The organism is Phycisphaeraceae bacterium, from assembly GCA_019636795.1.
Lineage (GTDB): Bacteria > Planctomycetota > Phycisphaerae > Phycisphaerales > UBA1924 > JAHBWW01.
Genome location: JAHBWW010000005.1, coordinates 1 through 115343, shown reverse-complemented (window position 1 = coordinate 115343; position 115343 = coordinate 1). Strand labels below are relative to the sequence as shown.

General features: G+C 60.9%; 101 protein-coding genes, 4 tRNA genes and 1 pseudogene (1 of these 106 running past the window's edge). 48 read left to right on the top strand and 58 right to left on the bottom strand.

Features of this window, described 5'->3' with window-relative positions; translation table 11 throughout:
* Positions 1-630: the start of a Flp pilus assembly complex ATPase component TadA gene (gene tadA / locus KF757_11365; GenBank protein MBX3323577.1), read on the bottom strand. The gene continues 1026 nt to the left of window position 1, outside the view; only the first 630 of its 1656 coding nucleotides appear in the window; its start codon is at positions 628-630; the stop codon falls past the left edge of the window.
* 162 nt (positions 631-792) lie between these two features.
* Here tadA (KF757_11365) and serS point away from each other — a divergent pair, with 162 nt between their 5' ends.
* A complete protein-coding gene (serS, locus tag KF757_11360; protein MBX3323576.1) occupies positions 793-2250 on the top strand; it encodes a serine--tRNA ligase in 1458 nt (485 codons plus the stop codon).
* A 16-nt stretch (positions 2251-2266) separates the two neighbouring features.
* Here serS and KF757_11355 read toward each other — a convergent pair whose 3' ends face one another.
* From KF757_11355 to KF757_11330, 6 genes are all read right to left on the bottom strand, one after another.
* A complete protein-coding gene (locus KF757_11355; GenBank protein MBX3323575.1) occupies positions 2267-2746 on the bottom strand; it encodes a hypothetical protein in 480 nt (159 codons plus the stop codon).
* Between the two features lie 195 nt (positions 2747-2941).
* Positions 2942-3298, bottom strand: a complete 357-nt coding sequence (gene erpA, locus KF757_11350) for an iron-sulfur cluster insertion protein ErpA (protein ID MBX3323574.1) — start codon at positions 3296-3298, stop codon at positions 2942-2944.
* Between the two features lie 50 nt (positions 3299-3348).
* Complete coding sequence (locus KF757_11345; GenBank protein MBX3323573.1) at positions 3349-3777, bottom strand: ATP-binding protein; 429 nt, start codon at positions 3775-3777, stop codon at positions 3349-3351.
* Between the two features lie 27 nt (positions 3778-3804).
* A complete protein-coding gene (locus KF757_11340) occupies positions 3805-4167 on the bottom strand; it encodes an STAS domain-containing protein (GenBank protein ID MBX3323572.1) in 363 nt (120 codons plus the stop codon).
* A 129-nt stretch (positions 4168-4296) separates the two neighbouring features.
* The gene (locus KF757_11335; GenBank protein ID MBX3323571.1) at positions 4297-7617 is read right to left on the bottom strand and encodes a hypothetical protein; all 3321 of its coding nucleotides are present in this window, start codon (positions 7615-7617) and stop codon (positions 4297-4299) included.
* Between the two features lie 404 nt (positions 7618-8021).
* The gene (locus tag KF757_11330; GenBank protein MBX3323570.1) at positions 8022-8963 is read right to left on the bottom strand and encodes a hypothetical protein; all 942 of its coding nucleotides are present in this window, start codon (positions 8961-8963) and stop codon (positions 8022-8024) included.
* 124 nt (positions 8964-9087) lie between these two features.
* On the opposite strand from KF757_11330, the gene KF757_11325 reads away from it, so the two are divergent.
* The 5 genes from KF757_11325 to KF757_11305 are packed head-to-tail and all read left to right on the top strand — an operon-like array spanning position 9088 to position 13751.
* Positions 9088-9870 (top strand): type III pantothenate kinase, encoded by a 783-nt coding sequence (locus tag KF757_11325; protein MBX3323569.1) that lies wholly within the window; start codon positions 9088-9090, stop codon positions 9868-9870.
* Positions 9867-10838 carry a 50S ribosome-binding GTPase gene (locus tag KF757_11320; GenBank protein ID MBX3323568.1) on the top strand — a complete coding sequence of 324 codons (972 nt, stop codon included), beginning with the start codon at positions 9867-9869 and terminating at the stop codon, positions 10836-10838. The genes KF757_11325 and KF757_11320 overlap by 4 nt, the downstream gene beginning before the upstream one ends.
* A 10-nt stretch (positions 10839-10848) precedes the next feature.
* Complete coding sequence (gene aroD, locus KF757_11315) at positions 10849-12462, top strand: type I 3-dehydroquinate dehydratase (protein MBX3323567.1); 1614 nt, start codon at positions 10849-10851, stop codon at positions 12460-12462.
* Positions 12463-12473: 11 nt separating this feature from the next.
* Positions 12474-12812, top strand: coding sequence for a hypothetical protein (locus tag KF757_11310; GenBank protein ID MBX3323566.1), 339 nt, complete (start codon positions 12474-12476; stop codon positions 12810-12812).
* 57 nt (positions 12813-12869) lie between these two features.
* The gene (locus KF757_11305; protein MBX3323565.1) at positions 12870-13751 is read left to right on the top strand and encodes a hypothetical protein; all 882 of its coding nucleotides are present in this window, start codon (positions 12870-12872) and stop codon (positions 13749-13751) included.
* Between the two features lie 15 nt (positions 13752-13766).
* On the opposite strand, the gene KF757_11300 is transcribed toward KF757_11305, so the two are convergent.
* The 4 genes from KF757_11300 to KF757_11285 all read right to left on the bottom strand — a co-directional run bounded on the left by KF757_11300 (position 13767) and on the right by KF757_11285 (position 17665).
* Complete coding sequence (locus KF757_11300; protein MBX3323564.1) at positions 13767-14828, bottom strand: MoxR family ATPase; 1062 nt, start codon at positions 14826-14828, stop codon at positions 13767-13769.
* A gap of 58 nt (positions 14829-14886) precedes the next feature.
* Entirely contained in the window at positions 14887-15852 is a 966-nt protein-coding gene (locus KF757_11295) for a calcium/sodium antiporter (protein MBX3323563.1), read from the bottom strand.
* Positions 15853-15911: 59 nt separating this feature from the next.
* Entirely contained in the window at positions 15912-16727 is an 816-nt protein-coding gene (locus tag KF757_11290) for a GTP cyclohydrolase I FolE2 (protein MBX3323562.1), read from the bottom strand.
* 98 nt (positions 16728-16825) lie between these two features.
* Positions 16826-17665, bottom strand: a complete 840-nt coding sequence (locus KF757_11285) for a hypothetical protein (GenBank protein ID MBX3323561.1) — start codon at positions 17663-17665, stop codon at positions 16826-16828.
* Positions 17666-17690: 25 nt separating this feature from the next.
* Here KF757_11285 and KF757_11280 point away from each other — a divergent pair, with 25 nt between their 5' ends.
* Positions 17691-18851, top strand: coding sequence for a hypothetical protein (locus KF757_11280; GenBank protein MBX3323560.1), 1161 nt, complete (start codon positions 17691-17693; stop codon positions 18849-18851).
* Between the two features lie 43 nt (positions 18852-18894).
* On the opposite strand, the gene KF757_11275 is transcribed toward KF757_11280, so the two are convergent.
* The 3 genes from KF757_11275 to KF757_11265 form a co-directional block, all read right to left on the bottom strand.
* Entirely contained in the window at positions 18895-19533 is a 639-nt protein-coding gene (locus KF757_11275) for a hypothetical protein (protein ID MBX3323559.1), read from the bottom strand.
* 234 nt (positions 19534-19767) lie between these two features.
* Complete coding sequence (locus tag KF757_11270) at positions 19768-20232, bottom strand: hypothetical protein (protein ID MBX3323558.1); 465 nt, start codon at positions 20230-20232, stop codon at positions 19768-19770.
* Between the two features lie 51 nt (positions 20233-20283).
* The gene (locus tag KF757_11265; protein ID MBX3323557.1) at positions 20284-20922 is read right to left on the bottom strand and encodes a superoxide dismutase; all 639 of its coding nucleotides are present in this window, start codon (positions 20920-20922) and stop codon (positions 20284-20286) included.
* A gap of 738 nt (positions 20923-21660) precedes the next feature.
* Here KF757_11265 and KF757_11260 point away from each other — a divergent pair.
* The 6 genes from KF757_11260 to KF757_11235 all read left to right on the top strand — a co-directional run bounded on the left by KF757_11260 (position 21661) and on the right by KF757_11235 (position 29626).
* Positions 21661-22662, top strand: a complete 1002-nt coding sequence (locus tag KF757_11260; GenBank protein ID MBX3323556.1) for a sigma-70 family RNA polymerase sigma factor — start codon at positions 21661-21663, stop codon at positions 22660-22662.
* A 161-nt stretch (positions 22663-22823) separates the two neighbouring features.
* Entirely contained in the window at positions 22824-24149 is a 1326-nt protein-coding gene (locus KF757_11255) for a PilT/PilU family type 4a pilus ATPase (GenBank protein MBX3323555.1), read from the top strand.
* 172 nt (positions 24150-24321) lie between these two features.
* Positions 24322-26067 carry a Flp pilus assembly complex ATPase component TadA gene (gene tadA / locus KF757_11250; protein MBX3323554.1) on the top strand — a complete coding sequence of 582 codons (1746 nt, stop codon included), beginning with the start codon at positions 24322-24324 and terminating at the stop codon, positions 26065-26067.
* A gap of 46 nt (positions 26068-26113) precedes the next feature.
* A complete protein-coding gene (locus KF757_11245; GenBank protein ID MBX3323553.1) occupies positions 26114-27946 on the top strand; it encodes a CvpA family protein in 1833 nt (610 codons plus the stop codon).
* Positions 27947-27995: 49 nt separating this feature from the next.
* Positions 27996-28069: transfer RNA gene (locus tag KF757_11240), tRNA-Cys, on the top strand.
* 120 nt (positions 28070-28189) lie between these two features.
* Entirely contained in the window at positions 28190-29626 is a 1437-nt protein-coding gene (locus KF757_11235; GenBank protein ID MBX3323552.1) for a hypothetical protein, read from the top strand.
* 116 nt (positions 29627-29742) lie between these two features.
* Here the strand turns inward: KF757_11235 and KF757_11230 are convergent, their stop codons facing one another.
* Entirely contained in the window at positions 29743-31458 is a 1716-nt protein-coding gene (locus KF757_11230) for a hypothetical protein (GenBank protein ID MBX3323551.1), read from the bottom strand.
* A 114-nt stretch (positions 31459-31572) separates the two neighbouring features.
* Between KF757_11230 and KF757_11225 the strand changes: the two are divergent.
* Positions 31573-31677, top strand: a pseudogene (locus KF757_11225) (type II secretion system protein).
* Between the two features lie 830 nt (positions 31678-32507).
* On the opposite strand, the gene ribB reads toward KF757_11225, so the two are convergent.
* Positions 32508-33722, bottom strand: a complete 1215-nt coding sequence (gene ribB, locus KF757_11220; GenBank protein MBX3323550.1) for a 3,4-dihydroxy-2-butanone-4-phosphate synthase — start codon at positions 33720-33722, stop codon at positions 32508-32510.
* 29 nt (positions 33723-33751) lie between these two features.
* Positions 33752-34249: a DUF1569 domain-containing protein gene (locus KF757_11215; GenBank protein ID MBX3323549.1), complete on the bottom strand. Its 498-nt coding sequence runs from the start codon at positions 34247-34249 to the stop codon at positions 33752-33754.
* A gap of 264 nt (positions 34250-34513) precedes the next feature.
* Here KF757_11215 and KF757_11210 point away from each other — a divergent pair, with 264 nt between their 5' ends.
* Complete coding sequence (locus KF757_11210) at positions 34514-36904, top strand: hypothetical protein (GenBank protein MBX3323548.1); 2391 nt, start codon at positions 34514-34516, stop codon at positions 36902-36904.
* Between the two features lie 132 nt (positions 36905-37036).
* Here the strand turns inward: KF757_11210 and KF757_11205 are convergent, their stop codons facing one another.
* Positions 37037-37477 (bottom strand): hypothetical protein, encoded by a 441-nt coding sequence (locus tag KF757_11205; protein MBX3323547.1) that lies wholly within the window; start codon positions 37475-37477, stop codon positions 37037-37039.
* Between the two features lie 129 nt (positions 37478-37606).
* Here KF757_11205 and KF757_11200 point away from each other — a divergent pair, with 129 nt between their 5' ends.
* Positions 37607-37939 carry a hypothetical protein gene (locus KF757_11200; GenBank protein MBX3323546.1) on the top strand — a complete coding sequence of 111 codons (333 nt, stop codon included), beginning with the start codon at positions 37607-37609 and terminating at the stop codon, positions 37937-37939.
* A 95-nt stretch (positions 37940-38034) separates the two neighbouring features.
* Here the strand turns inward: KF757_11200 and atpD are convergent, their stop codons facing one another.
* The 9 genes from atpD to ggt form a co-directional block, all read right to left on the bottom strand.
* Positions 38035-39477 carry a F0F1 ATP synthase subunit beta gene (atpD, locus tag KF757_11195; GenBank protein ID MBX3323545.1) on the bottom strand — a complete coding sequence of 481 codons (1443 nt, stop codon included), beginning with the start codon at positions 39475-39477 and terminating at the stop codon, positions 38035-38037.
* 111 nt (positions 39478-39588) lie between these two features.
* Entirely contained in the window at positions 39589-39957 is a 369-nt protein-coding gene (locus tag KF757_11190) for a hypothetical protein (protein ID MBX3323544.1), read from the bottom strand.
* A 204-nt stretch (positions 39958-40161) separates the two neighbouring features.
* Complete coding sequence (gene rsgA / locus KF757_11185; GenBank protein ID MBX3323543.1) at positions 40162-41370, bottom strand: ribosome small subunit-dependent GTPase A; 1209 nt, start codon at positions 41368-41370, stop codon at positions 40162-40164.
* A 99-nt stretch (positions 41371-41469) separates the two neighbouring features.
* Positions 41470-41543: transfer RNA gene (locus KF757_11180), tRNA-Ile, on the bottom strand.
* A 116-nt stretch (positions 41544-41659) separates the two neighbouring features.
* Positions 41660-43534, bottom strand: a complete 1875-nt coding sequence (locus KF757_11175) for a HAMP domain-containing histidine kinase (protein MBX3323542.1) — start codon at positions 43532-43534, stop codon at positions 41660-41662.
* Between the two features lie 26 nt (positions 43535-43560).
* Positions 43561-44277, bottom strand: coding sequence for a response regulator transcription factor (locus KF757_11170; protein MBX3323541.1), 717 nt, complete (start codon positions 44275-44277; stop codon positions 43561-43563).
* Positions 44278-44317: 40 nt separating this feature from the next.
* Entirely contained in the window at positions 44318-46612 is a 2295-nt protein-coding gene (locus KF757_11165; protein MBX3323540.1) for a VWA domain-containing protein, read from the bottom strand.
* A 64-nt stretch (positions 46613-46676) separates the two neighbouring features.
* Positions 46677-47990, bottom strand: coding sequence for an MFS transporter (locus KF757_11160; protein MBX3323539.1), 1314 nt, complete (start codon positions 47988-47990; stop codon positions 46677-46679).
* Between the two features lie 100 nt (positions 47991-48090).
* Positions 48091-49809, bottom strand: a complete 1719-nt coding sequence (gene ggt / locus KF757_11155; protein ID MBX3323538.1) for a gamma-glutamyltransferase — start codon at positions 49807-49809, stop codon at positions 48091-48093.
* 267 nt (positions 49810-50076) lie between these two features.
* On the opposite strand from ggt, the gene KF757_11150 reads away from it, so the two are divergent.
* Positions 50077-52377 carry a hypothetical protein gene (locus KF757_11150; protein ID MBX3323537.1) on the top strand — a complete coding sequence of 767 codons (2301 nt, stop codon included), beginning with the start codon at positions 50077-50079 and terminating at the stop codon, positions 52375-52377.
* 44 nt (positions 52378-52421) lie between these two features.
* Positions 52422-52856, top strand: coding sequence for a PilZ domain-containing protein (locus KF757_11145; GenBank protein MBX3323536.1), 435 nt, complete (start codon positions 52422-52424; stop codon positions 52854-52856).
* Here KF757_11145 and KF757_11140 read toward each other — a convergent pair.
* From KF757_11140 to ugpC, 6 genes are all read right to left on the bottom strand, one after another.
* A complete protein-coding gene (locus tag KF757_11140; protein MBX3323535.1) occupies positions 52833-54221 on the bottom strand; it encodes a hypothetical protein in 1389 nt (462 codons plus the stop codon). The two genes, KF757_11145 and KF757_11140, sit on opposite strands and share 24 nt — an antisense overlap.
* Positions 54222-54232: 11 nt before the next feature.
* On the bottom strand, positions 54233-54988 hold the full coding sequence (locus KF757_11135) for a glycosyltransferase family 2 protein (protein MBX3323534.1): 756 nt from the start codon (positions 54986-54988) through the stop codon (positions 54233-54235).
* 82 nt (positions 54989-55070) lie between these two features.
* Complete coding sequence (locus KF757_11130) at positions 55071-55679, bottom strand: hypothetical protein (GenBank protein MBX3323533.1); 609 nt, start codon at positions 55677-55679, stop codon at positions 55071-55073.
* Positions 55676-56056, bottom strand: coding sequence for a hypothetical protein (locus tag KF757_11125; GenBank protein ID MBX3323532.1), 381 nt, complete (start codon positions 56054-56056; stop codon positions 55676-55678). Before KF757_11125 ends, KF757_11130 begins: the two co-directional genes overlap by 4 nt.
* Entirely contained in the window at positions 56053-56751 is a 699-nt protein-coding gene (locus KF757_11120; protein MBX3323531.1) for a hypothetical protein, read from the bottom strand. The genes KF757_11125 and KF757_11120 overlap by 4 nt, the downstream gene beginning before the upstream one ends.
* Positions 56752-56768: 17 nt before the next feature.
* A complete protein-coding gene (ugpC, locus tag KF757_11115) occupies positions 56769-57917 on the bottom strand; it encodes a sn-glycerol-3-phosphate ABC transporter ATP-binding protein UgpC (protein MBX3323530.1) in 1149 nt (382 codons plus the stop codon).
* Positions 57918-58090: 173 nt separating this feature from the next.
* Between ugpC and KF757_11110 the strand changes: the two genes are divergently transcribed.
* The gene (locus KF757_11110; protein MBX3323529.1) at positions 58091-58390 is read left to right on the top strand and encodes a hypothetical protein; all 300 of its coding nucleotides are present in this window, start codon (positions 58091-58093) and stop codon (positions 58388-58390) included.
* Between the two features lie 50 nt (positions 58391-58440).
* Positions 58441-58511: transfer RNA gene (locus KF757_11105), tRNA-Gln, on the top strand.
* A 30-nt stretch (positions 58512-58541) separates the two neighbouring features.
* Here the strand turns inward: KF757_11105 and KF757_11100 are convergent.
* The 5 genes from KF757_11100 to KF757_11080 form a co-directional block, all read right to left on the bottom strand.
* Positions 58542-59441, bottom strand: coding sequence for a hypothetical protein (locus KF757_11100; protein ID MBX3323528.1), 900 nt, complete (start codon positions 59439-59441; stop codon positions 58542-58544).
* A gap of 3 nt (positions 59442-59444) precedes the next feature.
* Positions 59445-60179, bottom strand: a complete 735-nt coding sequence (locus KF757_11095) for a type 1 glutamine amidotransferase (GenBank protein ID MBX3323527.1) — start codon at positions 60177-60179, stop codon at positions 59445-59447.
* Between the two features lie 36 nt (positions 60180-60215).
* A complete protein-coding gene (locus KF757_11090) occupies positions 60216-60872 on the bottom strand; it encodes a class I SAM-dependent methyltransferase (protein MBX3323526.1) in 657 nt (218 codons plus the stop codon).
* 3 nt (positions 60873-60875) lie between these two features.
* Complete coding sequence (locus KF757_11085) at positions 60876-61808, bottom strand: bifunctional hydroxymethylpyrimidine kinase/phosphomethylpyrimidine kinase (protein ID MBX3323525.1); 933 nt, start codon at positions 61806-61808, stop codon at positions 60876-60878.
* Positions 61809-61902: 94 nt separating this feature from the next.
* Positions 61903-62880 (bottom strand): D-glycerate dehydrogenase, encoded by a 978-nt coding sequence (locus tag KF757_11080; GenBank protein ID MBX3323524.1) that lies wholly within the window; start codon positions 62878-62880, stop codon positions 61903-61905.
* 235 nt (positions 62881-63115) lie between these two features.
* On the opposite strand from KF757_11080, the gene KF757_11075 reads away from it, so the two are divergent.
* The gene (locus KF757_11075; protein MBX3323523.1) at positions 63116-63490 is read left to right on the top strand and encodes an HU family DNA-binding protein; all 375 of its coding nucleotides are present in this window, start codon (positions 63116-63118) and stop codon (positions 63488-63490) included.
* Between the two features lie 105 nt (positions 63491-63595).
* Here KF757_11075 and KF757_11070 read toward each other — a convergent pair whose 3' ends face one another.
* Both KF757_11070 and KF757_11065 read right to left on the bottom strand, forming a co-directional pair.
* On the bottom strand, positions 63596-63961 hold the full coding sequence (locus tag KF757_11070; GenBank protein MBX3323522.1) for a hypothetical protein: 366 nt from the start codon (positions 63959-63961) through the stop codon (positions 63596-63598).
* A 38-nt stretch (positions 63962-63999) separates the two neighbouring features.
* Positions 64000-64419 (bottom strand): hypothetical protein, encoded by a 420-nt coding sequence (locus KF757_11065; GenBank protein MBX3323521.1) that lies wholly within the window; start codon positions 64417-64419, stop codon positions 64000-64002.
* A gap of 166 nt (positions 64420-64585) precedes the next feature.
* On the opposite strand from KF757_11065, the gene KF757_11060 reads away from it, so the two are divergent.
* The 4 genes from KF757_11060 (at position 64586) to KF757_11045 (ending at position 70238) form a co-directional block, all read left to right on the top strand.
* Positions 64586-64924 (top strand): hypothetical protein, encoded by a 339-nt coding sequence (locus KF757_11060; GenBank protein MBX3323520.1) that lies wholly within the window; start codon positions 64586-64588, stop codon positions 64922-64924.
* A gap of 145 nt (positions 64925-65069) precedes the next feature.
* Entirely contained in the window at positions 65070-69086 is a 4017-nt protein-coding gene (secA, locus tag KF757_11055) for a preprotein translocase subunit SecA (protein MBX3323519.1), read from the top strand.
* A gap of 170 nt (positions 69087-69256) precedes the next feature.
* A complete protein-coding gene (locus KF757_11050) occupies positions 69257-70039 on the top strand; it encodes a prepilin-type N-terminal cleavage/methylation domain-containing protein (GenBank protein MBX3323518.1) in 783 nt (260 codons plus the stop codon).
* 125 nt (positions 70040-70164) lie between these two features.
* Positions 70165-70238: transfer RNA gene (locus tag KF757_11045), tRNA-Pro, on the top strand.
* Between the two features lie 6 nt (positions 70239-70244).
* Here the strand turns inward: KF757_11045 and KF757_11040 are convergent.
* Positions 70245-70781, bottom strand: a complete 537-nt coding sequence (locus KF757_11040) for an FRG domain-containing protein (GenBank protein MBX3323517.1) — start codon at positions 70779-70781, stop codon at positions 70245-70247.
* Positions 70782-70880: 99 nt separating this feature from the next.
* Here KF757_11040 and tssI point away from each other — a divergent pair, with 99 nt between their 5' ends.
* Positions 70881-72923, top strand: coding sequence for a type VI secretion system tip protein VgrG (tssI, locus tag KF757_11035; GenBank protein ID MBX3323516.1), 2043 nt, complete (start codon positions 70881-70883; stop codon positions 72921-72923).
* Positions 72924-73444: 521 nt separating this feature from the next.
* A complete protein-coding gene (locus tag KF757_11030) occupies positions 73445-74926 on the top strand; it encodes a hypothetical protein (protein MBX3323515.1) in 1482 nt (493 codons plus the stop codon).
* Between the two features lie 751 nt (positions 74927-75677).
* Here the strand turns inward: KF757_11030 and KF757_11025 are convergent.
* Positions 75678-76190: a hypothetical protein gene (locus KF757_11025; GenBank protein ID MBX3323514.1), complete on the bottom strand. Its 513-nt coding sequence runs from the start codon at positions 76188-76190 to the stop codon at positions 75678-75680.
* The gene (locus KF757_11020; protein ID MBX3323513.1) at positions 76187-77170 is read right to left on the bottom strand and encodes a hypothetical protein; all 984 of its coding nucleotides are present in this window, start codon (positions 77168-77170) and stop codon (positions 76187-76189) included. Before KF757_11020 ends, KF757_11025 begins: the two co-directional genes overlap by 4 nt.
* 250 nt (positions 77171-77420) lie before the next feature.
* Between KF757_11020 and KF757_11015 the strand changes: the two genes are divergently transcribed.
* The 4 genes from KF757_11015 (at position 77421) to pxpA (ending at position 82639) form a co-directional block, all read left to right on the top strand.
* Positions 77421-78917 (top strand): CRTAC1 family protein, encoded by a 1497-nt coding sequence (locus tag KF757_11015; protein MBX3323512.1) that lies wholly within the window; start codon positions 77421-77423, stop codon positions 78915-78917.
* A 128-nt stretch (positions 78918-79045) separates the two neighbouring features.
* Entirely contained in the window at positions 79046-80173 is a 1128-nt protein-coding gene (locus tag KF757_11010; protein ID MBX3323511.1) for a DNA/RNA non-specific endonuclease, read from the top strand.
* Positions 80170-80877, top strand: a complete 708-nt coding sequence (gene pxpB, locus KF757_11005) for a 5-oxoprolinase subunit PxpB (protein MBX3323510.1) — start codon at positions 80170-80172, stop codon at positions 80875-80877. Before KF757_11010 ends, pxpB begins: the two co-directional genes overlap by 4 nt.
* Before the next feature lies 1 nt (position 80878).
* Entirely contained in the window at positions 80879-82639 is a 1761-nt protein-coding gene (gene pxpA, locus KF757_11000; protein ID MBX3323509.1) for a 5-oxoprolinase subunit PxpA, read from the top strand.
* A 3-nt stretch (positions 82640-82642) separates the two neighbouring features.
* Here the strand turns inward: pxpA and KF757_10995 are convergent, their stop codons facing one another.
* The gene (locus KF757_10995; GenBank protein MBX3323508.1) at positions 82643-83410 is read right to left on the bottom strand and encodes an SDR family oxidoreductase; all 768 of its coding nucleotides are present in this window, start codon (positions 83408-83410) and stop codon (positions 82643-82645) included.
* A 174-nt stretch (positions 83411-83584) separates the two neighbouring features.
* On the opposite strand from KF757_10995, the gene KF757_10990 reads away from it, so the two are divergent.
* Positions 83585-84610, top strand: coding sequence for a tetratricopeptide repeat protein (locus KF757_10990; protein MBX3323507.1), 1026 nt, complete (start codon positions 83585-83587; stop codon positions 84608-84610).
* Positions 84611-84646: 36 nt separating this feature from the next.
* Positions 84647-85030 (top strand): preQ(1) synthase, encoded by a 384-nt coding sequence (gene queF, locus KF757_10985; GenBank protein MBX3323506.1) that lies wholly within the window; start codon positions 84647-84649, stop codon positions 85028-85030.
* A gap of 13 nt (positions 85031-85043) precedes the next feature.
* On the opposite strand, the gene KF757_10980 is transcribed toward queF, so the two are convergent.
* Positions 85044-85961, bottom strand: a complete 918-nt coding sequence (locus KF757_10980) for a succinate--CoA ligase subunit alpha (GenBank protein MBX3323505.1) — start codon at positions 85959-85961, stop codon at positions 85044-85046.
* A 303-nt stretch (positions 85962-86264) separates the two neighbouring features.
* Here KF757_10980 and KF757_10975 point away from each other — a divergent pair, with 303 nt between their 5' ends.
* On the top strand, positions 86265-87962 hold the full coding sequence (locus tag KF757_10975; GenBank protein MBX3323504.1) for an agmatine deiminase family protein: 1698 nt from the start codon (positions 86265-86267) through the stop codon (positions 87960-87962).
* A 17-nt stretch (positions 87963-87979) separates the two neighbouring features.
* On the opposite strand, the gene KF757_10970 is transcribed toward KF757_10975, so the two are convergent.
* The 3 genes from KF757_10970 to KF757_10960 all read right to left on the bottom strand — a co-directional run bounded on the left by KF757_10970 (position 87980) and on the right by KF757_10960 (position 90054).
* Positions 87980-88879, bottom strand: coding sequence for a hypothetical protein (locus tag KF757_10970; protein MBX3323503.1), 900 nt, complete (start codon positions 88877-88879; stop codon positions 87980-87982).
* Between the two features lie 17 nt (positions 88880-88896).
* Positions 88897-89514, bottom strand: a complete 618-nt coding sequence (locus KF757_10965; protein MBX3323502.1) for a YceI family protein — start codon at positions 89512-89514, stop codon at positions 88897-88899.
* Between the two features lie 123 nt (positions 89515-89637).
* A complete protein-coding gene (locus tag KF757_10960; GenBank protein ID MBX3323501.1) occupies positions 89638-90054 on the bottom strand; it encodes an Rrf2 family transcriptional regulator in 417 nt (138 codons plus the stop codon).
* Positions 90055-90290: 236 nt separating this feature from the next.
* On the opposite strand from KF757_10960, the gene ccoN reads away from it, so the two are divergent.
* From ccoN to ccoS, 8 genes are all read left to right on the top strand, one after another.
* A complete protein-coding gene (ccoN, locus tag KF757_10955) occupies positions 90291-92585 on the top strand; it encodes a cytochrome-c oxidase, cbb3-type subunit I (protein MBX3323500.1) in 2295 nt (764 codons plus the stop codon).
* Positions 92575-92757, top strand: a complete 183-nt coding sequence (locus KF757_10950; GenBank protein ID MBX3323499.1) for a hypothetical protein — start codon at positions 92575-92577, stop codon at positions 92755-92757. Before ccoN ends, KF757_10950 begins: the two co-directional genes overlap by 11 nt.
* Positions 92758-92760: 3 nt before the next feature.
* The gene (locus KF757_10945) at positions 92761-93372 is read left to right on the top strand and encodes a c-type cytochrome (GenBank protein ID MBX3323498.1); all 612 of its coding nucleotides are present in this window, start codon (positions 92761-92763) and stop codon (positions 93370-93372) included.
* Positions 93373-93440: 68 nt separating this feature from the next.
* The gene (gene ccoG / locus KF757_10940) at positions 93441-94847 is read left to right on the top strand and encodes a cytochrome c oxidase accessory protein CcoG (protein ID MBX3323497.1); all 1407 of its coding nucleotides are present in this window, start codon (positions 93441-93443) and stop codon (positions 94845-94847) included.
* The gene (locus KF757_10935; protein ID MBX3323496.1) at positions 94844-95362 is read left to right on the top strand and encodes a FixH family protein; all 519 of its coding nucleotides are present in this window, start codon (positions 94844-94846) and stop codon (positions 95360-95362) included. Before ccoG ends, KF757_10935 begins: the two co-directional genes overlap by 4 nt.
* Positions 95355-96155 (top strand): sulfite exporter TauE/SafE family protein, encoded by an 801-nt coding sequence (locus tag KF757_10930; GenBank protein MBX3323495.1) that lies wholly within the window; start codon positions 95355-95357, stop codon positions 96153-96155. The genes KF757_10935 and KF757_10930 overlap by 8 nt, the downstream gene beginning before the upstream one ends.
* Positions 96152-98638 carry a heavy metal translocating P-type ATPase gene (locus tag KF757_10925; protein ID MBX3323494.1) on the top strand — a complete coding sequence of 829 codons (2487 nt, stop codon included), beginning with the start codon at positions 96152-96154 and terminating at the stop codon, positions 98636-98638. The genes KF757_10930 and KF757_10925 overlap by 4 nt, the downstream gene beginning before the upstream one ends.
* On the top strand, positions 98635-98916 hold the full coding sequence (ccoS, locus tag KF757_10920) for a cbb3-type cytochrome oxidase assembly protein CcoS (GenBank protein ID MBX3323493.1): 282 nt from the start codon (positions 98635-98637) through the stop codon (positions 98914-98916). Before KF757_10925 ends, ccoS begins: the two co-directional genes overlap by 4 nt.
* Here the strand turns inward: ccoS and KF757_10915 are convergent.
* On the bottom strand, positions 98803-101754 hold the full coding sequence (locus KF757_10915) for a family 78 glycoside hydrolase catalytic domain (GenBank protein MBX3323492.1): 2952 nt from the start codon (positions 101752-101754) through the stop codon (positions 98803-98805). The genes ccoS and KF757_10915 overlap by 114 nt on opposite strands.
* A gap of 173 nt (positions 101755-101927) precedes the next feature.
* Here KF757_10915 and KF757_10910 point away from each other — a divergent pair, with 173 nt between their 5' ends.
* Both KF757_10910 and KF757_10905 read left to right on the top strand, forming a co-directional pair.
* Positions 101928-102560 carry a biliverdin-producing heme oxygenase gene (locus KF757_10910; protein MBX3323491.1) on the top strand — a complete coding sequence of 211 codons (633 nt, stop codon included), beginning with the start codon at positions 101928-101930 and terminating at the stop codon, positions 102558-102560.
* A 146-nt stretch (positions 102561-102706) separates the two neighbouring features.
* Positions 102707-103189, top strand: coding sequence for a DUF3592 domain-containing protein (locus KF757_10905; protein ID MBX3323490.1), 483 nt, complete (start codon positions 102707-102709; stop codon positions 103187-103189).
* 36 nt (positions 103190-103225) lie between these two features.
* Here the strand turns inward: KF757_10905 and KF757_10900 are convergent, their stop codons facing one another.
* Entirely contained in the window at positions 103226-104011 is a 786-nt protein-coding gene (locus KF757_10900; protein MBX3323489.1) for a hypothetical protein, read from the bottom strand.
* Positions 104012-104247: 236 nt separating this feature from the next.
* Between KF757_10900 and typA the strand changes: the two genes are divergently transcribed.
* Complete coding sequence (gene typA, locus KF757_10895) at positions 104248-106146, top strand: translational GTPase TypA (protein ID MBX3323488.1); 1899 nt, start codon at positions 104248-104250, stop codon at positions 106144-106146.
* Positions 106147-106160: 14 nt separating this feature from the next.
* Here the strand turns inward: typA and KF757_10890 are convergent, their stop codons facing one another.
* On the bottom strand, positions 106161-106415 hold the full coding sequence (locus KF757_10890; protein ID MBX3323487.1) for a hypothetical protein: 255 nt from the start codon (positions 106413-106415) through the stop codon (positions 106161-106163).
* Between KF757_10890 and KF757_10885 the strand changes: the two genes are divergently transcribed.
* Positions 106414-107691: a hypothetical protein gene (locus KF757_10885; protein ID MBX3323486.1), complete on the top strand. Its 1278-nt coding sequence runs from the start codon at positions 106414-106416 to the stop codon at positions 107689-107691. The genes KF757_10890 and KF757_10885 overlap by 2 nt on opposite strands.
* Positions 107692-107778: 87 nt before the next feature.
* Here KF757_10885 and fabG read toward each other — a convergent pair whose 3' ends face one another.
* From fabG to KF757_10870, 3 genes are read right to left on the bottom strand one after another with little or no spacing between them, the layout of a single operon-like run.
* Entirely contained in the window at positions 107779-108537 is a 759-nt protein-coding gene (fabG, locus tag KF757_10880; GenBank protein MBX3323485.1) for a 3-oxoacyl-[acyl-carrier-protein] reductase, read from the bottom strand.
* On the bottom strand, positions 108534-109595 hold the full coding sequence (locus KF757_10875) for a hypothetical protein (protein MBX3323484.1): 1062 nt from the start codon (positions 109593-109595) through the stop codon (positions 108534-108536). Before KF757_10875 ends, fabG begins: the two co-directional genes overlap by 4 nt.
* The gene (locus tag KF757_10870) at positions 109582-110529 is read right to left on the bottom strand and encodes an ACP S-malonyltransferase (protein MBX3323483.1); all 948 of its coding nucleotides are present in this window, start codon (positions 110527-110529) and stop codon (positions 109582-109584) included. Before KF757_10870 ends, KF757_10875 begins: the two co-directional genes overlap by 14 nt.
* An 85-nt stretch (positions 110530-110614) precedes the next feature.
* Between KF757_10870 and KF757_10865 the strand changes: the two genes are divergently transcribed.
* Together KF757_10865 and KF757_10860 are read left to right on the top strand one after the other, a co-directional pair.
* Positions 110615-112276, top strand: coding sequence for a fucose isomerase (locus tag KF757_10865; GenBank protein ID MBX3323482.1), 1662 nt, complete (start codon positions 110615-110617; stop codon positions 112274-112276).
* A 39-nt stretch (positions 112277-112315) separates the two neighbouring features.
* Entirely contained in the window at positions 112316-113032 is a 717-nt protein-coding gene (locus KF757_10860; protein MBX3323481.1) for a hypothetical protein, read from the top strand.
* On the opposite strand, the gene KF757_10855 is transcribed toward KF757_10860, so the two are convergent.
* The 4 genes from KF757_10855 to KF757_10840 all read right to left on the bottom strand — a co-directional run.
* Entirely contained in the window at positions 113029-113601 is a 573-nt protein-coding gene (locus KF757_10855; protein MBX3323480.1) for an HDIG domain-containing protein, read from the bottom strand. The two genes, KF757_10860 and KF757_10855, sit on opposite strands and share 4 nt — an antisense overlap.
* A 3-nt stretch (positions 113602-113604) precedes the next feature.
* Positions 113605-114222: a GNAT family N-acetyltransferase gene (locus KF757_10850; protein ID MBX3323479.1), complete on the bottom strand. Its 618-nt coding sequence runs from the start codon at positions 114220-114222 to the stop codon at positions 113605-113607.
* Positions 114223-115047 carry a citryl-CoA lyase gene (locus tag KF757_10845; GenBank protein ID MBX3323478.1) on the bottom strand — a complete coding sequence of 275 codons (825 nt, stop codon included), beginning with the start codon at positions 115045-115047 and terminating at the stop codon, positions 114223-114225.
* An 8-nt stretch (positions 115048-115055) separates the two neighbouring features.
* On the bottom strand, positions 115056-115343 hold a 288-nt coding region (locus KF757_10840; protein ID MBX3323477.1), incomplete at its 5' end, for a hypothetical protein.

The following is a 115343-nucleotide window of genomic DNA, read 5'->3' as shown; positions in this document are numbered from 1 at the left end:
CCAGACCATCTGCCCGTCGACGCGCATGCGAATGTTCATGCCCTCGCCCTTGGGCTCGCAGTGAATATCGGTCGCTCGCGTTCGTGATGCGACGCGCAGCAGCAATCGCATGCTCCGAGGCCCGGGTCCCGTGCCACCCAGTGCGTCAGAGGGTTTGCCATCCGCATCAATGATCTTGAGGTTCTCGTCATCGACGCCGGTGACCGCGAAGGCGTTGATGATCGAAGTGAGCTCGTCAATCCACGGAGCGCGCTCTTCGGCCTTCTTGCTCGGGCGCGATTGGAGAGTCGGCCCATCTGCTTCGCCATCACCGTCCTGAACGCGCGCAATGACATCGTTCTGACGTTCTTCGACGAGCATCTCGAGCTTGCCGATCTGGATCACGTCGCCGGGCTGAAGCATCGATTCGCCGACCTTGTTGCCGTTGAGTTTGGTCCCGTTGCGACTGCCCAGGTCGCGCAATCGGAACTTGCCGCCCCCGAGGGGTTCGATGATGCAATGGTGTCGGCTGGCCATGTCGTCGCTGATGCGCAAGCGGTTGTCGGGGTGTCGACCGATGGTGATGGGGTCGTCATCCAGCCGAAGCGGTCGGCCGCGACCAGCATTGAGTTTGAGTTGCAGAGTCGACATCCAGCGGTTCCCCGTCTTGCGCGCACGTAGGCCACACCCTCTTTCCCGAGTGGTGGGACCGGGATATAGGATAGTTCCCTTTGTCCGCAGAAGAGCGGGCCCGGTTCCCATTTGGGGCCTCGATGAGCGTGCCCCCCGCTGAGCGATCTACACTGGAGTCCCATGATCGACATCCGCGACCTTCGTGAAAACCCCGATCGTTACCGCAAGGGTGCCGCCCTCAAGCGGGTCAGTGTCGATATCGACCGACTGGTGCATCTCGACTCTCTGAAGCGAGAACTCCAGACGCAGCAGGAAGGCGCCCGAAGCGAACAGAAGAAACTGGCCAAGGAGACCGGGCCTCTCATTGGGCAGTTGACCGCATCGCTCAAGAAGGCAGCGAGTGATGCCGAGCGCGTCGAGATCGAAGCGCGGATCAACGAGATCAAAGCCGCCCCCTCGCGACTCAAGACCGAGATTCAGGAGCTCGAAGAGAGGATCGGGCAGATCGAACCGGAACTCACCGCGCTCCTGCTGCGTGTCCCGCTACCTCCGGATGCTGATGTGCCCGTCGGCACATCGAGCGAAGATAACGTCGAGATTCGGCGCTGGAGCCCGGCGTGGTGGAACTTTGAGAAGTCATTTGAAGCCAACAAAGGTTTCAAGCCGCGTAACCACATTCGGCTGTGCGAAGAACTCGGGCTTGTCGATTTTGTGCGCGGCGTTCGAGTTGCAGGTTCGCGGAGTTATGTGCTGAGCGGCGCGGGCATGCTGCTGCATCAGGCGCTGACACGCTACGCCTTCGATTTCATGGTGCGTGACAATGGCTTTATACCGATGAGCGTGCCGGTGCTCGTGCGCGAGGAGGCGATGGTCGGGACTGGGTTCTTCCCTGCCGGTCGTGCTCAGAGTTACCTTATCGATGAAACCCGCCGGTGGCAGATCGAAGCCGATGAAGAGGAACCGGTCGCGGGTACAGCCAACACCGGCCAGGATCTGTACCTGACGGGCACGGGTGAAGTTGGTCTGATGGGCGTGCATATGGGCGAGATTCTCGACGAGCGCGACCTGCCTCGCAAGTACGTTACGGTTTCGACATGTTTCCGCCGCGAAGCCGGAGCCGCGGGCAAGGACACCGCAGGTTTGTATCGCGTGCATCAGTTCGACAAGGTCGAACAGGTCGTCATCTGCCGCGCCGACGAGGCCGAGAGCCGGGCGTGGCACACGAAGATGATCGGATATGTCGAGATGTTCCTGCGCTCGCTCGAACTCCCCCACCGCCTGTTGCAGTGCTGCACGGGCGACCTGGGTGTCAAGAACGCCGACATGGTTGATGTTGAGTGCTGGGTTCCCGGTCGAGGCGAATCGCAGACCGATGGTTCGACGATTGGGGCGTTTGGCGAAACACATTCCGCCAGCCGCTTGTACGACTATCAGTGTCGAAGGTTGAATATGCGCTACCGCCCCGGCGGCGAAGCCGGTTCTGGCGCAACGGTGTTCTGCCACAGTCTCAACAACACGGTGGCTGCAAGCCCACGACTCATGATTCCGCTGCTCGAGATGCACCAGAACGCCGACGGGAGCGTCACCATTCCAACAGTGCTGCGGCCCTACATGGGTGGCATGGATCGAATTGGCTGAAAGGTTGGGAGACCGATCAGGCTGCTGGAAGATCCGCTTCTCCGAAGAGCCTGAACTCCTTGCGTCTCAGGATCTGCCCCGCGAGTGTCGGGTCGTCGACTGCCAGAGCAATCGTCGGTCGGCCATTGGGCTTGATCATGAGCGGATACGCAAAGTGAATCGAAAGTTCGGCCCCGAGCAGCGCCAAGCACAGGCTCGTCAGTGAATGGCCCTTGGTGAGTTCAACGACCAGAAGATCGTTCTCGGCGTACGCGAGCTTGTCTTCGCGCAGCAGCGTCCGAGCCATCTTCGTGTTGTTGGTAATCAATCGCACGACCGCATGGTCGCTCGCTTCATGCACATTGAGAGCACAAATCGCACACGGCGAGTTGTCGAACCGCTCAACGAGATCAAGCAGTTTGCCAACCTTGTTCGGGAGGAACACACTGAACTGGGTCACCGTCGGCGGAGCAGATCCCTGACAGGTCTCAAGTGGTAGCGATGTTCCACCTTCCATGGAGTCCCTTCCAAGGGCGAAACGACAGCGGTATTGCCATGCACCTAACGCAACACGGCTCCTTCCCTCAGCGCCCGAGCCTGAGGCCAGCATGCACCGCCTGACGCTTACAGCATAGCGAAAATCGGACCTTCAACCAAGGATAATCTTGACAATTCCAAAGTGAATACCGCACAAGTTCCGTACACAGGTCACTCAGACCGCGAAACTTGATCCACATCCGCACGTCGTGGTCGCGTTCGGGTTCTGAAACACAAACCCGCGACCCATGATCTCGTCCTTGAAATCCACAATCGTTCCAGAGAGGTATGGCAGGCTCCGCGGGTCGCAGATCAACGTAATCCCGTGCTGCTCGAAAGCTTCGTCCGAGTCTTTCTGCTGCTCCGTCAGGTCCAGAACGTAGCTGAACCCCGAGCACCCGCCACCCTTGATCCCTACCCGAAGGCGAACCTTTGCGGGATCGAGTTCCTGCTGATCGACAATGTTTCTGATTTCGGCTGCAGCCTTGGCTGTCAATGTGACCGGCGATGCAACAACTTGCTCTGACGACATGATCCAAGCCTCCGTGCGAACAACTTCTCCGACCGAAGAGATTCTAGACCTCAGGAAGCGGGTCGGCGGTACACCAGTTCGACCCGGTTTCCCTTCTCGTTGTACTGCACTTGCGACATGTAGGTTCGCATCAGCATCAGCCCCCGCCCGCTCGGAAGGGCGAGGTTCTCGTCGATCGTCGGGTCGGGTACATCCTGTGGCTCAAAGCCAGGGCCGCGATCTTCGACCGCGATCCAGATTCGTTCGCTCGATACTTCGAACTCCACCCGGATCATCTCGGTGTCGGGCAGTTGTCGGTGCCCGTGGTGAAACGCGTTTGTGATGGCTTCTTCGAGCGCGAGGCGAACGGCGAATCGCGAAGCCTTGGAATAGTTCAGATCCTCAGCCGCAGTCAGAATGGCATCTGACACGCGCTCGATCTGTGACCGGTCGCGTCGAATTTCCATTGAACCTTGCTCGTGAGGCGTGGATTCGCCCATGAGTCTCAGCCAATCCTGCCCGCGGGCTTACTTCTTGAACGCTTTGAGCGCGTCCTCGCTGGTGTCGTGAATGTTGAACAGATTTTCGAGTCGCGTGATCACGAACACCTCGTAGATCTGTGGATCGATGTCCGACAGTCTCAGTTCACCATCCCTGGCCTTGACCTTGTTGCGAATCGTAATCAGCGCCCCAAGAGCCGCCGACGCGAGGTGATCGACGTTCGCAAAACTGATCAGCAGGCGAGGCTTGCTCCCCGACTCGATCAGACTTCCTATCTCCTCGCCGATCGATTGGATGTTCAACTCGTCGAGAATGTTCCGATCCAGAAACTCGACACATGTCACTGTGTCTCGAACTGTGATCCTCAAGCGTGAGTCGGAAGAAGGCATCAACCAGTCTCCAGTTCGGCGTCAGCACGGCCTCGAGGCCGCAATCGCGGAAGCATAAGCATACCACACCCCAAAAGAAACAGCCGGGCCCCGCAGGACCCGGCCGATTGTGAACTGGCCATTTCAGTATCAGCGACCCAGCATGTCCAGCAGGCCGGGGAAGTTCTCTTCCTCCTGCTCGTTCTGAATCAGGATCGTGGGCTTGAGCAAAATCAGCAGCGTCTGCTCTTCCTTGGCGTCGATCCGGTTCGAGAAGAACCGGCTCAGAATCGGAATCTTGCTCAGCACCGGCACTCCGGTTTCGACCGCGAATTCCGAGATCAGCCTCTGCCCGCCGAGCAGAATCGTGCCTTGATCGGGAATCGTGACCGTCGTCTGAACGCGACTGACCGACACAATGGGCAACTGAATGAACGAACCCGTATCCGCCGAATCGACCAGCAGTCCGGCGACCGCAGCCGTCACCCGCTCGCGAGCAAAGTCCTGCAACTGCGAAATAGCTGCATCGACGTTCAGCGTCACATAGCGACGGTCGGCCGAAACCACGCCGTCGATCAGCAGCACCACGCCGTCGTTGATCACATCGACTTCAGGATCGAACGCCACCGCCGATTCACTGGTCACTGGTGTGAGGTCCGAAACAAATGCCTGCTGCGTCGCCACATAGATGTTGGCCGCCTGCCCGTTGGTAAACGTCAGACGCGGGGCTGTCAGACTCACTGACCGGCGATCGGCCTGCGTCGCCTGGATCATGAAGTCGACCTGAATGTCGTCGAGGAACTGCCCTGTGATGCCCAGAGCCGGCGAAGCGCCCAGAATCTCGCCCGCGAACGAACTGCCCGCTGCCAAAGTGTTGGTCAGCGACAGCGAATCCTGCGCCCCGCGAATGATCGACCACTGATCGCCCTGTAACCCGGGGCCGAAGACCGGCACATAGTCGCCGGGCTCGCCAAACCCGCCGGGGGGTCCGACAGTGCCATCGCCGTCGAGGTCGAAGTTGCCCGAACCAACGCGACGCCGCAGTCGGCCCTGATCGTCGAAATAGTCCGAAGGCAGCAGGCTCGGATCGATCGTCCGCGCGATGTTGAACTCGTTGTTCTTGGCGTTCAGATACACGTCAATGTCAAACCCGATCTGCTCGAAGAAGTCCTGCGCGACAAGCAGGAACCGCGTCTCGACGTTGATCTGCAAGGCCCGCACCTCGCGCAGCTTGCTCAACAGAGCAATGATCGAGCGATGGTTGGCCGGCGTGTTCGTGATGATCAGATTGCCATTGAACTCGCGGATCGAGCCGGTGTCGCCACCGCTGACGTCCCAGTTCTCCGGATCGATATTCGATGTGATGATGTCGATGATCTCCTCGATCATCTCGCCGCGGTCGCGACGGTCCACGCCCTGCCCGCCTTGGCCTGTCTGCTGGAAGGGGCTCTGTCCGCCGCCGCCACCCTGCGAGCCCTGAAGCACGGAGTTCAGGTCGAATGTAGGAGCGTCGGTGTAGTCCGGAATGTCAATCAGGAGGTCACGGATATCGTAAATCTCGAGCACCGTGTTGCGCCTGAGCACCTCGTCGGACGCGATCGTCAGGATGCCATCAGTCACAGCCCAGCCCGCGCGGATATCCGGGTCTGACACCTTCTCGAGCACACGATTGAGCACCGTTTCGAGCGTCACACTCGTCAACTTCAACGACACCGGAGTTTCCGGGTCAATCCCGATCATCTCGAGCGAGGCCCAGTCGATATCCATGTTCAGATTCGACACCTGCGCGATGAAATCCAGCACATCGGTCAGACGGTTGTTGGCAAAGCTCACCGGAATACGGCGATCCTGAAGCGTCGCCAGCACGGCGCGATTCTGCGCGCTCTCCGTGAACTGCATCGGCTCGCCACGCTTGAGCGAGATGTTCGGCCAGTCCGCCGGATACCCGATGATGTCCATCGGAGCGATCATGGCTGCTTCGTTTTCAAGCGAGTGGTTCGAGTAGCTGTAGGCCTTCTCACGCTGCGTTGTGTAGTAGACGCGATAGATCCGCGCGTCCTCGAGCACTTCCTTGAGCAGAAGACCCGCCGGGCTCAGTGGATCAATCGTCAGAATCTGATCGACGACCTGAAGGGCTTCGTCATACTTGAGTTCGAGTTGCAACGCACGAACACGAGCGATGCTCTCGTTAATCTGACGGTCGCGCGCGGCACGCACCTCGTCCTCGCGAGCGCGGCTGTCGGCAGCCAGACGTCGCTGGGTGTCCTCAGCTGCACCAATACGGGCCGAATCCTCCGCCTGCTCGATGCGTGACATCAGATCGCGCGACCCGTCAACCATGCTCCGGACTTCATCTTCAGGCAGCACGTTGCTGTTCTGGCTTGCAGTCAGTCCGGCCTGCCCCGCCTGAAGGCGTGCATTGGGGAAGTCCCCGCTCGCCAGCGAACGTTCTGCTGCATCAATCTGGTTGCGATAGATCTGGCGGGCACGATCACGCTGCAGCGCGACATCCTGCTGCACCTCGCCGAGCACATCGCTCCCGGGCTGAGCATTGAGTCGCAGCGCGACATCCGTCGAGCGACGCTCGACGTGTGCGCGATCCGTAGCCGAGAGATACTGCCCGTACTGCGCCAGCAACTGGTTGTACTTGGTCTGTGCCAGACGGAACTGGCTGCCATTGAACGCAGCATCCGCTTCAGCAAGGATCCGCATCGCTTCGTTGCGGTTCGACTCGGCAATTGGATCGGTCGGCTGGCCACCCGAATCCTGCAACAGCCACGCGACGACACCTTCTTCAATCGCCGGAAGCGACCCAAGGCTCACGTCACCAGTCGTGATCGCCACGTTCGACAGTCGCTTGGCGTATGTGTCGTACAACACGCGCTCGCCTTCAGACATGTCCAGACCGATGCGCGAGATCGCAGCAAGTCTGGCGTGCGCTTCGCGATACGACCCGTTGTCAAAGTCAGCCACGGCGAGCATCAGACCTTCACGAAGTTGCGGAGCCTGCGCCGCACGCTGCTGCGTGACATAGTCGACGACAACCGTCGCCGATGCTTTTTGCGAATCACTCGCCCTGGCGGAGTTGACAACAGCCCGGGCGTGCGTCTCGGCCTCACGGAGTTCGCCGAAGACCAGCGCCGACTCGGCCCGCTGAAGGCTCAGTTCCGTGGGACTCAGTGTGCTCAGTCGCGTGGCGATCTGGCCGAGCATCTCGAAGACCCGCGTCGATTCTTCCGTTGACAGTTGACCCTTGGAGGTGCGGGTCATGGTTTCGAGATAGTGCCGGGCCTGGATCAGTTTCCCCTGCTCCATGAGTGCCGAAGCGCGATCGATCGTTCGAGACGCCGACGCTGTCAGCACCTCCGGATCGCGGGCCGACACCGATGTCACCATCGCACACGGCGCTGCAAAGGCCGCTGCTGCAGCAAGAAGCGACCGAACTGACCGAAATCCTCTGCTGTTACGCATCACATGCTCCAACTGGAAAATGCGCCAAGTCTCAATGCCCCTTCGGCCTGATCGAGATCCGACATCTCGCTTCCAAGGCCACCAACCCGGATCCCAAACCACTGCACCGCCTTCGGCCTTTTCGTGCCCGACCTGCGGGACGCCAGTGTAGCCCATTTTCGTCGGCCGTGCAGACAATCCACATTGAATCCGCAGAACGTTGGCACTATGTCTCTCGCTTCAGGTCGCCCATTCGTAAGCATTTGTGTCCGAACCGCGAAGATAGCCCGGGGCCATCTTCCCAGCAAGTCTCACCGGGCTTGGTCAACGCCAAGGGGAACGAAAGCGGGGCCGTTCCCATCTCCCGGGGTGTTCAGTCACTTCGCCGGAGTTCCCCGAGCGGTTCCAGTATTCCGCCAGAACGTTCATTCCAGCCATCGAGAATGGATCACGCCCGGCTCCTTTTCCGTCGCTCGCGATGCCACGTCCTCGCCCAGCGTCGTTGCAAGCACCAGCATCCGCTCCTCACCCAGGCGATCCAGGGCCAGAACCACCATGTCCATCCAGTCTTCGTCCGGCGGCTGCTCGACCAGCTCCTCGACACCCGAATGTGCAATCTCCTCCGCCTCGGCCAGGTTGCTCGCTCGAAGCAGAATTTCGGCATATCGAGAGGGTTCGTCGTCACCCGTGCCCGAACGAATGACTGCACGCCAAGCTGTGAGCCCCAGTTCGCGCCCTTCCTCGTCAAGGTTTTGTTCCGGATCGACGTTGAGAATCAGACGCCATTCCTGCCTCAGGTGCCCGACAATTTCCTCGGCAGAAAGTGCATTGGGTCGCTCGGCAGGGAGAATAAGCACCGATCGATGCTCGTGCGCCACTGCATCTACACCCACCGGTTCTGGGCATAATTCCAGGTCAAAGGCTTCCAAAAGACGCTCGATCCGATCCTTCAGCGTCGGCTCGACGCGCAGGGTCAGGATTTTGTGCTCATCCACAAACATATAGAAGAAGGGCGACTCGCTCATCGCCCCGAAGCCGACCATGCCATCCTCGCAAAAAAACCCCCTGAACTGGCGTATCGCGTCGAGGAGCAGGTCGATCCCGATCTGGTCATACGAAATGTAGGGGTCGATCTCCCGATACTCGTCGTGTCCTATGAAGTCGAGAATCGGGTACACATGCGCAGGCATGAGACCAAGCAACTGCAGGATCAACGAAGGCAGTCGCTCGGCCGACATCACGATATCGAACACATACCGATCGGGCCATTCTTCGAGTTCGGATCCGTCCTCGGCTCCATCGGCAGCCTCGAACTCCATCGCATACCCCTCAACGGGTTCGATGGGTTCAATGGGATAAACACCCAAGGGAAATGTCATCCCCCCGGTTTGGAAGCACTTGAGATCAGGATCCACAACACATGTATACATCGGGGCCTTTGTTGCGCGACGCGCTCAGTGTAGTCGTCGAGTGCGGACTACCGTTGCGGACATGGAACACAATGATCAACTTCTGGCCTTGTGTGTCGGCAACACACGCACCCGAGCGGGACTTTTCCACAACCAGGAACTCGCGCACGTCGTTGTCTTTCCAAGCCGCGACCCTGCCGAAGCCCGTACCGCACTGGCCCGTCTCCTTGCTGATCACCGTGCACAACCGACCGTTGTCATGGCGTCGGTCAACGACCCCGACGCGGCCACCATCGGACAGATTGCGTCCGAGGTAGCGGGCTCGCCACACATTGGACGCATCGGACGCGATGTGCCGATTCCGCTCCAATACGAACTCGATGATGGCTCGACGGTCGGGCAGGATCGGTGGCTCAATGCGCTGGCTGCCTACAACCGCACCAAGCAGGCCTGCGTCGTCATCGACATCGGCACCGCGATCACCATCGATTTCATTGACGGCGCCGGAGTGTTTCGTGGCGGCGTGATCGCGCCGGGTCTCAACATGATGCTCGATGCACTGCACCGAGGAACAGCCGCCCTGCCCGCAATTGCGTTCACGATGCCGGAAATCGAAAGGGGCACACTCGGGCGCGACACGGCGCACGCGATGCAGCTCGGGGTGCTGGCGGCGGCGCGCGGCCTCGTGCGCGTGCAACTCGAAGCCTGCGCAGAGGTCTACGGCGCTTACCCGCAGGTCATCGCCACCGGGGGCGATATGGCCGTCCTCGAAGCCGATGGATTTGTCGAGCACTTCGTCCCCGATCTGCAACTTCTCGGTGTATCGGCGTGCGTTGCGGCGCTGGCTGCGGATGCTGAGTCGTGAACGTTTGCGCTTCGGTCGAGACTGCGCGAGGCTCGGGCGCGATCGCAATCGTGCGGCTTGCCGGTCCTGATCTGGAGCAATCACTGGCCTCGCTTGGGCTCGCAGAAATTGGCATCGGGCAGGTAAAACTAGCAGATTTCCTCGGCGTTGATCGTGGCATTGCCGCCCGCTGGGATCAAATCACACTCGACCTGATGATTCACGGCGGTCACGGAGTCTTAAAGGCTCTGCTGGATCGACTGCACGATCACGGCATCACGATCGCAAGCGATCTGGCTCCCACCATCGCCTGGCCCGAGGCGGCCGACGACATCGAGGCACGCATGCTCGACATGCTCTCGCGCGCTCGCGGAACCCGAACAACCGATCTGTTGCTGGCTCAGCCCGCGCGGTGGCGCGCGGCACCAAATGCCACGCCGAACGACGCGCCCGCGCTAGCGCACCTGCTCACGCCGCCCCTCGTTGCGATCTGGGGTCCGGCGAACATCGGCAAGTCAACGCTGGTCAATCGCCTTGCGCGCGAATCCGTCTCGGTGGTGGCCGACATCGCCGGCACGACGCGCGACGCGGTTTCGGTGCACGTCCAACTCGACGGGCTGGTGGTGCGACTGCTCGACGCACCGGGCGTAGCCGACGATGAAACAGATCCCCTCGTGCTCGAGGCAACACACATCGCACACGCGCTGGCTTCGAGAGCGAGCCTTATCCTGCTCTGCGGCGATGCAGAATCACCAGCACCTCCAACCTTTGCACCCATACGCCACGACGCGAACGCGACATCGCCAGACTCGATGCTCATCGCCTTGCGTGCCGATCGCGGCAGACCCGATTGGTCGCGCGATCTCGATGTCTCGGCCCTCACGGGCGAGGGAATCGAAGAACTGGCTGCACTGGTGCGCGAGCGTCTGGTGCCCGACCATGTGCTTGCCGATCCGAGGCCCTGGCGTTTCTGGGCGCAGTCTCACTAGACTCACGGTCATGCCGACACTGCTGTGTGTTCCCATCATGGTCTCTGATGCTGCGACTGCCCTGGCCGACGCCGAATCGGCGCGCCATGCCGGCGCGGATCTTGTCGAGTTCCGCGTTGATGCTTTCGTTGAAGCGATGCTCGAACACGGAGGCGATGCGCTGCGGGCTTCGCTCGATCTGGTCGCGGGTTGTGCGCTGCCGAGCATTGTGACGTGCCGCCCGTCGTGGGAAGGGGGGCACTACGAGGGCTCTGAGGAAGATCGGCTCGAACTCATCGAAGGGCTTGTGGCCAGTGATCGCGGCCCGGCGTATGTCGATGTCGAACTCGCAGCGTTTTCGCGCACGCCGAATCTGGCCCAGCGCCTCCGATCCGCCCGCTCTGGCGCAGGCATGCACGCGAGGTTGATTGTTTCGATCCACGACTTTTCAGGGCGCCCGGCTGACCTCACGCGGCGAGTGATCGCGCTCGAGGCACTCGGGATTGCTGATGTGGCGAAAATCGCCTTTCGGGCGCGGAGTCTGCGTGACTCACTCGAACTCTTCGAGATCGCGCGCGACGGGCAGCGGCCGACAATCGCGCTTGGCATGGGCGAGTTCGGGTTGATGAGTCGCATTCTCGCGCCGCAATGCGGCGCGTTCCTGACATTTGCATCCTTGCGTGACGAATCGGCCACCGCGCCGGGTCAGCCGACGCTGGCTGCACTCCTCAATACTTACCGTCTCCGCGCCATCACGCGAAAAACGCTTGTTTACGGCATTATCGGCTGGCCCGTCAGTCATTCGATGTCGCCGTTGGTTCACAACGCAGGTTTTGAGGCTGTCGATCACGATGGTGTGTATGTCCCGCTCCCGATCGCAGCCGATGGCGACACCGCCGCGACGTACGCGAGTTTCAAAGCCACACTGCTCTCACTGGTTGAGGACACGCACCTCAACTTCGCGGGTGCAAGCGTTACGCTGCCGCACAAGGAACATCTCGTCGCGCTCGCCCGCGAGCAGCACTGGGCGCTGGATGATCTCTCGGCTGGATGTGGTGCCGCCAACACACTATGGCGCGCTGCGGACGGCACATGGCAAGTGGGCAACACCGACGCCCCAGCCGCAGTCGATCCGCTTGCGCGGATGCTGGGCGCACTGGCGGACTCGCGCGTGATCGTGCTGGGTGCGGGCGGCGCGGCGCGGGCGGTGGCTTTCGAACTGTCGCGGCGCGGCGCGAGCGTGCTGATTGTCAATCGTTCGCCCGAGCCTGCGGCCGCGCTGGTCCGCGCGTTGAACGAAGCAGGCCATGATCGCGCCCGGGCTGTCGAGCTTGAAGCCGTCACGCATGCCGACGCGATCATCAACTGCACTTCCGTGGGCATGAAAGGCGGACCCGCCCCGGACGACTGCCCGATTTCTCCCGAACACCTTTCCAGAATCGGGGGTTTGCGAATTGTGCAGGACACCGTGTACACACCCATCGAAACATCGCTTCTCAAGGAAGCCGAACATTGTGGGATCCGAACGATCGATGGCGTCGAAATGTTTGTCGGGCAGGCGGCTGCGCAGTTCACGCGATGGACGGGCCGGCCCGCACCGACGGGTCTCTTCGAACGGGTCACACGCGAGATGTTGGCCCGCTGAAGGAGCGAGCCATGCGTTGGTTGACCGAGAAGCACGTGCTTTACCCTGATCTGTACTGCTGGTATGTGCTCGCAGCAACGCTCGACATCCTTATGACCACCATTGTCATGACGCATTTTGATGCGATTGAAGTCAATCTCATCGCGGCGCATCTCATTGAACGCTTCGGATTCGTTGGTCTCATCCCGCTCAAGTTTGCAACGGTCGTGCTTGTGGTATTGATCTGCGAGTATGTCGGACGCGAGCGGCACATGACCGGCCAACGCGTCGCAATCACGGCAGTTGGTCTGTCGAGCCTGCCTGTTGTCGCAGCACTGGCGCAAGTCGGATTGGTGATGCTCGTTCTATGAAGAACGACTGCTGGCCCGATGTTGCCCAATGCGGCGTACTCTTGGTGTGTGCGATTCATGAGACTCATTGTGCTGCTGATGTACGCAGTGTTCGCCTGCGCGTGCGCGAGGGTTCCGCCGACGCCAGAGGCGGATGATGCCCCCGACGCGGCGCGGCTCGTGGTGCTCAGCCCGGCGCTGACGATCATGCTTGCCGATGTGGGCGCACAGCACCTGATCGTTGGACGTCACGACTTTGATCTGACACTGCGTCACCTGCCCGCAGCCGGGCATCAGGGGGCCATTGACTACGAAATGCTGCTGTTGCTCCAGCCGACGCACGTGCTCATCGAATGGGGAGAGCGTGCGCTACCGACAAGGCTGGTCGCCCTGTCTGCGCAGCACAATTGGGAGCTCGAGCATGTGACCCTGCTCACGCTCGATGACATCTCTCGCGTAGCCGACGACATGCATACCCGCTTCGGCGCGAAGCCGGAAAGTGAACCGCCGAGTGCAGTGCTCGCGCGGGCACTTGAACCGCGCAGGCCATCGCTGGTCGGCGTGGGCCGCGTGTTGTTGCTGGGCACGCTCGACCCACCAGCCGCTCTCGGGCCCGGCTCGTGGCATCATCAGATGCTGCTGCGTCTGGGTGCCACACCCGCGATCGAGCACGGCACGCCGTGGATCGAACTCGACCGTGAAGATTTGCTCACACTCGCGCCCGACGTGATTGTGCTCATGATGCCGCGTGAAGGCGGCATGGGCATTGGCGCGACCGGTGCCGACGCAGTGAGCCAGCTCGGAACAATCGCAACCCTGCGCTTGCCCGCGATCGAGAACAGTCGCGTCGCGGTACTCGACGGCCCGCTCTACCTCACACCCAGCACGGCCATGACCGCGTGCGCCCGCGATCTGGCCAGCGTGCTTGGGGCATGGGCAGAGGCGGAGGAGGCGGATTGACGCAAATCGCAGCGCCTATCGCGCCACATCGTGAGGCAGTGTGTCGAGCACATTCTGAACAATCGCATCGGTCGTGACGCCTTCAGCCGACCCCTCGAAGTTCAGAATCAGACGGTGGCGAAGTGCCGGCAGCGCGATGGCACGCACATCGTCGATGCTGATCGCGGCGCGGCCATCGAGCAGCGCGCGACACTTGGCACCGAGCATCATCGCCTGCGCCGCGCGAGGGCTGGCACCAAGCCGCACATACTGCTGAACCATCGGCGTGGCAAACTCGCCCTTCGAACCAAGGCTCGCATCGGCCGGATGCGTCGCCAGAACCAGACGCACCGCATAATCGACCACACGCTCGGCCGCGGCCACACGCCGCACCAGTGCCTGATGCGCAATGATCTGCTCAGCCCCGATCACCGGCGTCACCTGCAGCAGTGAGCCTCCGGTCGTGCGGTTGACGATCTCGGCCAGTTCCGTACGCGACGACGTGCCCACGAGTAGTTTGAAGAAGAACCGGTCGAGTTGGGCTTCGGGCAATGGATATGTGCCCTCCTGCTCGATGGGGTTCTGCGTCGCCATGACAAGGAACGGCGCGGGAAGTTCGTGCGTTGTGCCGGCAACGGTCACACTGCGTTCCTGCATCGCTTCGAGCAGTGCCGATTGCGTCTTTGGTGTCGCGCGATTGATCTCGTCAGCCAGGACAATCTGGGCAAAGATCGGCCCGGGCTGAAACGAAAACTGCCGCTCCAGGCGACCATGCTCGCCTTCAACTTCGACAACAATCGTTGTGCCGGAGATGTCGGCAGGCATCAGGTCGGGAGTGAACTGAATGCGCGAAAACTCGAGCGAGAGGGCGCGGGCCAGCGTCCGGACCAGCAGCGTCTTGCCAATGCCGGGAACGCCTTCGAGCAGCACATGCCCACCAGAGAACAAACTCGTCAGCACACCATCGACCACGTCGGCCTGCCCGACCATGACACGCCCGATCTCGTCTCGAAGCCGGGCGTAATCCTCGCGAAACCGCGCGGCTGCCGCCAGTGCGGCTTCGGGTGAGTCAGATGCTGGCAACTGCGAGTCGGTCATGGTGCGTGAAGCGTACGCGAGCAAAACCACCAGAGATCGCAGGGCCCTTGGGCGAGGCTCATCGCATGGCCAACCACGCGATGTAGCACCCATACAACGCCATCAACACGCCGCCTTCGATGCGCGAGATGGTGCGGCCCGATCGTGCCATCGGCAGCAGAATCAACGCAAAACCCGTCATCACCAACAAGTCGACTACCCCGCCCACAGGCACATCGCTCGGCGCGATCGTTGTCGTGATTCCCCAGATGAATAGCAGATTGAAGATGTTCGACCCCACGATATTTCCGACCGCCATGTCGGTGCTGCCGCGACGGGCCGCGACAACGCTTGTTGCAAGCTCGGGCAGACTCGTACCTACGGCAATCAGCGTCAGCCCGATCACAACCTCCGGCACACCGATTGACCGAGCCAGATCGGACCCGCCGCGCACGGTCAATTCTCCGCCCACGACCATAACCGCCAGACCGCCGAATATGCACGCTGCGATCATCAGCCCACGCATATGGGCTGCTGACTCCTGAGGCTCCGCGTCGATGATCACATCGCTCTGGCGCTGCCCGATCGCATCATTGATGGTGTAATACAGAAATACGGCAAAGAGGAGCAGCAGGATCAGCCCGTCACTGCGCGCGAACGAATCGCTCGCCCCATCTAGAAAGGCGTTAAGCCCGAGCACTGCCGCTGCAACGCTCGCCAGCACGAGCATCGGAATCTCGCGGCTGACAATCGAGCGGTGCACGGCGAGCGGCCGATACAGCGCGGTCATGCCGAGCAGTAAACCGATGTTGGCGATGTTTGACCCGATGATGTTGCCAAAACCGATCTCGCTCTGACCGCGAAACGCCGCTGCCAGATTGACCACGAGTTCCGGCGTGCTGGTGCCGAATGCCACAACCGTCAATCCGATGATGACCGGAGCGATCCGCAATCGCCTCGCCAACGCCGTTGCGCCGCGCACGAGCAGTTCGCCGCCAACGATGAGCAGTCCCAAGCCGACGACCAGCAAGAGCACGCTGAACATGACCAGATCGTATCAGCCACCACCGCCTTGTAGGAGTTGCCCGGTTCGCCTGCCCGAACTCAGACGCTCTGCTCGGCCCGTTTGTCGCGCGTGAGCTGCGCATAGGCGTTATGGCTGTGGATCGACTCGAAGTTCTCCGAGTTGATGCGATACCACCGGATGCGTTCGTCCCCATCAAGCGTGAGCGAAAGATCGCGCACGATATCCTCGACAAACTTAGGGTTATCGAAGGCCTTTTCCGTGACGTACTTCTCGTCCGGGCGCTTGAGCACCGCATACACCGGATGAGAAGCCGCCGACTCCAGATGCTCGACCAGATCCTCGATCCAGACCAGTCCATCAAAGCGGATATCGGCCGAAATGCGGCAGCGCTGGTTGTGCGCGCCGTACTCCGAAATCTCCTTCGAACACGGGCACAGGCTCGTCGCCGGTGCAGAAACGCTCAAAATGAAATCCGTCTCCCCATTGGCGGTGCACTCGAAACGCACTTCATAGTTCATCAGCCCGGGTTGCCTTGTCACCGGTGCGAACTTCGTGACGAAGTATGTGAAACCGACTTCAAGGTGTGCTTCTTCAGCCTCAAGCCGCTCCTTGATCGCATGCGTGATCATCGGAATGTCCTCAGGCGTGATCGGTTCGCCAGCGTGTTCGTTGAGCACCTCCAGGAACCGGCTCATGTGCGTGCCCTTCTGCGTGTGCGGCAGCGCAACATACATATTGATCGACGCGACCGTGGTCTGCTCCTTGCCGTCCTTCGTGCGCAAACGAATCGGATATGTCACGTCCTTGACGCCCACCCGATCAATCGCGACGAGTCTGGCATCGCGAGAAGCCTGAACATCCGGCATCGGATTTGAAGCGCGAGGTGTACCCATGAAAATTCCCATTTCATCCGTCCATTCAATCTGTGCCTGTTGCCGGCCTCCCGCGCATCAGCAACAACTCACACGCGCCCGGCATCAAACGCCTTCGCTCACCGCACGCCGACGGATTTCGCGTGCTGTGTTTTTCCGACCGAAGCAGCAGCCCACCCAAGCCCGATCGGCACTCCCACCAGCAAGCCCGCTGCCCAATCCAGGGGTTGAACCATCACAGGCCCCGGAACAGTCCCAGCCGCAATCGCCCCGACCAGTCGATCCGACCCTGGTGCAAAAAGCCCGATCAGTGGCCCAATCGCCGCTGCCAAGACCACCGAAGTATAGATCGGCAACGGTGACACCGGCTTGTCACTCAGCGCGATCGAAGTCAACCTCCCCAGAGCCCCGGCCGCGATTCCACCGATAATCGCCCCCAGCAACGCCTGCCCCCGCATCGGGCTGAACACCACGACATGCGCAATCACCAGCGCTGCAAACGCACCTACCGCCATGCCTGCCAGCCCGGCTTTCGAACCGATTTCCTTGATCGGCGAACCATGCCTTGCAAGCCCGTCACCGTGTTTGCTGCTGATTGTGTGCATGAGTGCTGCGAGCACGAGCGCCGCACCCGCAATAATCGCGCCCTCGATCGCGAGCTTCACCAGAGTCCAAGCCGCCGGATCGAGTGCCAGCACGCGCGTCACCAACCCCGTGCGCCAGGCCGCCCACGACAGCACAAGCCCCGCACTGAGCATGCCCGTGCGCTCATCAACAAACTTTGCCCCCGCCAAGCCGACCAACGCCGCTGCTGCAACGCACACAATCCCGACCATCAGCCCCCAGACCGGAGAAACTCCAACCAAAAGCGTGACATCCGGCCCACCATCGCTCGCCCGAAGCCCCCCGACCAACGTACCGACCAGAGGCCCGACCAGAAACAGTGCGAGCAGAGGCAAGACCCATCGACCGATATGCTGTACCATGGTGACGGATCTTCCGCCCGCCGAAGGCTCAGGGCAAGTGCTCGCCATCATGAACGACCACCCCAGACATCCCCGACGCCCCGATCTCCTGCTCAGCGATCTGACCAGCGAGTTGCTCTGGCCGTCGCTCTTCCGCGCCGGCACGCTCGCCTTCCGTCCCGGAAGGCTGCTCATCGCCTTTGTCACTCTGGTTCTGATCGGCCTGATCGGGTCGCTCAGCCGCATCTGGTCCGAAGCACCCAGTTTCGCCGATCGTGTCGGCCAGGTCGTCGGAGGCGTATTCCGGTCTATCGGAGCCTCGCTCGATGGCCTCAACCTCGCAAGGCCCTGGGATCTGCCACTCGGCGAAGCCGGAGCCGCCGGATTCTCCCTCGTTCTGTCCGCCCCGGTCGTCCTGCTTCGCGAATATCCCGTCAGTTTCTTCCTGCTTGGCCTCCCCATGCTGGGGGTCGCCCTCGTCGGATGGGGCGCGATCTCGCGTTCAGCCTCGATCGAGTTCGCGCTCGATGTCCCCGAATCCGATTCCACATCGCTCGCGCGCGCCCTGCGCTCATTGGCTGCACTGCTTCAAGCCTTTCTCGGCCCGATCCTCATCGCGGGTCTTGTCGCGCTCGTCATGGGCAGCATCGCGTGGATTCTGTTCTCGCTCCCGGTGGTTGACCTTCTCGGTGCTGTACTCTTTGGCTTGGGAGTCATTGTTGCCCTCCTTCTGGTCACCTTTCTGTCGCTCTGGCTGGCATCGCTTCCGATCCTGCCCGCTGCTGTCATGTGCGAAGGGCCCGATGTCTTCGATGCCGTTCAACGCGGGCTGGCTTACGTCGTCCGCAAGCCTCTTCGGTATGCCCTCTATCTGCTCGTGCTCGTGGCGGTGGGAGCGGTGCTCACTGCGATCGTCAGCCTGCTTCTCTACGCCGCCGATCGCTTTGCGACCGGCGCGAGCGTGATGTTTCTCTCACCCGAATACGCAGAGAAATTGTCAGACCTGACGCAGGTCCATAGCACGCTGCTCACACGAATCTTGGGATTCTGGCGCTCCATGCTCCAGATCGCGCTTGGTGCATTTGTGTTCAGTTACGTCGGTTCGGCGTCGGCCGTGTTGTACTTGCTGATGCGCAAGCTCGTCGATGGCCAGACCCCCGCCGACATGCCCAAGACCTGAACGCACGCCGCAAACCCTCAACCTCAAAGTCTGTCTGCGCGGTTCACGCCAGGCCGTCGATCGCATACCGCGCGATAGGCGGTGCGTCGAGCCCGGTCACGATCTTCCAGAACGCCTCGCCCGACTGATCGACGATCCACGACTGGAACTGGCCGCGTGGGTCGTCGGCATACACATCGAGCGCGGGGCCCCCGATGAAGGCCGCCCGTTGAAGCAGCAGCAGATCGTCCGACGCAAACTCGCACTCGGCAGCCACCCCCGCCATCACATCCGCAAGTTCTCCGAACAGCACATGGTCATGCCGAAGCAGCACATCTGCGTCGTTCCAGACGAAGTACCGATAGCGCGCCGCAGGTCGCCCGCGGAACGTGTGCCGACTCCGAAGCAGACTCGCAATGCCGCTCGTGCCACCGATCCGGCGCTCCAGAGGCGGGCCAGGCAGCAGACTCTCCAACTGATGGCAGAATGACTCGAGGTCGTTGATGAAACGCCCGTGCAGCACGCACACATCGGTGTCCCGCTGCACGCCAAAGAACTGCTGAAGTGTGGCAGAAAACTGCAACCTGCGGTAGGTCTTGCTCGACCAGGCCACCAGATGGTGGTCATCGAGCATGGCCATGACCTCGGGCTGCCACTCAACCACCGCGAATGGCGATTCAGATTTGCGAAACAGCACACTCATGGAGGCGAACCTGTCCTCATCAACAGCCTTCCTTGGCTGCGCGATCTCTCTCTACTCTCGGGTACGGCAAATCAATCGTGCTTGCCCAGCACAGCAAACACACCCACAGTGTGCCTCGACTTGACCGAAATGCCAGTCAGAACAGAAGAAATCACCCCCTCAATGGGTCAGATTTCTACTTCCGGACCCGTACAGCATAATAAAATCGCTTGTATGGGTCACAATGCCACCTGTTTATGGGGTTGTTCGGCGCAGAATAACAAACTGCTCACCAGCGGACACCGACAACATGCGCCGTCCTTCAGCGTCCGGTCGCACCACGCCGTTCTCGGACACTTGCAGCTCAAACCCGTCAGCAAGATCCTCGCTCCGGAGGGTTGCGGTCCACCGAAGGTCGTCCGCTCGTGCCATGGTCTCGCCCTGCCAATCGTTACCCCGATGCCCGATCAGCACAACCGCCCCAGCCGAAAGTTCGACTCGGACGTCAACCGCGATCGTGATCTGTCGATTCAGCCGCCTCTGGCGAAGATACTCGCCCAGCGCGTTGGCACCGCCCGTATCGCCAGCACCAGCCCCCACCGGTTCGGCAATCATGCTCGGACCCGCACGCTGCGACGACACGATCCAGAAGCACAGCAGGGCCACGATCGCAATCGGCGAAATGAGCCAGAACGTCAGGGCTACCTTTCGAATCTGCACGAAATGACCATAGCGCGCACCTCACGCCGAGGCCGAAGCGCCACGCTGCGATCAACGCTTCATGGCTTCCTGGAACCGCCTCGCAACTTCGCCCCAGTTCACGACGTTCCACCACGCAGTGACGTAATCCGGTCTGCGATTCTGGTAGTGCAGGTAATACGCATGCTCCCACACATCCAGCCCGAGAATCGGCGTCCCGCTGCACCCAGCGACCGCGTCTCCCATGAGCGGGTTGTCCTGATTGGCAGTCGAACACACCGCCAGTGACCCGTTACGCACAACCAGCCACGCCCAACCCGAGCCAAAGCGTGCTGCAGCAGCGTCCGAAAAGGCTTTGCGGAACTCATCAAGCCCGCCAAAGGACTTGGTGATAGCGATGGCCAGATCACCCGAAGGTTTGTCTCCGCCGCCTTGCCCGAGCGGTGCCATGACCTTCCAGAAGAGCGAATGGTTGTAATGCCCGCCGCCGTGGTTGCGGACAGCCATGAACTTGTCTTTCGGAAGATCCCCGATGTGCTGCATCAAGTCTTCGATCGGACGATGCGCCCAATCAGTGCCTTCGATGGCTTCATTCAGCTTGCTGACGTACGTCGCGTGGTGCTTGCCGTGGTGAATCTCCATCGTGCGTGCATCGATGTGCGGCTCGAGACTCGTGGGGGCGTAGGGCAGTTCTGGGAGTGTGAAGCCCATGTGGATTCTCCTGTGGATTTCTGATAGCGGACGTGGACAATACACCAATTCTGGGGATTCTTTGACAAGAATCGGCGTGTCAAAGCCGTTACACTTGCCCGGACTTGCGTACTTCGCGTATAGTCTACGCTTGAACTTCACCGGGCAGGTGAGGTTGCTCGGGTTGGGATTATCAGACGATAGTCAGCCGTGTTCGTTGGGTCAATGGGCGAATCGGGCTGCGTTCTGAGGCAGGCTGGGACGAATCGAAGTGCGACAAAGCGAGGGGACCGTACGGTTCATAAGTTTCGCACTTTGACCTTTTTGTGGATGAAACTTGTTGTCACTGATGTTCGTATGACAGCATGCGGGAACGAAAATTGAGCAGGGGTGAAGAGGCGGCCCGGTGACATGCGACGTTCCGGGCGATTGCGGGTGGGATTTGGTGAGAAAACCTGATGCTCAAAGGGAATCCCGAGGCCTCCGCGCAGGGCAGGTCGAGTATCCCCTGAAAGTGGCGTCTTGAGATGAGAAATTGTGCCCGAGTTGCACGCTCGGGTGAAATGCCAGTACACTGGCAGCGGCAAGGATCGCTGCGGGAAACCAAAGAAGACCGTCAGGATCGAGCATCGACTGACGGTTCGAATGCGAACCTACCAGGAAGGTAGACGTAAGGATAGGTGTAAGGAACCGATGAAAATGGCCGACTTGAGGCAGACATCTTTGAGCCCCCTGGAGCAGGTACGCAGGCGGCACCGCGTGGGTGTTGTGCGCACTGCCCGCAAGACGAACTCCGCCAGGCAACTGTCGGTCGAAGATGAGCGTTTGCTCAACCAGATCCTGCTGCGCGAGCAGGACTTCATCGACTCCGAAGCGTTCTATGAGGACAGCGCGGAAGAGAAGATTTATGACCGCGCGCCTGATATCCAGAAGCCTGACACCACATGGTATCACCCAGTGATGGATGACCTCTCGGCGACGCGCACGCGTACGGTCAAGAGCGCGCAGCAGGTCATTCTTACCGGGGCTGAGGAAAAGGTGCTGTTCCACCAGTTCAACTACGCGCGTTATCGCGTCTGGAAGTTGCAGCAGGAAGTCAAGGAAAGCCCGTCGCGCAAGCCCTCACCCGAGCAGGCTGAGGACATCCTGCACTGGCACTGCAAGGCCGACCGGATCCGTGAGCAGATCGCGGAGACGAACCTTGCGCTGGTGCTTGCGATGGCCAAGCGAACTCGGATGAGCGAAGTGGACTTTGCGGACCTGGTGAGTGAAGGAAACATGGCGCTGCTCCGCGCTGTCGACAAGTTCGACGCCGGTCGCGGATACAAGTTTTCGACCTATGCCTGCCGGGCGATTCTCAAGGCGTTCAGCCGCCAGGGGATGAAGCTGAGCAAGTATCGTCAGCGATTCCCCACCGACTTCGATCCGAAGCTCGAGAAGTCCAACTATCTCGAGACCAAGCGGGCGACGTTCGAGAAGGACGCTGCGGAAGAGGTCCGCGAGATCGTGCTCAATAACCGTGCCGATCTGACGGATGTCGAGCGGACGGTGATTGAACACCGCTTCGGACTCGAGTCGGATACGGGTGAAAAGCCCATGACGCTCGAACAGGTCGGACAGATCATCGGGGTCACGAAGGAACGCGTGCGTCAGATCCAGAACAAGGCGATGGAAAAGATTCGCCTTGAGCTCGAAGCCAAGTTCCTTGGAACCAAGGAAGAGCCCGAGCCGGAAGAATTGGCCGAGGCCGCTTCGGCCTGACATGCAAGACCTTCGAGCCGGATCCTTCTGGATCCGGCTTTTCTTTTGTTCCCCTACCAAGTGCAACCCGCCGAGTCGGATGTTGCAAGGCGGAAAAGCAACCCGAACACTGTTCGGTGCGAACAAGTGGTTGCCCGGCTCCAGCGCAGGATGCGCGGTCCATGACGGCAAACCCCGGACGCAGGACGCGTGCACAAGTCGGATCGGTCGGCTACGCTCAAAGGCGCGAGGATGGGTCGTGGGATGACGTGCCAACGTCAGACACTCGCGCACAACTCAAGGATCTGCATGTCGAGCGCAGGCTCGACACAGGAGGACGCGTTTTCATGTCTCTGAGTTCCGAAACACCGACCGACGCGGCAGACGTCGGACATGTTGCACCGCTCGTCATTGAGCAACGCAAAGACCCGCACTCCACTCGGTGGGGAAAGTTCCTTCAAGCCACGATCAAGTTCAAGGCTTCGGACCTGATCATGAAGTCAGGGCAATCGCCCAAGGTGCGCCTGCGTGGTGCGCTCAAGCCTCTGGACACTGAGCCGGTGACGGCTGAGGAGTTTATCCAGATTGCCAAGCACATCCTGACCCCGGAACAGTTCAGGGATCTGCACAAGTTCGGGTCGGTGGACTTTGCGTACGACTACGACGACGAGAACCGTTTTCGCGTGAACCTGTTTCAGGCTCGCGGGCGTCTGTCAGTTGCGGCCCGACTGATCACGAGCAATATTCTGCCGTTCGAGGGGCTGTACCTTCCACCGATCATGTCCGAGATCGCGATGCAGCCTCAGGGCATCGTGCTGCTCTGTGGCGTGACGGGTTCGGGCAAGTCGACGACGATTGCGTCGATGCTCGATTTTGTGAACGCTCGCAAGCCGGTGCACATTGTGACGCTGGAAGACCCGATCGAGTACATCTTCACGGATCGCAAGGCCACGATCAATCAGCGCGAGATCGGGATTGACTGCCTGGACTTCAAGACCGGTCTGCGGGCACTGGTGCGTGAGAACCCGGACATTGTGCTGGTGGGTGAAATGCGTGACAACGAGACGTTCTCTGCGGCGTTGCATGCAGCTGAGACGGGCCACCTGGTGTACGGAACGATCCACGCTTCGAGCACGACGCAGACGTTCAGCCGCATCTACGGGTTGTTCCCGCCTGAGGAAGTGGAAGAAGTCCGCAAGATTCTGGGATATCAGATGCGTGCGTTTGTGTATCAGAAGCTGCTTCCGACGTTGCACGAGCACATTCACCGGATTCCCGCGATCGAGATCCTGATCAATAACGCTGTTGTGCGGACCCACATCCTGGAAGGTCGCGAGGGTGAATTGCGGGAGTTCATCAACTCGGTCGAAGCACGCAAGACTGGGATGGTGGACTTCAACCAGTCGCTGGTGGAGTTGGTGGAGAACGAGTTCATCCATATGCGCGTCGCGCTCGAGGCAAGCCCGAACGTGGACGAGTTGAATATGAGGCTGAAGAAGCTCGGATGAGTGGCCCATGTCGAGGTCGCATCGGCCGATCGTTCGGCGTATCCTCTTCGGCTGTCCGGTGCCGTGGGGCTTGGCAGCTGCAGGGCGGCGGCGCCGCATCCGCACGCGTCTTTTTCCCTGACGCACGCGTCGGCCTGAAGGTCGGGGGCGTGATGATGGAGGTAAATCCAAGGTGACCGGGTCATCCATGCTCAACATGCACGCAACGCTTTCGGCGATGGAAGGTTTCTTTCTCGTCGGGTGGTGGTTTGCCCTTCTGGTCCTCCCTCCGATCCTTGGGTGGGCTTGGCTCGTGTCAACGGTGTTTGACAAGCACGCGCAACGGTTCTTCCTCGGGCGGGACAAGTGGAATCTTGTTCACATGCTGTTTGGCATGGCGGCGGTTGCGGTCATGGTGTTACTCCCGATTCCGGGTATCGTCGGGTTCCTGGTGTCGTACGCGAGCATGCTGGCCATTCTGGCGCTGAACATCGGAATCTTTGTGGTCGTGACGAATCGGGACACGGAGCGCGTGCCGGAGACGGCGAGGCTGAAACTTGATTTTTCGGCCATGCAGGCGCGGCAACAACAGAAGGCTGCCAAGAAGCAGGCTGCGACGGTTGCGTTGTCGATCACGGGTCCGGACAAGAAAACTGTCGAGGCGCCGGGCAAGGAAACGCCGGAGTACGAAGTTCGTATTGCGGCCGAACAGTTTTACATCAATGGCGCGCGGCTTGGCGCGTATCAACTTGATCTCGCCCCGACGAAAGACGGGTATCAAGTCAGTTTTCTCGTCGACGGCGTGCGGCAGGCGGGCGAGAAACTTGCGACGAACAACGCGGTGCAGATCATCGATTTCTGGAAAGCCGCTGCGAAGCTGGACGTTAAAGACCGCCGCCGCCGCCTGACGGGGCAAGTCAGCGTCAAGACTGAGGCTGAGACGGTTCCTGTGCGTGTGATGTCGATGGGTTCGCAAGGTGGAATGCGACTGACGATGACGCTCAACCCGGGTGTGGCGGTGCGTCGCAAGGCCGATCAACTGGGATTGCTCGATCAGCAGTACGAGGTGGTTCGAGCTCTCGCTGCAGAGGGCGACGGGGTGGTGCTGCTCGGCGCGCCAGGGCACAATGGCCGGACGACGACGCTGTATGCGATGCTCAAGTTGCACGACGCGTACACATCGAATGTGCAGACGATCGAGATGGAGCCTCAGGACTCGCTTGAAGGCATTCGGCAGATCACGTTCGATCCGTATAAGGAAGGTGCAGAGTATTCGGTGACGGTGCGGTCGGTGTTGCGGCGTGACCCTGACGTGGTGGGCATCGCCGAACTGCCGGACGAAGCGACGGCACGCGAAATCGCAGGCTCAGATGTCGAGCGTTCGAGGACGTATGTGTCGCTGAATGTGAGCGAGGCACTGGCAGCGGTGCAGGTGTTTGTGAAGGCGGTGGGAGATCCGGCCAAGGCGTCGGCCTGTTTGCGTGGCGTGATAACGCAGAAACTGGTGCGCAAGTTGTGCGAGAACTGCCGGGTGCCATATCAACCAACGCCGGACATGCTCAAAAAGCTCGGACTGCCTGCAGAGAAGGTCAAGCAGTTGTTCAAGAAGGGCGGGCAGGTGCTGATTCGAAACAAGCCGGAAATCTGCCCGGTGTGTCAGGGGATCGGATATCGCGGGCAGACAGGTTTGTTCGAGGTCTTCCGCATCGGTCCAGCCGAACGGGAGATGATCAAGGCGCAGAACTGGAGCGGGCTGCGAGCGGAGTTCCGCAAACAAGGCCTGCCGACATTGAATCAGGCGGCATTGCGTCGTGCCGTCGAAGGGGCGACAAGCATCGAGGAGATTTCGCGGATTTCTTCGGGAGGCGGATCGGGCGGCGGCGGGGCCAAGCCGGCGCAGCCTCCGGTCGAAGGTTCACAACAGGCAGCCGCGTCGTAAAAGCATCGTCCACGACAGGGCCTGCACTTAGGCAGAGGACACAGTCATGATTCTGAATCTCATCGTTCTGGCACTGGTGGCGTTGGTGGCCTACCTCTGGTCGATCAAGGGTTTCTTTTCGTCGTTCCTGCACATGGTGTGCGTGATCATCGCGGGTGCGGTGGCGTTCGGCGTGTGGGAGCCGGCCTCGATCATGGTTCTGAACATGGCACCGACGCGCGGGCCTCTGGCATCGTTGTCGGGCAACGCATGGGGAATTGGGCTGCTGCTGCCATTCGCGGTGTCGCTGCTGCTGCTGCGCGTTGTGACGGACAAGTTCATAAGGGCCAACGTCAATCAGGCGACGCTCGTGAACTACATCGGTGGCGGCGCGTGTGGTGTTGTCTCGGGCATTCTGGCGGTTGGGATCATGGTCATCGGGTTTGGTTCGTTCCGCTTTACCGACTCAACAATGGGCATGGGCTACAAGCCGATCTGGCACACCTCGGAGCGAGCGACCAAAGGTGGAAGTCTGGTCGATCAGGGAGGGCTGTGGGTGCCAGCGGACAAGCTCACTGGCATGTTCTACAGCCATCTGTCGCAGGCATCGTTCAGCGCGCCCGAGCCGCTCTCGAAGTGGCACCCTCAGCCTCATCTCGAAGGCCCGAGCTCGCGCCTGACTTACAACGACGGGGCAACACGCAACACATTGCGCCCGCGCGATGTCGAGTTCAGAGGAATGTACATCGTTGGCAAGGAAGACGGAACGTCGCCTGCGAATGAACTGCTCATCGATTCATTTACCCCTGATGCGCAGAAGTACGTGAACATCAAGGGCGAACCTGTGCCCGCGGGCAAGTTGCTGGGCGTGAAGTTCGAACTTGGCAGCGAAGCGAAGGAATCGACGGGTCAGCACATGATCAGCCCGGGGCAGTTGCGTCTGCTGGTCGAGCCGCTCGATGCAGCGGGCCGGCCGACGGGCGAGCCTTCGATCAATATTTTTCCAGTAGCACTGATCAGTCAGGGGGATTCGGCGGTTGCGGATTCGTACGGCCGGTGGCGTTTCGATGCTGAGGGGCTGCATGTGTCGTCGGTGGGCGGTGGTTCGAGCGCTCTGATGTCGGCCGAGTTTCTGGTGCCGGCTCGGACGCGACCGATCGCGCTGTATGTCAAGAACACGCGACTTCGACTCGACAACGTCGCGGAAGAGTCCGCTCGCTTCGGCAGCGCCAGCATGCGTGACGCGCAGATTCGCGCCGGAACGATTCTGCGCTCGGCTCGTATGACGACCCTCGATCGCTCGCGCGCGGTGCGCATCGGCGAATCGGACATCAGCACCAGCGGCGGTAACACTGTGATCGTCATCTCGACGCGACTGAGTATGCAGCGCGCGTTTCAGACGGCCCAGAAGCGAAGCCTTGATCTGAACGACAACCGTCGCATTGTTTCGGGTGTTGGATCCTGGACTCCGGCCGAGGTGAGCCGAGGACGCGACATTGCACAGAATCTGAAGGTGGATCGGTTTTACGTCCCGGATGGTACGTTGATGGTGCAAGTTGACGTTGGGCCTGGTTCGGCGGGGAGTTTGCTCGGCGAAGTCGGGCGCAATGCGGGAGCCAATGACGCGTACTACCTGATTGACACGCAGGGTACGGCGTATCAGGCGATCGGATACATCTACGAAGATAAGAACCGCTACGACATCAGGTATATGCCGGGGCAGCCGATCAACGGAGTGGCAGACCTTGCGGTGCCGGGGTTGTCAGGCGTGCGCGACGATCAAAAACTCACCCTGCTGTTTGCCGTATCGCGTGGGGTTCAGTTGCAGTCGTTCGTGATTGGAGACAAGGTAGTCTTTGAACTCGAAAAGCCTCGCCTGCTTGACGATCGCGTCGATTGATGCTCGAGGTTGGCCATTGAGCGAGGTGATGACGTAGAGTTGTGTGTTCGGCCGTGTGCCCGAGTGGTCCAAGGGGACGGATTGCAAATCCGTTATTCGTGGGTTCGAATCCCACCGCGGCCTTTCCTGCCTGTTGGTTTACGCCCGCGCGTTGCGACGTTTCGTCTGGACCGAGGACGGGCTTGCGTCGCCCTGTTTGCGGCTTAGCTGACCGTACAATCCGCATTCTGGCAGGAGAACTTGATGCGAGTGATGTTTGCGAAGAACGTGGCGTGTGGGTTGCTCGGAGTGTGCTCGCTTGCCTCTGCGTCACTGGCGATGCACTTCGAGGCAATCTTTTTGCCCGAGCCGGACTCAGTTGTGGCCGCTGCGGTCGCGACGCCGCACGGGGAAGAGTTGCCGAGGTGGGCTCTGCGTTCGACAGAGCGTGTCGGGTTGGTCGATGTGCATCACTTGTCACTTACAAGCCAGCTGTGGCGCAGCGCGGAGGAAGTTGATCGGCCGCAATGGACGCACAATGTTGTCGTGGCGGTGCCGATGCAGCGCAAGGCCGACCGCCTGATGCTGATGATCGGTGGCGGTCGATTTCGCGATGCAGCAAGCCCGAGCGCGACACAACAGACTGCGGCTGCAGCGATGATGTCAGGTCTTGCGGTGGCGTATGTGGACAATGTTCCAGCGCAGCCACTCGATTTTGCTCATGATGAGGCGGGGCCTCTGGTCGAAGACGCGATTCTCTCCGAGTCGTGGGTCAGGAGCCTGGAGACAAACGACCCGACATGGATCGTGCATAAGGCGATGGTGCTGGCGGTGCGTGGTGCCATGACATCGATCGAGGAGCATCTGGGCGGGCTGGAAACGCCGATCACGCTTGATGGATTTACGCTCATGGGCGGCTCGAAGCGAGGCTGGACCGCATGGCTGACGGCACTCGAGGATGAGCGTGTGAGGGCGGTCATTCCGGCGGTGATTCCGCTCTTGAATATGAGGCCGCACTTTGAGCATCACAAGGCAGCGTATGGGTTCTGGGCACCGACGCTCAAGGATTACGAAGAGCGCGGGCTGCTCGAACGCATCGACGCGGCAGACTTCGGACGCATCGCGCAGCACGTCGATCCGTTTTTTCGCCGCGATGAGCTGACGTTACCAAAGTACATTGTCAATGCGGCTGGCGACGAGTTCTTTTTGCCCGATTCGGATCAGTTCTATATCGGCCAACTGCCCGGACACACGAGTCTGCTCGTCAGGTCGGGCGCCGGGCACAGCGTCACGAATGCGGACGGAGTGATTGAATCGATCATGGCATGGGCAGTGACGGAGGCTTCGCTCGGTGTCGAGGCGATCCCGACCATCGCTGTTGAGTATGAAAGCGGTTCGCTTACGGTCACTGCAAGCACAAAACCCGAGCGTGTCACGCTGGCCACGATGACCAACGCGACGGTTCGCGACTTTCGCACCGTTACGGTCGGACGCGAGTGGGCACGCGAGGCCATCGAGCCAAATGATGATGGTCGATTCGTCGCAACATTGGCGGCCCCTGATGCGGGTTGGACGGCGCACGTGGTGGAGGTGACGTTCGTCACACCTTCAGGCCTCAGACTGATCGTGTCGTCACAGTTGAAGGTGCTGCCTGAGATGTTGCCGTTCAGCGATGCCGCGTCAATCGAAGTCATTGAATGACCCCAGGCGCAGTGTGATCGCGCGTGCTGGCGCAGACGCTGGGCTCTGGGGTGATGTTGGACGGGCTGGGCGACAGACAGTGATGAGGCGCGATCTCGCGCGGACATGCGTTTTGTTCAGGGACAGCCGGCGCTAAAGGCTTGCAGGAATGCCTGCACATCGAAGAAGTCGTACACGCCGTCGTTGTTGATGTCGGCGATGGGGTTCTGAGCTGCGAAGGCCTGCAGGAATGCCTGCACATCGAAGAAGTCGAGTGTGCCGTCGCCATTGAGGTCGGCGGCGCAGACGGTGCCGGTGAAGACGATACCAGCGGCATCGGGGCCTCCGAGTTGAGCAATCTCGGCGTCGGTGCGCACGGTGTCGATGAAGTTGAGATTGGCCAGGTAGACGGTTTCCGACCGGCCGCCCTGAAGGTCGCTGAAGAGACACAACGTCGAAGCGATTGGTGTCGGTGTGCCATTGATGCTCCCTGATGAGCGAGCCCAATGATTCGGGAACTGCCCCCACGCGGCCCAATCGGCGGGGTGAACGGGTTCGCCGTCGCCATAGGCCGGGGCGTTGACGTCAACGCCGCAGTAGAGCCAGTCGGCTTCGATGGTGCCGATGAAGTTGCCGTTGATGTAGACGCGAGAAGCGCTCTGCGTGAAGAAGTCGCACGCGATCGCCAGGCGGAACCATGAATCGGGCGCGATCGGGATTGGGATGTACTGCGAGAAGTTGGAGGCGTTGTAGCCAACCGTCGGCCCGAGTGTCGGGTGGTTGCGAATAAAAATGTCAGCCGAACTGTCATTGTTAAAGTTGTCTTCGAGCAGCGCGACGGGGAACTGTCTTGGCGTGGTGTTGGCGGGGAAGTCGGTATACCAACTTGACGCGGGGATGTAGAGATCCCACACCATGGTCCACTGGCCGAAGAACTGTCCGGGGTATTCGGGGCGGAGATTTGGCGCGAGTGCGAGGCCGATGCCGCGACGGTCCTTGGAGAGGCCGGTGGCGAGGTTGCGCGCGGGGCTGGTGACATAGACCGTTGCGTTCTCACCGCCTGGTCCTGCGATGCCCAGGGCGCTCGTGGTGGTGAACTGCGATTGCTGCGCGGTGACACCGGTTGGGGTTGTCGGGTCGGGGGTTTCGGGGCTGTCGATCCCGCCAAGAATTGTGCCGAATGCCGGGTCATCGAGATAGCGGATCGCTGCGCGTGCGCTGCCATTGACTGCGTCGAGCGAGCCATCGAAGTGCCATTCGGATTCCTGTGGCGTGCTGGGCACCCATGTCTCGATCGTGGCCGAACCGGAGGTGATTTCCATTGAGCCTGCGAGAATGCCGAGGGGGATATTGATGTCACGAATGGCGAACTGTCCGACACCACCGTTCGAGATTGAGACTTCGAGAGAGAGTCCCATGTCGATTCCGCCGAAGGAACCTGCGTAGCGTTGGAAGAAGACCTGGTTGCTGGGGTTTGGCAGCCCGCCGGAGAAGTTGCGGCTGTATCCGGTGAGAACGCGCGAGCCTCCGGGCGTGATGGCGTCGAAGGCTTCGCCAAGTGTCGAGCCGTTGGGGATGGCAGTACCGAGAAGCCCGCTGGTCGCCACGACGCCATCGAGAACGTAGCGATACCCGGAGGCTGGGAGAATGAACTGAGGCGTGCCTGCTGGGAGCGGGTTGTTCTGGCTGTTGCGGAACTGGTTGGGGAAGCAGGGGCCGAACAACTGGCATCGAATCGTCACGCCGGCAGCGTCGATGACAACGTCGTTGTCGGGCTGGGCCGATGCGGTGCTTGCCGAAAGGCCAGCACAGGCGAGTAGAACAGACATGGAAGTACGACGCGCGGTTGGCATGATCTCTCCTTCTGGCCCGGGATCGTCTGATGCCGGGACCGAAAGTGTAGCGAATCTTGCTCCAGATTACACGCGAATTGTGTACACTTGAGTCGGTCCGCGGAGCAAGTGCCGATGCTGAACAAAAACCGTGCTTTCACGCTTATCGAGTTGCTAGTCGTGATTGCGATCATCGCGCTGCTGATCGGGATCCTGCTGCCTGCGCTGGGCAAGGCCCGCGATGCGGGGCGGCGGGCGCTGTGCCTCTCGAATGTGCGGCAAATGACCCTTGCGTGCAATGCGTATTCGGGTGATACGTCCAAGGAACTCTTCATGCCCACGTTCTTTTCGTGGGAAGACAACATTGGGTGGCTCTTCCCCGACTACATCACGACCTACGACGTCGCCATCTGCCCCAGCACGCGCAATGGTGTGGACCAGAACCGGCATCTGAGCGATGAGCCAGTCTTGTCTGGGATCGAACTGCTCTACGGGCGCGACTTTCTCTTTGATCTTTTCTTCCCCGCCAATGACGCGATTGACGAAGGCGGGCACAGTTACGAAACGTTCATGTGGTATACGCCGGGCAAGTATCCAGATGGCACGATCATCCCCCCACCGCCGTTCAACGGCACGATCGGAAGCCAAATCGGATGGCGCTCGCCACCCGGCATGGGTGGGGTCGCGATTCTCAATGAGCCTGCGCCGTCGCCGATCAAGAGCCAGAAGAATGTCCGGTTCGCTTCGAGCACGATCCTCATACTCGACAATGACAACGACGACAACTCGAGTCCGTTCGCGACGGCGCTGGGGGTGGTGAGGCCTCAAGGCGGGCAGAACAACTGGCCCGACGAATGGAACAACCACAAGTCGGCCGGATTGCATGTCGGATTTGCAGATGGTTCAGCGCGATTCGTCAAAACCGGAGAGGATCTGGTCGAGACGTACATCGCATCGCAGGAGGGCCCGGGGTCGGGCGCGAATCCGGCCTGGCCGATCGCACAGATGGAAGCACACTCGCGCTACCGCGTCAGGCCTTTCACGTATCGCGGGCAGAACATCGACGAGTACTACAAGCTCGATTGATCGGCAGATGTGCTGCGATCCAAGAGTTCGGCCTGAGGCACAACGACGCGCTCAACAATTTCGAGCCCGAAGGCCTGCAGTTGCGGATAGTCGGTGGTGGAGTTTGTGATCAGGCGCAGGCGGCTCAAGCCCAGAGCGCGCAGAATCTGGCTCCCGATGCCGTATTCGAGCATACTGGTGCCGACTGAGCGGAGTGGCGCGTCGTGGTCCGAACGATCGAGCAGGCGTGTGAGTTCGCCCGAGAGATCGCCCGCCGACCCACTGGGGCGAAGATAGACAATCGCGCCGCGCCCCTCGCGCTGAATCATGCGCATCGACGCTCGAAGCATTTGCCCGGTTGATGAACGCTGGCTCGAATCGAGATCATCGAAGATGTCGCCGAGCAGATCGCGGCGATGCACACGCACGAGCGTCGGTTCGGCACACAGAGCAACCATGCCATCATCGTCAATGCGCCCGATGTCGCCCACAGTCAGTGCCAGGTGGGGCAATGGATCAACTGGCGAACGGAACGCCCGCAGCGTGAACACGCCCTGGGGCGTGCGGATCACATTCCCTTCGGTCGGTCCCAGCCGCTCGACAAGTTGCGAGCGCCCAAGGCGATGCTCTATGATTTGCCGAACCGAGCACATTCTGATGTTGTGAGTCTTGCAGAACGCTTCGAGGCTGGCGCCTCGCAACATCTCACCGTCGTCGCCCATAATCTCGATGATCGCCGCTGCGGGATAAAGACCCGCGAGTCGGCAAAGGTCGATCGATCCCTCGGTCTGTCCTATACGAACCAGTACGCCTCCGTCGCGACTGCGCAGCGGGTTGATGTGCCCCGGGCGGACGAAATCGGAAGGCCCGGTCGATGGGTCGAGCATGAGTGCGATGGTTCGTGCTCGCTCGCGCGCCGAGACACCAGTTGTCAGGCCATGCTTTGGGTGCCCGTCAATCGAGACGGTGAATGGTGTGCCTCGCACGGAGGTGTTGGTCTGAACTTGAGGCACCAGATCGAGTCGATCGCAATCGGCCTCGGTCATGCTCAGGCAGAGATAGCCCCGCGCGTTCGTGAGCATAAACGTCACCGCAGCCGGGTCGATGAACTGGGCGGGGAGGACGAGATCCCCCTCGTTCTCGCGGTCTTCGTCGTCGGTGAGCACGATCATGCGTCCGGCACGCAGGTCATCAAGGATGTCTTCAACCGAACTGTACATGGGCGATCCTACGCCGTGAAAGTGGCACTTCAGGCGGTCTGGGCGTCCTTGAGAAATCCAAGATGCATGGCTGCGTGCTTGAGTTGAATGGTCATCCACTCATCGTGAGTCAGCGGGCCAAAGATCGGGCTGGGATGGGTCATCCGCTCACCAGCCCGGAGCCGATCGATTTGTTGCTGGAGAAACGCCAAGCCATCGTGATCGGAGACGGATGGAGAGGGAAGCAGGGATGATGCCTGTTTCGGCAGGGGAAGCCCTGCGGGCATGGGTTCGCCGCCGAGGGCCCGTTTCTTGAAAAGCAGCGTGGCTGCGAAACGCATGATCCACGGGGCGCTGGCTTCGAATCCATCCATAGAGCACTTGAAGAATTTCCCGACATGCTCAAAGTTCTGCCCCGGGGTCCAATTACCGGTATGTGTCAGTGTTCCGCGATCCAATGCGGACTGCAATTGGTTGAGTTCGACCTGAAGGTCGGAGAGAGTCTCGAATCGGAGTTCACGTCGAGGTGCCTTGCGGGTGTTGACCATGACCAAAGTGTACGGATCCACTGGTACACGGGTGTCGGAATAGTATCCCCTAAATAAGTGTGGCATAAACTCCGTTGCGGCGCGTGAGTGAAATTGCGTTGTGACGCTAAGGTTCTTGCAGTACCATGCGTTGCGCGGTGTCGTTCTCGGATTGAAGCGTTCTGCTTCGGTATTTGCCCTGCAAAGCATGGAACTTGGGACGAAGTCCTCGTCAATTTGGGGAGGTTTCGTCTGGGCATCAGCACTTTTTTGAGGGAGTTGAAAATGCGTGGAATGAACAAAATGAGGCGAGGGGTTCTCGCCGCCGTCGCAGGGTGTATGGCCCTTGCGGGGGTTTCGCACGGACAGATGAATGCATACCTGCCGAACCCTGGCCCGATGCAGTGGGTCAATCCGGTGGATGGGGTGAATGTACCCGGTCCATTTGTGATCGGGGACGACGAGCACCTTCGGGATGTTCCGAACATGCCGCCTTTGGATCAGATCCCTCCGATGCCGATGCCCAACTCGGATAATTGGCAGCCGAGTCTGAATCCTGATTGGTCCACCACATTCCACGATGCAGAAACCGGCGAGACGTACCAGATGCCTCTGAACCCGAACCTGTCGGGCCAGGGTTTCGGGCAGTCGCCTTGGGGTGACTACAAGGGCGCGGACCAGATGACCGAGGATGAATGGGCCTACCGGGGGTTTGGGTCGATGTTTGCCATCGGCGGCGACCTGACGACGTGGCCCCGACGCGGCAACGTCAAACTGTTCATGCGGTTTGTCGATCAGAACAACATTACCCGCTGGTTCACCTGCTCGGGTTCGATGACGGACGCCGGTGTGGTGCTGACGGCGGCGCACTGCGTGTATGCACGCAACCCGAACGGCATCAACATTTTCAACTGGGCGAGCGAAGTCATCGTGTACCCGGCTTGGACAGGAACCGGAACCGAATGGGGAGTCCCGGGATCCAACGAAGTCATTCAGAACTACGGTTGGGCACGGGGCACCGCGTTCCTTGCTGGTTCGAATTACATCAACAATGGCGACTTCGACTCTGACGCCGGGCTTGTGCGCATCCAGCGCAATACCAGCCGTCACACCGGCGCGATGACCGGTTGGTTCGCGTGGGCATGGGGCGGCTCGTGCAGTTTCCACCAGGGACAGCTTTATCAGAGTTACAGCTACCCCTCCGAGAATTGCGGTGGCGGGCTGCATACAGGACGCACGCTGTACTACTGGAGTGGAAACTGGGATTCATGCCCAGGAAATCAGTTGCAGATGGACACGACCGCGGGTTGCCTGACGGCGATCTGGGGCGGCATGTCGGGCTCGGGAGCCTATTACGCGGAAGGTGACAATCGTTACGTGCATGCGATCTGTTCGAACTCGAATCGCTCGACGGTTGGCCGATATGCCCGGCAGTGGGAGCAGTGGATCAACGACCGCAACACGTTCGTGACCAACACGCGTGGCTCGACGTTTGACCTGCAAGCACTTCAGTTCCGCGCCACGGGAAGCACAACGGTCAAGGCAGGAACGGCTATGAACGCCGGCAGCACCGTGCTGATGTCCAATATGACCAACGCCAATCCGGCGTCGGCAACGTACACCCTTCGGGTCTATCTGTCTTCGAACAACATCATTTCAGGAAGCGATACGCTTCTTGCGACGTGGAACTACTCGGTTGACTTCGGGGCGATGCAGAACATCACATTCAACGTGCCCGCACCGAATATTCCGGTGACGACGACGCCTGGAACCTACTGGATTGGTGTGGTGCTCGATGCAGCAACCGACAGCTTCAGCAGCAACAACGCTACGAGCACCTGGGACGCGCAGCAGATCTCGGTCACGCTCGGCGACCCGGCCGCCCCGGTTCTTTCGAGCCCGTCGAACGGCGCGACCAACGTCAGCATCAATGCCAACCTGTTCTGGAACAGTGCGGCACGTGCGACGAGCTACGACGTGTACTTCGGTACCAGCGCGACCCCGCCATTCGTCGGCAACACTGCTGGGACAACGTGGACACTCCCGGCGCTTGCGTATGACACGACCTATTTCTGGCGTGTCGTCTCCCGCAACGCAGCGGGAACCGCCAGCAGCGCGACCTGGTCGTTCCGCACTGTGGCGGCTCCGTTCGTCGATCTCTCTGCCAACTATGTGACAACCTCTGCGGGCACGTTCTATCGTGGCACCAACATTCTGGTAAATCATCAGGTCGGAAATGTCGGCAACACCGCGAGCGGCAACTACACGCTCGAAATCCGCATCTCGCCGAACACGATCATCTCGACAGCCGACCCGCTGATGTCGTCGACGAACTATATCGGATTGAACGCTGGCTCGACTCGGACGGTCAACAGTTTCGCGTCGCAGATTCCGCCAACGATGAGCCCCGGAACCTACTACATCGGAACGCGCATCGTTTCAGGCGAGGACACCAACAGCGGAAACAACACTGCTGTCACAGGCAACACCATCACGGTGGCAGCATGCAGCGGCGACTTCACGGTGCCCTGGGGCGTGATCGACTTCTTCGATATCCAGACCTTCCTCAACTGGTACAGTGCCAATGACCCGCGTGCCAACCTCAATGGCGACAACCTCATTGACTTCTTCGACGTGCAGTTGATGCTGAACTGGTACTCGCAGGGCTGCCCGTAACGGCAGGTTCTGATCTGAGGCCGCTCTAGAAACTCTCGGGGGCTGCGGGAAACTGCAGCCCCCGTTTCATTTTTGTAACCAGGGTTTGGTCAATGCCCGCGACCACAAACACCAAACGAAGCGAGTGGGTGGCTACTTCGGTTGGGCAGGGTCATCAGCGCCATTGGCTTTGCCGTCGGCTGGCGCATCAGGCTCGGCTACGGATTCATCGCTCTTATCACCGCTGAGGCGAAGGAATGGAATGGTGCTGTCGAGGTTCCGGACAATCTGACGGATGGCTTCGAGATGGACATCAAGCGAAGCAAGGTGCTCGTCAATGTCGCTGAGCGATTCGAGCCTCGTGTTGGCAGCGATGAGTTGGTCGTCGATCGCACGCAGCTTCTCGTCGATGCTGCCGAGGCGAGCCTGCTTCTGGGTCAACTGTGCGTCGAGTGTTGCGAGCCGCTCGTTGGTGGTGTCAAGACTGGTGTTGACACGAATGAGTTCTTCGTGGATGTCGGTGATGACGCAGCCGGGGAGAGCAGCGAGAACAGCGATGCCCGCTGGGACTAGGACAAATTTGCGGACCGGCATCAATAAACTCCTTGCGCGAACTCGCGGCTATGGGTACGTGACTTGCCTCCAGGCGCTTACTTGACAGCAAGCCGCTTGAATCGGTACATTGCTGTAGAATATACCCCCCTTTCAGAAGGAGACTTTCCGATGTCAAGATTCCTTCCTCGCATCCTTGGTCGAGATCCTGTGGAGCAGATTTGCAACGGCATCTCAATTGGGGATCGGGTGAATAGCGCAATGAACGAAAGAGACGAGCGACAAAAACCATTGGTGAAGATGACCAATCGCGGATCTGTCATTCAGCCATCGGTCAATTCTGAACGCTTTGATGGACGCGATTTTACCACGATCAAAGAAGCGAGCAAATCTCAGGTTTTTCGTGCGTCTGGGGCCCGTGTCTCGTCTGAACAGGCGCATTCTCTTTTGGCAGAGGCGAAAGCGGAAAAGACTCCGAGCATGGTGTCCCTTAATGATGGCTGACTTGGATCTTCCAAATTCCTGACATGAGAAAAAATAACCCCCGGCTTGCGCCAGGGGCTCGTGGTTGATCCGATTCATCAGGCTTTGGAAGTAACTCAGGCCTTGGCTGCGGCTTCAGCCTTCTTGCGGGCGTCGTCGAGCGTGCCGACGTACATGAACGCCGATTCGGGCAGATCGTCGCCTTCGCCGTTGCAGAGACGCTCGAAGGAGGTGATCGTGTCTTCGAGCGAGGTGTACACGCCGGGGAAGCCGGTGAAGACTTCCGCGACATAGAACGGCTGACTCAGGAAGCGCTCGATACGGCGTGCGCGGTTGACGATCTGCTTGTCCTCTTCGGACAACTCATCGACGCCGAGGATGGCGATGATGTCCTGAAGATCCTTGTATCGCTGGAGGGTCTTCTGAACGCGCTGGGCGACGGCGTAGTGGCGCTCGCCGATGATGCCTCGGTCGAGAATTCGTGATGTCGAAGCGAGCGGATCGACAGCGGGGAAGATGCCCTTCTCAGCGATGCCGCGCTCGAGCACGACGAAGGCATCGAGGTGGGCAAACGCCGTGGCAGGCGCCGGGTCGGTCAAGTCGTCAGCGGGCACATAGATGGCCTGCACAGACGTGATGGCGCCCTTGCTGGTCGAAGTGATGCGTTCCTGCAACTGACCCATTTCGGTCGAGAGGGTCGGCTGATAACCCACGGCCGACGGCATGCGGCCGAGAAGTGCCGACACTTCGGAACCCGCCTGTGTGAAGCGGAAGATGTTGTCGACGAAGATCATGGTTTCCTTGCCGGATTCGTCGCGGAAGTTCTCGGCCATGGTCAGGCCTGAGAGGGCGACGCGGAGGCGTGAGCCGGGCGGTTCGTTCATCTGGCCGAAGACCATGGCGACCTTGTCGATGACGTGTGCCTTGTTGCCGTTTTCGTCGGTGTATTCGGCTTCCTGCATTTCGCGCCAGAGGTCGTTGCCTTCACGGGTGCGTTCGCCGACGCCGCAGAACACGGAGTAGCCGCCGAACTCGCGGGCGACGCGGGCGATCATTTCCTGAATGATGACGGTCTTGCCGACGCCTGCACCGCCGAAGAGACCGATCTTTCCGCCGCGGACGAAGGGGCAGAGCAGGTCGATGACTTTGATGCCGGTCACGAGAATTTCGGTGTTGGGGTTGAGCTGGCTGAACTCAGGCGGTTCGCGGTGAATGGGCGAGCGGCTGGCGGAAGGAGCTGGGCGGTTGTCGATGGGGTCGCCCAAGAGGTTGAAGACGCGGCCGAGCACGGGGTCGCCGACGGGAACCGTTACGGGTGAGCCGGTGTCGATGGTTTCGATGCCGCGGCGGAGGCCGTCGGTTGAACCGAGAGCAACGGCTCGGACGCGACCGCCACCGAGGTGCTGCTGAACTTCGCCCGTGAGCTTGGTGGAGTGGCCGTCCTGCGTCCAGGTGACGGTGATGGCGTTGTAGATTTCGGGGAGTGCATCCTCGGGGAATTGTGCGTCGAAAGTTGAGCCGATGACCTGTGTAACGGTGCCTTTGGTGCCGGTCGCCATGAGCAGATTTTCCTTTCGTTTCCATCCCTGACGGGCTGGCCGTGGGACGGGTCGAAAGGATAGGGGGGTGAGGGGCGGAAGGCCACCGATCCGAATGCAGTCGCGCGGGGGTCAGGTGAGCGCTGACAGGGTCCGAATCCATTGCGCGTTGGCGAGCGATTCGGGCACTTCGAGGCGTTTGAGGCCCAGGATGCGGTGGTGCTCATGGTGCAGAACGTGCACAACCCGAACATGCCAGACTGCCCGTCCATGCGGGACTTCAAAGCAGACGACCATCCGTGTCCCCAGGGCCAGCGGAATGCGAACGGAAACCGCCAGACCCTCGGCAGTGATATTGACACCCTCGCCATGGCGCTCCATGATCGGCTGGTCCTCTTCGGAGAGAACAATCAAACGGACGGAGCCCGGCAGCGGCTGGCGATCGGTGTCGCGTCGCTCCTGGTTTTCGGTTGCGGTCATCGGACCCAACGGTGTGAGCATGCTGCCATCTCTCCCGAGCGCGGAATGAACGCGGCGAAACGTGTCCGCGTGCTCAGAAGAGAACATGCGCATAAGAGAAAGACAAACGAAATGGGCTCAGAGGTCACGGATGGTAATTGCTTGCGCGATACAGACGGCACGAACCTTACAGATGAACTTGAAAGTGCGGATCGTGCCCAGGCTGGCCGAGATTGCAAGACACGATCAGTCGTCGCCAGATTCGGGCAACGGTCGAATGCGTTCTGTCGCGGTGTCGGTTGCGGCTTCAGTCAGGATTCGCCTGTAGGTCTCGTAGCGTTCGATCGGAATTTGGCCGAGTTCAGCTGCGGCGCGGACGGCGCACTTCGGCTCGTGCAGATGTGTGCAGTCGTTGTATCGGCAGTCGTCGACAAAAGGTGAGAACTCGGTGAAGGCTTCGCGGATCTGCTCTGGCGAGAGATTGTCGAGGCTGAAGGACCGGACGCCAGGCGTGTCGATGACTTTCGCGCCGCCTTCGATGACGTGGAGAGACGATGCGGTTGTCGTGTGCTGTCCGCGGCGATGAGCTTCTGAGATCGTTCCGACCTTGACGCCAAGCGAGGGATCGAGCGCATTGGCGAGTGAACTCTTGCCGACACCGGAGTGCCCGACGAAGGCGCACGTTTTTCCCGCGATGGCAGCCCGCAGGTCCTCGATGCCAGCGCCGGTCTCAGCGGAAGCCTCGATCACGCGAATGCCGATGCGGCGGTAGGGCTCGAGTTGCTCGAGTTCGGAGCGATCGCCGGGTGGAAGTTGATCGATCTTGTTGACGCAGATGATCGGTTCAGCACCGCCCCGCTGCACGGCCACCAGATAGCGGTCGATGAGTCGCGGATGCAACGCCGGAGCAACTACAGAAACAACAATCACAACCGCATCGATGTTGGCCACGATCACGCGCGTGCGGCTGGGCTGACGCGGATCGGGCCTGGAGAGGCTTGTACGTCGAGGCAGAACCCGGACGAGCCTCGATCTGCCAGGTGGAGGTGCTGGTTCATAGATCGCCTCATCACCGACCGCGAGCAACTCGTGCTGACGGGCAGCAATATCAGGGCTGAGCAGGCACGATTCGAGTCGGCCGTCGTCGTCGATGAGGCACGACCTTCGCCCTACGGAGACGACGAGTCCTCGGTGTACCGTCTGCGAGTCTGGATTCGGGTCCGGGCGCGCGCCGTCATTCTGTTGTGCCCGCTCGGCGAGGATCTTGATGGCCCAATCGCGAACAGTGTCGTCCTTTGTGCGTGCGCGCGGCGGGTCATCGGGGTCTTCATGCTTCTTGCGGGCCCGCTGCGCTTCGAGGCGGCGAGCCGCAGCCTGCTTGAAGAGGCGAACGCGCTCTGTCTTGGGCAAGTCGTCGAGCAACTTCTCGATTTGTGTGCGTTGGTGCTTGTTCATGCAGGCGGGCCGGGGCGAAAGAGCAGGCCCCTGCCATCACACGCAGATTGTAGTGATGCGGAACAAACGGACGAAATGAAAATCCGTTCAAAATCCGAATGGGCCAGAGAGGACTCGAACCTCCGACCTCACCCTTATCAGGGGTGCGCTCTAACCAGCTGAGCTACTAGCCCGACGTCAAGGCCAGCAGTATATCGCCCCGCGCCGGGTCGAGTCTTCAAGTGCGGGCCAAAACCTTGTCCGGGTCAAAGGTCTGCGCGTCTGGCAGAATGGGCGGAGTTGAGGGCGGTCAAAGGGCGCGTAACTTGAGTGCAAAGCAGCCTCCGGGCCCTTCTTCGAGAGTCAGGTCGCCTCCGAGTTCGGTGGCCAGGCCTCGAGCCAGTGCGAGGCCCAGCCCGAGACCGGACTGGGCATGGGAACGATGGGCGGCGCCGCGATGGAAAGCGGAGAAGATTTTTCCGCGATCGGCATGCGGTATCCCCGGCCCCGCGTCGCGGACACGAAACACAACTTTGCCAGACTCGAACTTGACGCTGAGGTTGATACGGGCGGCCGACTCGCCCTCGGCGAGGCCATACTTGCAGGCGTTGTCGACGAGGTTAACCAGTATGCGCTCGACTGTGCCTGCATCGGCCGCGAGACGCCGAATCCCGATGCCGGCTTCTGCGTCGATAGTCAGACTCGCCCCCGACTGCTCGGCACGCTGATGCAGCGGCACGCTCACGCTTGCGAGAAGAGTCTCGACATCGATCACCGAGTGCGTCTGCGCTTTGGGGCGGCTGAGGCGAGCGTACGCGAGTACATTCTCGACGATTCCGGCAAGTCGGCGCGATTCGCCCTTGAGCGTCTGGAGATAGCGGTCCTTCGCTTCATGCTCGGTCACGAGCCCATCAGCGAGCATCTCGGTGTACAGACAAAATGTTGTGAGCGGGGTACGAAGTTCGTGAGTGACAGCGGAAACAAAGCGCCCCCGACGCTCACCCAGACGCATCGAAGCGCGAAGTACAAACCCGATCGCAGCAATCGCAGCCAGCACGGCTGCCCAGGTCACGACAAGAGTCAGGCGGACGGTCGTCAGACCGAGCGGTGGCACATCGGGAAGCGGGCCGATCTCGAGCCGCGCGGGAATCGAGGCGAGCACCCGGGCCGTACTGCCGCGTGAATCGGAAGAGTTGATGGGCTGGAGTTCGGCTAGTGGCAGGAGGTCGAGCACGCTCGAAAGAAGCAGCGTGCGGAGTATCGGCCAATCGACCCAGATGCCCTGGCGAAACTGCACCCCATCGACCACGACTGATCGCACGAAGAGCAACTCGTGTTCGCCGAGGTCATTGACAAGCCACGTCGGGCGAAAACTGGCCATCAGCACGTCTGTCGAGTTTTCAGCAGTGCTCGAAGGCATGGTCACGCGAAATGGGCCGAGCCTCAAGTCGCGCGTTGCCTGGGTCTCCTTTGATTGTGCCTCCGGTTCGGTCGCCACAAGCGGCCGCGCAAACTGGCTGACGCTGCGTTCGACATTCTCGACTCTCTGCCTGTAGTCGAGTTCATCTTTACTTAGAATCGCATCCTCGCCCTTGGCTTTCTGGTCTTGCGCGATGGAGAACATCGATTCAGCGCTGCTCTGGTCGGGTGATGGGGCAACACCGATTCCGCTCAGAGCCAAGCGGTCTGCGAGCGCGAGTCTGGCCTGCTGATGCACATCGCGGAGCGATTCGAGCAAGCGTTCGGAGCGTGCGATCTGTCCGGCCATGCCGAGCGTCGATTCGGCAAGGTCGAGCATGTTGCCCGAAGGGACCTGTGGCGAGGTGATCGTGCCGTCTGGTTCGATCTGAAAATGAAGGCGAATGAGATCGGCCGAGACGGTCATTGAGCGCGAGGCGAGCAGCAAGGGACTGGCGACGAGCACTTCGCCGGGCTTGACCTCCTCCCACATGCGTGTGTACGCGCGTTCAGCCGGAAAGAACGGGCGATAGTGAAAATAGGGTCTGGCGGATTCCTGAGCGATGATCGGCGTCAGTGTCGAATCCATGCGCCACAGGGCGAGTCGCGCGCGCTCCTCGAAGTCGCTCAGGACGGTTGATTCGGCATCGCGCCGTTCGAGTCGCAGAACCTGCCATGTGACCCAACCGAGCCCGTCGAGCACCAGAACGGCGCACACAGCGAACACCAGCCACGTGATCCATGGCCTCTGCCTCACTCACCACCTCGCGGGGCACCGTCATGCACCAGCATGTACCCTTTCCCTCGAACCGTCGCGATGATCTGAGGCTCGGCGGGGTCGTCCTGTAACTGTTCACGCAATCGTGCGACAGCCATATCGATCGTGCGCGTGTGCACGCCCCTCGGATCAAACCCCCACACGCGGCTGAGCAGCTCATCGCGACTGATCGCACGCCCGGGGTTTGCAGCAAGATAGGCGAGAACTTCGATCTCGCGCTGTGGCAGCTGAACACGCGAGCCATCGGGAAGCACCGCCTCGCGTCGCTCAAAATCGACGACGCGCCCGGCAATCGTGAGCGAGCGAAGCGTTCGCGGACGCTCGGCAGATCGCCGCATGACCGCTTCGACCCGCGCGATGAGTTCGGCAAGGCTGAAGGGCTTGACGATGTAGTCGTCGGCCCCGAGGCGCAGACCCCGGACGCGGTCTTCCTCTTCGCCGCGCGCGGTGAGGAAGATGACGGGGAGCGTGGGCTTGGCCTTGCGCAACTCTCGAAGCATGGCCATGCCGTCCATCACGGGCATCATGATGTCGAGCAGCACAAGATCGACTTCGCACCCCAGCGCCAGCGCCAGCCCCTGTTTGCCATCGGGCGCTTCGAACATCTGGTAGCTGTGAGCTGCCAGAGCATCGACAAGCCCGCGCCGAATCGCTTCATCATCTTCAACAACCAACAGCTTTCCCTGAGACATAATTACTTCTCCATCGTGCCCAAGCCATGAGCATATCAGTTCATTGCACACGACGGATCAACACTGCCTGGCCCTTGATATTGAGAAGCACATCGGCATCGAGAGCCAGAATGCCCTGCTGGTTGTTGGCGACAAGGTACTCGAGCACTTCGTCGAACTCCTTTGAATCGAAGTCGATGATGCGCGCTGGTTTGATATCGGGCGTATCGAGCAGCGAGGCCTCGACCCAGCGATTGCTTCGGCGGTACAGCGACAAATTCGCGATGTTCTGAACCGGATCGGAGGCAGCCCGACCGCCCGCAGCATCTACGCTGTAAAACGACGTCGATGCTGGTGCAACCTGCTTCCTGCTCAGCATGTCGAGGTTGGTGGCCTCACGCTGCACGCCTTCGGCACCACTTCGACTCTGTTGTGCTGGTGCAAAGTGTCGTTGGCGGGATGCGCCCTTGTCGGCCAAGTCCTGGCGGTACTCGCTTTCGAGAGCAATAAACGCGGTGTATTCGGTCAGGATGCCGTGCTCTTTCGAGAGCGCCACGATCTCGTCAACCAGTTCCTTGTATGCGGGGTTGTTCTGGTTGAAGTCGGGATCGGCCGAGCGCTGCCGCAGGGCGTCGATGAGTGTTGCGATCTTGCGCTGGGCCCAGAGTCGGGCGACAAATGCATTGGCATGCGAAGCCTGATCGGGCACGAAGTCGGCAGCGATGCTCACGACTTCTTCGCCAGCCGAGCCGGCAATCGCGGCACGGAACTTCTCACCTGAGTTGTACTGCCCGACGACGATCATCTGTTCGCCCGCGAAAATATCGGGCAGTACTCCGGGCAGGACCTCGCGCAGAGCCCCAGGGCCGACCGCCAGATCGACCCGAACTTCGCGCAGCACCGGGTCGAGCAATACGGGGCCATGCAGTTTTGCGAATACCTGCCCAACCTTCACCTCCACGTCTTCCTGAGGCTCGACAAAAGTTGCCACAGCACGACTGCCCGATGAGATCCCCGACAATAACGGCGCGTTGACGTCGTAGCCCACACCAAATGAGAAAATGCGGCGCTTGTGAATGTTTGCCTTCGAAGCCGCCTCACGGATAACTACTTCGTTGGTCGGCCCAACCGTCGGCAGCCCGTCGGTGAGAAACAGCACCAGCGGAAGCACACCAGACTCGGGCGTGGCGCGGAGCGCTTCGAGCAACGCATCGTGGATGTTGGTTCCACCCATTGCACGAATTTCGGACACATACTGCCGCATCTTCGCGATCGACTCTGCATTCTTCTCGACCGGGCGCGAGGAGAAGCGTGAGATCGTGTCCGAGTAGTCGATGATGTTGAACAGCTCTCCATCGTCGAGCGCTTCGATGATCTGCATGGTGGCCGCTTTGGCCTGTTCCATCTTTTCGCCGCGCATACTGCCCGATCGATCGATGACCAGTGTGACCTCTCGCTTCGTGTGCTTGGCTTGCTCGACATCCGGCGCGTCGACAATCAGCAGGAAGTAACCCCCCTGCCCGCTCCCGACGCGAGCGTCGGGATACAGCAGCACAGTTGCCGATGTGCCATCCGACGCGCCGACAACATACGTCACACGCACAGGCCCGGCAGATTGCGGGTTGCGGACCTTCAGCTTCAGGTCGTTTACGCCGAGTCGTTCTTCACTGACATCGTGCGTTGGCGAATACATCGCACCGATGCCGCGGCTCGACTTCACCCGCATCGCGACCTTCCAGGGCACGCGCGACGCATCGACCGACTGCGAGCGGGCCAATACATAATCCACCCGCCCCGACTCTGCTTTGATCGTGTGCTCGTACACCACACGAAACGTCTGCGTGCCACCAGCCGGCACCGGGAACACGCTCGACTGAATCAGCCCCGTTCCCACAAACTCGAGCAAGCCCGGATCGACCATGCGCCGCACAATGTCGCGGTACAACTTCGTCGCTTCGTCGCGAGGCATGAGAATCGCGTTGGGTTCTTCGCTGATTGCGTCGATGCCAAACGCCCGAATCGCAGCATCGCTCGGCACCGGAAGGGCCAACTGTGCCTCGCGCGGGCTGCGCGATGGGTTGAAGAGCGTGACGGCCATATGCACCGTCGCTACCTGATCGACAATATCGATGTCAACATCCACACCCTTGACCTCGATCGCGTCCTGATGCCAGTACGGCCGATGCGGCACAACGATGTCCGGACCAATCGGGCGAGGCCGTGTTGACTCAGGCTGGGAAGGCATGACCGAGGTCGTGACACTTGAAGCTTCGAGTTTGCCCGCTCCCATCGCCACCGTACCCGCCATCATGATTGCGACGAGCCCAAGTCTGCACAGCGCGCGTTTCGTCAACATCGGATCGCTCCTTGAGTGGTTTGTCCAACCAGTCAGTTGTACGGGATATCGGCTATCGCGGGAGTCACGGGGGTGTAACACCCTCCTCGGCCGATTGCATCATCACCTGCGCGGGAAGGGCCCAACCGAGCACCCCGGCACCTGCCAATAACGCCCCAGTCGCGATAAATGCTATTTCGAGACTGAACCAGGTCTGTATCGCCCCGGCGAACTGAGGCCCGAGAAACGCGACCATCCACGCTCCGCCAAGCATCAGCCCCGACGCAAGCGAAGTGCGATGCGGAAGCAACCGCTGGGCCAGGCTCATGCTGATCGGCACCATCGAGCCAAACCCGATTCCAGCCAGTACGGTCGCGAAAAACGCCATCGGCATCACCCATTGCGTCGCCAATCCCTCGGCCAAAGGCAGGCAGGCGATCGCGATCGCGCCAACCCAGGGCATGGTCATAAATGCCGCCTTCTCAAACCGCACCGCCAGAAGAAGCCCGAGCGTGATGCCGCCAGCGCCCATCCCGACCTGCTGTGCGCCCTGCAATGGGCCATTGAGTTTCGACGCTGCGAGTCCGATCTGCTCGATCGTTGCCTCAGGTCCGAGCCTGCGCGTTGCCAGGCGCGTCGTCCATTCGACAACGAGGTAAACCAATGCCATATTGACCGAAAAGCGAATCACGTTCCCGAAATACAGCACACCTACCGCAAACCAACGCAAGCGGCGCTCGACTTCTGACAGACTCGCATGAAACGCGCTGGCACCGTGCCCCTTATGTGGCACACGATGAATCGCCCACGCCAGCACGAGCGCCGACCCGAAGCCGATTGGCAGGAACCACGCCAGACTGCGCAGGCCAAACGCGATGTCCGGAGTTTCGCCATCTCCCGCCGCGAGGCGTGCAAAGCCACTGACATACACCGGCGAAAGAAGGTTGCCCAGGACGCCGCCCATCATGCCCGCCAGAAAGAAGTATGCGACATAGCGCGATCGCGCACGACCCGCGAGCGAACCCACAGCTGCCGCTGCCGGCGGATGAAAAGCCCCCACTCCCGCCGCCCCGATCGCGTGCAGAACGAGGAGATGCCAGAAATGTTGTGCAAACCCGATGCTCGAAATGCACACCAGCGCGATACACATCCCGATCGTGCCGAGCGTTCTGGTGTTGTGTCGATCGCTGAGAAGTGCAACGATCGGCTGAATCGCGCCGCTCGTGATGCTCCCGACCCCGATGAGGATTGCGACTTCGACCTTGGACATGCCCAGTCGCGCCGAAAGCAGAGGCATCAAGGCGATCACAAAGAACGAGAAGAAATCGACAACCGTGTGGACACCGATGGCCACGCCAGCACGCAGTCGCCGATCGTAGATCGGATCGGCACTGGTCAAGCTTGTCGGAGCCGCAGCCGTGGTCAATGCACGCCTCACAAGCCCGTCGATGCACGAGTCTCAGGCTCGACCGGGTCGCACCATGGTATGGCAGCTAGCTTCAGTACCCAACCGGACGCCCGCCCTTGCGTGGGTCGCTCGCAGCATCCCAGCCTTTCCCAAGCCTGCGAATCACCTGAACATCGCCGATCGCAGCGCGCTCGATGACCTCGTGCCCGCGTGCTTCGAGTCCGAGGCGTACCTCGTCGTCGGCCATGAGCCCCGCTTCGAGCTCGACTCGGTTCGGAATCCATTGGTGGTGCAGACGCGGCGCGCCCACAGCGCTCACTGCCGACTCGCCGGCCAGCACGCGCAGCAGCACTTGCATCGTCCCGGTGATGATTCGAGGTCCGCCCGACGCTCCAGCCACCGCGACCAGGCCCGCATCATCGAAGACCAGTGTCGGCGACATGCTCGACAGTGGCCTCTTGCCGGGTGCGGGCAGGTTGCGTTCGCTCTGTACGAGGCCGAAGGCGTTGGTCTCGCCGCGCCGAGTGAGAAAGTCGTCCATCTCGTTGTTGAGCACGAATCCGAATTCATCGACGCCCACCAATGAGCCGAACTCGAGGTTGATCGTCTCCGTGCAAGCGACCGCGTTTCCCCAGATATCCACGATCGAGAAGTGACTCGTGCCGCTATCAGGAAGACCCGGTTCGGTCGAGCCATAGGCATGAGGCGGGCCGGTGTGCTGCAGGTCGATTTTCGCAGCCAGACTCATTGCATGATCACGACTCACCAGCCAGGGCACCGGCACATCAACAAACGCCGGATCCCCGAACCACCGCGCGCGATCCGCAAAGGCATGCTTGAGCGATTCTGCAATGAGATGCCCTGCGGCACTGTCGTGCATACTGAACCCTAAAGGGTGCCCCGCTGCTTCGAGAATACTCAGCGCTTGAAGCATCGTCACGCCACCACTGGAAGGTGGCGGCATGCCCACGAACTCGTAGTCGCCGATGCGCACCCTCACAGGCTCGGTCTCGCGGACGCGATAGTTCCGCAAGTCAGCCAGGGTCATATCTCCACCATCCTTGCGTGCTGCGTGTACTACGCGCCTGCCAATCTCACCGTCATAGAACGCGGCTGCTCCGTCGCGCGAAATCAATCGCAAAGCCTCCGCCTGCTCGGGAAGGCGAATCACGTCACCAACTTCGACCGCGCCATCGCGCAAGAAGCGCGACCACACCAACCCAAAGCGGTCCTTCCATTGCGGACTCTTCTCGAACTGTTCCTCCAGCTGACGAGCCGCTGCGACGTAATGCGCATCAACTGCAAACCCGCGCTCCGCCAGTGCGATGGCCGGTGCGACGACGCGCGACCGAGGTAGTCGGCCGTACTTCTCTTGTGCATACATCAGCCCGGCCACCGTTCCCGGCACAGCAACCGCCGTGCCCCCGCGGGTGCTCGATCGCCCGCCGCTCTCGTAGTACGCTGCACCGACCGCAGCAGGTGCGACTTCGCGATAGTCGATCGCGGTCACGAGGCTGCCATGGCGTTCATCATCGACAAGCGAAATGATCATGAACCCGCCGCCCCCGATTCCGCACGAATACGGGCGCACCACCGACAGCGCGAGCGATGTTGCAACAGCAGCGTCCACCGCATTGCCACCGGCTGCAAGAATCTCGGCCCCCGCACGCGATGCCAGTTCGTGGTCGGCAGCAACCACCGCGCGTGCAAACGGCCCGACCGAACGCAGGTGCCCCCCGCCACCCGAAGGTGACCCGCACCCAAAGCACAGCAGTACACACAGACCAAGCAACAGCGTTCGAAGTGTCATGACGGATCCTTGCCGCGCCAGGCGCGCCGCGTCGTGTGGGGCCTGGTCTTTACCTCGCTCGATGCGAGCAGATGACGAACTTGCCGTTTCCTGACAATATGATCCGCAAAATTTGGCAACCGAGTTGCTTTCTGTGAACGAACAACTTGACAGACCGTGCCATGAGTCGTCATGCTGTGGTTGACGCGATTTGGCGTGCCACACTGTGCTGCATCGTCCGGTCGTGGGCATTTGACAGGCTTTACTGCTTCTAGGGAGGGGATTTCCATGAAGGTTTTCGGACGATCGTTGGTCGTTGCTGCTCTCTTTGCCAGCGCCTGCTTCGGCCAGGTTCAACTCAATCCGGACGAAATCATGCCGATCGACAACGATCCCCGCGTGCGTTTCGATCATCACCACCTCGTCGAAGTCCACACGCACTCGGAGCAGGAACTCGAAACCGTCCTGGCCCTCATCGAAACCGTCTGGTCTGAGCGCGTCGGCGTCGGTTCGCTGCTGGTGCAGTTTCCACCCCACGCGATGGCGCAGCTCAAGAAACTCGGCATCGAGCATGAAATTGTGCACCCGAATGTGCAGGAACTCATCGACGAGGAATGGGACCAACTGCGCACGCTCAGCCAGCAACGCGGGTTGTCATGGTTCCAGACTTACCGACAGCTGGGCGAGTACACGACTCGACTCAACGAACTTCAGGCGGCACATCCGACGCTGGCACGCCTCGCCATCACGGGCCAGTCGATTCAGGCCCGTGACATTCCGGTGATTCACATTACCGCGCCTGGTGACGCGTCGAGCAGGCCCGTGGTGTTCATCGTCGGTGGGCAGCATGCGCGCGAGTGGATCAGCGGCATGACCGTCATGTATCTGGCCGAGAGTCTGCTTGAAGGCTATGGCACTGACCCGCGCATCACCGACATTCTCGACACGACCGAGATCATCATCGCTCCGATCGCCAACCCCGATGGATATGTCTACACCTGGACCAACAATCGCCTCTGGCGCAAGAACCGCCGCGGCGGGTACGGCGTCGATCTCAATCGCAACTGGGGCTACGAATGGGGAGGAGCCGGATCGAGCGGAAACACAGGCAACGATACCTATCGCGGCACCGCGCCCTTCTCGGAGCCCGAAACCAATGCCCTTCGCCTCTATGCTCAGGCCGACCCGCGCGTAGTCTCGCACATTGACTACCACAGTTACAGCCAACTCATTCTCTGGCCTTGGGGCTATGGCCCGGTCGATCCGCCCATGCACGAATACAACCGCTTCCACGATCTCTGCCATGACATGCGCGACGCCATTCTCGATGCCGGAGGCGTGCCCTATCTGCCTCAGCCCTCGTACGAGCTCTACTCCGCCGCAGGCGTTGCCGCCGACTGGTTCTATGGATCTCTTGGAGCCTCTGGCATCACGATCGAACTGCGCGATACAGGTAATTTCGGCTTCGAACTCCCTCCAGCACAGATCATCCCGACTGCACAGGAAAACCTCCCCGCGTTTCTGATGTATGTCGAACGCACCACTCTTCCGCTCTCGATGTCGCTCGCAGCACCCGCACCCGAAGTCATCAACTCTTCCGGCCAGACACTCGATCTGACTATCACAGCTGTCACATCGTCGTACTACGCAGGATCGGCCACTCTTCATTACCGCGTCAACGGCGGCAGCTTCAACACCGCTCCACTCACCCCCATCACCGACACCACTTTCCTCGCAACTTTCCCTAATGTCCCGTGCGGCACCGAGATTGAATACTACTTCTCCGCGCTCGCAACCAACAATGCCACCGTCACACTCCCCGCGAATGGCGATGAGAGCCCATTCGCCGCACAGGCAGTTGACATCGCAGTCCCATTCTTCGATGACGTCGAATCCGGCACCAACGGCTGGACCGCGGGCGCCCCCGGCGACACCGCTACCGTCGGCCAATGGGAACGAGGTATCCCGCAAGCCACCGCGGCTCAGCCCGGCGCTGACCATACACCCAACGGGCAATACTGCTGGATCACCGGCGCAGCCTCAGGCGGAAGTCTCGGTGCCAACGATGTCGATAACGGCATCACCACGCTCATCTCCCCGATCATCGATGCCTCAGCAGCCGCTGCCAATCCCGCACTCGATGCCTACATCATCTATCACCGCTGGTACTCCAACGACCAGGGCGCAGCCCCGAACGCCGACTCAATGCCAATCGACATCTCCAACAACGACGGCCAGACGTGGACCCAACTCGAACTCGTCGCAGAAAACCTCAATCGCTGGGAACGCAAAGAATTCCGCATCCGTGACTTTGTCGAGCCCACAAGCCAGATGCGCGTCCGCTTCATCGCACGCGACCTCGGCTCGGGCTCAATCGTCGAGGCCGCCATCGACGATGTCTGGCTGGAGATCCGAGGCTGCCCCTGCGCCCCGGCCGACTTCAACTGCGATGGCAATCTTGACTTCTTCGATGTGCAGGCATTCCTCACCGCCTTCTCCGCCCAGGATCCCGCCGGCGACTTCAATGGCGACGGCGAGTTCAACTTCTTTGACGTCCAGGCATTCCTCACGGCCTTCAGCGGCGGGTAAGACAGTCCGATAGCCCACTCGCGTTGTCAATCTCTGCGGCCTGGATGCGCGAAAAGTGCGTGCATGTCCATGTCATCCTGCATCTCGCGCGTCAAGCATCCGACAACTCGACTATGCAGGGTGAACCAGTCGAACAAACTCCGTTCGTCGACGCTGAGCGCCGCCGACAAGGGCGAGTCCCGTGCGAAGATCTGCGCTGTAACCTCGGCAAGGTGTTCGATCTTTCCGCTGAAGGTGCTCGAGTGCTCGTCCGCCGCTTCAAAGCCCCGATCGTCGGTCGGCAGATCTCGGTCGAAGTCAAAGGCTACGGAATATCCGTCACTCTCGATGCCCAGATCATGCGCTCGACCCGCATCTCCTTCGGGCAGCATGACGTGGGCCTCAAGTTTGATAATCTCACAGCCTCGCAGCGACAAGTCATCTGCGATCTCGTGCGCACGCACTCCGTCCGCTACTCAATTGTGCGCGCCATGGCTTGAGTCCAATCCAAACGCCAACTCAATCTGATGGCGCAATGAGTGCAGAGTCTCCAGGCGGTGCAGCACAAACGACCACGTGCGATCACGCGCCAGCCCATACGCCTCAGCCGATGCTCTCATATCGATAGCACGCTGTTCAATGTCCCCGATCCGAGCACCGCGTTTCTGCCTCACGCTCTCAAGCAGGGTGTGCAGCCTGAAATACGCCTCTGCACGCTCGACCGACTTCCGAGGCAATGCTTCAATCTGACGCACAATCTCCAACTTCTGTTTCCCTGCCTCTGCATCACCAACAAGCGCAGGGTCATGCCGCGCGCGATGACCCTCAGCCACGACTCTCGCCACCTCCCGCTCAGGAACCGCCTCAATGCCCAGATCCAGCCATTTCGTGGCACTAACCACCCCTGCCGGAGCGAGACCCCGCCCTCCAAGCCACAGGTCGAACCATCGCTCTGTGACCTTGTCATACACCCCGCCGCCCGTGCCGTGAATAAAAAAATCGCACCCCGCAAGTCGCATCAGCCCGGTCATCAGCAGCGCACGCGGCGACCAGTGCTCAGCGTCCACCTTCGCGCCCGCCTCGATATACACCGCCGATCGTGGCTGTTTCCACTGCGACACCCAGATTGGCAGTTCGTAGCGTCCGCCCCGGACCGAGAGTTCGCGTACACCAGCCTCCGGGTACGCTCGCGCCGCTGTGTTGTACGACTCGACGCACGACTTCGGATCTGCCACCATGCGCAGGCAAAACTCACGAAAAAGTCCGGTACCCGCGATCGCACTCGCATGAATCGCTGGCACACGCTCCAGCCCGGCATCGATCAGCAGATGCTCAGCCGCACCATGAACCTGCTCGGCCAATGTGCGCGAACTGGAGTGTCGCTCGCTCAACACCGACGTGACACGCCCAATCTCACGCGGTGTGCCAGCAGGTAGCACGCGAGCAGCGTGCAGCGGCCCGCGACTGCCCGTCGCCACACCAATCACGCCATCGAGCCGCTCAAACAACTCGACATCGCGTGCGCCCAATCGACCAGAATCATCGCGCATCGGCACACGCAGTTTCGCCGGGTCATTGTCGTCAAGATCTGCGACAAGCCACACCGCCGCTGCATGCCCGAACTGCTGCGTAGCCGCTCGTGCCGCTGCCGCGACCGAGACGTACTTCGCGACGATCCCCGCGTGCCAGAAGCCCGCCTGATGCCCGCTCATGATGATGGGTGTGCTATGCGCGATTCCAAGCTCATGCCGAAACCGCAACGATCGCTCATCGAGAGTGCCGCGCGCATGTGCCGCCACCAGCCCGCTCCACAGTCGAGGCTCCGGATCGATCAAGAGTGCGCCATCACGATCGAGGTCTGTCACGCACGATCGTATCAGCAGCGCTGGCACCCGAGCCCCGTACGGGCCACACGCGAGAGTTGACACGCCCGGCGACAGATCGCCCGGTGCAGCACTTCCTGATAATGCCCGTAGCGAATCGCAGGGTCGTCAAGTCCCCCACCAAACGATCGCTTCGCATCAGTGTAAATCAGGCGCACCGGAATCTCACCGATCCGCAGCCCTGCGGCTACCGCCTCGACCCAGAACTGCATCGGGAATGCATACCCGTCTTCTGTAAGTTCCAACTCACCAACCGCCTCGACGCGATACGCCTTGAAACCGCAGAACCCGTCCGTCAGACACAGGCCCAGTCGGTCGTTGATCTCATCGGTGATGCGAAGGTTGATCGAGCGACGATCAGCTGGCGGAACACCATCCGCATCATCGAGGCTCAGGTACCGAGACCCGCTGATCACATCGAGTTCGCCTTGCCTGGCAATCGCGATAAACCTCGGAATCGACGCCGGCTCGTGCTGCTCATCACAGTCCATCGTGATGACCCAGTCATACCCGCCTTCAGCACCGGCACGCAGCCCATCCTGCATAGCGCGGCCATACCCCGCATTCGCCTTGCGCGCAATCAACTTGAACCCCAACTCGCCTTGAATCCGTTTCAGCACTTCACCCGTGCCATCGGTCGATGCGTCGTCGATCACAAGGATGTGCTCCGCATACTGACGTACAGCTCGCAGAACACCCTCGACCGTCGAAACCTCGTTATACACCGGAATAACAATCAAAACCCGCATGCGGCTTACCTCCGCCAAAACGCCCTATTCGGACGTCGGCCCTCCGAGTGAGGAACCTCCCGCTCATAAGACGTCTCCCAACTCAGTTCTGTTCCAGATCCGACTCAGATTCTTCGCCATTGGCCGAATTTCGATTCAGGCGTTCCGAGTCCGCAAGAGATGTGAATGCCCCGAACCCGAACGGAAGCCCTTGCCCAGACCCATTTTCCTCCCCTGACGACGCAGCCGCGGCTTCCATCTGCCTGAGCAACTCCTCGCTGAGCGTGTGAAAAGCAACAATCTCGTGAATCGGAAGGGTGTAGACCTCTCCGCCCGGCGTGCGAATCTGAAACACTGAGCACTGCACATCGGCTGCGATCGAGTGATCAATCGATGTCGTCGGGACCGAACACGCAAAAACCGGGAAGACATCCGCGATAGGAATGCGTTGTCCGAGTCTTGTCACAACCGCCATCCGGCCGTCGAACATTTCCTCCAGAGGTGTCGCGCTCATGGCCGCACCGGCAGGCGTCGGCGAGAGACGCCCGGTCGCGTGCGCTGCAGCAGCCGCGAGCGAGTTGAGAATCTCGCGCATCACGTTCTGCCAGAACAACTCTCGCCGCAACGACAGCTCCTGCAGCGCCATTGTATCGACCTGCGTCTGCCCACCAGCCACCGAATGAGCGATCTTCGATCCCGAATGCTCTTTCATGGTCCACCTACTGCTTCAATGCTCAACCGCAGATCATCGATCTTCGTCCCGATCGAATCCACTTCCTTCGACCATCGCTTCGTCCGGTCGCTCAAGCTGCCCCCCACACTCTGAGACCAAGGCGGTTCAAATCTCAACAACTCAGGATAGTCCTTCATCACCTCCATCAGCACGTTCATGCCCTCCTGCGCCGCATGCAAACGCGATTGGACGCGCGATTCCTGCTCTCGCCTTCCAGGTCCGGTGGATGTACGCAACGCCTTCGTTTCAGCCTCCAATCGCACCAGAGTCGTGCGCAGTTCATCACGCAGTTTGCCTGCCAGTGTTAACGATGCGCGCAGATCGCTGCTCAACTCCGCGCGTTCGCGCTTCGTCACGCGCAGTTCGCACGCTCGAAAAATCTGCCCGCAGTATCTGCCGGCTCAGCAAGACCCAGCGCTACCACACGCTCACGCGACAGCCGCACTCGCCATGTTGATGCGTCCTCCATCCAGACAACCTGCTCTCCCACGCCCTCACGCGAGATGTTCGATTCCGCATCCACAAAGAGCGGCCCCAGCGGCGGGATCAGCACGTCCGCAAGCTGCGTCGCCAAGCCGCGCTGATTGATCAACGATTCGACCAGGTTTTCCTGTCTCCCGCGCCACCCCGAGTATCCATCTTCGCACAAATCTGGAAGTCCGGTCGAGGCGTCTCCCATGATTCCCCCGCCGCGCCCGACGAACGCTCGATCAGCTGCCAGAGCAATCATGAGCACTCCCGGAGCCGCGGGCGCACGCACGCCGAAATGCACTGCAGTCTCAATCTCGAGTTTCGCAACTGCCAGGGCAATGCGCGTAGCCTCATCAAGCCTGGCCCGCGATGCGTCGAACTCCAGCAGAACGAGCGTCTCTCGACGCGCATCGCGTCGACCGAGCCACGCGATCACTTCGTCTGTCAGTTTGCGCGAGTCAAGATCTCCCTTGACAGCAAGGTGGGCGACCTGTCCACTGCGCACACTTTGCGCACAACTCACGCGATCGCACGAAATCGTCGCAGCCAGAACTACACAAAACATGATGAAACGATTCATCGCGCCCCCTCGCGCCGTCATCCGGTAACCGCAGTCGCCTCAACGCGCGTCAGGTTCGCGCCGAAATCGCCCGGTTCAAAGAAGTGGGCGCGTGCCGTGTCGATCCGCACCCGCGCACTCTCTCCCGGCGTCAATCCACCGCGAATCGGCACCCGCGCGATCAACTGGTCATGATGAGCCGTCTTCATGCGCACGTCCATGTCATCTCCGAGAGGCTCGATCACGACCACTTCGACCTCGATCGTGTCTCCACTCAGAGGCGCGCCCCGCTCGACAAACCGCATCGCTCCGGGCCTGACCCCAAGCACGACGCGCTCGCCCACACGCGACTCGACCATTGCAGCATGATCAGGGCACAACCTCACCCGCGCCGCACGCCCCGAGTTGCCCGCTTCGACAAAATCGATCCCACCATCGCCCCGCTCTAGAGCCCCTTCGAGGAAGTTCATCGGAGGCGTGCCGATGAACGCCGCGACGAACCGATTGATCGGATTGCGGTACACCTCGAACGGGGTATCGACCTGCTGAATCACAGCGTCGGCCATGACCACAACGCGGTCGCCAAGCGTCATGGCTTCTTCCTGATCGTGTGTCACATACACCGTTGTTGTGCGCAATCTTTGATGCAGCGCTTTGAGTTCGCCACGCGTGGTCACGCGAAGTTTGGCATCGAGGTTCGACAAAGGTTCGTCGAACAGAAACGCCTGAGGCTCGCGCACAATGGCACGCCCAACCGCCACACGCTGTCTCTGCCCGCCTGAGAGCGCTCGCGGCTTGCGGTCGAGGAGGTGTTCGATCCCCAGAATCTGTGCCGCCCCGCGCACGCGACGCTCGATCTCGTCTTTGGGCACGCGGCGCAGTTTCAGCGCGAATGCCATGTTTCGATACACGCTCATGTGCGGGTAGAGTGCGTAGTTCTGAAACACCATGGCGATGTCGCGGTCCTTGGGATGCACATCGTTGACGATGCGCTGCCCAATTCGGATGGTCCCGCGTGTAATGTCTTCGAGACCTGCGATCATGCGCAGCGTTGTGCTTTTGCCGCACCCGGATGGCCCGACGAGCACGACGAACTCGCCGTCGGCGATATGGAGGCTAAAGCCCCGAACAGCGTCCACGCCCCCGTCGTACGTCTTCCAGACATTTTCAAGAATCACTTCTGCCATGTCATCCTCACTTGTGGGGACTGCGCGTCCCGTCCCTCAGCCTAGCCGATCTGGTCTGCTGCGCCAAACCGCACAGACCCACCTCGGACGCAATGGGCTGCCCGAGTCATTGGTCTCGGACCCAAGTCGCACGCCTGGGGGGCCGATAGGACGAGTGAACCACGGAGGGGTCCATGACAATGACGCAGCCAAAAGAAGCCTTCAACCAGGTGAAAGCCATTCTGGGCAAATTGGATCGGTCGATTACCGAAGCCCGCAGCCGTCGCCTGGGCGAGCCCGTCGAGAATCCTGAAGCCCCCCCGTCAGCGGTGCCAGAGGTGCCTCCGATTGCTGCGTCTGCCCCGAAAATCCCTTCACCGGCAGTCCAGCCCCCCAGCGGGTACGCTGCCCGCCGGGCCCAGTATGGACGTGCCAAACCTGTCCAGACTCGCAACGACGCGGATCCGAAGGGAACATGGCTCGCCCGGGATTGACGCTTCTTGCCCACACCGCCTCCATGGGTACAATCCGCCTGCTCGGTGCCAGGGGATTGGTGTAATGGTAGCACGACGGATTCTGATTCCGTTAGTAAAGGTTCGAGTCCTTTATCCCCTATTCCTCGATCTCCGATCGATATGGGCGGCCTCATGAAGGTTGCCATTCGTGGGCGGGACCGAGTTTGACCTCATACCCAGTCCACAACTCGAACCAGTAACTGCGAAATTTGTGCGCTCCGAATTGTTCGTAATGCGCGCGCACCTGTGCAATGACCTGTGGGTCTTCGCCAGTGAAGCCGAGCGCTTTGCGAGCGTGTCGCAAGGTTTCGGAGTCGATCGCGAGGAAGGCGTAGCGTCCGAGCAGTTGCATGATGTTGGCTGCGGCGTATGGTCCGATGCCCGGGAGGGTCTTGAGGAACGCGAAGGCTGCATCGTCGCTGGTCGCGGGATCGCTGAGCCATGCTTCGTCGATCTGTCCGGAGAGGAAGAGTCTGGCCAGATCGATGATGCGCTGGTCGCGATAGCCGACGCGGCATCGGCCTCGCAACGTGCCGGGGCGGACGCGCGCAAAGCGGGACACGGTTGGGAATGCGCCACCTTCACCGAGTACTTCGCAGAACCAGCGGTTCATGTTGACGGTGCTCGACCATGCCACGTTGCAGCTGGTGACGGTGCGGATGATGTCCTGAAAGAGCGTGGCCGATCGAAACACGCGGCCGCGACCGCTGGCCTTCCAGCGGGGATCGACAGCATGAAAGGCGGCGATGTCGGCCTGCGTCTCGTCGAGGCGCAGCATGCGCGCGATGTGTCTGCGTGCCTGCGCCTGCTCGCTGCGTGAGAGGGCGCGACCAAACGCAGCGCGGAGGCGGCCGCGTGCGCTCTGGGTGACGCGCAGCGGTGCGGGGCCGCCGTCGAGGCTGAGGATCGTGTACAGGCATGCGGCGTCGGCGTCCCAGCGGTCGGGCGCGAGGCGGACGTAGCCATAAGAGTTGGCGTCGCGCGCCAGGTCGAAGTCGGGCGGGGCAGCAATGGCGAGCGTGCTGCCCATGGCCTAGACCGCGAGCAGGCTCTGGAAGGGGAAGAGCATGGTCGAGATGTTCAGGCTCAGGCGGTCGCCGATGCGGGCGTACTGCTGGTAGTGCTCATCGATCTGTCGGGCGAGTTCTTCGATGCCCAGTCCGGCCTTGGCGGCCAACGAACCGGGCACGCTTTCGAAGCGCTCGATCATGGCCCGGTCGCATTCGGGGTGGAACTGGATCCCGACGGTCCGCATGCCGACGCGGAAGACCTGCACGCGGCACTGGGCGCTGGTCGCCAGGATCTGTGCGCCTGGCGGGGGCGAGGTGACTTCATAGCCGTGGCTCTGGAACTGGATGTGTCGCCATGGCATGCCCGCGAGCAGGGTGTCGGTCTGGCCGGGCACGGTGATGTCGATCGGCAGCATGCCCACTTCGGGCTGTTTCATCTTTGCGACGCTGCCTCCGAGGGCGGCAGCGATGAGCTGGCAGCCGAGGCAGATGCCCACGACGGGGAGGGCTGCTTCGTGAGCGCGCTTCAGGAAGGCCAGTTCGCCCGCCAGCCACGGGTGGCTTTCATCGACATTCTGCGGGCCGCCGAGGCTGATCACGCCGTGCACGTTGTCGAGATCGGGCGGGAACCATCCACTGTGCGGCTCAGGCAGATCGAGGCGGCGGATGTCGAGCACGAAGCCGTGGTCGCGCAGCGTCATGCCGAGTCGACCGGGCGTGCCGTGTGGTGAGTGTTGGAAGACGATGATGCGTGCCATGGCGGGCTGATGGTAGCGTCGTGCGAGCCCTCGTGTTCAGGGTCGTTCCATGCGGATGGTCGCGTCGTGCCCGCCGAGGTAATCGCAGGCGAAGCGGACGAGCGGCGTGCGGTCGAGGGCGAAGCGCACGAGGGCGAGGGTCTTGAATCGGCGGGCCGGGCCGGTCTGGCTGTTCCCTTCCCGGTTGGGGGCTTCGGACGACAGGAAGTTGAAGATCAGCACGCCGCCGGCGGGCAGCGCGGCGAAGGCCCGATCGAGCACGGCCTCGGCGATCTCCTGCGTGAGCGTGTTGAGCGAGCCCGAGAAGACGAAGGTGTCGATCTTCATGTCGCGTGCCAGATCCGCGAAGATGGTCTGGTTGGCCACGAAATCGTCAAAGCGGCACGAGGCGTTGTCGATGCGGCGCGCGGTGATGCGCTCGTTTCCCGCGGCGACCATGGCTTCGACCCCGTCGATGCCGATGTATCGCGCGGGCGCCAGCCCGGCGTCGAGCAGGTGTTCGAGCAGGTCCGCCCTGCCGCAGCCGAAGTCCGCCATCGCGCCCGCCTGGCTGTCGAGCATGGCCGCGATGGTCGCGAAGCGGGCGGTCTGGCTCTCGCGGCTGAGCCACAGCAGCGCCTCGAAGCGGGCGCCGACGGCGCGGGCGGCCTCGGCATACGGCTTCAGGTACGCCGGTTCGGGCGTGTCGCTCATGGTTCACACCAGCCGCATCATGGCGGCGTACTCGTCGAATCTCTGGTTCACATCACCGGTGGTGAGGCTTGCCAGGCGGTCGAGGCTGAACGACTCGATGGTGAAACTGGCCACGACGGTGCCGTGGGCCATCGCCCGCCTGACTGCGGCGAACGAACCGGGGTCCACCGCGCGTCCGGACTTGTACTCGCTGGCCAGGTTGGCCATGAGTCCGGCCGCGAAGGTGTCGCCGGCGCCGGTGGGGTCGATGACGCGCTCGGCGGGGTAGGCGGGCAAGGCGGCCAGCCCGTCTTCATGGATGAGGATCGCGCCGTGCTCTCCCTTCTTGATGACGACGAATCTCGGCCCGGCCTCGAGGATCTTGCGCCCGGCGGCGACGGGGTTGGCCAGGCCCGTGAGCAGTTCGGCCTCGTCGTAGTTGAGCACCAGCCCATCGACGTGGGCGAGCAGGACCTCGAGTTCGTCGCGCGCGATATTGATCCACAGGTCCATGGTGTCGGCGACCGCGAGCACGGGGTCGGCGAACTGGCTCAGCAGGTGGTACTGCACGCCCGGGTGGCTGTTGGCCAGGAACACGAACCCGGCTGAGCGCAGCGCGTGGGGGATTTCGGGCGGCGCATCTTCGAGCACGCCCAGTTCGGTGTAGAGCGTCTCGCGCTGATCCATGTTCTTCATGTACTTGCCGCCCCAGCGGAAGGTCCGCTGGCCGGGGCGGGTCTCGAGGCCGTCGAGGTTGACGTTGGCAAAGCCGGCCAGCGTCTGGCGCATGGCGGGTGGGAAGTCTTCGCCGACGACCGCGACGACCGACACGGGGCCGTAGATGCTGGCGGCGGCGGCGAAGTAGGCGCACGAGCCGCCGAGGATGTTCTCGCGGTGTTCTCCGCTGGGCACATAGACGGTGTCGATGCCGATGGTGCCGGTGACGACGAGGCTCATGGGGTATGCTCCAGCCGGGGTTCAGGCCCGGTTGGTAGCCTAGGTCGCTCGGACCAGCGCGGGGCCGGAGGGGGAAGCCGAAACGGCGGGCTGCTCAGTTCACCTGATTGGGGGGTTGCTCGCCCCGCAGGATCGCGGCGGCATTCGCTGCGACCATCGCTGTCATTTCCTCGCGATAGCGGGCCGCTGCCGAGCCGATGTGCGGGGTCAGCACCGTGTTGGGAGCGGTCAGCAGGTCGGGATGGATCACTGGCTCACGCTCGTAGACATCCAGCCCGGCACCCCAGAGGGCGCCGGCGTGCAGACGGGCCGCGAGCGCGGCCTCGTCGATCACCGGGCCGCGGCTGGTGTTGATCAGAATCGCCGACGGTTTCAAAAGCCCCAGGCGACGGGCGTCGATGAGGTGGTGGGTGGCAGGGGTCAGGGGTGTGTGGATGCTCACTACGTCGGCCCGGGCCAGCCCGGCGTCGAGCTCGACGCGTTCGGCGGCCAGGGGGGAGAGTTCGAACTCCCAGTGGCGGCTGCGGGCGGTGTAAAGGATGGACATGCCCCACGCGCGGGCCCGGTGGGCGACCGCAAGGCCGATGCGCCCGGCCCCGACGATGTGCAGGGTGCGGCCGGTCAGATCCTGCCCGAGCATCTCGGCCATGCCCAGCGGGCCGCGGGCCGGATACGCCGCGCTGCGGGCATAGCGGTCGGCCTCGATCAGACGCCGCGCGACGGCCAGCACCAGCGCCCACGCCAGATCGGCCGTGCCCTCGGTCACTGCGTCGGGCGTGTTCGTGACGATGACACCGGCCGAGCGGCAGGCGTCGAGGTCGATGTTGTTGACGCCGACCGCAACGTTGCACACGCCCATCAGGCCCGCACCGGCGGCCGCGAGCAGCGCGGCATCGACCCGATCGGTGTACATGGTGACGAGAATGCTCGCGCCGCGGGCAAACTCGGCCAGGGCCGCGGGCGTGGGCAGCGCCTCGCCAAGCACATCGATCGTCGCGCCGGGGACAGACAGCGTGCCGCTGAGCGTGCGCGACACCGCGATGCGGGGAGCAGGCGAGGGAGTGGATGTCATGGGAAGACCGTAGACCGGCCCGGCCCGGGGCGTGCGCGGACGCGCCGGCGGTGCGGGAAAACAAGGTGGATAGACGGACACAGCGGAGGCAAACAGCGGGAATTGTGGCGGAATATGGCACAAATCGCGCCAATCGCACAGAATTCCGGCCGAATCGACTTGCCCGGTGCCCGCTGGTGCGGTACAAGTGTGCGCGATACGTGCAATTCTGCACAGAGCAATGGAGAACTCATCAATGGCCAAGAAGACCGTAAAGAAAGCCGCCAGCAAACCAGCCCCCAAGGCGGCCAAGATCGTCGGAGCCGACAAGCCCAGAACCAAGAGCGAGATCTACGCGACCATCGCCGAGCAGGCCAACATCACCAAGAAGGACGTGGCCAGCGTGTTCGACGCCATGAGCGCGATGGTGTCGGCCGACCTCAAGAAGGGCAAAGCCGAACAGTTCACCGTGCCGGGGATGATGAAGATCACCGTGGTGCGCAAGCCCGCCACCAAGGCCCGCAAAGGCATCAACCCGTTCACGAAGGAAGAAGTGATGTTCAAGGCCAAGCCGGCCCGCAACGTCGTGAAGGTCCGCCCGATGAAGGGGCTCAAGGACATGGTTTCATAAGACGAAGACCGGGTGTCCTAAGACGCCGCGATCAGACGAAGTCCACACAGCGCCCGGGAGACTCCCCGGGCGTTGTGCATTGATGCCCGGCCCGCGCCCGGCTGTTCAGGCTGATGGCCTGCCGCACTCGGGGCACACAGCCAGCCCGGCAAGGTCGTAGCCACAGCCGCGACAGTGGCCTGCAGGGATCGGCCGCTCAAGGGCACTGCGCACGCCAATGGTCATGAGCCCCAGCCCGCTCAGGCCAATCCCCACGAAGACCCAGAATGCCAGGCTGCGGCCCGTCCAGACTCCCTCGGCCAGACCGATGGAAGCCGCAACCCCGGCAAACATGAGCACACAGCCGGGAAGGGTGAGCAGGGCCATCGCCATGCCCCGGCCACGAAAACGAATGGCGCGGCAGGCAATCGCAGCGAGCGCGACCAGCAGCGACGCACACCACCCAAGCATGAGAACGAGCGAAAGACTCACCCGGGACTCTATCCGCTGGTGCGGGAAAGAGCGGCCGATCAGACGGGACGTCGCGATCGCGGGCTGGTGTAGTGCAGCTCGAGGTAGCGTGCGACGTAGTCGACGATGGACTGGCACTCGGGGATGTCGGGGTTGCTGGTGGGGCCCATGGGTTCGAAGCGCATGCCCTTGAAGCGGGTGACGGCGTCCTCGACAGTCAGGCCGTACTGGAGGCTGATGCTGAAGGCGCGGCAGAAGGCCTGGCACATGCCGCTGAGGGCGGAACCCTCCTTGGCGACCTTGATGAAGATCTCGCCTGGGCGGTCGTCGTCGTAGAGGCCGACGGTGAGGTAGCCCTCGTAGTTGCCGACGCTGAACTTGTGGGTGATGGAGTGCCGGGTGTTTGGAAGGCTGCGGCGAGTGGCGAGCATGGGCTGGGCATCCTCCGTGACGCGCGATGGAGTCGGGTCGTGAGTCATCAGGCGACTGTAGCCTGACGCAGTGTCTGGCAAAGATATCGGGCGTCGGGGTGCGATGCGTGCAGTTTGTGGAAAAGTCCGGGGGGTTCAGGCTTCAAACGGGCGGAAAATATGGCATGGGCCTGAAAGTTGCTTATGCCACCCGGATGGTCGATAATTGGGATGGATGAGCGAACCTGGACATGACGGGTCGGGACTGACGCGGGTGTATCTGGGCGGCGTGACGCTGCTGCTGGCCCTGACGCTTTCGGTACGCGCGACGGCGGGGCTTCCTCACGGGTCGCAGTTGCGCCCGCTGATGAACCATGTTGTGGTGTGTCTGATGTCCGGCTCGGTCGTGGCTGCGAATCATCGCGAGGTTCCGGCAACCCCGGTGCAGTGCCCGACGGTTCGCCCGCTGCCAATGGTTTGCGTTGCCAGGGCGCAAGATACGGAGCATGTGCGGCTTGACGTGTCGCTGCTTGGCCCGCACCTGATGGATCTCCCGCCACCGATGTCTGCGTGAGTCGGCGTGACCTGCGCGTGCGCGGTCCGATTCGGTTTGAGCAACAACATCGTGTCGACGGTATTCAGCGGCGTGACGTTTTGTCGTGCTGCGATCGAGTGAGATCCACATTCGCCGAGAAATCGGCGCACAAGAAAGAATTCCCATGCCCAGCCAGGACATTCCCCTGATCGGTCCGATTCTGAACAAGATCTTTGGTTCGCGCAATGAACGATTCGTCAAGCGGTACACGCTGCGGGTTGAGGCGATCAACGCCCTTGAGTCGCAGATGCGGCTGCTGAGCGACGAGCAGATTCGAGCAAAGACGATCGAGTTTCGCAAGCGGTTCGATGCCGGCGAAAAAGCGGACGACCTGCTGGTCGAGGTGTACGCGGTCGCGCGCGAGGCGATGGACCGGAACGTGGGGATTCGAAGCATTTTCAACCCGGAGCATGCGTTTGATGCGTCGAGGCTTGCGCCAGAGGCCAGACGGCTGTATGACGAGACCAAGGCGGCCATCGATGCGTTGTCGCCTGCGGCGCCGGAGGGTCGGTTCCTTGGGTGCCCGCAGCCGGTGCCTGGATGGATGCAGGTGGACATTCCGGTTGCGTTGTATGAGGCTGTGCGCGAGTTGATTCCCGAGTCAAGGCCTCCGTTTCGGGCCAGGCCCTTTGATGTGCAGTTGATCGGCGGGATGGTGCTCGGGCAGGGCAAGATCGCGGAGATGAAGACGGGTGAAGGAAAGACGATCGTTGCTCCGCTGGCGACATACATGGCGAGCATTCAGCGCCAGCAGGTGCATGTGGTGACGGTCAATGACTATCTGGTGCAGCGTGACCGCGACTGGACCTTCCCGTTCTTCATGGGGCTGGGGCTGACGGTTGGTGCAATTCATCCGCAGCACACCCAGCCGGAAGAAGTGAAGCGTCAGATGTACATGTGCGACATCGTGTACGGCACGACGAGCGAGTTCGGTTTTGATTATCTGCGCGACAACATGAAGCGCAGCGTCGAGCAGCAGGTGCAGAAGAAGCGCCAGTTTGCGGTGGTTGACGAAGTGGACTCGATTCTGATCGACGAGGCTAGGACGCCACTGATCATCTCGGGTCCGGCGCACGAAGATGCGCCGCGGTATGACCTTTCGGACCGGCTTGCGCGGCATCTGGTTGAGAAGCAAAAGCCATGGCAGCAGGGCGAAGACAAGGTGCGTGCGGCCAAGGAGCGCATCAAGGGACTCGAGGGCGACATTCGCCAGACGCGCGACAAGGCGAACATTCCGACACTGCAGAAGCAGCTGGAAGAGGCCAAGGCGGCGCTGCCCGAGATGGAACGGCAGCGCGACCAGCACACGCAGTATTACGAGTTGCAGATGGATCGACGTCAGTCGCACCTGACGCACGAAGGCATTGCTGAAGCACAGCGCGTGGCGGGGATCGGTTCGTTTTATGTCGATGAGAACATGGATGTGCCGCACCTGCTCGAGCAGTCGCTGCGTGCGCACGCGGTGTATCAGCGCGACAAGGATTACATCGTGATGGACCTCCCTGATCGCATGACAGGGCGGACCGAGGCGAGCGTGGTGATCGTGGATGTGAACACGGGGCGTCCGATGATCGGGCGGCAGTGGTCGGATGGGCTGCATCAGGCGGTGGAGGCCAAGGAAGGCGTGCCGATCAAGCAGGAGACGCAGACTGTTGCATCGGTAACGATTCAGAACTTCTACAAGATGTACAAGCGACTCGCGGGCATGACGGGCACAGCCGACACTGAGGCGCAGGAGTTTCACGATATTTATGGGCTGGATGTGGTGTCGATCCCGACGAACAAGCCGATCGTGCGACGGGACTTCGACGATCTGCTGTTCCTGCGGCAGAAGGACAAGTGGGAAGCGATCGTCGACGAGATCAAGCAGTTTCATGATGCGGGGCGACCGATTCTCGTCGGTACGACCAGCGTCGAGAAGAGCGAGATGCTCGGGCAGATGCTGATGCGCAAGTACAGCATCAAGCACGAGATTCTCAACGCCAAGCAGCATGAGCGCGAGGCGAACATTGTCGAGAACGCCGGGCAACTTGGCGCGGTGATGATTGCGACGAACATGGCTGGACGCGGTACGGACATCAAGCTCGGCAGCTGCCCGCGCGAAAAACTGCTCGATCACTGGCTGCGGCGTGGAATCGCGTCGCGCGGGTTGACGGTCAACTCGACCGATGCGGAACTGCGCGAGAATATTTTCCGCAAGATCGCTGCGACCGAACTGAAGGAAGAAGGCGTCAAGAAGAAGGATGTGGAGCAGATGCCCTTCGAGGAAGTCGAAATCATGCTCCTGCGACACTGGGCACAGAAAAATACATGGGTCAGCCCAAACAAGATTGCGAGCATGTCGGCGGGAGATCTGATGGACGCACTCGACCAGGGCGGGCGGTTCCTGTTGCATCGGATCAGGTGGTTTGCGAGCATCGAGGAACTTGGCGGGTTGCATGTCATCGGCACCGAACGCCACGAGTCGCGGCGCATCGACAACCAGTTGCGCGGGCGCTCGGGGCGTCAGGGCGACAATGGCTCGAGCCGGTTCTTTGTGAGTCTCGAAGACGACCTCATGAAGATGTTCGCCGGCGAAACGACGATGCGCATGCTCAGCCGCCTGGGAATGAAGGAAGGCGATGCGATCGAGCATCCGTGGCTGAGCAAGAACGTGGAGCGAGCACAGCGAAAGGTCGAAGAACGCAACTTCCAGATTCGCAAGAACATCCTCGAGTATGACGAAGTCATGGAGCACCAGCGTCAGCGATTCTACGGGTTGCGGCAGCGAGTGCTTGAGGGGCGCGATGTCAAGGGACTGATCTTCGAGTACATCGAGGAGGCTGTGGATGATGCCATCGCGGAGTTCCTGGATACGGACTATCCGTCGCAGTGTGCTGCTGAGTTTGCGCGGCAGAAACTCGAGTTCTCGATTCAGGCCGACAAGCTGCGCGGTAAATCGCTCGATGAGATGGATTTGTTGATCCGCAAGCAGGCCAAGGAAGATGCGGCATCGATGATCGATGTGACGCTCGGCGAGTACATGCCTGTTGAAGGTTCGGAAATCGCGGTCGATTTCGATTCTGCGGGGCTTGTGAACTGGGCCAAGCGTCGATTCGATGTTGAGCTTGATGCAGCCGAACTGCGCGAGGGTGGGGCCGAAGAACGTCGGCATGTGCGCAACATGCTCGAGCGCGCAGCATTTGAGCGGATTGACGCGGCCGATCTGAGCGGGTTGGCCGAGTTCGTCGCGCCAAACTATGGTGCCGAGCGTCTGAGTGAATGGGTCAAGGCCAAGTTCGGGTTTGATACCTCGGTCGAAGAGATCGTCAAAGCCCAGCAGGACGAGAACCGCACGGCGCGCGATCCGATCATGGACAAGGCCCGCACGCTCTACCGCGAACGCGAGATCTTCTACCCGGTGGACTTCATCATGGAACTGACGATGATGTACGCGCGTCAGAGCCCTGCGGACGCCTTCCGCGAGTTGGGAATCTGGAGCCGTCGTCGCTTCGGGCTGGAACTGTCGGAAAGCGAGATCCGCTCAACTCCCCCGGCCAAGATGCGCGAGCGTCTGGTCAAGGAGTCGGAGAAGTTTGTCGATGAGGACCGACTTGGGCACGAACTCGAGGCCGCGGTCGCCATTGCAGATGATGCTGAACTTGAGGCTCACCTGCAAGAGCGTTTGGGTGCCGGCGCGACCGAGTCGATGCGCTACCTCGAAGGTGAGGAACGCGAGCAGGCGATTCGCGCGCGGGTTGAGAACCTCTTGCGCACCGAACTGCTGCACTTTGAACGCACGATCCTGATTGACACGCTGGATCAAGCGTGGCGCGAGCACCTGTACGCGATGGATCAGTTGCGCGACGGCATTTCGTTCCGCGCGTTCAGTCAGCAGGACCCACGCATCGCGTTCAAGCGCGAGGGTTCGAGGCAGTTCCTGAGCATGATGGAAACGGTGCGCGACCGTGTGACCGATTACATTTTCAAGGCCAGAATCAGCCCGGCAGCGGCGATGCGAGAACGCATGGCCAGTGCTCCGCAGCCCGCACAACCGCCACAGCGACCGACCCAACGTCCACCCGCGGCCCCGTCGCTCGGCGGCGGTGCGTTCGGCGGCGGCATCACCGGGCCGGGATTTGGTGGGCCCAGCCCAGTGTAATGGCATTGCCCGGCGGATCGGCGGATCTTGTGGGGCATCGGGGACGTATACCCTTTGCAGGATGCCGCGGGCGCGGTGTTCTCCGACTGAACGGGTCCGGTCGGGAGTCGTTGGGGTTCGCCTGCTTCGGCAGCGAGCATTCGTTGGCGTGTGCTGACCGGAAACTCACCATGCAGTCATTGAACAAGCGAGCAACCGCGTTCACTCTGATCGAACTTCTCGTCGTCATCGGCATCATCGGCATCCTGGCTGCGATTGCGGTGATTGTCGGCGGCAAGGTCGTCGAATCGGGCAAGTCGCGCGCGACTGCCGACACGATTCGGGTGCTTGACTCGGCGATGGCCGACTATGTTAATCGCCTCGGCAAGATCCCTGATCCTGTCGTGCGCATCGAGTTGACCAGCGGCTCGACGTCAAACGCTTTCGCGGTCATCGACGGTGTGTATCAGAGCGGCGGCGATCGGGTTGTCAACACGCTGGGACTCTTTCTCAAGCAGGCTGAGGGCACAGGTGGAGTTGCAGCGGCGATTGACCAGATCAATCCGAAGTTTGTCCGGTTGTACGACGCGGATGAAGGTGGCCCGATGCCTTCGCTGCGCACTGTGTTCGACGCTTGGGACCGCCCGATTCGGTATGTGCATCCGACGTGGGACGGCGAGTGGCTGCAGGGCACACGCAGTGTGGGCCAGGCTGGCGCAGGCGTGAACCTGTCCGATGCGACGGCAAGCCCGATCCGCGACGCGACGCTGCGCAGCGCTCTGGCGATAAGCACAATCCGTCGTAACTTCCTGAGTGATGCAGATCGTCAGGCCACCGCGAATCTCGTAGGCGACAGCGACGGCGGGCTGTGCCCGAGCCCGAGGCCATACTTTTACTCGGCGGGCGAAGATGGCGACCCGTCAACGACGGATGACAACGTCTACAGCGTGCAGCCTAAACGGGTGCAGAACTGAAACCAGGTGGCGACGCTGGCCTGAAACCCACCGGCTTGCGGGCCCCGGTGATTTGGGTCTGGCGACGGGCAGGGGCAACACTGGCTGACCTGGCGGCTGCGGGATATGATCCGGCCTGATTTTGACGGGGTGTAGCGCAGCTTGGTAGCGCGTCTCGTTCGGGACGAGAAGGTCGTAGGTTCGAATCCTATCACCCCGATTTCGTTTAAGTATCGCCGAATCTGGGACTTTCGGATACCCGCCAGCGTAAGGCGGAGCGGCTCAACGCAGAAATTCGCGCGGTGTACACCGCGCAACTCTGCGGGAGACGCTCCTGATGGCCCGAAACACATCGCCCAAACTGCCCAAGACACCCGCTTACCGCACCCGCGCCGGGTACAACCAGGCGATCGTCACGCTCACCGACTCGGCCACCAAACGCCGGCGCGACTACTGGCACGTCCTCCAACTGCTGTTGATTAAACCACCAGATGCTGCCTTCTGAATCGCGGCGTTTCATGCATGCAAAGTATGCTGCAACCCATGGCGACCTTGCCCAATCAACAGCGCGCGTGGGGAGTCCAGAGTGGCGTCCGATTGCCATCAGATTCCAAATGCCTCCCTTGATGTATTCTCGCTCCGAGGACGAGGCAAGGGCACTGGTCTGATCCTGGAAATGCTTGAGCAGCGACACGTCGCTAGCAGAATAGGCCTGCCTGCAACTTGCTCCCTGTGTTGCACATCGCCCTGCAAAACGGCGCAAGCAGGAGTAGAGCTGAGCGGATTCCGCTTATGACTCGTCAAGAAGGGAGCTTGCATTATGATCCGGTCGGCACGCAACGCTTTGAGAAAATCCTGCCAATTGCACAGGAAGCATGGCTCGCGTCCTGTCCGCGTATGGACCGAACTGGCACCCGACACCGTGCTGCTTCGCAGACTTTCAGGAACCGAATCGATTTCGCGTCCGTTCGAGTACGAACTCGAGTTGAGAAGCGATGATCGAATGCTCGATGTGGGGGCGCTCGTCGGGCAGATCGTGTCGATTGAGATCGATCTGCCGGACGGCACGGTGCGCCCGATCAATGGGTACGTCTGGGCGTGCCGGCGCGAGCCGGATCGGGGTCGGACGATGTGCTTTCGCGCGACGGTAGTGCCTTGGCTTCGGCTGCTCGAACAGTCGACCGATTGTCGCATCTTTCAGGCAATGACGGTTCCTGAAATCATCAAGCGTGTGTTTCGCGATCATGGTTTTGTAGATTTTCGCGATGAACTCTCGGATGCGTACGAGGCTCGGGATTACTGCGTCCAGTATCGCGAATCCGCCCTCGCATTCGTCAGTCGACTGATGGAGGACGAAGGCATTTCCTACCGCTTTGAACACTCCGGGCACAAGCATGAACTGGTGTTGATGGACGATACACCGGCCTGTGCGCCGTCGCCAGCATGTCCCGCTTTGCCTTACATCGAGCCCGATGCCCAGCATGAGCTCGACCAACGCGTGTGGAGCTGGTCGGTCGTGAGCCGTCTTCGTCCTCGCAATTTCGCGCACACGGATTACGACTTTGAGAACCCGGGCAAGCACCTGCTCACGCGAGCCCGTGCGCCGTGGTCGCCGCCAGCAGCGACGTTTGAGGTGTACGACTATCCGGGCGGATATCTGAACCACGAGCCAGGCGAACGCTACAGCAGCGTGCGCATCGAGCAGTTGCATCACGACCAGCAGGAGTTTCGCGGACGAACATCATCGCGTGCTCTCGAGGCTGGCCGAAGGCTGACGATCGACAACGACCCGTTCAATGTCGGAGCTTACGTTATAACTCGTTCGGAATTGGACTTGTCGCTCGATGAGTACGAGTCATCGGGCGGTGCACGCGATCCGCAGATGGTGGTGACATCATCAATCGATGCGATCGAAGCGACACGCCGCTTCCGGCCTGCAATCAGCTCATCACGACCGATCGTTCAAGGCCCGCAGACAGCGATGGTCGTAGGTCCAGCCGATCAGGAGATCTACACAGACAAGCACGGCCGAGTGAAAGTTCAGTTCCATTGGGATCGCTACGGGCAACACGATCAGGAGAGTTCTTGCTGGATCCGTTCGAGCCAGCCATGGGCAGGAAAAGGCTGGGGCGGCATCCAGATCCCACGCATCGGGCAGGAAGTCATCGTCGATTTCCTCGAAGGCAACCCCGATCGCCCGATCATAACGGGCCGCGTCTACAACGGCGCGAGCATGCCTCCGGTCAGCAACGCCGGACGCGATGCATCCAAGGGGGAAACAGCCCCGCCGAACATGAAAGCCGCTGCCATGCAGTTGACGCTGCGTTCGAACAGCCTTGGTCACAGCGGCGGCCACAACGAGATCACGATGCACGATGAGGGAGAAAAGGAAAAGCTGTTCATCCGCGCTCAGAAGGATGAAGTGCACAATGTGCTTAACGACCGCCTCGATACGGTCGGCAACAACGAGACGCGAGAAGTCGGCGTGGACCGCTCCCGCAAAGTCGGCAACAACGAACTGGTAGTCATCGGCGTAAACGAAACTCGCCAGGTGGGCGAGAATCAGCAGATCAGCGTCGGGCAGAACATCATCATCGACGCAGGGACAAGCATCACCCTCAAGTGCGGAGCAAGCACGATTCATATGAATCAAGCAGGCTTTATCACGATCAGCGGGGTGGTTGTCACCATGGCCGGAGCTGTCAACTGCAACGTCGCTGCCCCGCTTACCAACATCGCTGGCGCAGCCATGCTGACACAGACCGGCGCGCTCAACATCTCAGCGGGCATCGTGAACCGGATGGAGGGCGGCACGCTCGCACATGTCGGCTCTGGCGGCATGGTTGAGATCGAGGCAAGCGGCGACGCAGCCGTGAATGGCGCCAATGTCAAACTGAACTGCTGATTGGCCCGCACTGACGCAGAGGAGAGCCATCAATGTTGACAACCGCAAACATCACGCATGGCACATATCGACTCGCGGGGTACGACCTCCGCGCTGCATCGGCACTGCGACGGGATGCCCGTCGGGCCCAGCGTTGGCTCGAGACCGTGAGCCGCGGAAGAACATGGGAAGGTCTTCCTCCCAGTCCGCGTCCGATGGCAAGGCCGGTATTGATGGACTCGCAAGGCAACAGGTTTGTCGTGTCATTAACGCGGGATGGGATGACATCACTACGGCCTTACCCACATGACGCGCGGACTGCAGCAGGCCTAAGCGGGGGTTTCGTCGCTTTGAGCGATGGTTTGGCCGAGAGTGGCGGGCCAGCAATCAATATTCCTCCAGGCCTGGCGGCGACACTGCGTGATGCCGTGCATGCAGAGTTTGCCGCGTTCGGCCAAGGGGACGATGCCAGTGCGGAAGCTGAGGGGTCATCGTTTTGGTCGTCGCATGGCAAAGGTTCTCAGATCGCACAGGGAGTCGCGATGCAGGGTTTCGCTTCGGTGCTCCAGTCGGGCAGCGGCATCGGCGCATTCGGCGGTCTCTCGATGTCCGGGCTTCTTGGTGGGCTCGCTTCGATCGGGTCGAGCACGCTGATCGGAATGGGATTCGACAAAATCGCAGGCTTGGCGATGTCAGCGTGGGCGGTGGACGACGAATCGTCGACCGGTGAACATCTCGCCCACATGGCGACCCAGAAACTCATGGGCGAACTGCAGAGTCACGCGCAATCGGCACTGATGGAAGCAGTCCTCAGCCCCTCGAGCCCTGCAGCGCCCGGTTCCGATGCGAGCACGCTCGATCAAGCCCGCGAGTATGTGATGGGCAAGGCCCGCAGCTCGGGGATCGCCATCGCCCACAACACCAGCCCGACCGACCACGGCGGCGTGCTGACGGCGACAGCAGCCAAAACACTCGCTGGCGGGCTGACCGTTGGGCGATTGAACGATGTGCAGGCATGCCCTCTGTTCAATGGGTCTACGCCACATGTGGGCGGGCCTGTGAACACGGCAAACCCGACTGTCATCGCAGAGGGCCTGGCTGTCACGGGCGAGGACCACACGGCGTTATGCACCGGTGTGGGAGGGCAGACGCTTCTGAAGCCGACAGTGCAGAACGTCCGCATAGGCACGACAGGAATGCCCGTCGCGATCTCGAGCATGGGAGAGGATGATGATGCCGCAAAGGTGGAGGCACAGAAGGCGTCAGATCAGTCGAACAATGAGAACCCTTCCGAGCAGGCCTGCGACGAATCTGCTGCACAAAGTTCGGAAGGCGCAGCGGATGAGGATCACGCGTTGGGATGCGATCCGGAGCATCAATCGTGCGAACCGCCTGCTGAGGACGGTCAGATGTGCCAAGCAAGCGCGGATGAGGGGCAGATGTGCGAAGACCCGAATGGGGCGTCAGCGGCGCAGTCGCAAACTCCAGAGCAGCAAATCGAGTCTGCGAAGCAGGAAGCTGGCGAGCTTGCAGATGGCTCAGTCATCGAACTAGAGCTCGCCAAGGGGGGCGACCCGGAAGCTCAGGAGCGCGTGTCGAGGCACTTCAAACTCGATCCGAATGATCCGAAGTACGACGCCAAGGTTGACCAGCTTATCAAGGACTATGAAATCGGAAAGTCAAAGATCGACAGTGGAAACTACGTTGTCGACAACGGGCTGAGCGGCGGCCCCGCCGGCGCGCAGGTCTCGTGCAACATATGGGGCTGTGGTGACGAAGTTCGAATCAACCCCGACTCACTGGGCAAGGGTTCGGACGATCTCGGCGGGTCGATCCTACACGAGAACATGCACCGGGCTGGAAAGGTGCCCTGGAAATGGGACTGGTCAAAAGGGTGGTGGGTGAACAATGAAGTTTATTATAAACCATCAGGGACGTTTCCAGGTGATTCGTACAATGCTGCTCGAAAGCAGGCCACGACGTACGATCGATTCGCGCGAGATGTTGCCAAGAACCGCCGCTAGTCGCCACGCATCCAGCCTCAATCCGAGTCTCATTTGCGAAGCGAACAGAGTTTCTGTTCATGAACGCACTCATCCGCGAACTTGGTAAACTGACCGGAGAGCGGACCTCTTACCACGTCCAATCTCACCCCAACCCAATTCGCACTCGTCCAGCGTGTCTACCTCGAGTCGCACGACCTGGCTTCCGACGAGCGCGATGCCTTCGTGCGCGAACAACTCGACTCCGAGCCTGAACTCATGAACGCCATTCGCGCACTTCCCCTGCACCGATCGCCGGAGGAATCGGCGAGCGGTGGCACGGCCAGAGACACAGGCGCGTGATCTGTGCCACCAGCCGCATACACCAAGGCGGATGTTGTCGCATTTCACGAATTCGTCCAGCGCCTGCTTGCGACGCTGATCTGACGCTCCTGCTCGGATTGCGCAGTCGGCCGTCGTTTCACGGTTTCACGGTAAGATAACCCGGATTCAAGGCTCCCAGGCCCGTATTCCGGCCACGAAGAGTTCCACTGGCATCCTGTCACCCCGATTTTGACCACGGCAAACCATCGCTAATGCGATGACTTGCTGCGCGTCCAACTCTTCGCACGTCAGGCAATTGTCCAATGCTGGAGTGTTCGAGGATGAGGCCGACGTGAGAGTGAAGCAACCCGCGCTGGAAGCGATTGTCCGAGCGTGGATAGACCACATGGCATAACCCGAATCCCGCTTCGCTTGAGTCCAGTGATTATGGTTGATCGGGCATCACCGGTCATGTCGCTGCGGATTCGAGTTCTTTGATCAGCGATTCGAGCACCTTAGCAATCTCGGTAGCGCGGCCTGCAATGTCGTTCTTCGAGAGATTGGCCACGCTTGCTTCAACTTCCTTTACCTTGGCCAGCGCGGTTGATGCGGCCCCGAGTGCTTTGCGGACCGGTTCGAGTCGTAGGCGGGCGGCGTCTGCTTTGAGTTCGTTGGAGGCTGAACTCAGTCGGGCCGAGATCGCATCGAGTCGAGCCGAGCGCGTGGCAAGATCGGCAATTGCAGCAGCTGCCTGCGCTTTGGTCAACTGGTTCGACGCCCGTCGCACGGCTTCGATGGCTTCGACCGGGCAGATGGTGTTGGCGTTCTGGACGAACTCCGACATGTCTCGGATCGCTTCATCGACGCCGCCCTGATCGACCGATTCGGCGGATATGAAGAATTGAGACTTTGCAATGAGTTGGTCGGCCAGTGCCGTCCACGCGAGCGGCGAACGCTTATCCAGTTTTCTCCAGTCGATCATGGTCTAGCCTTCTCGTACTCGGTGTACGCGCTGAGGAGTTGCTCTGTCATATGCACCAGCAATCGGTAGTCGGGCGAGCGGCCGGAACGAACGGCATCAACTAGGTTGGAGTGCGATGCGGCCCATGCTTCAGTCAGCGCCGCAGCACGAACAAGGGTCGCATCCATCTGATCGAAGCGGGCATTGAGTTCGGTTCGCTCGCGCTGGAGTTTTTGGTGCCACTCACTGTTCTGCTCGGTCTCGATGAACGAACGCAGCATCTGCTCTCGAAGTGCCAGCACTTTGAGTTTCTCGAAGTTCTGATCGCTCAACTGCTCATCAAGCGATAGCCCCAACACATACTCCGCAATCGCCTGCCGCTCGTCGCGCAAGTCATTGAGCGCAGCAAGCGGACGAGTCCCCTCCGCTGCATAGGGTGTTGTGAGATTGGTTATGGCATTTGAACGCATCGCGGGCAGTGTTTTTCGCAAACGCTGGAGGTCGGCTGAAAACACCTTGGCGATATCGCGGATCATCGGGTCGGCGTCGTGGACCGCCCGATCGACCGTGACGGCTGCTCGCTGATTCGCGTAGCGCTCGTAGACGATCGTGAATGCGTCGGCTGTCAGTTTCAGGGCTGCATCCCCGCCGGGAAATGTATTGACCGATGCCAGGAGTTTTTGTCCACTCTCGAAGACTTCCCGGGCTTGACTGGCACTGTTCTCTGCGGCGCTGACCACTTCGACAAGTCGATGAGCATAATCGGCAATGGCCGAAGCGACTCGGACACGCGGTGCCCAGAGTGACTCGAAGTCTGCGGATGTCTGTTCCGAGTCGCTCCCGATGAGTGCCAGTTCGGCAGCAAAGGCTTTGCCGGTCTGGTCGATCACCAGATTCAGACTCGATGACGCCTCGGCGAAGGGCCCGACCTTGGGCGGCGTCCGGCAACCCATCAGCGCAGTGGCGACCAGAATCGACAGGATGATTCGGAGGAGGTTCATGAATGCGCTCCATGTGAGCTGTGTGATCTGACGTTCAGTCCTTGCCTCAAGCGATGCTGCGGAGTGTACATCACGGATGACGAGCGCATAAATTTCGGATGCCCGCTCAAAGGACTTGCCGTATTCTTCTCCCATGACCAAGTACAATGGATGGATGTGCCTGAAACGCCGACACTTGTGGCACGTTGTGCCCGGTTTTGGCGGCAGTATCGCGGCCGTATTCTCCTTGGCTGTCTTGCTTACTCCCTCTGTGGCACAAGAAGCAGCCACCACCCAAGTCGCACCGGCTGCAGGAGAAAGTCTGAACCCCGCCCCGGAACGGCGACCAGTCTTCGTTGACCGCACCGCAGACTTCGGCCTGACGATCGGAAGCGGCCCGGTCGCATGGGGCGATATCAACAACGACGGCTGGCCCGACCTCTACGCGGGTGGTGCTGTGTGGATCAACAACCTTGGAATGAACGGCAATACGCCCCCAGCGTTCACTCGCATCGCCGCGCCGGGCAACGGCCTCATAGCCGATCTGAACAACGACGGCATCGGCGACCTTGTCTCTATTTCGCCGATTGCGATCTACATCGGTCACTTGGGCGAAGACGGCATGCGATTCGACAAGCTTGCGCTACCCGAGCTGCCGGAGACCGTCTGCCGCGGTGCGGTAGTCGGAGATTTCAACAACGACGGCTTCCTTGATGTCTATTTTGGCGGATACGAAAACTGGGAGAAGCAAGTCACCTATCCGAGTTTCATGCTGCTCAGCACACAAGGCGCCGGATTCTCATTGAGAATCATGACAAGCGAACATCGCTCGCGTGGCGTTACGGCCTGCGACTTTGATGAAGACGGCGACCTTGACATATACGTCTCAAACTACCGACTTCAACCGAATCTGCTCTGGGTCAACGATGGTTCTGGCGACTTTTCTGACAAGGCTGAACACTTCAACGTCATCGCCACGAGCGAAGCCTTTCGAGGCGGGCACTCGATCGGCGCGTGCTGGGGTGACTTCGACAACGACGGTCACTTTGATCTTTTTGCCGGCAACTTCGCGCATGTGGATTCGCGCGGCGACCAACCCAAGAACCGCTTCCTGCGCAGTCGAGGCCCCACTCACGGTTGGACGTTCGAAGACTTGGCCGAGTGCGGGGTGTGGTATCAGGAAAGTTACGCAAGCCCCGCGTGCGCCGACTTTGATAATGACACCCGCCTCGATCTTTTCTTCACGACTGTCTATGCGGATGCGAGTTTCGGACACAAAAACTACCCCGTGCTGTATCGCAACACTTCGGGAGACGACGCATGGTCGTTTGCCGACGTGACGGATGGCTCGGGGCTAGAAAAACTTCCGCCGACCTACCAGGCCGCATGGGCCGACGTTGATGGTGATGGCCGACTCGATCTGGTGACCGCCGGGCGGCTGTACATGAATGTCGGCACGAGCGATGCTCAGTATCTTGGTGTGCGGCTCCAGGGCGACGGCACGACGATCAACAAGCAGGCGGTTGGCGCCCAGGCTCGAATCGCGCTCCCTGATGGACAGATTCTGTCGCGACAAGTCGAACTCGGAACCGGGGAAGGCAACGCCAATAGCCCCATCTTGCACTTCGGCCTCGGCTCATTCACCGGACCTGTAACCGTGGCGATTCTTTGGCCAAACGGCAAGACACAGTCTGTCGTTGTTCCTGCAGTGGGCCGAACGATCGACGTGCAGTACGCCGACGAATCCGAGGACGGCTGGCCGGAATGATGCGGCGACCGGGTAGGCATGCCCGCTTCTGCCATGAATCGCTTGAGTGGGCTTGACGCGGCCCTGTGGACTTGCATTCAAATTGCCTTTTGGAGTATGCTGTACCTGCTCGTGCAACGAGGTAACCCATGCGACGAACCCGAGTCTACTTTATCGCAATCGCCATTGCATGCAGTCTGGCGGGTGGTTCTCTGGCACAGGACTCGGTTGCCGATCGCCTGCGCGAGCTTGAATCAGAGTTGGCGCAGACTCAGCAGCGCACTCTCGCCATTGAAGCCGAAATCACGACTCTGCGAGCGATTCTGCTCGGAGGCGGGGAGGCAATTCGGGCTGCCCGCGCCATCGATGAGCAGCACGAGTTCATTTCGTATCCTTTTTATAGATTCGATGACCCAGCGTTGTACCTTGCGATCCGCCGCGAGGGGTACACCGTTGTGCACGACAACACACACCGCCTCCCGCGTTGGGTTTCACAGAAAATCACACGGCAGTGGGTTGACGCCGCGCCCGCGATCGCGCGCGAACGCATCTCGTGGCGAACCGACCCGGAACTGGCTGGCATTGGCGCGCGAGACGCAGATTACACAAACTCCGGCTACTCACGCGGACATCAGGCCATGCAGGCGACGCTGTATGGTCGGAGCGAAGACTGCGAACGCCAAGGGATGTACCTTGCCAATGCCGCTCCGCAGACCCAGGCGTTCAACAACGGCATCTGGGCCACTCTCGAACGGCAAGTCATTGCGTGGGCGCAGACACATGGCGAAGTCTGGATGATGTGCGGGCCTGTGCTGCGCGATAACCCGCGGACGCTCAAGAACGCAGGCCGCGTCAGCATTCCGTCGATGTTCTACAAGATCGTCGGCCGAGACACCGACGACGGCATCGCCATCATTGCGTTCCTGTTCGAGCATGATCCTGATGAGCCACACGGCCCACTCGATGATTACATCGTCAGCGTGCGCACGATCGAGAACTGGACCGGCATCGATTTTTTCTGGGAACTGCCGCGTGAAGTGCAGGATGTCCTCGAACGTAAGCGATTTGCGATGAGTTTCGATGGTGCGGTCCTCGGAGTTGACGATCCTGCTGACGGAGCAGTGGCGGCCGGTGCCAATATGGTTTATGTCACCGGCTTCGGCACACGCTATCACATCGCATCTTGCCGATTTGTTCGTTCGGGCGCGACTGCACTCCCTCTTGATGAAGCGCGAGGCCGATTTGAACCGTGTAGCGTCTGCGGGCCACCGCAATGACCCCTCGCGTCGTCTGGTCGAGCGAAAGATCATTTCATGTCGTGCTGGCTCAAGATGATGGCGATGATGCTGGCGAGCGGATCACCCGAGCTGCCGAGGCGCTCCGATCCGCCGCCCTCGAAGAGGTCATCGATCTCACGCCTGCATCGACCACCATTGCGATACTGCTCGATCCTCTGGCACGCAATCCGGACGAAATAGCCGCGCAAGCGTTGGAAATCGTCGGAAAGTGTGGCGAGCGCACTCAAGTGATGCAACCGAAGCGCATCGTCACGATCCCAGTCTGCTACGACGCCGATCTTGCGCCTGATCTTGACGCAGTCGCCGCCAGAGCTGGGTTATCGATTGAAGCGACTGTATCAATGCACACGAGCGTTTTGTACACCGTGCGATTTCTCGGATTCTCACCCGGTTTTGCGTATATTGCAGGCTTGCCCAAGGCCCTGCACGGACCCAGGCTCGCGTCGCCCCGGCCCCGTGTGCGAGCTGGCAGCGTCGGTATTGCCGGCACACGCACCTGCATCTATCCGCAAAGCACGCCTGGTGGGTGGCGATTGATCGGCGCAACGCCGGTGCACATCTTCGATACCAATCGCACCCCTGTGTCATTGCTCCAAGCTGGAGATCAAGTGCGCTTCCTCGCCATCCATCGCGGCGAGTTTGAATCGATCTCACGTTCATCAAACTCTTCGGCGCGAGATTGACATGCACTGTGCCAGGATCATCGAGCCAGGCATGATGACGACGGTGCAGGATCAAGGTCGCATCGGCTGTGCTGCGCTAGGCGTTCCTCCATCGGGCGCAGCCGACGCGCTGTCGATGCGTGTTGCCAACCGCTTACTTGGGAACACCGACGCCGTAGCCGTGCTCGAGTTCACGCTTGTCGGTCCAACACTGGCATTCACACGCGACGCCACGATCTGCATCACAGGGGGCGCATGTCCCGCTGCGATGATCCACGATGGGCGAAAAAGAAGACCTCTCCCCCCCTGCATACCGACGATCGTGCGGGCGGGCGAGGTCATACACATCGGCAGTCTTGCTACTGGAGCACGCGGCTACCTTGCAATTGATGGCGGTTTCGCTGTCCCAAGAGTCCTCGACAGCCGATCCACGCTCATCTCAGCCTCAATCGGCGGGCATCTCGGCCGAGCGCTGTGTGCAAATGATGAAGTGCCCATCGCGTCACGGACGTTTGATTTGCCAAATGTCCCAGAGCCACGCCACATTTCACGCTGGCTTGCAGGCAATCTCGCGCGTCGCACACTGCGAGTCACACCATCGTTGCACACAATTCTGTTCGATCCATCCGCCCTTGCAACGTTCACGAGTGCCGCGTTCGTTGTGTCCGATCGATCGAATCGCGTGGGTGTGCGACTGGGTGGGCAAGCGCTTGCCGTGCCGCCTGAAGCCGCTGAACTGGCGTCCGAAGGCACCGCCACTGGCGCGATTCAGATCCCGGGTGACAGCCAGCCGATCATCCTCGGCGTCGATCGCCCCACCACCGGCGGCTATCCGATGATCGCGTGCGTGATTGCCGCCGATCTGCACATCGTCGGCACGATCAGACCTCGCGAACAGATTCGATTCGAAATGGTGACTCCCGAACACGCGCGCAGCCTCTACCGCGAGCAGGAAGAAACGCTCGATACTTTACTCCCTCGTCATCGAACGTCGAGATCAAGCCACACCATCGACATCAACGCCGACATCGGCGAAGGAGTCACGCCTGCTGAATGTGCGATCGAAGCAGCATTGATCGAGATCGTCACTTCCGTCAACATCGCGTGTGGCGGACACGCGGGCGATGAGAACTCGATGCGTCACGCCCTCACGCTTGCCAAGGCAAGAGGCTGTGCAATAGGGGCGCATCCGTCCTACCCCGATCGCGAGCACTTTGGTCGGCGGCGAGTCCACACCGCGCCAGACGCCCTTCTCTCAAGTCTGGCCAGTCAAATTGCTGCCCTCAGTCGCCTCACCGAGCAGATTGGCGTGCGTCTGTCGCACGTCAAGCCACACGGCTCACTCTACCACGACGCATCGAACGACCAGCACATCGCACGCGCAATCTTTGACGCCGCCCGCTCGTGCGATCCTCACCTCAGACTCGTCGGAATGGCAGGGTCGAAGGCTCTCGACTGGTGGCGGGCGTGGGGCGCGACCGTGACGGCCGAGGCCTTCGTCGATCGCGCGTATGAGCCCGATGGCCGACTCCGCGCGCGCACCCTCGCAGGCGCCCTCATAACATCACCCGAGCGCGCAGCCCGACAAGCACTTGCGATCGCAACTCGCAGCCAGGTCGAAAGCACCTCTGGCTCAATGATCGCAATCAGCGCGCAGGCGCTGTGCATTCACGCCGACACTCCAGATGCTGTCGAAATCGCGCAACTCGTGCGTCACACACTGACCACCGCCGGGATTGAAGTCAGAGCGCTCGACCACAGCGTCAATGACACTCCGACGTGACTGTCACGGATAATCCTGCCTCGTCGGACGAATCATGATCTCATTAACGTGCACATGCGGCGGCTGTTGGGCAACAAATGTCACAACACGCGCCACATCAGCAGGGTCAAGCACTGGACCGATGCGATCAAACACGCCTGCGACCCATTGCGGGTCGTACCCCGCGACCCCTTGAAACTCGGTCTTGACAAACCCGGGCGCGATGACGGTCACGCGAATCCCCTTTGGCCCGACTTCGCGCCGCAGCCCTTCCGCAAGCGCATGCACCGCAAACTTTGTCGAGCCATACATCGAACTGAATGGCGAGACATTCCGCCCCACGTTCGATCCGATAACAATTATGTCGCAAGGTCGCTTCTGCGCGGCTGCGGGTTCCAGTGCGGCTGCCGCTTTGCGCATGAGAAGCGCTGCCCCAAGCAGATTCGTTCGAATCATCGCTTCCCACTCGGCCGGATCCGAAGTCGCCACCGACCCGCTCAGTCCACGACCCGCATTGACCACAATGAGATCGGCAGTCGCACCGAACTTTTCCCGTGCAACGACGAACAACTGGTCGATGACAGAGTCCTGAGCACAATCCCCGGCAACTGTGACTGCGACTTGGCTCAGTCGACCTTGATTGATCGCGCGTGCAACATCGGCCAAGACCGCCTCACGACGGGCGTTGATGACCACTCGGGCACCCGCTCGGGCGAGATCGTGGGCGATGGCCTCCCCGATTCCGGCGCTGGCACCGGTCACGATTGCAATTCGGCTTGCCAAATCTGTCATAGTCAGCGATGGTAGACGTGATCCGAACCGGTCCGGACCCGCTCCCGGCTGAACAAGCCCCCAAAACGTGGAGTGCGCGGGGGGTTCAGGACCGATACGCTTATCTCCAGGCTCGAACCGGCGTGGGTGTGGGTGCGTACCCGCCATGCCGCGAAAGGCCCGAGGAGATTTTGCATGGTGTCCGCACGACTGTTGACCGCTTCGACTCTGGCCTTGGTGTTGCTGGCGGGATGCGCGAGTAACGAAGGCTCCCGAACTTCGCACACCCGTTCGAACGGACGGGCAACCACTCCCATTGCAACCGAAGCACCATCCGCTGCTGTGACTGAGGGTCTGGTCAAAGCAGAAGCAGCCCGACACGCGGGCGACCTCGAAAAGGCACTGGCTGAGTTCGAGCGTGTGATCGAAACCAACCCACTCGTCACGGTCGCCTATATGGGCGCGGGCGACATCTATCGCGAATCGGGCGACTTTGTCAGTGCTGAAGCGCGGTACGCCCAAGCTGCGCGAATCGAACCCCGAAATTTTGACGCCCATTACTTTCATGGCCTGACCCTGCAGCTGCTCAACCGCGTCAACGAATCGGTGCGCGCCTACCTGCGCGCGCTCGCGATCAGGCCCAACGACTTTGACGCGAACCTGAATCTCGCAGCCGCCTACTTGCAACTCGAAGAGCCCGTGCAGGCGCTGCCTTACGCGCAGCGCTCGGTCGCACTGCGTCCAAATGCAGGACCGGGGCGCGCGAATCTCGCAGCCGTTTATGCCGCACTCAACCGCCACGAGGCCGCTGTGATCGAGTATCAACAAGCAGCCGAACTGATGGACCTGAGTCCGGAACTGCTCCTGAATCTGGCCGACTCGCTTGGATTCCTCGAACGCTTCGGCGAAATGGCGTCCACACTCGACCAGTTGCTGCGCATCTCGCCATCGCCAGCTGCCTACGAGCGCATGGGCAAGGCCATGTTCAAACTTCGGCGCTATGACTCGTCGATGGACGCCTTCAGCCGCGCCATCGAAATGGATCCTTCCTACTTCCCAGCATACAACGGGCTGGGGGTGTGTCACCTGAACCGCTACCTCTGGAGCGAGCAAAAGGACACATTCGCCCGCGATCAGGCGATGGCGTCACTCCAGCGTTCGCTTCAGATCCAGCCCTCGCAGCCTCGCATCGTTGAGCTCGTCCGACGCTATGGCCGGTGAACATCGCCGCACAAACGCCACCTATGATCGGGCCTTATGCCCAATGCGGAACTTCTCGAAGCGTTCGAATCCCCCACTGACGCTCCATTTGTCATCGAACACATCTGCACCGAGTTCACGTCTGTCTGTCCGAAAACCGGGCACCCCGACTTCGGCGACGTGACGATTCGGTTTGAGCCTCGCCCGCGAGCCAAGGGCGGTACGTGTGTCGAACTCAAGAGCCTCAAACTCTACTTCCATAGTTTTCGCAATCAGGGCATCTTCTATGAGGCTGTCACAAACACCATTCGCGATGACCTCGTCGCACTGATGAACCCAGTCTGGCTTCAGGTGCGCACCGACTGGCGCGGGCGAGGCGGGATCCGCAGCGTCATTCGCGCCGACCACGGCCAGGTGCCCACCGAATATCGAGGCGCGTGATCCGCGACTCTTCTCAAGATGCCAGCCCGAGCACACGAGCCGTCGCTGCCGGCAGGTCTCCGAAATTGTCTACGACCGTCGCCCCCGCTTCTGTCAGGGCTTTGACCTTGCCAGCGTGCGTCCCTCGACCGCTTTCGATAATCGCGCCCGCGTGACTGAATCGAGTGCCCTCCTTGGCCGCCTTACCCCCGATGTATGCAACGACTGGCTTTGTGACTTTACCCTCGCTCATCAGTTGCGCCAGGTCTTCTTCCATTGAGCCACCGATCTCGCCGAAAATGACAATCGCTTCGGTCTGAGCGTCACCCTCGAACATGAGCGCGACATCAGGAAAGCGCAAGCCGAGGATACTGTCGCCACCGACATGGCAGATCGTGCTGGTCCCGATGCCGGCTTGTCCGAGGTAGTACGCGGTTGAACTGCTCATACCCCCCGAGCGGGAAATAACCCCGACCGAGCCAGGCTTGAACCATGCCCGTGCGCTCTCTGCCCGTCCGCCGATCATGCCGACAACCCCTCGACCTGGACTGATGACACCGAGTGTGTTGGGGCCTACGAAAGTTCCACCATTTGTGCGCGCACATGCCGCGATTTCCATCGCATCCCACACCGGCACGCGATCGGGAACAATCACCAACAACTTGACGCCCTGTTCCAGCGCCTCGATCGCCGCTCCCTTGACGAATCGAGCCGGTACGAGCACAACGGAAATGTCAACATCTCCGCCCGTCGTCGAGTGGCTGTGCTGCTGGGCTTCGTGAACCGAATCGAACACCGGTACGCCCAGCACGTCATGACCACCCTTGCCAGGGGTGCATCCTGCGACGACATTGGTCCCGTAACCGAGCATGAGCGCAGCGCGGGCCTGACCTTCGCGACCGGTAATTCCCTGAACGATGACTCGCTTGGTTTCATCGATGATAATTGCCATGTGCGTCAGGGCTCCTGAGCGTCAGAACGATCTGCCTCCTGCCATCGCAGGCTGCGCGGACGCGATGCGGTGGGATCCTAGCAATCCGAGAAATCCTTGGCCGAGTGCCCAAGTCGCCTTGAGATCAAAACCGTTCCACCAAACACCCACCGGGCGAAGAATGACCAAACTTTCACTCGCGGAGGACAGGTCGATGTGGTATGCTGGACATGTAGAAAATGTTGAGTTCCTCGCAGCCGCGAGCCTATCGCGCCCGAATGACTGTTGGGGAATCGGCAGGAATTGACGGAGGGGCCAGGAATCATGTTGAGTTGTCAACGCACGCGAAACGGTGCTGGTCGGCGGTATCTCTTCACAGCCTGCCTCATTGCAGGATTGGCGACCCCCGCGCTTTCTCAGACTCTTCAGACTCGCGAGCAGCCGCTCGACCGTTACCCCGAGGGCGTGCCCATCCCGCGTTCGCTCACCCCAGAAGAGGCTGAAATCCTCAAACGCGACCCTCTCGTGGCTGGGAACCTGCGCGTCGCACCTCCAGGTCTTGTGCGCACGCCGGCTGAGTATGACCCGTGCGAGGCAATCATGATCGCATGGGAAGGCACGTCCACATGGCTTGATATTCTGGCAAACATGGCGCGCGAAATCACGACGCTTGGTGATGCCCGCGTCATTGTGTGGGTCGACACCGCCAGCGAGCAGACAACCGCTGCAACCTCGATCGCGAATGCCGGCGCAAACATGGCCAAGGTCGAGTTTCGTGTGCGCACGACTGACACGATCTGGATTCGTGATTACGGCCCGCGCTACATCATGATGGGCACGCAGCCTGACGGTTCGGGAGGCGTACGCGCGATTGTCGATCACACCTACAACCGCCCCAGACTCAATGACAATGCCATCCCGGCGTACTGGGCAAACCTGCGTAACCAGCCTGTCTTTCTGTTGCCTCTGATTCATGGCGGAGGGAACTACCACCTCGAATCAGGGAATCCAGAAGGCGTGGGGCACGCAACGAATCTAATCGTCAACGAGAACCCATTGCTTGACGCATCGCAGATCATCGATTACTGGCGCGACTACCTCAATCTTGAAACAACTCTGTACACGCCATACCCCACTGCTGTGGATTCCACGCAGCACATTGACATGTGGATGATCCTGCTCGATGACAACAAGGTCATGATCTCGCAGTGGGTCAACGAGCCGGCCGCTTCATGGGCAATCACGAGCGACAACGCGGCTGCTGCTTTTGCTGCCCGCGGGTTCACCGTCTACCGCGTGCCTGCGGTGCGCTTCGGCGGCACGCACTACACATTCACCAATGCCGTGATCTGCAACGATCTCGTGCTCATTCCAAGTTACACCAACGGCACCGCATCCCCACACAACGCGACCGCTCTAGCGGTCTGGCAAAGCGCCTATCCCGACAAGACAATTCGGCAGATCAACTCCCAGGCGATCGTCACTTCGGCGGGTGTGCTGCACTGCATTATCATGCACATTCCAGCAGCCGCGGGCGGAACTTCGCCGACGGCTTACATCACGACCTTGAACGATGGCACTGCGCTCGACCCCGGCACCCAGCAGGAAATTCGTTGGCTCACCGATGACGATGTGGGCGCGACGACCGCCGATCTGCTGCTCTCGACCGATGGCGGACAGACCTTCCCGACTGTGATTGCCGCGAACGTCAGCGCGCCTGGCGGGCTTTACAACTGGACCGTGCCCGACGTTGCGACCACTCAGGCCGTCGTGCGCATCGTGGTGCGCGATGCCGACAACAACTCCGGATTTGATGACACGGATATGCTGTTCGCGATCAATGGTTCGCCGCCATGCGCGGGCGACTTCAATGGCGATGGCGAAGTTGACTTCTTCGACGTCGCGGCTTTCCTCGATGCATTCAGCAATGAACTGCCCGAAGCCGACCTCAACGGTGATGGCGAGCATGACTTCTTTGACGTGTCGCTCTTCCTCGCAGCATTCAGCGAAGGCTGCCCGTGACCATGTGCGACATGCGATCAATCACCAGGCATGCGCATGAAGTCTGGCAGGTCGTAGTCGAAGTCCTGATTTGAGCCTTGTTGATCGAGCAGAGTCATGCCGAGCACAGCCCCTGCGCAGATCAATGCGACAGCGAGCCAACCCAGCCCGCATTGCATCCAACGTTGACGCCGCTTGACCCAAGGCACTCGAACTACCCAGGCCGCCAATGCCGCGACCGCGGGCACAAGCGTTAAGCCTATGGGATAGTTCGCGCCCAGTGCGCTCATCCAGAGATAGGCCAGCGCCGAAGCCATGAGAAGCGCAGGTGCACCTGCCGCGACGATGCCCCGCGTTGCCACGGGCCTGCCAAAGCCGGAAGCAACTCCAAGCGCCAGCATCGACGCGCCGATTGGTGCGACAGCTGCTGCGAAGGGCAATTGACCCATCCATAGAACGCCGATACCCGTACCCATCGCTGCTATCCAGAGACTGATCGGAACCACCGCACCGTTGTCGCGCCTGGCGAGTGGTTCAAGCCCGGCTATCAGGAACATGATGCACGCACCTGGAAGCAGCCGCTCGGCAACGGTGTCGGCTGGCTGGAAGATCGGCCAGACGATCGCGGTTGCTGTCGCGGCGGCCAGCATCCCCGCCGCCCAAGCTCGCCATTGCCGATCCTTGCCGCACAGGACGACGCTGGCCGCGATCGCCCCGACGAGAGTCATGGCGATGAGTCGCTCCCATTTCTCGCTGGGCGAGCCATTGATGAGCGCGAAGGCGATCGGCATGGGCACCGCGACCGCTGCCATTCCGATCACTGACGCCAGCCGAGTGCGGGCGCGAAGCCATGCCCCACGCGGCAAGAGCACGGCCGCGCTGGCCACACACAAAGGCAACAGAACCCCATACACGAGATGTCGCGAGATGTCATCCATGACCGATCAGACGCCTGTCACGAAGCTCGCGCGCCCGCGACCGAGACCGTGATTTCCACAGCATCGCTGAGCATGTTTTCTTCAAGATGTGTGGTCATGCCAAATGTGCTGCGACTGACGACAAATGTGGCTTCAAACCCCGCGCGATAGCCAAAGCGGCTCGTCGAGACCTCGGCGTACTGTCGCAACTGCACCGTGAGGGGCACATCAACGCCGCGCATCTTGAACGTGCCGACCGCTTCCCAGGTGGATTCGTCGATGCGTTTGATCTCGCGGCTCTTGAACGTTGCGGTCGGATGCTCGCGAGGGTTGAAGAAGTCGGGTCCTGCCAGGAACTTGTTGCGCGCGTCGTTGCCACCATCGATGAACTTGGTCTGCACTTCGATTTCGACAAAGCTCGCGCCGGGTTCGTCGACGAGCAGAAACTTGCCCGTAGGATTATTGACACGCCCGTAGAAATTGGTCACGCCGAAGTGTCGGATCTTGAACAGGATCACGGAATGCGACGGATCGACCGTGAATTCGGCTGACTGTGATTCTGCTTTGGCGATGTGTGACTTGGCCAAGCTGTGATCGGCAGCCACTACAACACCAACCAGCAGAATCGCCCCGACGATGAGAACTCGTGCATTCATCACAGATCTCCCTTGCCGCCCCAGACAGGACATGTGCTGTCAATGCTAGTGCAGCGTGATCACGCGTGACGGTGCTGCCCTGCGGAATGCCGGAGTTTGTTCAGCATGGCGAGCCCTGCGAACTCAGCCTTGCTCATTGCGCGACTGGAACGCGGCGATGTCGGAAACAAAGGTGTTTGCGAGAAACTCCACCATGCGTCCCCGCTGAGCGCGCCAGAAGTCGTGGGCGGGACATGCGCGTTCTTCCGAACATTCGGCTGTGCCAAGCATGCACCGTGGTACGACAGCGTGATCGCCCAGCGCTTCGCAAAGACGCAACAGCGAGATCTCGCTCGCGGGGCGGGCAAGGACAACTCCGCCTCCTACGCCGCGCTGCGTAATGACAATCCCATGACGGCCCAGAGTGTGGATGATTTTGGAGAGATACGGAGCGGGAATCTGGCACGCATGGGCAATGTCCTTCACAAGGACAGGCTTTCCACCCATGGTCTCAATGTACCCCAGCGCTGTCGCGGCATATCCGGCGGCTTGGCTCAGCATTGTGGTGATTCGATTACCAGAGAAGTATATCAGTATATCACCTTTCGCGGTTGCAGTCGCGTCAATAATAGGGATTTTTACTCACTTCGACTGAATTCGAGCTTTTTGGTGCTCCAAAAGCCCGGGAGCAGTTGTATTGGAGATATACTTATCATCTTATCTGCTGGTAACTCGCTGCCTCGGCTCTCAACCACCCGCATCCTGAAACCACTTATGCCAGTCAAGGAACTGATCAGATGACCACTGACTCACCTATTGAGCCGTTGCCGATCGATTCCGCTTCCACTCACGCCCCAATCGGCCCGATCGAACAGTTCGTCTACGACGACGCGATCGTGAGAAAGTTTGCTTTGGCAACAGTCATCTGGGGAGTCGTCGCCATGCTTGTGGGCGTGGTGATCGCGCTCCAGTTGGCATTCCCGGCATTGAACCTGGGGTTGTCCTTCACATCGTTCGGACGTCTGAGGCCCTTGCACACGAATGCCGCCATATTTGCGTTTGCAGGCAACGCAATCTTCGCCGCGATTTACTACTCGACACAACGTCTGTGCAAGGCGCGCATGTTCAGCGACACATTGAGCAGTCTGCACTTCTGGGGCTGGCAGGCCATTATCCTGGCAGCTGCGGTGACGCTTCCGCTCGGGTTTACGCAAGGCAAGGAGTACGCCGAGCTCGAGTGGCCGATCGACATCGCGATTGCGGTGGTCTGGGTGGGGTTCTTTGGTGTGAACTTTTTCGGCACGCTGATCCGCCGCCGCGAGAAGCACATGTACGTCGCGCTGTGGTTCTACATCGCCACGATCGTCACGGTTGCGATGCTGCATGTGTTCAACAGTCTTGCGATCCCCGCCGGTCTCTTCAAGAGTTACTCTGTCTACGCGGGGGTCCAGGATGCTCTGGTTCAGTGGTGGTACGGGCACAACGCGGTTGCCTTTTTCCTGACGACTCCATTTCTTGGTCTGATGTACTACTTTCTCCCGAAGGCTGCCGAGAGACCGGTCTTCAGTTACCGCCTGTCGATCATCCACTTCTGGTCGCTGGTCTTCATTTATATCTGGGCAGGCCCGCACCATCTGCACTACACCGCACTGGCAGCTTGGGCGAGCACGCTGGGCATGCTGTTCAGTGTCATGCTCTGGATGCCATCGTGGGGCGGGATGATCAATGGTCTGCTGACGCTGCGCGGAGCATGGCACAAGGTCACGAAAGACCCGGTCCTCAAGTTCTTCGTCGTAGGGATCACGTTCTACGGCATGGCGACGTTTGAAGGACCGCTTCTGAGTGTGAAGTCCGTCAATGCGTTGAGCCATTACACCGACTGGACCATCGCCCATGTGCATGCCGGCGCGCTTGGGTGGAATGGATTCATGACATTCGGCATGATTTACTGGCTCCTGCCAAGGCTGTTCCAGACCGAACTCTGGAGCAAAAGCCTCGCCAACATGCACTTCTGGATCGGAACCATCGGCATCCTGTTGTACATACTCTCGATGTACGGCGCAGGCGTCGCACAGGGCCTGATGTGGCGGGCGTTCGACGCGCAAGGCAATCTCGCCTTTCCGGACTTCGTCGAAACGGTGGTCGTGCTCATGCCGCTGTACTGGATTCGCGCGCTCGGTGGCCTGATGTTCCTGGGCGGAACTGTTCTCCTGCTGATCAACTTCATCATGACCTGGGCGAACCGGCCTAAGTCGTACGTCGAGGTGGTACACTCGGCGCCAGCGCTCGTGCGCCATCGAGGCAACGATCAATATCCCGCGTCCGAATCGCGTCTGCACGCGAATACCAACCTTGGTCACGCTGGGGACAAGTTTCTACAGGCACGATGGCACCGCAAACTCGAAGGAAGGCCGATCAAGTTCATGGTGTGGGTGTTGATTGCTGTGGCGCTTGGCGGCATCGTCGAGGCTGTGCCGATGTTTCTGATTCGCGCCAATGTGCCGAGCATTGCCACGGTCGAGCCGTACTCCCCGCTCGAACTGGCGGGGCGAGACATCTATATAGCCGAGGGATGCTACAACTGTCACTCGCAGATGATCAGGCCGATCTTTGCAGAAGTAAAACGCTACGGTGAATACTCGAAGGCGGGCGAGTTTGTTTATGACCATCCGTTCCAATGGGGCAGCCGTCGCATTGGGCCGGACCTTGCACGCGAGGGTCAAAGCAATCCCAACGCACTTTGGCATTACCAGCACTTCCTTGATCCACGTCAGGTCAACGACCGTTCTGTCATGCCGGCCTATCCGTGGCTCTTCACAGATCAGTTGAACTATGAGCAGATTCAGTCGCGAGTACGGACCATGGCCATGCTTGGTGTTCCATACGGTCAGGCTGTGCTCGAGGGTCGCGCCGCCGAACTCGCACGGGCGCAGGCGGCAGAGATCGCCCAGGAAATCGAAGACGCTGGAGGCCCCCCAGCTGCGGATATTCGCGATCAAGCCGTCATCGCGCTCATTGCCTACATGAAGCGGCTTGGCACAGACATCTACAAGCCTCTGCCTGAAAGTGGAGGGATGAACAATGCTGACTGACGTGATGTCGGGGTTGAAACTCGATATTTTTCCGACAATCGGAATGGCGCTCTTTCTGATCGCGTTTGTCGCGGTGGCCATTCGAGCCTTGTGCTCTTCGCGGTCGGCAATGGCTGAGGCGGCTCAGGTGCCATTGCTCGAAGACCCCACAGAGAAATCCAAAGGAGCGTGACCCATGGCTCAAGAGAACCTCTCAACGCCCACTGAAAGTGTCCTGACTGATCATGTCTATGACGGGATCACGGAATACGACAATCCGACCCCAGGTTGGTGGCATCTGATTTTTTTCGGCACGATCGTGTTCAGTTTGCTGTACTTTCCGATATATCACTTTTCGCCATTTGTTCTCTCGCCCCAGCAGGCCATTGCAGAGCGATCGCAACGGGAAATGCAGAAACGCTTCGGGTCGCTCGCGAGCATTCCCCTTGACAACGACAAAATGCTCATGCTCATGACCGATGAAAAGTGGCTCGACGCGGGCAAGGCGATCTACTCGACACGCTGTGCACTGTGCCACGGCGTGAGCGGCGAGGGACTCGTCGGTCCCAACATGACCGATGATTACTACAAGAACGTACGAACCTTGACTGATTTTGTTACAGTTGTCACCGACGGTGCTGCCAACGGCCTCATGCCGCCACAGAAGTCCTTGCTGAATGCCGGTCAGATCGAAGTCGTCAGCGCATATGTCGCAACCATGCGCGGAGCCAACATTCCCGGCAGGCAACCTGAGGGCGATTTGATTGACTCATGGCCTGAAGTACAACGCGCCAAGACACCTGATTGATTCATACTTGCTTTGGCCCCGCCGGGCGCCTGCTGGTCGCCAACGGAGTTCAGAAAGGCACGGTTGACATGGAGACACTGCTTCAGCCCGAGGAACGAGTTCTCTCGACGCTGAATCAGGATGGGTCGAGGCGATGGCTCAAGCCCAGAACTTCGCATGGTCGGTTCTGGCACTTGCGCCGCGTTGTCGCCTACTCCCTGATTGCCATATTCACTGCCTTGCCATTCATCTCGATCAACGACAAGCCCGCAATTCTGCTCGACATCATTCATCGCGAGTTCACGTTCTTCGGCAAGACCCTGTTCGCAACGGACACGCTGCTGCTCTCATTGTTCATGATGATCGTGTTCGTGACGATCTTCATGCTCACAGCGATCGTCGGGCGCGTCTGGTGTGGATGGGCGTGTCCGCAGACTGTGTACCTCGAGTTTGTCTATCGCCCGATCGAGAAACTCCTCGATCGGATGACCAGCAAGGCCAAGGGAATGCGAGTGGTACTCAAGGCCTTGATCTATGTGACACTCTCGGCGATTCTGGCTCATACTTTTCTGAGTTACTTCGTCGGCGTCGCCAATCTGCGACTCTGGATCTTCCACTCGCCACTCGAACATCCGATCGCGTTTCTTGTCGTCGTCGCTGTTACAGGCCTGATGCTCTTTGATTTCGGCTTTTTTCGCGAGCAGCTGTGCATTGTCGCCTGCCCCTACGGCCGATTTCAATCTGTCATGCTCGACCGGGCATCGCTTATCGTCGGCTACGACCGCAAACGCGGAGAGCCTCGCGGCAAACTGAAACGACGCAAGCCGGCAAACGATGTCTCGCTCAAAGTGCTCGATCAGTCGCTCGGCGACTGCATCGATTGTACGTTGTGCGTTCAGACCTGCCCAACAGGTATCGATATCCGCGATGGACTTCAGCTCGAGTGCATCCACTGCGCCCAGTGCATCGACGCTTGTGATGCGGTGATGGACAAAATCGGTAAGCCCCGGGGTCTCATTCGATACTCTTCGCAGGACGGTCTTGAATCCAACACTCGCCGATTCATTCGCCCACGCATCATCCTGTATCCGATGTTGCTGGCAGTCCTTCTCGGCGCATTCATACTTGTGCTTTCATCAAAGGACGAAGCCGATGTGGGCGTTGTGCGCCATCGTGGAGGTGCGCTGTTCAGCGTGCTTGATGATGGGTCCGTTGTCAATCAGGCTCGCATCCGCATTACCAACCGCACACGCAAGAGTGTGACATACTCCGCGGACGTGATCGATGCGCCAGGCGTTTCATTGAGTTCAGTCCCGATCGAAATCGAGATCCTTCCGAACGTGATGGAGTCGCTTCAGGTGCGCATCATCGCTGAGCCTTCATTCTTCACATCATCCCCACGAACAATTCAGGTTCGCGTCGTCGGATCAGACGGATTCAAAACGATCCGAACATTCACTCTGCACGGCCCGATCATGAAAGAGGCACGCCCATGACCGAATCGATCGCTCCCGTACGTCCCTCTCGCGGTCTTATCTGGCCCGCACTCGTCGTGTTGCTCCTCGGCGGACAGGCCACAATGCTCACGCTCGTGGTGCTCGTTGCGACACGCGATCCTTCGCACTCTGTCGAGCCGAACTACTACGAGAAAGGGCTCGCATGGGATTGGACACGCGCTACCTTTCGTGATCCGATAAGCGACGGGATCAAACTTTCAATCAGCATCATGCCGCCATCAAAGTTGCTTGGCCCGGAATCAGTCTCCATGACGCTGATGAATGCTGATGGAGAACCTGTGGTGCCATCGGTGATCGAAGGATTCATGTTCCACCACGCCCGCGCCAGCGAGCGAGTGCCTCTGATCATGACCAGTGCCACGAGCGGGACATTTGCCTCCGAAGTGCCGCTGCAGCGTGAGGGGATTTGGGAAGTTCAACTGAGCTTTGTTTTCAATCAGCAGCAATACACCACGTCGACCACCGTCGAATATTCAAGAGCTACTCGTGACTGAAGTGTTCGCACTCATCATGGCAGTCTTTCTCGCGAGTCTGCTCGGTAGCCTGCACTGCGCCGGAATGTGCGGCCCGTTTCTGTTGTTTGCCACTTCAACACACGATCAGGTCTCCAAACGTGGACACGTTTCAATCCATGCTGCGTACCATGCGGGTCGACTCGTGACCTATTCGCTGCTCGGAGTCGTCGCGGGGGCGCTCGGTCAGGCGCTGGAATTCGGCGGCACAATGCTCGGCGTGCAGCGGGCAGCGGCAATACTGGCTGGCACGCTGATGATTGCGTTTGGCGCGCTCACGCTCGCCCGTGTTCTCAACAAACCAGTCGGATCGCTTCGCCCGCCAAAGATTCTCCAACGAATCATACAAGCGGGTCATCGCTTCGCATTCGATCTTGAGCCCGCCCAACGCGCACTTGTGGTCGGTCTGCTGACCACGCTCCTTCCATGTGGGTGGCTCTATGCCTTTGCAATCACCGCAGCGGGCACGGCGAGTCCCTTTTGGGGCCTGGTCACGATGGCTATTTTCTGGGTCGGGACCCTGCCCGTGATGGTTTCGCTCGGCGCGTCGTTGCGATTTCTTTCGGGACCGTTTCGCAAGCATGTGCCCCTTGTCGCGTCACTGGTCATCGTCGTGGTCGGAGTCGCAACGATCTTTGGCCGCCTTCAACTCCCGGTGATGACGCGCGAATCCCTTGCTCGCTCTATTCCAACTGCGTTGCATAAGTCGGCACGAGCGATCGAATCCGAAGATCAGCGTGACCCATGGCATGAACGCGGAGCTGCTGAACCATGAGCACTGCTGCGATCCGATCCATTCCTGATCGTCAAATGTCATCGCGAGTCCTATGCGCACACTGCGGGCTGACCGTGTCGCCCTCGCTTGTGCGAGAAGGTCTCGAGCATCAGTTCTGCTGCCACGGGTGCGAGACGGTCTTTTCGACGATTCAATCGTGCGGCCTGGCCGATTACTATCGCTTGCGCGATACCACGACGGACGTCCGAGTGCGTTCGGACGTTGCGGATCATGCCTTTGCTGAGTTTGACGATTCCGCCTTCCACGCGGTCTATGTGCGCACGATCGGAGATTCGCGACGCATCGAGTTGCTCCTCGAAAACGTCCATTGTGCTGCGTGCGTCTGGCTTGTCGAGCGATTACCGCACATTGTCCCCGGAGTTCTCGATGCTCGGCTGAATCTGCGACGCAAAGAGCTTGAAGTCTGCTGGCAACCCGATGCGGTGCATCTCTCACGCATTGCCTCCACGCTCAATCGTCTTGGCTATCAACCTCACCCCGCGCGAGGCGTCAACGCGCGAGAATCGCAACGACGCGAACAACGCCGCATGCTCTCGCGCATCGCCATCGCAGGCTTCTGCGCAGGCAATGTCATGCTGCTCGCATTCGCGCTGTATGGCGGACAGGTCGACGCCATTGAACCTCGCTTCGAACAGGTCTTTCGAGTCTTGAGCATGCTCATCGCCTGTGTATCTCTCGCCTGGCCTGGAAGCGTGTTTTACCGCGGCGCGATTGCCTCGCTCAGGGCGCGCGTTCCTCACCTCGACCTGCCCATCGCCATCGCGCTGTCATTCGGTGGCTTGTGGGGGATTGTCAATACCGTGCGTGGCACGGGCGAGATCTTCTTCGATTCACTCACGGTCCTTGTTTTTCTGCTTCTCGTCGGGCGATTTATACAGATGCGTCAGCAGGCCGTCGCTGCCGATCATGTTGAGTTGCTGTTCGCGCATACACCCTCGAATGCCCATCTCGTCGAGGTCGATCGCACACGCACGGTTCCGATACAGGCCCTGCGCATTGGTGACCTGATCGAAGTGCGCGCGAACGAATCCATCGCCGTTGACGGCGAGATCGTTGAAGGACGATCCGACATCGACACTTCGCTCATGACCGGTGAATCGCGAGCCATCGCGGCCGAGGCAGGGACCATGGTCACCGCAGGAACGATCAACCTCACCTCCCCGATTCGTGTGCGTGCGCTGGCAACAGGCGATGGAACTCGCATCGCGCGCCTCATGAGACTTGTCGCAGACGCAGCCGAACGCAGGGCACCGATTGTCACACTTGCCAATCGCATCGCGATAGTCTTCACGATCGTCGTGCTCTTCCTCGCAACCCTGACATTCGCGATCTGGTCTTCGCAAGGTCTGGACGGTGCGGTTGAACATGCCATCGCGCTGCTCATCGTGACCTGCCCATGCGCTCTAGGGCTCGCAACCCCGATGGCCATGACAGCCGCGATCGGTCGTGCCGCCCGCCACGGCATCATGATCAAAGGCGGCGATGCGCTCGAGCGACTCTCCCGCCCCAGTTGCCTCATCCTCGATAAAACCGGCACCATCACCGAAGGATCGCTCCAGGTTGTAGATTGGATCGGCAATGCATCGATCAGGCCGCACGTTGCCGCGATCGAGCGAACTTCGTCTCATCCCGTTGCGCGCGCGCTGGCTGATGTTTCACCGCCCGCAGACACCATGATGATCTCGAACATCAAGCACACACCCGGTGCTGGCATCGCGGCCGAAATCGATGGCTCGCTTTTTCTCATTGGCTCTCCGTCGTATGTTCTGAACCATTGCCTGCATTCCAATACGACACTCGAGGCCGCTGCCGACAGCGCTGCGCGTCGCGGCCAGACCCCCATTGCCATCGCACGCGACGGCACCTTGCAGGCCGTCGCCGTGCTTGCCGACCGGGTGCGCGATGATTCGGCTTCGACCATCCGCGAACTTGCCTCTCGCGGCTGGAGCCTGTCGATGCTCTCCGGGGACGATGAGCACGTCACGCAGTATGTCGCCTCCCTTGTCGGCATTGACCACCAGCACGCCATCGGCAGCGTCTCCCCCGAAGAAAAACTCCGTCACATTCAGGAGTTCACACGCCCCGTAGTCATGGTCGGGGACGGTGTAAATGATGCGGCTGCACTCGCAGCTGCCGATGTTGGCATCGCCGTGCATGGTGGCGCTGAAGCAAGCCTCGAAGCCGCAGATGTCTACCTCGCGCGCCCCGGGCTCGGCCCCATCCTCGCCGCGATTGACCTCGCCTCATGCACACGTCGCACAATCCTCATCTGCATGGGCGTATCGCTGACGTACAACTTCATCGCGGCCTCGATTGCCATGGCCGGACATCTCACCGCCTTACTCGCTGCAATCCTGATGCCGATCAGTTCACTCACAGTCGTGGCCATCGCATCACGCGCTGGCGCACGCGTCACGCGCACGCTCGACATCGACCCCCCACTCTCGCGGAGCACCCCATGAGCGTGCTTTTTCTGCTCATCCCGCTTGCGCTTCTCCTGGGCATCGCAGCGCTTGTCGCTTGTATCTGGTCGCTCAGGCAGGGCCAGTACGACGACCTCGATACCCCACCGATGCGCATGCTGTTCGAGGATGTTCAGCCTCGCACACCCAACGGACTGCCGAACTCATCGAATCCGCGAAACGAAGTCGTACCGCCCCGACCCGACACGCACCACGACCGCGCCAGCCTCGCGCCCAAGCATCTCGACACCCGGCGCATCGACGAGCGCTACACCTGATTCGAGCACATCGCTCGCCGCATCGGCAGGAATCAGCACGCGCGCTGTCGTGTTCACCGGCACAGTCACGCTGAGCATCAGTCGCTCTCCATCGCGCCGCCATTCTGTCTCGATTCGGCCCTGAATCGAATTGTGACTCGCGCGCACCCAATCCAATGGCCCTTCCACGCGCGGCCGAACCTCAAGGCGAGCAAAACCTGCCTCTCCGCTCGGGCGCGCGATGCCCCCCACCGCCTCATACATCCACGCGCCACAAGAGCCGAACGCGAAGTGATTGAACGAGTTCATTCCAGGATCCGGATGGACTCCCCCCTCCGGCGTCCAGCCGTCCCACCGCTCCCAGATCGTTGTCGCACCATGCCGAACCGAGAAGAGCCACGACGGAAATGTATCCTGCATCAACAGGCGATACGCAAGATCATCGCGCCCGCCCTCGGACAGCACCGCAAGCAGGTGCGATACGCCGACAAAACCCGTCGATAGATGCCAGTCACGAGACTCAAGGTCGTGCACAAGATGACCGAATGCCGCCTCGCGCAAATCTTGAGGCACAAGCCCGAATCGCAGCGCAAGCAGATACCCGCACTGCGTCTGCCCCGCTACGCGACCGTCGCTGTCGATGTAGCGTCTTGCAAACGCTGCACGAATCGAGTCGAAGAGTTGCTCATGCTCCTCAGCCTCAGCATCGCGCCCGAGCACACGCAGCGCACGAGCCGTAATGTCGGTCGAGTGAGCGAAGTACGCGGTACCGATCAGGTCCTTAGGCGTATTCGCATTGACGCTCAGCCAGTCGCCATAGTCATTGCCACGCGCCTTGTCGCGAATGAGATCCGTACTGTTCTGATGACTCCATTCGACCCAGCGGACCATCGACTCGATATTGCGTTCCAGAATGCGAGTGTCACCAAAGGCCTGATACACAGACCAGGGCACAATGGTGCCCGCGTCGCCCCACGCAGGTGTGCCGTAGTTGAGCCCATGCATCACTGGCGCTACATCAGCATGCGCACCATCCGCACGCTGTGCATCGCGCACGTCCGTCATCCACTTGGACATGAAGGCTGCCACATCGGTGATGTACGCAGCCGTGGGCGCAAAGACCTGGGCATCACCCATCCATCCCATACGTTCGTCTCGCTGCGGACAGTCCGTCGGAATACTCAACGCATTGCCCCTGAACCCCCACACAATATTTGAGTGCAGCTGATTCAAAGCGTCATCCGAGCACGCAAATGTTCCAGCCTCCGGCAGATCGGTGGCAAGCACCATGCCCGTCACTGTGCCGAGCCCAGGCTCGGTGGGCAGGCCCTCCAACTCAACATAGCGAAACCCGTGAAACGTGAACCGAGGCTGCCACTCCTCGACACCATCACCACGACAGATATACACATCCGTAGCCGCGGCACCACGCAGGTTAGCGGTATAGATCGTTCCGTCTGGATTGAGCATCTCCGCATGTCGAATCGTGATCACAGTCCCACGCGGCGCAGTAACACGCAGCCGCACGACGCCGACCATATTCTGCCCCAGATCAAACGTATACCGCCCCGCAATCGGTTCAGTCACCGATCTCGCCGGCAGCAACGCCACCACTCGCACCGGCTGATCGACCTCAGTCACGAGCGTGCGGTTCTCCTCGCGCGTCTGCACAGTCTCCCACGCTGCATCGCTCACCGCTGGCGTCGACCACTCGACAATCTCCGCCGTCGCATCATGCGTCTCGCCATCCATAAGGTCGGCAGCCAGTAGAGGGCCGTCGTGACGACGCCACAAGCCGTCAGTGACCACACGTTCGACTGAGCCGTCCTCATAAGTCACTTCCAGTTGAGCCAGCAGTGCAGGAGTCGAGCCATAGAAAGCCCGAGCGTGAAACAGCCCCGCTCGCCCCGCGAACCACCCCGGGCCAACCATTGCGCCAATCACGTTGTCACCTGTCTTCAACTGTTCCGTCACATCAAACACCTGATATCGCACTCGCTTGCGGTAGTCGGTCCAGCCCGGCGCAAGGTGATGATCGCCGACACGCTGGCCGTTGATCTGCATCTCATAGACACCCAGCGCCGTAGCGTACAACCTCGCGCTGCGCACCGAACGATCCACCTCAAACGTCCTGCGCAAATATGGATACCGATGTTGCGGCAACATGACGCGCGCGTTCTCCGCGCAATGTGCAATAACCTCGGCCTCACCGATTCGACACCTCACTTCCAGCCGCTTGCGCACGCCATACGCCGGATCTCCGCCCAGCGCCTCGTTGCTCGCCGTCCATGACTCGCCTTTGGCAACCAGCGAGGCGACCAACGCCGTCACATCGCGCCGAACGCTGCCATCGAGCGTGCAGTACTCCGCCTTGACGATTTCGATATCGATCGCGCGAGGCTCCGCTTCGATCCATTGCGCGACCCAGTCTTCTGGCCGCAGCAAACCCATCTCCCAAAACGCGACCTCGCTCCAAGGCCCCGCCGCGCCGTCACGATCCCACGCCATCACCTTCCAGAAACAACGTTCGCGCGAGACCAGAACCCGCCCGCCAAACTCGACATGCGCAGTCTGGCTCGATTCGACTCGACCCGAGTCCCACACGTCCCAGTTGCCGCCCGCCAGGTTCTCCTTGCTTGAAGCAACAACCACGCGATAGGCGGTCTGCCATTGCCCGCGATCGTGCGCACGAAGCGTCCAACTCAGTCGGGGCTTGGGCTCTTCAATCGCCAGCGGATCGGTCAGATACTCGCATCGCAATGTCTCTGCCACAATCTGGGCGCTCGCCGACGACCCGCACAACACAGCTGCAAAGAGCACCGCCATCTGCGCAATCCCCGACCAAGAGATATTCCTCATTGCCTGATTCCCCTTTGCGGTTCGACACATTTGGCTCGCCGCTGCGTGAGTGTACAGAGTCCCCGAGCCCGCCTTGACCGTTTGGGCACCGAGACTACCATATCAGCGAGAATGAGACTCAGTTGCACCAATGCCCGGTGAGGTCTCCGTCTCCACGCTATAGAGGTACATTCATGGCCCTGCCGCAAATGCTCCGCGAAGACACCCGCGAACTGCACACATATGCCGAAAAACGACCCCTCCAAGTCGAGTTCGTCACCGGCCGAACGACACGCACCCGACTGGCTTCCTACCTGTCGCAGCTCGCGCACATTCACAAGGCCCTCGAAGATGCCATCGGCACTCACGCAAACCATGAAGCCATCGCTCCGCTGGCACAGCACACCGCTCAGCACTCAGGTCGATTGAGTAACGATGTCGCCGTGCTCGATCCCGATGGCTCGCGGGCACCGATGCCGGGCACGCAGGCGCTCATCGCAACGCTGCACCAGAACGCCCAGCGCGATCCTGCAACCGCTGCGGGCTCGCTGTACGTCCTCGAAGGCAGCATGAACGGCAACCGCTTCATCGCTCGCGCTCTGTCAAAGGCCCTTCAACTCTCCCCCGCGCTCCCCGGCCTGTCCTACTTCGACCCATACGGCGAAGGGCAGCCCGCCAAGTGGGCAGCCTTCCGCGAGGCGCTCGATGCAGTTCCCCAGCCCCATTGGGCTTCGGTCGTCGCAGGCGCAGAGTTCATGTTCCGCGCGATCGCGGATGTCAGCGATGAAGTTCACGCTTCGCTCGCCGACACTCCCGCAGCCGTTTAATCTGGCGAGCCGATAACGCTCGAATCTCAACACTTGTTCTCGCTTGTGAGAGGCCATGCCGACTGTGCGCTCGCTCAGGTGGGCAAGAAGATGATCCGCACACACTCCCAACGTACCCGGGACTGCGAACGTCCGATGTTGCTGGCATGGACTTCGATGCGGTGCATGAGTTTCTCAGAGCGTACATGCCAGCAGCGATCGCACTGATCTTTGGCGGGACGGGCGTCGTCTTGTTCGCGCGCATCATGTACCTGGCACAAGCCGCCCGACACTGGCCGACGACGCTCGGCATCATCCGGCGCGCAGAACTCGTCTGGAGCCCATCTCCAGGCAGCGAGCCCGGCGGAGTCTGGATGCCCGCGATCGAATACGACTACGAAGTCAATGGCCTGCTTTACACCGGCAAGAAGATCTCGCCCGTCGCAGATACCGGCTATTCCGTCAAGGATTGGTCCGAGGCGAAAATCGCACCCTACGCGGTCGGCGACAGTGTCCAGGTGCATTTTGACCCGGTCGATCCAAATCGCGCCTGCCTCGAGATCACAACCGATGGCTTGCTGATCGCGTCAATTCTGATCCTCGTTGGCGTCGGATTCGGCATCGCTCAGGGTTTATCGTCGTTCGGCTGACCCTCGTCGTACCGAACTCGCCGCAGCGGGTTCGGTTCAACCACGTCGACGACGAAGCCCCAGCCCGAGCACACCAGCCCCAATCGCAAGCACCCCCGGTGCCGGCACCATATGGGCCCCGACATGCACGTTGTCAATCGCCCACGACTCGTCATTGAGGTTATTGCTCGATGGCGCGCCGATGAACTCGATTCGAATCACGTCCACATCGCGCGACAGTTCGAATTCCAGCGCGATATTCCTGAAGATCGAGTCCTTGTACGCACTGTTGAACCCAAGATGCACCGGTCCCAGTGTCGGCTGTATGAAGTTCTGCTCAATCTTGACGCTGTGAAACGTCTCCCAGAGCAATAGGTCGCCATTGACCCGCACGCCGAAATAATCTGGCCCGTATGCACCCGCAAACCCGCCGTCCCACGAATCAATCAGGTAGAGATCAAACTCGAGGGTGTAGCGCGTCGTCGCTGTGCGCCCGCCGCCAAGCGGGCCTCCGCTGCCTCCCGAACCGCCAGGCCCGCCGCCCTGATCTCCACCATTGCCCGAGCCACCATCACCCGGATCACCTCCATTGCCGCCACCCTGGTCCCCGCCACCGTTCGGCTTGTGCGGGTGCAGCGCCGCTAGCTGTAGCACATGCGTCTCTTGCGTAAAGCGCCCTATGAATCCGCTGAAGTTGGTGGTGGTGTTCCAGACGGGGTTGGAGACCCACTCTGGCCCGACTTTCGATGCTGACTCGAAGTCGTTCGAGTAAAAGTTCACGATATCGGCCGATGCCACTGATGTAACCGCGCTCACCAGTCCTGCAAGAACGACGTGCTTCATCTCAGATTCTCCGTGTCTAGTAGCGCAACGGGTTCCTGGCCCATTTGCACCCCGACAACAGACCCTCTGCCCGGCAAGCATGCCACCGAATGACAAATTCCATCTATCCCCCGGCGATGCCCGTGATGATCGGGGAATCTGGGAAACTCGCTCACCCTCAGTGATCGTCCTATACTCCCGTTCGGCCTGCCCTTCCCCGCACCCCCGGCCGAAACTGAAACTCGCGAGCCCCATTCATGCCTGCCACCCCGGACACTGTTTCATCGCTGCGCAATGTCGCCATTATCGCGCACGTCGACCACGGCAAAACATCGCTTGTGGACCAACTGCTCAAGCAGTCCGGTAACTTTCGCGCAGGCGAGCTCGAAAAACTCGCCGGGGGTCAGCACGACCTCATCATGGATTCCAACCCCCTCGAACGCGAACGCGGCATCACCATTCTTGCCAAAAACTGCGCCGTCACATATGTAGCCGAAGACGGCCGACCGTACCGAATCAACATCATCGACACCCCCGGCCACGCCGACTTCGGCGGCGAAGTCGAGCGCGTCCTGCATATGGCAGACGGTTGCCTCCTTGTCGTGGACGCCTACGAAGGCCCCATGCCACAGACTCGCTTCGTGCTCGGCAAAGCCCTCGCAGCCGGACTCAAGCCCGTCGTTCTCGTCAACAAATGCGATAGACCCGACGGCGACCCCGACCGCGTCGTCAGCGAAGTTCTCGACCTCCTCATCGCCCTCGGTGCTGAAGACGACTCCATCCTCGACTTTCCCGTCGTCTATGCCTCGGCTCGCGACGGCTGGTCCTCCAACACCTGGCCCGCAACCGAGAAGGTCGATCTCCGCCCCGTCTTCGAAGCCATCGTCAAGCACGTCCCTCATCCCGATGTCTACATCGAAAAGCCCCTCCGCATGCAGATCACCACGCTCGACTACTCCGACTATGTCGGACGAATCGGCGTCGGACGCGTGTATCAAGGCACAATCCGTGTCGGCGAGCCCATCGTGGTCATCAAGCATCAGCCCGATGGATCCACCACAACCGCGCGCGCCAAGATCGTGACGCTCCAAGGCTTCAGCGGCCTGTCCAAGGTCGATCGCAACCGCATCGAGGCAGGCGACCTCTGTGCCCTCTCAGGCATCGACGACCTCGACATCGGCGACACCATCTGCGACCCCGATCATCCGGATCCGATGGACGCAGTCATCGTCGACGAGCCCACCATCTCCATGACTTTCCGCATCAACGACTCCCCGCTGAGCGGCAAGGACGGCCAATATGTCACCAGCCGCCAGATCCGTGCTCGCCTCGAACGTGAACTCGAACACAACGTCGCACTGCGCGTCGCGCCGGGCCGCGGGTCCGACGAGTTCGTCGTCTCGGGTCGCGGCGTTCTCCACCTGGGCATCCTTCTCGAAACCATGCGACGCGAAGGATTCGAACTCTCCATCGGGCGACCCATCGTCATCGAACGCGAGATCGATGGCGTCCTCTGCGAACCCGTCGAAGAAGTCGTCGTCGACTGCCCCGAAGCCACCGTCGGCTCGGTCATGCAGCTCGTCGGCGAACGCAAGGGAAACCTGCGCAAGATGGAAAGCCGAACCGACGGCATCGCACATTGCGTCTTTGAAATGACCAGCCGATCGCTCATCGGCCTGCGCGGACGCGTTCTCAACGCGACGCAGGGCGAAGCCATCATGCACCACACCTTCGAACGCTTCGAGCCTGTTTCATCAGAGCGACTTCGCCGCATCAATGGCGTCATGATCGCCACCGAAGGCGGACAGGTCACACACTACGCCTGCGAACTCCTGCATGAACGCGGCGTCCTCTTCGTACGCCCCGGCGATCAGGTCTACGCCGGCCAGGTCGTCGGCGAACACAACCGCGACACCGACATCCCCGTCAACATCTGCCGACTCAAGCACCTCTCCAACGTTCGTAACGCCAACAAGGAAGCGACCGTCACTCTCAAGGCCCCGCGCGAACTGAGCCTCGAACAGGCCCTCGAATATATCGAAGATGACGAACTCGTCGAACTCACACCCCGCGTTGTGCGCCTGCGCAAGGCCATCCTCGACGAAGGCACTCGCCGCCGCGCCGAACGATCGGCCCGAGACCGGGCAAACTCCTGAGTGTCTCGGGGCAATCATTGCCAGCCACCGCCTGGTATGGCGCGCTTATCGGGCATGAACCCCGCCGGTACTTCAACACCCCCAATGCTGAATTGATGAATCCGCAGACAACTTTCCTGCGGATCGGCTTGCAGACTCAGCAGGTTTTCAATTCTGATGACCCGCCATTTCTGTTTTTCTGCTATGCTGGGTTCGTGCGCGAGTTCACGCTGCGCAGCGTTAGAGAGAGAAAGCCGCCAAAGAATTTCGCCCGAGGGAGAATTGTTCATGATCAGTCATGCCGCACGCTTCGCTGTAACTTCTGCCATGCTCGCTGCCGGACTCGCCTCAGCACAGGCGATGCCTGTCGCCGACTCCCGCAATCAACCTCTCCCCGTCACACTTGATGCGTTCGAGATCATGAGTGTGAGCACGCTCGGCCAGGTCATCCACGAAGCTGAGTTCGCAGGCTTCGATCCGCGATCATGCATCAATGACGCTTCGCACACTGATCCCACCTTTGGCGCGACGCAATGGACCATGCAGGCCGGCTTCGCGCAGCAGGAAATCGCCGCCGCGACCTATACCCTCCCCGCTTCGGCCTTCCCCATCAAGATCGGCGTCATGCGTTGCCTCTTCCTCACGCTCAACGCCATCGAAGTCACCACCACTGAGTGGAGCATCCTCGTCTGGGAAGGAACTCCAAACAACGGCACACTGGTCGCCTCCTACTCCTCCGACAACATCATCCTGCCCCACCTCGTCATGCCTCCAGGCACCAACGGCACGCTCATCGAAGTCTCGGTTGATCCGGGCGACCCCGAGCAAATCATCATCACCAACGCAGGCGGCTCAAATCGCTTCACCATCGGCTTCCGCATCGACCGCCACAACAGCCAGACCGCCAACCCCTGCCTCACCGCACCACCTTCCAACCGAAACGCATTCCCCGCGACTGACCGCGATGGGCTCGCTTCACCCACTGGCAACTGGCTCTTCGCCCTCAACTGCGGCTCTTTCGGGTGCGCTGCCGGTTGGAACACGTTCAGCAATCTCGGCCTGTGCACGCCAAGCGGCGACTGGGCCATCGCTGCAACATGGTCCAGCCTCAGTTGCATCGAAGGCTTCGGAGCCTGTTGCAAACTCGATGGAACCTGTGCCCAGCTCTTCGACTTCGAATGTAATGCCATCGGCGGAACCTATCAGGGCGATGGTTCAGCCTGCGCCACCGTCAACTGCCCCACACCAACTGGTGCATGCTGCTTCCCCAACGGGTTCTGTCTCGTCCTCTCGCAGGCACAATGCGGCGGCACCGGCGGCACCTATGCCGGTCACGGAACCATTTGCGAAGATGCCAATGGCAACGGGCAGTTCGACGCCTGCGAAGCCGACAAACCCTGCCTTGCTGATCGTAACGGCGACGGAGTGCTCGATTTCTTCGATGTCCAGCACTTCCTTTCGGCCTTCTCTGCACACGATCCCAATGCCGACCTCAACGGCGACAATGTCTTCGACTTCTTCGACGTTCAGGCCTATCTCAATCTCTTCTCCGCCGGCTGCCCCTGAGGCTCGGTCACACTCCAGACTCAAAATGAACAAGGGCTGCACGACGTTCCGTGCAGCCCTCTTTGTCTTGATCGACCCACAACACATTCAGCACATCGTCAGCCCGCCATCAACGCAGATCACCTGACCCGTCAGGTATCCCGCGTCGTCACTCGTGACATACGCAACCGCAGCTGCGATGTCTTCAGGCGTGCCCAATTCGCGCACACTCATCGCGCTCTTGATGTGCTCAATCACTGGCGCGGGCAAACTCGCCGTCATGTCTGTCTGCACAAACCCGGGCGCGATCACGTTGCATGTAATGCCCTTGCCCCCAAGCTCCCGCGCCACAGACTTGCTCAGCCCGATCAGCCCGGCCTTTGACGCTGCGTAGTTCGCCTGGCCCGCGTTCCCGATCACACCCGAGGTCGAAGCGATGCTGCAGATGCGCCCAAAGCGCCCCTTCATCATCGGCCTGGCCGCCGCACGAATTGCCACAAATGCCGACCGCAGGTTTGTGCTGAGCACTTCGTCCCATTCCTCGTCGCTCATGCGCAAGACAAGATTGTCGCGCGTCACACCCGCGTTGTTGACGAGAATATCAAGCCGTCCGAGTTCTTCGACCACTGAATCAATCATCGATGCCAGCGACTTGCCGTCACCCACATCCACCGCGCGCACGCTCGCCGAACCACCCTGCGCCTCGATCTCGGCTTTGAGATCATTCAGAGGCCCGGCCGATCGACTCACAAGCACCACATGCCTCTGGCCCGACAGCGCCAGCCGAAGTGCGATCGCCCGCCCGATACCACGGCTCGCACCTGTCACGATCGCCACACGCTTCTCGCTCGATTGCACTGGTGTCATGGAGCGTGCTTCTCCGCCAGTTCGCGCACCGCTTCGGGTGTCGAACTCAGAATCTCCGCGAGAATCTCGTACACGACACTTTCATTGAGCATGTCCGCCGCCCCGGGGAACGACGCCATCATGCTCATCTGCTCTCTGAAACCCGCCATCATCATCCCGAGCGTCTCGCCCGAGATCTTGGCTTCGAGGGTCGATGCCGCTTCCACCTGCTGCTTGCCACGGTCATAGGCCGACCGCAACTGCGCCGCATCCATGCCAAACTGCGCCGCCATCATCGGCATCAACGCATCGAGCCCCATCGCCGGAGCGCCCATGCGCTCCATCAGCTTTCGGCTCAGCTCGATACCGATGTACACCGCGTCGGGCGATTGTGCGTAGTCAAGCCCCGCAACGCGCGAACCCCCGCCCGTCTCTTCAATATCCGCCAAAAGATCAGTCAGCGACGCCCCGTCCCAGTCCGACGCCCGCGCCCGAACCATCGGCGTCGACCACGCCTGCGACCACACCCAATCACCCGTAACGCCCTTGGCAGCATCCCACGCCAGAACATACGACGAGCCAGGCTCCTGCACCGCGATGAACATCAACCCGCGGACCGCCGACTCGCTCACCGTCGGCTCTTGCTGAAAGTGCACGACCCTCACCGCTTCGATCTCTTCAACCGCTTCGTACCAGTCCCCGCTGCCGACCAGTTCATCAAGCGTCTGCTGCGATGCACGCGAGAGCATTGCTCCAACTGCCGTCTCATCGCCCGACGCAAATACGCTCGCAAACTCAAGCCCGGCCTTGGCCAGCGACCAGTCCCAGACCTCCAGCCCCTCCTGCGCCAACTGCACGCGCGCATCAAGCGACACCTCTCGCATCACGGCGTCAAAACTCACAGGGTCCGGGTCGCGCGGAGGCGGCGGTGGTGGAGGCGGCGGCGGTGGTGGTGGCTCCTCCTTCTTGCACGACGTCAACAACGCCAGAGCCCCCGCACCAAGTGCCAAAGGCATGCACATCTGCAACCCGATCGTCGCGATCGAAACCGCGCTCGCAATCCTCTTATGAAGGCTCATCATGGGTCTCCACTTTCACGTTTCGATCGATTCGTCTCATCAGGCCCGCCAGCGTCTTGCCCGGAGAAAGTTCATGAAACTCGCTCCCCGCACGCTCCCCGGCAAGCCACACACAATCGTCCGCCCAGCGAACCGAATGGGTCAACTGCTCCACCAGACGCCTGCGGATCGACTCTGCAATCGTAGAACCCGCTTCCGCTTCATGCGGCCGCCCCGTCACATTCGACAGCACCGTGCACCGAGGCGCAATGATTTCTGTCTGTTCGAGCGCTTCAGCAAGCCGCTTGGCTGCCGGTGCCATCAGCGGGCTGTGAAACGCCCCCGCGACCGCCAGCCGCGCCGCGCGCAGTCCCATCTCCGCCGCAACCTTTTCCGCCCGATCACACGCCCCCGCGGTTCCGCTCACCACGACCTGCCCCGGCGCGTTGAAGTTCGCGGGCACCAGCACTTCTCCCCCGCTCGCTCGTTCGCACAGGATCACCGCGTGCTTTTCCTCAGCCCCGATCAACGCCACCATCCCGCTCGCCTGCGCCTCGGCCGCGTCCTGCATCGCCCGCCCGCGCAGCGTCACAAGTTCCAGCCCCGCCTCGAAACTCATCGCTCCGGCGGCGCACAACGCCGTGTACTCGCCCAGACTCAACCCCGCCGTGGCCGCAAGATTCAGTTCCCCCGGGCTCACACCCCACGCTGCACACAACCCAGCCAGCGACGCCATCGACGACACGAAAATCGCCGGCTGGCTCACATCCGTCTGGTTGAGCCGTTCGACCGGTCCATCAAAGCACAAGCAAGAAATGCTTGCCCCGAGCCGATCGCCCAGAATCGCATCCGCTTCCTCAAACACACGCAGGGCTTCGGCGCTCGCGCCGGCCCACGCTCGACCCATCCCCACAACCTGTGCGCCCTGACCCGGGCAAAGCAAGACTCGGCTCATCGCACCCATCGTAGCAACGCAACCCGTCCCCACGCCCCCGCCCCCGCGTACCGTCTAGCCTCCACATTGCACGCAGGGGAACCCCATGACCACGCCCGTTCAGCCATTCCCGCCTCGTACCGCCGTCATGATCGCCAGCGGCGACAGTCGTCTCAGCGCCAACCTCGCATGCTGGGCCGCCCAGCAGCATCTCGAACACGATGCCGCTCGCGCCCTGGCAACGGTTGGATGGTCCGTCCAGCGCGGCAGCCCCGAACGCTGGTCCGACCTCGAGCCCCACGGCTTCATCTTCAGCCAGGCCCACGGCCGCGACGTCTTCGAGAACATACATCCCGATGCGCCCCTCATCGTCGTCGAAGCAGTCTGGCAGTATTCACAGCACGTTCTGGCCGGGCTCATCCGCCACCGCGGACCAATCCTTATTCTCGCCAACTGGTCCGGGCAGTGGCCCGGGCTTGTCGGCGCTCTCAACCTCCGCGGCTCACTCACCAAAGCCGGCGTCCGCCACTCCCTGCTCTGGAGCGGCAACTTCTCCGATCCACTCTTCCTGACCAAACTCCGCCAGTGGTGCGACACCGGCTCCATCACGCACGACCTCTCCCACGTCGCCCCGCTCGACCCGGCGCGCCTGCCCGACAACGCCCGCTCGCTCGCCTCGCGCCTGGCAGCCGAACTCCGCCTCCGTCCCGCGATCATGGGCGTCTTCGACGAAGGGTGCATGGGCATGTTCAACGCCATCATCCCCGATCACCTGCTCCATGCCTGCAGCGTCTACAAGGAACGCCTCAGCCAGTCCGCCCTCGTCGCCGCGATGCATGAAGTCTCGGCCGCCGACGCCCGCGGCGTCTATGACTGGCTCACCAGCCACGGCATGCGCTTCAACCTCGGCACCGACGAAGCCACCGAACTGACCGAGCGACAGATCCTCGAACAGTGCAGCATGTACATCGCCGCCGCGCGCCTCGCCGATCGCTTCGGCTGCGACGCTGTCGGCATCCAGTACCAGCTCGGCCTCACCGGTTCCTGCGCCGCCAGCGACCTCGTCGAAGGCATGCTCAACTGTTCGCTTCGTCCGCCCGTGCGTGCTGTGGACGGCCCCAACGCCGGCGCCCTCATCGCCGAAGGCCGCCCCATCCCCCACTTCAACGAAGTCGATGAATGTGCCGGCCTCGACGCGCTGCTGACCGATCGCGTCTGGTCCGCCCTTGGCCTGGCCTCCGACAACACGCTCCACGACATCCGCTGGTCCGACCGCGACCACTCGGGCACGACCGATGCCGAGGTCTGGGTCTTTGAGATCTCCGGCGCCGTGCCCGCGTCGCATTTTGCCCGAGGCTGGGCCGACGCCGTCGGCGAGCGCCAACCCGCGATGTACTTCGCCAGAGGTGGCAGCACCGTCAAAGGCGTCAGCAAGCCCGGCCACGTCGTCTGGAGCCGCATCTTCGTCGATGGCCTCGCCGGCATGCCCGGGGGCAAACTCGTGATGGACATCGGCCGCCTCAACGCCATCAGCCTCCCGCCCGAAGAAACCCAGCGCCGCTGGGACGCGACCACGAGTCAGTGGCCGATCATGCACGCCGTCCTCCATAACGTCTCGCGCGACCAGCTCATGGCTGCGCACCAGTCCAACCACATCCAGGTCGTTTACGCCCCGGACGCAAAGACCGCCGACGCCGCCCTGGCCGCCAAGGCTGCCCTTGCTTGCGAACTCGGCATCAAAGTCCGCCTCTGCGGGCACGCGCTCTAGATCTGCGGTACCATGCCCGCTACGCAAGGAACCCACTCGATGACCGCATCATCCCGCTCGCGCCTGGCCGTCGTCGCTCCGTGGGTCTTTCACATCCTGACCGCACTCTCTGCCATCGCCCTTGTCATCGTCGCCCTGAGCAGTGAAGACCTCTGGCACGAGCTGCATCGCAAGGATTCCTACGACGGCGCGGGGCTTGTCGAGAACATGACCGTGCTTGTCCTGCTGCCCGCGATCCCGCTGGCGATCTTCGCCGCCCTGCGCTGGGGAAAACGTCTGCCGTGGTGGCCGCTGCGCGTCTGGATCATCCTCTGGGCCCTGGCGGCCATCTATCTTGCGGGCGAGGAGATCTCGTGGGGCCAGTGGCACTTCCAGTGGGAGACGCCCGAAGTCTTCGCCGCCCGCAACGATCAGAACGAAACGAACCTGCACAACATGAGTTCGTGGCTCGATCAGAAGCCCCGCACCCTTGTCGAAGTCTTCATCATCGTCGCGGGCCTCATCGTCCCCGTTGTCGCGCGCCTCCGCAGCGGCAAGCCCCTCGATGACGACGCTCCCGGCGCGTGGATCCTGGCCGATGCCATGTGCTGGTCGGCCGCTGGAGCCTACCTCGTCGTGCGCGTGGCTCCCTATGTCATGCCCGGCCTGCTCGGCGAGCGACTCGACGAATCCGAACTGCGCGAACTCTCGATCGCGTGGTTCATCGCCGTCTACCTCTTCTCGTTCTTCATCCGCCTGCGGGCGCGGCGCGTCTAAGCCTTCTTGCCCAGATATTTGGCAATGTCAAAATCCACGAAGTCGGCGTGGTGAAAGATAATGCTCTCGATCGACCGCTGCACCTTGTCGCCTTCGTGGCTGTGCGTCGCGACGATGTGCATCACCTCGGCCGGAATCCCATGCTTATAGCACAGCGCCACCCCGCTGAACGGGTGGCGCAGCATGTCCCCGAAGTGTCCCTTGATGACCTTGCCCCCGGCGTCCTTGTCAAACTCGAGGGGCTTGCCCACATCGGCCAGAAGCGCCCCGGCGATCAGGTAATCCCGGTTGATCGGCACCCGCTCGCCGAAGACTTCGCTCAGCACCGCCGCGATCGCGATGCATTGTTTCGCGCACGAGTTCAGGTGCTCGATATACCGCAGGTCGATCTCCCCGGCCAGCAGCGTGAACGGCACAGCCCGCAGTTCTTCAACGCTCCAGCCCTTACCGCCGCACCCGGTCCTGATCGCTTCATCCCACACCGCCGCGACCTTCTGGCGCAAAGCCGCATCGCCGATGTCCATCAGGTTGGGAAACAGTTCTGCCACGTCGCTCACGTTCATCGCCATCGCTCATCCTCCTCTGCGCCCGCCAGCTGCTTCATCCGCTGGCTTCGCGCTCCATGCCACACGCGGCTCAAACTCCTCGCGCAGCACCGCATGCACGACATCATCGTGATAGGTTCCGTTCTTGCACAGGCACTGGCGCAGGATTCCCTCCGGTTTCATCCCGATCTTGCGCTGGACTCTCCCCGACGCCTCGTTGCCCGCGAAATGCCCGCCCCAGATCCGGTTGAGACCAAGCCGCTCAAAGCCATAGCCCACGAGCGCCGCGGCTGCTTCGGTCGTCAGCCCGCGATTCCAGTACGGCGTTCCGATCCAGAACCCGATCTCCGCTCTGTTGTTGCCGTGGTCGATCGTCAGCCCGATCGAGCCGATGGCCGTGTCTTCATCCTTGAGCGCGATCGTCAGCAGCAGGTGGTCGCCCGCCGCCAGCCCCGCACGCTGCATCTCCATGTACGCTCTGGCGTGCTCGGCGCGATACGGGCTCGGCAGGCGCAGCGTGGTGGCGTACACCAGCGGGTCATCGGCCAGAGCCGCAAACCCTGCGATGTCGCGCTCGGCGAGCCTGCGCAGCCGCAGCCGCGCTGTCTCGATCACCACGGCTTCGAGCGGAGCAGCCCCGGTCATTTATGCCTTGCCCTCGGATGTGTCTGTCCCGCCTTCGGCTTTGCCTGTCCCGCCGTCGGCCGGGGCCGCCCCGGGCCCGTCATAGACCGCCGCCCCCGGCGTGATCGGTCGCATCGGCTTCATGCGCGCCTTTTCCTCGGCGACGTGCGCGACCAGCCCCGGAACCCGCGCGATCATGAACAGCCCGTTCATGATCGCGCAGTCAACCCCGAGATCGGCCGCGATGGCCCCGATCGCTCCATCGACATTGATCGGCAGCGCCTTGCCGCTGGCCGCAAACGCCGCCTCGATCGCCCGGGCCGCCGCGATGTGCCCGCGCGTCTCGTCGAGCCCGGCCTGGCGCGCCAGTTCAAACAGCCGCGCCGTCCTCGGGTCGGCGGTGTGGACGCGATGACCAAAGCCGGCCAGTTTCTCGCCGCGCGTCTTTGCTTGAGCAATCACGCTCGCCGCCGCCTCGTCGAGCGTGCTCCCGGCCCCGGCCAGCGCCAGCACCTGCCCCAGCGTCCGCGCACAAGCCTCGATCGCCCCGCCGTGATGAGCGTTGATGCTCATGATCCCCGCCGCCACACTCGCGCTGAGGCTCGCCCCAGTGCTCGCGACCGTGCGCGCAGCCAGGGCGCTGGGCGGCGTCGCGCCGTGGTCGATGCTCGAGACCAGCATCGCCTCGAAGAGCCGCCCGACCTCCGCCGTCGGCAACCGGCCCAGCAGAATCAGGTGTACCGCCTCGCCGAACGACACGCTCCCCATCAACGCGGCAATATCCTGCCCGCGCACCCGCACGCGGTTGGGGGCAATCTCGGTGATCGCGGTGGGCCACGACGTCATGGGCGATCCTACGCCCGCACCCGCCCGATCTGCCGCCCCGACCGGGTGCCGCAGCCATGGCTCAGCATGGCCACGATCAGTCCATGCGTCCGCAAACGCACCGCCCCCCGCCGGGCACGAATCAGCCGGGTGCCGTGGCCATGGCTCTGCATGGCCACGATCAGCCCACGCGTCCGCAAACGACCCCCCGCCCGCCGGACCCAGGAGAAAACCCAAGGATCGTGCTCAGTGTCCCGTCGCGGGAACTCTAAAACCCTTCGATGACACGACACAATCCCTCGATGACACGACACAAT

What these genes read in the sequence shown, in the direction of transcription:
- KF757_11030 (MBX3323515.1), top strand. Translation starts at nt 73,445, where the DNA reads ATGCAGGGTTTCGCTTCGGTGCTCCAGTCGGGCAGCGGCATCGGCGCA.
- KF757_11230 (MBX3323551.1), bottom strand. Translation starts at nt 31,458, where the DNA reads ATGCCAACCGCGCGTCGTACTTCCATGTCTGTTCTACTCGCCTGTGCT.
- KF757_11235 (MBX3323552.1), top strand. Translation starts at nt 28,190, where the DNA reads ATGCGAGTGATGTTTGCGAAGAACGTGGCGTGTGGGTTGCTCGGAGTG.
- KF757_10890 (MBX3323487.1), bottom strand. Translation starts at nt 106,415, where the DNA reads ATGAACAATTCTCCCTCGGGCGAAATTCTTTGGCGGCTTTCTCTCTCT.
- KF757_10915 (MBX3323492.1), bottom strand. Translation starts at nt 101,754, where the DNA reads ATGAGGAATATCTCTTGGTCGGGGATTGCGCAGATGGCGGTGCTCTTT.
- KF757_11010 (MBX3323511.1), top strand. Translation starts at nt 79,046, where the DNA reads ATGCGACGAACCCGAGTCTACTTTATCGCAATCGCCATTGCATGCAGT.
- rsgA (MBX3323543.1), bottom strand. Translation starts at nt 41,370, where the DNA reads ATGAACAAGCACCAACGCACACAAATCGAGAAGTTGCTCGACGACTTG.
- KF757_11300 (MBX3323564.1), bottom strand. Translation starts at nt 14,828, where the DNA reads ATGACCGACTCGCAGTTGCCAGCATCTGACTCACCCGAAGCCGCACTG.
- KF757_10900 (MBX3323489.1), bottom strand. Translation starts at nt 104,011, where the DNA reads ATGAAGCACGTCGTTCTTGCAGGACTGGTGAGCGCGGTTACATCAGTG.
- KF757_10860 (MBX3323481.1), top strand. Translation starts at nt 112,316, where the DNA reads ATGACCGCATCATCCCGCTCGCGCCTGGCCGTCGTCGCTCCGTGGGTC.
- KF757_11060 (MBX3323520.1), top strand. Translation starts at nt 64,586, where the DNA reads ATGAGCGAACCTGGACATGACGGGTCGGGACTGACGCGGGTGTATCTG.
- KF757_10855 (MBX3323480.1), bottom strand. Translation starts at nt 113,601, where the DNA reads ATGGCGATGAACGTGAGCGACGTGGCAGAACTGTTTCCCAACCTGATG.
- KF757_11095 (MBX3323527.1), bottom strand. Translation starts at nt 60,179, where the DNA reads ATGGCACGCATCATCGTCTTCCAACACTCACCACACGGCACGCCCGGT.
- KF757_11345 (MBX3323573.1), bottom strand. Translation starts at nt 3,777, where the DNA reads ATGGGCGAATCCACGCCTCACGAGCAAGGTTCAATGGAAATTCGACGC.
- KF757_11075 (MBX3323523.1), top strand. Translation starts at nt 63,116, where the DNA reads ATGGCCAAGAAGACCGTAAAGAAAGCCGCCAGCAAACCAGCCCCCAAG.
- erpA (MBX3323574.1), bottom strand. Translation starts at nt 3,298, where the DNA reads ATGTCGTCAGAGCAAGTTGTTGCATCGCCGGTCACATTGACAGCCAAG.
- KF757_11085 (MBX3323525.1), bottom strand. Translation starts at nt 61,808, where the DNA reads ATGAGCCTCGTCGTCACCGGCACCATCGGCATCGACACCGTCTATGTG.
- ccoN (MBX3323500.1), top strand. Translation starts at nt 90,291, where the DNA reads ATGACCACTGACTCACCTATTGAGCCGTTGCCGATCGATTCCGCTTCC.
- KF757_10875 (MBX3323484.1), bottom strand. Translation starts at nt 109,595, where the DNA reads ATGAGCCTTCATAAGAGGATTGCGAGCGCGGTTTCGATCGCGACGATC.
- KF757_10865 (MBX3323482.1), top strand. Translation starts at nt 110,615, where the DNA reads ATGACCACGCCCGTTCAGCCATTCCCGCCTCGTACCGCCGTCATGATC.
- KF757_10990 (MBX3323507.1), top strand. Translation starts at nt 83,585, where the DNA reads ATGGTGTCCGCACGACTGTTGACCGCTTCGACTCTGGCCTTGGTGTTG.
- aroD (MBX3323567.1), top strand. Translation starts at nt 10,849, where the DNA reads ATGCCGACACTGCTGTGTGTTCCCATCATGGTCTCTGATGCTGCGACT.
- KF757_10925 (MBX3323494.1), top strand. Translation starts at nt 96,152, where the DNA reads ATGAGCACTGCTGCGATCCGATCCATTCCTGATCGTCAAATGTCATCG.
- KF757_10910 (MBX3323491.1), top strand. Translation starts at nt 101,928, where the DNA reads ATGGCCCTGCCGCAAATGCTCCGCGAAGACACCCGCGAACTGCACACA.
- KF757_10965 (MBX3323502.1), bottom strand. Translation starts at nt 89,514, where the DNA reads ATGAATGCACGAGTTCTCATCGTCGGGGCGATTCTGCTGGTTGGTGTT.
- KF757_10935 (MBX3323496.1), top strand. Translation starts at nt 94,844, where the DNA reads ATGACCGAATCGATCGCTCCCGTACGTCCCTCTCGCGGTCTTATCTGG.
- KF757_11245 (MBX3323553.1), top strand. Translation starts at nt 26,114, where the DNA reads ATGATTCTGAATCTCATCGTTCTGGCACTGGTGGCGTTGGTGGCCTAC.
- KF757_11120 (MBX3323531.1), bottom strand. Translation starts at nt 56,751, where the DNA reads ATGAATCGTTTCATCATGTTTTGTGTAGTTCTGGCTGCGACGATTTCG.
- KF757_10995 (MBX3323508.1), bottom strand. Translation starts at nt 83,410, where the DNA reads ATGACAGATTTGGCAAGCCGAATTGCAATCGTGACCGGTGCCAGCGCC.
- KF757_11295 (MBX3323563.1), bottom strand. Translation starts at nt 15,852, where the DNA reads ATGTTCAGCGTGCTCTTGCTGGTCGTCGGCTTGGGACTGCTCATCGTT.
- KF757_11050 (MBX3323518.1), top strand. Translation starts at nt 69,257, where the DNA reads ATGCAGTCATTGAACAAGCGAGCAACCGCGTTCACTCTGATCGAACTT.
- KF757_11110 (MBX3323529.1), top strand. Translation starts at nt 58,091, where the DNA reads ATGACAATGACGCAGCCAAAAGAAGCCTTCAACCAGGTGAAAGCCATT.
- ccoG (MBX3323497.1), top strand. Translation starts at nt 93,441, where the DNA reads ATGGAGACACTGCTTCAGCCCGAGGAACGAGTTCTCTCGACGCTGAAT.
- KF757_11065 (MBX3323521.1), bottom strand. Translation starts at nt 64,419, where the DNA reads ATGACTCACGACCCGACTCCATCGCGCGTCACGGAGGATGCCCAGCCC.
- KF757_11080 (MBX3323524.1), bottom strand. Translation starts at nt 62,880, where the DNA reads ATGACATCCACTCCCTCGCCTGCTCCCCGCATCGCGGTGTCGCGCACG.
- secA (MBX3323519.1), top strand. Translation starts at nt 65,070, where the DNA reads ATGCCCAGCCAGGACATTCCCCTGATCGGTCCGATTCTGAACAAGATC.
- KF757_10845 (MBX3323478.1), bottom strand. Translation starts at nt 115,047, where the DNA reads ATGACGTCGTGGCCCACCGCGATCACCGAGATTGCCCCCAACCGCGTG.
- serS (MBX3323576.1), top strand. Translation starts at nt 793, where the DNA reads ATGATCGACATCCGCGACCTTCGTGAAAACCCCGATCGTTACCGCAAG.
- atpD (MBX3323545.1), bottom strand. Translation starts at nt 39,477, where the DNA reads ATGGCGACCGGCACCAAAGGCACCGTTACACAGGTCATCGGCTCAACT.
- KF757_11215 (MBX3323549.1), bottom strand. Translation starts at nt 34,249, where the DNA reads ATGGTCAACACCCGCAAGGCACCTCGACGTGAACTCCGATTCGAGACT.
- KF757_11200 (MBX3323546.1), top strand. Translation starts at nt 37,607, where the DNA reads ATGTCAAGATTCCTTCCTCGCATCCTTGGTCGAGATCCTGTGGAGCAG.
- pxpB (MBX3323510.1), top strand. Translation starts at nt 80,170, where the DNA reads ATGACCCCTCGCGTCGTCTGGTCGAGCGAAAGATCATTTCATGTCGTG.
- KF757_11130 (MBX3323533.1), bottom strand. Translation starts at nt 55,679, where the DNA reads ATGAAAGAGCATTCGGGATCGAAGATCGCTCATTCGGTGGCTGGTGGG.
- KF757_11025 (MBX3323514.1), bottom strand. Translation starts at nt 76,190, where the DNA reads ATGATCGACTGGAGAAAACTGGATAAGCGTTCGCCGCTCGCGTGGACG.
- KF757_11165 (MBX3323540.1), bottom strand. Translation starts at nt 46,612, where the DNA reads ATGTTGACGAAACGCGCGCTGTGCAGACTTGGGCTCGTCGCAATCATG.
- KF757_11280 (MBX3323560.1), top strand. Translation starts at nt 17,691, where the DNA reads ATGGTGACGGATCTTCCGCCCGCCGAAGGCTCAGGGCAAGTGCTCGCC.
- pxpA (MBX3323509.1), top strand. Translation starts at nt 80,879, where the DNA reads ATGCACTGTGCCAGGATCATCGAGCCAGGCATGATGACGACGGTGCAG.
- ribB (MBX3323550.1), bottom strand. Translation starts at nt 33,722, where the DNA reads ATGTACAGTTCGGTTGAAGACATCCTTGATGACCTGCGTGCCGGACGC.
- KF757_10870 (MBX3323483.1), bottom strand. Translation starts at nt 110,529, where the DNA reads ATGAGCCGAGTCTTGCTTTGCCCGGGTCAGGGCGCACAGGTTGTGGGG.
- KF757_11100 (MBX3323528.1), bottom strand. Translation starts at nt 59,441, where the DNA reads ATGGGCAGCACGCTCGCCATTGCTGCCCCGCCCGACTTCGACCTGGCG.
- KF757_11190 (MBX3323544.1), bottom strand. Translation starts at nt 39,957, where the DNA reads ATGCTCACACCGTTGGGTCCGATGACCGCAACCGAAAACCAGGAGCGA.
- ugpC (MBX3323530.1), bottom strand. Translation starts at nt 57,917, where the DNA reads ATGGCAGAAGTGATTCTTGAAAATGTCTGGAAGACGTACGACGGGGGC.
- KF757_11305 (MBX3323565.1), top strand. Translation starts at nt 12,870, where the DNA reads ATGAGACTCATTGTGCTGCTGATGTACGCAGTGTTCGCCTGCGCGTGC.
- KF757_11135 (MBX3323534.1), bottom strand. Translation starts at nt 54,988, where the DNA reads ATGCGGGTTTTGATTGTTATTCCGGTGTATAACGAGGTTTCGACGGTC.
- KF757_11170 (MBX3323541.1), bottom strand. Translation starts at nt 44,277, where the DNA reads ATGTCTCAGGGAAAGCTGTTGGTTGTTGAAGATGATGAAGCGATTCGG.
- KF757_10945 (MBX3323498.1), top strand. Translation starts at nt 92,761, where the DNA reads ATGGCTCAAGAGAACCTCTCAACGCCCACTGAAAGTGTCCTGACTGAT.
- KF757_11150 (MBX3323537.1), top strand. Translation starts at nt 50,077, where the DNA reads ATGAAGGTTTTCGGACGATCGTTGGTCGTTGCTGCTCTCTTTGCCAGC.
- KF757_11020 (MBX3323513.1), bottom strand. Translation starts at nt 77,170, where the DNA reads ATGAACCTCCTCCGAATCATCCTGTCGATTCTGGTCGCCACTGCGCTG.
- ccoS (MBX3323493.1), top strand. Translation starts at nt 98,635, where the DNA reads ATGAGCGTGCTTTTTCTGCTCATCCCGCTTGCGCTTCTCCTGGGCATC.
- KF757_10950 (MBX3323499.1), top strand. Translation starts at nt 92,575, where the DNA reads ATGCTGACTGACGTGATGTCGGGGTTGAAACTCGATATTTTTCCGACA.
- KF757_11290 (MBX3323562.1), bottom strand. Translation starts at nt 16,727, where the DNA reads ATGGGTACACCTCGCGCTTCAAATCCGATGCCGGATGTTCAGGCTTCT.
- KF757_11090 (MBX3323526.1), bottom strand. Translation starts at nt 60,872, where the DNA reads ATGAGCGACACGCCCGAACCGGCGTACCTGAAGCCGTATGCCGAGGCC.
- KF757_10970 (MBX3323503.1), bottom strand. Translation starts at nt 88,879, where the DNA reads ATGGATGACATCTCGCGACATCTCGTGTATGGGGTTCTGTTGCCTTTG.
- KF757_10905 (MBX3323490.1), top strand. Translation starts at nt 102,707, where the DNA reads ATGGACTTCGATGCGGTGCATGAGTTTCTCAGAGCGTACATGCCAGCA.
- KF757_10980 (MBX3323505.1), bottom strand. Translation starts at nt 85,961, where the DNA reads ATGGCAATTATCATCGATGAAACCAAGCGAGTCATCGTTCAGGGAATT.
- KF757_11325 (MBX3323569.1), top strand. Translation starts at nt 9,088, where the DNA reads ATGGAACACAATGATCAACTTCTGGCCTTGTGTGTCGGCAACACACGC.
- KF757_11145 (MBX3323536.1), top strand. Translation starts at nt 52,422, where the DNA reads ATGCGCGAAAAGTGCGTGCATGTCCATGTCATCCTGCATCTCGCGCGT.
- ggt (MBX3323538.1), bottom strand. Translation starts at nt 49,809, where the DNA reads ATGACACTTCGAACGCTGTTGCTTGGTCTGTGTGTACTGCTGTGCTTT.
- KF757_10850 (MBX3323479.1), bottom strand. Translation starts at nt 114,222, where the DNA reads ATGACCGGGGCTGCTCCGCTCGAAGCCGTGGTGATCGAGACAGCGCGG.
- KF757_11335 (MBX3323571.1), bottom strand. Translation starts at nt 7,617, where the DNA reads ATGCGTAACAGCAGAGGATTTCGGTCAGTTCGGTCGCTTCTTGCTGCA.
- KF757_11265 (MBX3323557.1), bottom strand. Translation starts at nt 20,922, where the DNA reads ATGGGCTTCACACTCCCAGAACTGCCCTACGCCCCCACGAGTCTCGAG.
- KF757_11255 (MBX3323555.1), top strand. Translation starts at nt 22,824, where the DNA reads ATGACGGCAAACCCCGGACGCAGGACGCGTGCACAAGTCGGATCGGTC.
- KF757_11340 (MBX3323572.1), bottom strand. Translation starts at nt 4,167, where the DNA reads ATGCCTTCTTCCGACTCACGCTTGAGGATCACAGTTCGAGACACAGTG.
- KF757_11355 (MBX3323575.1), bottom strand. Translation starts at nt 2,746, where the DNA reads ATGGAAGGTGGAACATCGCTACCACTTGAGACCTGTCAGGGATCTGCT.
- fabG (MBX3323485.1), bottom strand. Translation starts at nt 108,537, where the DNA reads ATGACACCAGTGCAATCGAGCGAGAAGCGTGTGGCGATCGTGACAGGT.
- KF757_11205 (MBX3323547.1), bottom strand. Translation starts at nt 37,477, where the DNA reads ATGCCGGTCCGCAAATTTGTCCTAGTCCCAGCGGGCATCGCTGTTCTC.
- queF (MBX3323506.1), top strand. Translation starts at nt 84,647, where the DNA reads ATGCCCAATGCGGAACTTCTCGAAGCGTTCGAATCCCCCACTGACGCT.
- KF757_10960 (MBX3323501.1), bottom strand. Translation starts at nt 90,054, where the DNA reads ATGCTGAGCCAAGCCGCCGGATATGCCGCGACAGCGCTGGGGTACATT.
- KF757_11210 (MBX3323548.1), top strand. Translation starts at nt 34,514, where the DNA reads ATGCGTGGAATGAACAAAATGAGGCGAGGGGTTCTCGCCGCCGTCGCA.
- KF757_10975 (MBX3323504.1), top strand. Translation starts at nt 86,265, where the DNA reads ATGTTGAGTTGTCAACGCACGCGAAACGGTGCTGGTCGGCGGTATCTC.
- KF757_11275 (MBX3323559.1), bottom strand. Translation starts at nt 19,533, where the DNA reads ATGAGTGTGCTGTTTCGCAAATCTGAATCGCCATTCGCGGTGGTTGAG.
- KF757_11310 (MBX3323566.1), top strand. Translation starts at nt 12,474, where the DNA reads ATGCGTTGGTTGACCGAGAAGCACGTGCTTTACCCTGATCTGTACTGC.
- KF757_10885 (MBX3323486.1), top strand. Translation starts at nt 106,414, where the DNA reads ATGATCAGTCATGCCGCACGCTTCGCTGTAACTTCTGCCATGCTCGCT.
- typA (MBX3323488.1), top strand. Translation starts at nt 104,248, where the DNA reads ATGCCTGCCACCCCGGACACTGTTTCATCGCTGCGCAATGTCGCCATT.